Origin of the sequence: Afipia broomeae ATCC 49717 (genome assembly GCF_000314675.2) — a bacterium.
In the GTDB taxonomy this organism is placed as follows: Bacteria; Pseudomonadota; Alphaproteobacteria; order Rhizobiales; family Xanthobacteraceae; genus Afipia; species Afipia broomeae.
This window is the reverse complement of sequence record NZ_KB375283.1, coordinates 1,051,330-1,164,281: the sequence shown is the minus strand read 5'-3', so window position 1 is coordinate 1,164,281 and position 112,952 is coordinate 1,051,330. Positions and strand designations below refer to the sequence as shown.

The window sequence follows — 112,952 nt, the reverse complement described above, 5'->3', positions numbered from 1 at the left end:
CACCTCGATTGCGGAGACGTCGCTGACCATCGAGGGCGTGCGCATCGTGGTCGATTCCGGGATGGCGCGGGTGCCGCGTTATGAACCCGACATCGGACTGACGCGGCTTGAAACCATTCGCGCATCGCGGGCCGCCGTCGATCAGCGCAGGGGCCGCGCTGGCCGCACCGAGCCCGGCGTCTGTTACCGGCTGTGGGACGAGCCGCAGACCGCGTCGCTGGAGGCCTATACACGGCCCGAGATTTTGTCCGCCGATCTGTCGTCATTGGTGCTCGACCTCGCGCACTGGGGCGCGGCCGATCCTTCGGCTCTCGCCTTCCTCGATCCGCCGCCGCTGCCGGCGCTGACCGAAGCACGGGCGCTGCTGCGTGAACTGAATGCGCTCGATGAGGCAGGGCGGATCACACCCGAGGGCAACGGCCTGCGTGCGCTGGCGCTGCCGCCGCGCCTTGCGCGCATGATCGTGGATTCGCATCGGCTTGGTTCGGGTGATGAGGCGGCACTGATCGCGGCCATTCTCACCGAGCGCGGGCTGGGCGGCGACAGTGCCGATCTCGATGCACGGCTGGATAACTTTCGCCGCGACCGCTCGCAGCGGGCGCAAAGCGCACGGCAACTGGCGGAGCGCTGGGCCAAACAGGTGGCGGCGAGCGAAGATGCAGCGAACGACGTTCCGGCTCGCGTTCGCGGCTCTTCTTCTCCCTCCCCCCTTGCGGGGGAGGGTCGGGGAGGGGGGTCTGTATCTTCGATTACGCGAAACAATACCCCCACCCCCAACCCCTCCCCGACATCAGGGCGTTCACGCCCGTCTTCGACGGGCTATGGGGGAGGGGAGTTAAGCACCGGTCTCATGCTCGCACTCGCATTCCCGGATCGTGTCGCACGCAATCGCGGCAACGGCTCGTTCGTGCTCGCCAACGGGCGCGGCGCGAGCATCGAGCAGACTTCCGCGCTGGCGAAATCGCCTTACATCGCGGTGGCGGAACTGACCGGCACGGCGGCGAACGGGCGCATCCTGCTGGCGGCGCCGATCACGCAGGCCGAGATCGAGGCGCAGTTCGCCGATCATATCCAGACCGACGATGAGATCACGTTTGATCGCGCCGCGATGGCGCTGCGCGCACGGCGCAGGAAGAAACTTCACGCCATCACGCTCTCAGAACAAACCCTTCCAGTCTCTCCCTCGGCAGAGACAGCGCGCGTGCTGGCGGACGGTTTTGTCACTGCGGGACTGGAGCGCTTGCCATGGTCGAAGCCGCTGAAACAATGGCGCGACCGCGTGATGTTTTTGCGCGCGGCCTCGCCTGAGGAATGGCCCGATCTTTCAGACAATGCGCTGGCGGAGACACGAGGCGACTGGCTCGTGCCGGCATTGTTCGACAAGACCTCGCTGGCAAATTTTTCCGCGGGCGATCTGTCCGATGCGCTGATGAATCTGTTGCCGTGGGAGATGCGCGCGCGACTCGATCGCGAAGCGCCGACGCATTTCGAGGCGCCGACCGGAACGTCCCTGCCGATCGACTATGAGGCCGAGCAGGGGCCGACCATTGCGGTCCGGTTGCAGGAACTGTTCGGGCTCAATGTCCATCCGTCGATCGCGAAGGGCAAAATCCCGCTGGTGCTGGAACTGCTGTCGCCGGCGCATCGTCCGGTACAGGTGACGCGCGACCTGCCGGGCTTCTGGCGCGGGTCTTATGCGGCGGTTCGCTCCGATCTGCGCGGGCGCTATCCGCGCCATCCCTGGCCGGAAGATCCCGCGTCCGCGCCGCCGACCCGCCGGGTCAAGCCCCGCGGAACGTGAGAATTAACGCTTCCCTCACCCTTATTTCGGAAAAAGCCTCCTTTGAAGGTGCCGGGCGGTCAACTTTCGGCCTGCTGTGACGTGCTTCCGATAAGGTCCACATGGGACCGGGCGATAACAGGCGTATGTGTGATGCGTAACATCATGATTCTCGCGGCCCTGCTGGTTGTGTTCGGCACGTCCATGGCGAAAGTCGCGGACCAGATGACGTCGCAAAAGGCGCAGGCCCAGTCCGTCGACAAGTCCAGGGCGATGAATGCCTTCGCGTCGGTGCAGCCGAAAACCACAGGTAATGCCGGCCTTCGGAGTGTCACCATTTCGCGTGACAGCCGGGGGCACTTCCAGACCGACGCTCGCGTCGATGGCCGCCGTATCGGCTTCATGGTCGATACCGGCGCTTCGGTGATCGCACTCAACGAAAGCTCGGCGGCGCTGATCGGCATTCGTCCGCGGCCCAGCGAGTACACCGCGAATGTTTCAACCGCCAACGGCTCGATCAGGGCCGCGCGCACGCGCCTTGCGATGGTCGATATCGGCGGCCTCATCGTACGCGATGTCGATGCGCTGGTGCTGCCCGACGACGCGCTGTCGGAAAATCTGCTCGGCATGTCTTATCTGTCGAAGCTTCGCCGTTTTGAAATGGCCGGCGGCAAGCTGGTGATGGAGCAGTAAGCGATAGCGGCTGCCTCGTCATTGCGATGATTACTTGCGACAACGCAATCCGGCTTCGTGCCTTGTGACTGTGGATTGCTTCGCTTCGCTCGCAATGACGATTACATCCGCCGAAACACCACGCTGAGATTGTTCGCCGGCATTTCAGTGATCGCCGGTTCCGAAAATCCCTCAGCCCGCGCCAGCTCCGCGACAGCTTCCAGATCGCGCAATCCCCATTCCGGATTCCGGGACTTCAAACTCGCGTCGAACGCTTCGTTGCTTGGCGCAGTGACCACATCCGCGCGGCGATAGGGGCCATACAGATAGAGCGGCGCGCCGATGCGTAGCAGTTTCGCAGCGCCGCGTATCAGGCCTGTCGTCGCCTGCCAGGGAGAAATATGGATCATGTTGATGCAGAGGATGGCGTCGGCGGCGGTTACCGGCCAGTGGTCTGATGAGGCATCCAGCACCACAGGTGGGCGGATGTTGGGAAGACCGCTGTCCCGCGTCCACGCCGCGATGCTTTGCAAGGCGGCGTCCTCGGGGTCCGAGGGTTGAAACGTCAGGCCCGGAAAAGCCCGCGCGAAATGCACGACGTGTTCGCCGGAGCCGCTGGCGATCTCCAGTACAAGTCCGGACGCGGGCAGCACACCGCGCAGGACGTCGAGGATGACGTCGCGGTTACGCAAGGTGGCGGGATACTCAAGGCGGCGGTCGGTCATGCGGGTCCGATCTGAATGAAGGCTGTACAAGCTCGCTGCCAATATGCCGCATTTTGCTCCTAAACACCCGGCTCCCGCCTTTCCACGGTTCCAAGCATTCGCTAAAGCTGCTGGATATTGCCCGCCCTGCCATGAGGCCCCTGAATGTTTCCGAAGCCAAAGCCCGAACTGATTCCGAATACCTATGCCTATGAATCCGAGCCGATGGTGAAGGCGACGGGCTTTCGCGAATACGACGCGCGCTGGCTGTTCGGCAAGGAAATCAACCTGATGGGCATTCAGGCCCTCGGCATGGGCCTCGGCACCCTGATCGGCGAGATGGGCCAGAAGCAGGAGATCGTCACTGCGCACGATTTCCGCAGCTACTCCGCCTCGATCAAATACGCGCTGATCTCCGGCCTTCTGGCCTCCGGCTGCAAGGTTCATGACATCGGCCTCGCGGTGACGCCGATGGCGTATTTCGCGCAGTTCGATCTCGATGTGCCGTGCGTCGCGATGGTCACCGCCTCGCATAACGACAACGGCTGGACCGGCGTGAAGATGGGTGCGAACCGTCCGCTGACCTTCGGGCCGGACGAAATGAATCGCCTGAAAGAGATCGTGCTCAACGCCGATTTCAAGCTGAAGCCCGCGGGCGGGTATCAGTTTCACGAGAATTTCCCGGCGCGCTACATCGCCGATCTCACCAAACGTCCGAAGCTGAAGCGCAAGCTGAAGGTGGTTGTCGCGTGCGGCAACGGCACCGCGGGTGCATTCGCACCGCAGGTGATGGAAGCGATCGGCTGCGAGGTCATCCGCCTCGACACGGAACTGGATCACACCTTCCCGAAGTACAATCCGAATCCCGAAGACATGGAAATGCTGCACGCGATCCGCGATGCAGTGCTCGAGCACAAGGCCGACGTCGGCCTCGGGTTCGATGGCGACGGCGATCGCTGCGGCGTGGTGGACAATACCGGCGAGGAAATCTTCGCCGACAAGGTCGGGGTGATGCTGGCGCGCGACATGTCCGCGATTCACAAGAACGCGCAGTTCGTGGTCGACGTGAAATCGACCGGCCTGTTCGTGACCGATCCCGTGCTGCAAAAGCAGGGCGCCCACACGACCTACTGGAAGACCGGCCATTCCTATATGAAGCGCCGCACCCATGAGCTGAAGGCTTTGGCGGGCTTTGAGAAGTCCGGCCACTTCTTCTTCAACGCGCCGATCGGCCGCGGCTACGACGATGGCCTCGTCTCGGCAATTGCGGTCTGCGAGATGCTGGACCATGCGCCGGGCAAAACCATGGCCGACCTGAAGGATGCGCTGCCAAAGACCTGGTCGTCGCCGACCATGTCGCCGCATTGCTCCGACGAGACCAAGTATGGAATCGTCGCGCAGGTCGTGAAGCACTTCGAGGATCTGAAGGCGAAGGGCGCCAAGGTCGCCGGTCAGCCGATCCGCGATCTGGTCACCGTGAACGGCGTGCGCGTCACCTGTGAGGACGGAAGCTGGGGCCTGGTGCGGGCCTCATCCAACAAGCCGGAGCTTGTGGTGGTGGTCGAGAGCCCGGTCTCCGAGCAGCGCATGCGCGACATGTTCGAGGCGATGGATTCGGTGCTGCGCACCCATCCCGAAGTCGGCGAGTACAATCAGAAGATTTGAGGTTTCTTAACCTCGCCCCGCTTGCGGGGAGAGGTCGGATTGCCATAAGCGCGTTTACGCGCGTCTGCGACGCGCTATGGCAATCCGGGTGAGGGGCATTTTAATGTTGCCGGTGGGACCCTTGCCCCTCATCCCGACCTTCTCCCCGTAAACGGGAGAAGGAGAAATTAAGCTGCAGTCAGAGCCGGCACCGGCAGCGCGGTCACCGATTTGATCTTTTCCATCGCGAAGCGTGACGTGACGTTCTTCAACGCCACGGCGCTGATGAGCTTCTTGTAGAAAATATCGTAGCTCTGCATGTCGGCGACGACCACGCGCAGCATGTAGTCGACATCGCCCGCCATCCGGTAGAACTCCATTACCTCGGGCATGGCGCTGACGGCGTCGGCGAATTTCTTCAGCCAGGCGTCGGAGTGATCGCCGCTTTCCACCGAAACGAACACCGAAATCCCGAGGCCGATCTTGTTCTGATCGACCAGCGCGACGCGGCGCAGGATGATGCCTTCGGCCTCCATGCGCTGAATGCGCTTCCAGCACGGGGTCGACGACAGGCCGACCCGATCGCCGATTTCGGCGACCGAAAGCGAAGCGTCGTCCTGTAAAACGGTCAGAATCTTGCGATCGATCGCGTCCAGGCGGCGCGGAGCGTCAAGAATTGCTACAGCAGCGTCAGACATTAGAAGAACTTTCTTCCATAATTGAGGGCTGTACACCTCATATATAGAAAATCATTCTCTGACAAGCCTGGATTTGCGGCTTTAGAGGCTCTCTATGCTGGGAGGGTGACCGGGCTGGAGGCCAAAAGGGCATCAACTTCAGCGCGTTGGGGTGATCCGAAGGCGCCGCCGAAGCGGGTGCATTTGAGGGCGGCGGTCGCGGAGGCGAATCGCATCGCCTGCTCCAGCGGCTGTCCCTCCGCCACGGCCAGCGTGAAGGCGCCGTGGAAGGCGTCGCCCGCGCCCAGCGTATCGACGGTATGGACCGGGAAAGCCGGCATGTGTTTCGGTTGGCCCTGCGGGTCGAGCCAGATCACGCCCCTGGCGCCCGATGTGACGCCGAGCAATGCGGGGGTCACCTGCGCGAGCTTGCGCAGCCCGGTCACGTCATCGCTTTCGCCTGCGGTGGCGTGCAGCGCCTCCGCCGAAAAGACGATGTGCGAGGCGACCTGCAACAGCCCTTCGCGCATCGACATCATCCGGTCGCCGTCGATGACGACGGGAATGCCTCGGCGGTGCGCCTCTGCGCACACATCGGTGCCGAATTCCGCGCAGCGGCTTTCGATCAGAATGGCATCGCAGTCGGCGAGCAGCGTGTCCGATGGCGGCAGCGCCACGGTCCACAGTTTGGGATCGCGGAAGGTGGCGATGGTGCGCTCACCGCTCGGATCGATCAGCACGCTGGAGATCGGTGTGACTACGTCATCGACGACCACGAGGCCGCTGGTGTCGATCCCCTCACTTCTGAATTGATCATCGATGATGGCATTGCTCGCCGCCAGCAAACCGCCGATCGGGCCTGTCAGCAGGACACGCCCGCCGAGCCGTGAAATCGAAATGGCGGCGTTGGGCGAATTGCCGCCGGCCACCTCGACGAACTCGCTGGCATATTCCTTCTGGCCGCGCGCGGGCACTTCCGGCACGCGGAAAATAAGATCGCGCACCGGCATCCCGATGCAGACAATGCGTGGAGATGCCCTGCGTGGTTGATTCTGGATATTCACTGACACTGCGCCTCGCCGGAAATGCTCGTGATTGAGACAATCGATGACACGCCACGCGGTTCCCGTTCAAGGGAACCGTAAAAATCGGTCAGGCTGTTTCCTTGATCCAGTTCGCCAGAAGATGATGCGCGATGGCGACCGGATGCGGCCCTGTCAAGCCTTCGGGGTGCGTCTTCGCCAGCATCGCCACGGCTTCATCACGGCTGAACCAGCGGGCGTCCTCAAGCTCGGTCTTGTCGACGACGATGTCGGTGGTGGTGGCGCGCGCGGTGCAGCCGATCATCAAGGATGACGGATAGGGCCACGGCTGCGTCATGTAGTAGCGCACGTCGGTGCAGTGGATGCCGGCCTCTTCGAGAATCTCGCGCTGCACGGCGTTCTCGATGGTCTCGGCGGCTTCGACGAATCCGGCGAGGCATGACCACATGGTCGGCGGAAACTGCGACTGACGGCCCATCAGGCATTTGTCGCCCGCGGTCACCAGCATGATGACGACCGGATCGGTGCGCGGAAAGTGTTCGGTCTTGCAGCTTGGGCAAATGCGCTTCCATCCGCCATCCGCCATTGATGAGCGCGAACCGCAGTTGGCGCAGAAGCCGTGGCGCTGATGCCAGCTCACCAGCGACTTCGCCATCGCGATGGTGGAGAGTTCGCGCGCCGGTATCGCGCCGCTTGCGGCAACCGCCCGGAGATTTTCCACGCCGACGTCCTGCCGGCCCATCAGGTCTTCGGCGGCGGTGGCGCTGATGCCCATGCCGAAAATCGCCGCGCCTTCGTGCAGTCCGAGAAAGATGGTGCCGGGATTCGCGCCGAACTTGTGCGCTTCGTCCAGTGTCAGGAGTGCGCGGGGACCATCGGCGCCCAGGGTGACCACCAGCGAATCGCGATGGACTACATAGGCCCGCGCGTTGCGATGGTTTTCCAGCGCGAACAGTTTTTCGGCGTCGGTGCGGATATGCGCCGCGCGGTCGATCGGATGCGACACGAAGCCGGGCTGTCCGAGCGGAAAGGGATCATTTTTTGTTGTCATTGATCAGTCCGGATTTTCAGCTCAGCCAGATCTTGCGGCGGAGCGCGGCGATGAAGGCTTCGACTTCCTGCGGATCGTGCGCCAGCGGCGGCACTGCGCCCCAGACCGGTCGCGGCCATGCGGCGTCCGTGGTCCGGCGTGCAATGATATGAACATGCAACTGGGGAACGACATTGCCCAGCGCCGCGATGTTCAGCTTGTCGGGTTTGGTGATCTCTTTCAGAGCCCGCGCGACGCGGTTGATTTCGGTGGTCAGTTGCGCCTGTTCGATCTCGTTGAGGTCGATGATCTCGACGGCGTCCGGCCGGCGCGGCACGAGCAGCAGCCACGGATAATTCGCATCCTTGATCACGAGCACGCGCGACAGCGGCAGATCGCCGATGCTGATGGTGTCTTTCTCGAGGGTTGGATGGAGCGACCAGGCGGAAGGGGACATTTGGTTTCTGAACGTCGGATACGGAACAGGAGCGGTTCCGGCAATTTTGCAGAGTGCAGTGCTGCAAACAACACCTGTCATGCCCGGCTTTGCGCGGGGCTTCCATGCCTTTGTCCGGGCAGGGCTGGACCCGCAGCGGCCGGACCACGAGGCAGGCCATTTTGCAAGCTGAAACAACGTGGTGCGAAGGTCCGCCGCGCGCTTGCTTTCCGGCGCTTTTGGCCCCAAATAGGGACCGGGAGATTGGCGGTGGACGAGCCACTCGCCAACCGGGTCAGGTCCGGAAGGAAGCAGCCCTAACGAGGTCCGGATCGGGTCGCTCGTCAGTCTCCTACTTCTCTTTTTTCGTGCGTCCGCAGCGGCGCAACGCGCGCCTGGTGCCTAGCGTGCTCAATCGCGGATCGATTGATGACCGATGCTGACATTGCCGGCGCGACTGCGGACGATCAGCCGGGTTTCGAACTCGGCGGAACGCCAGCCCCGTCGGGAGGCTCAAGTTCCGGCTACCGTGTGCTCGCACGCAAGTACCGTCCCGGCACATTCGAGGATCTGATCGGCCAAGAAGCGATGGTGCGGACCATCTCGAATTCGTTCGAGGCGGGGCGCGTTCCGCAGGCCTGGATTCTCACCGGGGTGCGCGGCGTCGGCAAGACCACGACCGCGCGCATTCTCGCCCGCGCGCTGAATTACGAACTGCCGGATGGCTCGGTCAAAGGGCCGACCATCCACATGCCGAAGATGGGCGTGCATTGCCAGGCCATCATGGAAAGCCGGCACATCGATATTCTCGAAATGGACGCAGCGTCGCATACCGGTATCGACGACGTGCGGCAGATTACCGACGGCGTGCGCTATGCGCCTTCGAGCGCAAGATACAAAGTCTACATCATCGACGAAGTCCACATGCTCTCGGAGAAGGCGTTCAACGCCTTCCTGAAGACTCTGGAAGAGCCCCCCGAGCACGCCAAGTTCGTGTTCGCCACCACTGAAATCCGCAAAGTCCCGGTGACCGTGCTGTCGCGCTGCCAGCGCTTCGATCTGCGGCGCGTCGATTCTGATGTGCTGATGGCGCATCTGGCGAACATCGCGGCCAAGGAAGGCGTTGGGGCCGAGCCCGAAGCACTGGGATTGATCGCCCGCGCGGCAGAAGGCTCGGTGCGCGATTCGCTGTCGTTGTTCGATCAGGCGATTGCGCATGCGGCGGGCATGGTGCGCGCCGAAGACGTGCGGCAGATGCTTGGTCTGGCCGACCGCACCCGCGTCATCGATCTGTTCCAGTCGCTGGCGAGCGGCGACATCGCCGCCGCCTTCAAGGAATTCCGCGACCAGTATGACACCGGCGCCGATCCGGTGGTGGTGCTCAGCGACCTTGCGGAGTTCGTGAACTTCGTGACGAGGGTGAAGGTCGTTCCCGCCACGGCGGACAATCTGGCGCTCGGCGAAACCGAGCGCACGCGGGGGCGCGATTTCGCCGCCAAGCTCTCGATGCGCGTGCTGTCACGAATGTGGCAGATGCTGCTCAAGGGCATCGCGGAAGTGCAATCCGCGACGCGTCCTCAAGCTGCCGCCGAAATGGTGCTGGTGCGCATCGCCTATGTGTCGGATCTGCCGACGCCGGACGAGGCGATCAGGATGATCGACGCCAATGGCGGCTCGTCGCCTGCGATGAGCGGCAATGGGGCTGGCAACGCCGCGCCGCGTGCGCCGTCCGCCATGCTGTCTTCAGGCGGCGATGACGGGTCGCAGTTGCGGGCGGTGGCATCGAGCACACGGCCGGCGCTCGATACATCACCGCGTCCGCAGATGATTGCGCCTACGCCCGCTCCGGCTGAAGCCGCGCCCGCGCGACGGCTGAACACATTTGCGGAGCTCGTGGCGCTCGCGAGCGAAAAACGCGATGTCCAAATCAAGTCCGCGCTGGAAGCCGATGTGCGGCTGGTGCGGATGGAAGACGGGCGGCTTGAGGTCGCACTGGAACGCAGCGCCGCGCGTTCGATGATCAACGATCTGTCCCGCAAGCTCGAATTCTGGACCGGGCGGCGCTGGACCGTGATCGTCTCCAACGAGGCGGGCGAGCCGACGCTGCGCGCGCAGGCACAGGCCGCGAAGGAAAAACTCACCGACGGCGTACAGGCCGATCCGCGCGTGCAGGCCGTGATGTCACGCTTTCCTGGTACGCAACTGGTGGAGGTGCGGCGGATCGTGCCGGATACCGGCTCCGGTGTGGATGAATCCGGGCCTGTTGCTGCGGCTGAAGAAGACGACGATCTCTAACCCAATTCGATAAAGGGACCCGTTCATGGCTGACTTTCTCGGCATGATGAAACAGGCGGCGCAGCTTCAGTCCAAGATGAAGGCGCTGCAGGATGAACTCGACACCATCGAGGTTGAAGGCCTGTCCGGTGGCGGTCTCGTCAATGTGCGCATGACCGCCAAGGGCGAAGTGAAGGCCGTGAAGATCGATCCGTCGCTGATGAAAGCCGACGAGCGCGAGATTCTCGAAGACCTGCTGGTGACGGCGCAGAACGATGCGCGCCGCAAGGCCGAAGCCGCCATGCAGGAAAAGATGCAGGCGCTGACCGGCGGCCTCGGCCTGCCTCCGGGGCTGGGTCTCGGCTAGAGCCGCGATGCGCCTTCTCAACGTGAAAATGCTCTGATGGTCTCCTCGGTCGCAGGTCCGGAAATCGAACGGCTGATCCAGTTGCTGGCGCGGCTGCCAGGGCTTGGCCCGCGCTCGGCGCGGCGTGCCGCGCTGCATCTGATCAAGAAGCGCGAAGCCCTGATGACGCCGCTGTCGGCGGCATTGCAAGTGGCGATTGAGAAGATCCAGGTGTGCAACACCTGCGGCAATATCGATACGCAGAATCCCTGCACGGTCTGCACCGATGCACGGCGCGATCCCTCGATCATCGTGGTGGTGGCGGATGTCGCGGATTTGTGGGCGCTTGAACGCGCTCATGCCACAAATGGATTTTACCACGTGCTCGGGGCCACGCTGTCGCCACTCGACGGCGTCGGCCCGCAGGATCTGACCATCGATGCACTGGTGCAGCGCGCGCTCGATCCGCGCGTGACGGAAATTATCCTTGCGCTGAATGCAACCGTCGATGGCCAGACCACCGCGCACTACATCACCGACCTGTTGCAGGATGCCAACGTCAAGGTCACGCGGCTGGCGCACGGTGTGCCGGTCGGCGGGGAACTTGATTATCTCGACGAAGGAACGCTGTCGGCCGCCATGCGGCAGCGGACACTGTTCTGAAACTCAAATGGAAACCGCATGATCTCCCGACTGTTCGTGAATGCCCCGCCAAAACTGGCCGCTGGATGCCTGGCCGTATGCCTTGCAATGCTCACATCATCCGGCGCGATGGCGCAGCAGAAGGCGAAGCCGATCAACACTGGCGAAGTCTTGTCCGGCGAACTGACCGCGATGCGTTCTGGACCGAAGAAGAAGCGCGTCATTACGTATCAGCTCACCAGCGAACCGCGCCGTTTGCCGCCACCGTCGGGTATGTGCAATCTGGAAACCGGTCCCGAAACATTTCAGATCGTGACCAACAGCGACGCAGAAGCCGCGGCGCTGAAGCCCTTTATCGGGAAAAGCATTGCGCTGAAGGCCAATGAGATGGCCTGCGCGCAGGCCGCCGGGCAGTTGAGCGACGCCGTCGTCACCAAGTGGAGCGTCGTGACCAAGCACTGACGTGCTTGACGGTGTTCGGACGCCCGCCCTAGTCTGCTGATTTTGGAAATCAATTTCGGGGGCGGATTATGTCATTGCGGCTCAATCTGTTCGTTTCCTTTATCGTTGCGGCTTTTTTCCTCGCATCTCCGGTGGCCGTGCATTCCGCACGCGCGCAGGTGCAGGTCGCGGTGATCGGCGACAGCAACGTTTACGGCAAGGGCATCTCTCCCTCCGAGAACTATCCGAGTCAGCTTCAAGCCGCGCTAAACGCGCGAGGTCTGAACGTGACTGTCAGCAATGGCGGCATCAACGGCGATACAAGCTCCGGCCTCGCTGGACGTCTGGATTCGGCTGTTCCTTCCGGCACGCGGGTGGCGGTGATCTGGATCGGGATCAACGATATTCGCCGCGGAGTAAGCATGGCGGAAGTTCAGGCGAATGTCGCCGGCATCGTCAGCCGCCTGCGGGCGAAGGGGATCGACACGTATGTGATCCGCCCGCCGGTCTACGATGTCGCGGATCATCAGAATCCAGCGCTCACCGTGGGCGGCGGCGATAAGCATTTCAATGCGGCGGGCTACAGAAAGATGGTCGGCAAAACCATCGGGCCGGTTGCGGCGCTGGTCTCAAAGGCTGCGAAGAAGAAAGCGGCCTGATTGGGCTGGCCGTTGCGGCTATGCCGCTATGTTCTCGCGTTGACGCAGGGTCTCGAAATGTCCGCGCCGTTGCAGCCACGCCAGCAGGATCAGGCTCGGCACCGCGACCAGCACGCTGAGCACGAAGAATGCCGGCCAGCCGGTGGCCTGCGCGACATAACCCGCGCCTGCGGAGAGATAGGTTCTGCCGATGGCTGCGAACGCGGTGAGCAGCGCATACTGGGTCGCGGTGTGCAGCGGGCTCTGGCACAGCGACGATAGGTAAGCGACGAAGATCACGGTCCCGATCGCGCCGGTGAAATTCTCCACCGTGATCGCCAGCGCCAGCGCCCATTGATTGTGTCCGACAAAGGCCAGCCAGGCGAAGGCGAGATTCGAGATCGCCTGCAACACACCGCCGATCCACAGGCACGCTTCCAGCGACCATGCGCGGGCGAGAAAGCCTCCGGCGAATCCGCCGATCAGTGTTGCGGCAAGTCCGACGCCCTTCACGATGGCGGCATAGTCGTTGCGGGTGAAGCCGAGATCGATCACGAACGGCGCAGTCATCGTGCCGGAAAATGAATCCGTAAACTTGTAGAGAATGACAAACGCCAGGACCGCCCAGACGTCCCTGCGGGTCAGGAATTCGGTGAAGGCGCCCACTGCGGCGGTGATGACGCGGGTGATGGCGCTCTCGCCGGAGGTCGCTTCCTCTGCGCGGCGCGACTGTTCAGGCTCGGTGGCGACCAGCGCGGCAATCATCCCGATCAGCACCATCGCCGCCATCGCGATGTAGCCCCACATCCATGCGATCGGCTTGGTCAGGCCGGTGGCTTCGAAGCCGCTGACCAGAAACAGCGCACCGGCGGTGGAGATCAGCATGCCGACGCGATAGGCAGCGACATACGAGGCCATGCCGGCGGCCTGCTCGCTCTCAGGCAGGCTTTCGACGCGAAAGGCATCGACCACGATATCCTGCGTTGCCGACGCGGCCGCGACCAGCAGCGCACCGAGCGCGACATAAAACGGCGAGCGTGCCGGATCGGTCAGCGCCAGCAGCAGGATCGCGGCGATCAGCAGCAATTGCGCGAACACCAGCCAGCCGCGGCGCCGTCCGAGCAGGCGTGTCAGCAGCGGCACATGCAGCGCGTCAACCAGCGGTGCCCAGAGGAATTTCAGGGTGTAGGGCGTGCCGACCAGTGCAAAGAGTCCGATGGTGCCGAGATCGACACCGGACTCCCGCATCCACACCAGAAGCGTCGAGCCGGACAGTGCCAGCGGCAGCCCCGACGAGAAGCCGAGGAACAGCACGATCAGCACGCGCTTCTGCAGATAGACTGCAAATGCCTCGCGCCACGAGGCGCGGGGAGGGCTTTCGGCTTCTGCCTTCGCTGTGTCAGGAACTGTCATGCAGCGGTGTTAGCAGATTCTTGGCCGGTCACCCCACCCGGCTGACCTCCGGTCAGCCACCCTCCCCATTCAGGGGAGGGATAAGAGGCGCGGCGAGCAAAGTCTCTCTTCTCCCTCCTCCTTGTGGGGAGGGTCGGCGCGGAGCGCCGGGGTGGGGGTAAATCCCGATTGCGACGATTACTCCCCCGCCTGCAGCTTGCGCAGAGGATGTGGCGGAAACAGGTCGCTGGAGGACACCACGCGCGTCGCGTCTGCAGGCTCGCTGCTCTTGCTGAAATCCAGTTCCTCGATACGCCCGGCGCGCTTTTCGATCTTCTCCGCCGAAATCAGGATCTGGCGCACGTCCTCATTCACATTGCCGAAATCTTTCTGCAGCTTGAGCACGCGGTCGCGCAGCCGGCCGAGATCGTCCGACATATGCATGACCTCGGTGCGGATCTGGTCGGCGGCATCGCGCATCCGCGCGTCTTTCAGGATCTGCTGCATCACCTGGATCGCCAGCATCAAAAGCGAGGGCGACACCAGCACGATCCGCGCCCGGTAGGCCTTCTGGATCACATCGTCGAAGCCATCGTGGATTTCGGCGTAGACCGATTCCGACGGCACGAACATCAGCGCCGTATCCTGTGTCTCGCCGGGAATGAGATACTTCTCGGCGATGTCGTTGACGTGCTTCATCACGTCCTGCCGCAGCCGCTGGGTGGCGACTTTCTTTTCCTCGTCGCTGCGCGCATCGCGGAGCGCGGTGAAGGCTTCCAGCGGAAATTTTGCATCGACGCACAGGGGCCGCTGATCGGGCAGGAAAATCACGCAGTCGGGGCGAGTCCGGTTTGATAGCGTGTGCTGAAAGGCATAGGAGTCTTTCGGCATGCCGTCCTGAACGATGGCTTCCATCCGCGCCTGGCCGAATGCACCGCGCGACTGCTTGTTGGCGAGCACGTCGCGCAGGGTCGTCACCTGCGATGTGAGGTCGGTGAGATTCTTGTGCGCGTTGTCGATGATGCCGAGGCGCTCGTGCAGCACGCGCAGAGAGTCCATCGTGTTGCGCGTGGTCTGCTCCATGGACTGGCCGACGCGGTGCGTCACCGAATCCAGCCGTTCGTTGACGGCGCGGGCCATTTCCGCCTGACGCCCCACCAGCGCCTGTCCCATTTCATGGACCCGGCCGGTGGATTCGTTCTGCATGCGCAGCACTTCGGCGAGCCGCTCTTCCAACTCGTCCGCGCGCACCGCCTGCGCCATGGCAGCCTCCGCGCCCTTTCGGCCTGAGCGCGCGATCACGATGGCGATGGTCAGCAACAACAGCAGCGCGAGCACGCCGAATGCAATCAGGGCGGCGCCAACGTGAACCGGCACATCGCCGGCCATGAAAAGGATCTCGTTCATGCCCCCTTTGTAACCCGATTCGGCACGCGACGCGAACGAATAGGGAACATTTTATGGTTAATAACTCCCTGATTTTTATGGTTAATCGCCGGTTAACAGCATTCGTCCCCGGCCAAGCGCCTGACCTCACAACGGGTTTGACCGCGGCGGGCGCTCCCATTACATCGCGCCCATGGCCAATCGCGACATCATCATTCTTCCCGACAAGCAACTCCGGCTGATCTCGAAGCCCGTCGAAAAGATCACGCCCGAAATCCGGGCGCTTGCCGACGACATGTTCCAGACCATGTATGACGCGCCAGGCATCGGCCTTGCCGCGATCCAGGTCGCCGTGCCGCTGCGGCTGATCACCATGGACCTCTCCAAGAAGGAAGGGGAGAAGGAGCCGCGCGTCTTTATCAATCCGGAGATACTGGCCTCGTCCGATGAAATGTCGGTTTACGAAGAGGGCTGTCTGTCGATCCCGGAATACTATGAAGAGGTCGAGCGGCCCGCGCGGGTGCGCGTGCGCTTCATGGACCTCGAAGGTGTGACGCGCGAGGAAGATGCGGAGGGACTTTACGCCACCTGCATCCAGCATGAGATCGACCATCTCAACGGCGTGCTGTTCGTGGATTATCTCTCCAAGCTCAAGCGCGACCGCGTGATGAAGAAGTTCACCAAGGCCGCCAAGCTCGCGGCGAAATAAGCCGGAGCTTGTCATGCCGCTTCGTCTGATCTTCATGGGCACGCCGGATTTTGCGGTGCCGACGCTGCTGGCGCTGGCGGATCACGGCCATGAGATCGCCGCCGTTTACACGCGTGAACCGAAACCCGCCGGACGCGGCATGAAGCTGCAGGCGACGCCGGTTGAGCAGGCGGCGCGGCAACTCGGCATTCCGGTGCTGACGCCGAAGACGCTGCGGACGCCGGAAGCGGCGGCGGAATTCCGTTCGCACAATGCCGATGCCGCCGTTGTCGTGGCTTACGGCATGATCCTGCCGCAGAATATTCTGGATGCGGTGCCGCTCGGCTGTTTCAATCTGCACGGGTCGTTGCTGCCGCGCTGGCGCGGCGCCGCGCCGATCCAGCGCGCGATCATGACCGGCGATGCCGAGTCCGGCGTGATGGTCATGAAGATGGACGCCGGGCTCGACACCGGCGATGTCGCGATGGCCGAACGGCTGCCGATCACTGACGCCATGACCGCGCAGGATCTGCACGATGCGCTGGCGCCGCTGGGCGCGGATCTGATGGTGCGTGCGATGGGCGCTCTGTCGCGCGGCGGGCTGCAACTCACAAAGCAAAGCGAGCAGGGCGTCACCTACGCCGCCAAGATCGACAAGGCCGAGGCGCGCATCGACTGGACCAAATCCGCGCATGAGGTTTTGCGGCATATCCACGGCCTGTCGTCGTTTCCCGGCGCATGGTTCGAAATCGCCGTCGATGGCGAGCCGGTGCGCATCAAGGTGCTGCGCTGTGAACTGGCGAAGGGCTCCGGTGCGCCGGGCGACGTGCTCGACGATCGACTGACCATTGCCTGCGGCGACGGCGCGATCCGCATTCTGGACTTGCAGCGCGCCGGCAAGCCACCGATGAAGGCCGAGGCGTTTCTCAACGGCACGCCCCTCAAGCCTCCGGCGCGCGTGAGCTGATGCCCCGCTACAAGCTCCTCATCGAATATGACGGCGCTCCCTTTTGGGGGTGGCAGTATCAGGACAAGGGCCCGTCCGTGCAGGGCGCGCTGGAAGATGCCGTAAAGGCGATGACCGGTCAGGATGTGCGGGTCAACGGCGCAGGCCGCACCGATGCCGGTGTCCATGCCCTCGGGCAGGTGGCGCATATCGATCTGGCAAAGGACTACAGGGCCGATCGCGTGCGCGATGCGCTGAACGCCCATCTGCGCCCGCATCCCATCGGCGTGCTGTCGGCGGAGATCGTGCCGGAAACTTTCGATGCGCGGTTTTCGGCGACCAAGCGCCACTACATCTACCGCATCGTCAATCACCGGGCGAACCTCGCGCTGAAAGCGGGGCACGCGTGGCGCGTGCCGCGGCCGCTCGATGTCGCGGCGATGCAGGAAGCCGCGCAGGTGCTGATCGGAAAACACGATTTCACAACTTTCCGCGACACCGAATGCCAGGCGAAGTCGCCGGAGAAGACGCTGGACGCACTCGATGTGACGCGTGACGGCGATGACGTGAATATCACGACCTCGGCGCGCTCATTCCTGCACAGCCAGGTGCGTTCGATGGTCGGCTCACTGGTCTGGGTCGGCCATGGACGCTGGACGTCCGGCGACCTGCGCCGTGCGCTCGAAGCACGCGACCGTACCGCCTGCGGCCCCGTCGCGCCGCCGGACGGCCTCTATCTGGTGCGGGTGGAGTATTGATGTTTCTTACCTCTCCCCGTTTACGGGGAGAGGTCGGCGCGTAGCGCCGGGTGAGGGGCATAGGCAGCCAAAAGAAAGCAAGTGCCCCTCACCCCAACCCTCTCCCCGCAAGGGCGGGGCGAGGGAGTGTCATCGCGCTATATCTTTCATCACTTCCCAGAACAGATCCTCGCCACCCGCGACATTCTCGTTCCAGTGATCCGCGGCGTTCTCATCGGCGGCGTCGGTGATGAACTTGAACGCGCGCCACGGCACGTTGTGGCGCTGGCAGACATGGGCAATTGCGAACAGTTCCATGTCGACGATGTCGATGTTGTTCTCGACCAGCCACGGATCGACGGAGGTCACGAAGCTGTCGCCGGTGCCGCAGACAACGGTCCCGTGACCGGACGACAGCCGGTCCATCTCCGGCGAGAACGGCGTGCGGCCGCGCGGCGCCAGCGGCATCGCTTCCATGTCGCGCTGAACCGTGTGCGCGACCTCCACGAGACCGTTGTGGATGTGCGCGATCTTGCCAGCGGTGCCGTAATTGATGATCAGCTTCGGTTGCAGCGCTAGCACGGTCAGGGCTGCAACATGCGCCGCATTGACCTTGCCGACGCCGGTGTAAATCACCTCGACACCTTCCGGCGCGCGCACCTTGTTCAGTTCGGTATCGATGGCGGTAAGAACAACGATATGTCCGCTCATGTCCGGGTCATTCATGCGAAATATCGATCCAGCACGCCGCGATAGATCTTCGTGAGTTTCTCGAGATCGGACACCGGCGTGCGTTCGTCGATCTGGTGCATGGTCTGGCCGACAAGGCCGAATTCCAGCACCGGGCAATAATGCGTGATGAAGCGTGCATCCGAGGTGCCGCCGCCCGTGTTCAGCTCGGGCTTGCGGCCGGTGACATCTTCGATGGCAGCGACGACAAGATCGGTGAACGGTCCCGGCCTGGTCCGGAACACGTCGGCGTTCGACGGCTCCCAGACCACATGCGCCTTGATGCGGTTGCCGCTCGCTTTGGTCACGCGCTCCTCGATCAGCGCGCGGAGGGATTCGCGGGTGTGGCAGTCGTTGTAGCGGATGTTGAAGCGCGCGCGCGCCTGCGACGGAATCACGTTCCAGGCCGGATTGCCGACATCGACCGAGGTGAATTCGAGATTCGAGGGCTGGAAGTGCGCAGTGCCCTTGTCGAGCGGATCGCCGCTCAATGCGGCGATCAGCGCCGCGATGTCCGGCACCGGATTGGAGGCGCGGTGCGGATAGGCGACATGACCCTGCACGCCCTCGACAATGATGGTGCCGGATTGCGAGCCGCGCCGTCCGATCTTGATGGTGTCGCCCATTTCGTTGACGTTGCTCGGCTCGCCGAGGACGCAGTGATCGAACTTTTCGCCGCGATCCGCCGCCCACTGCAAAAGCTTGACGGTGCCGTTGACGGCGATGTCTTCCTCGTCGCCGGTGATCAGGAACGAGATCGAGCCCCCACCAGTCTTTTGCGGCTTGCCGCCATTGGCCGCGAGATAATCCAGCACGGCGGCAACCGAGCAGGCGATGCCGCCCTTCATGTCCACCGCGCCGCGGCCATAGAGCATGCCGTCCTTGACGTCACCGGCGAACGCACCGTGGCTCCACGCCGCTTCGTCACCGGCGGGCACCACGTCGGTGTGGCCCGCGAAGGTGATGTGCGGTGCCTCCGTGCCGATGCGTGCATAGAGATTGTCGATGTCGGCCGCGCCAGGTTCGGAGAAGGTGACGCGATGCACCTCGAACCCGGCATCGCCGAGCAGCTTCTCCAGCACACCGAGCGCGCCCGCGTCCGCCGGCGTCACCGAGGGACAGCGCAGCAGATCACGGGCGATGGAGAGGGCGTCGATCGACATTGGTTTCCCAAACTTGTCATCACCGGGTCCCGGTGATCTCGATTAAGAGGGCACCGCACCTTCGTTGTCGGGATTGCCGGAAGAAGTCTGGCAATGATATTGAAGGCGTGGTGCGCTCTTTGCTACCTTTTAGTCCCGCAGCAGTTCGTTGATGCTGGTCTTGGAGCGGGTGCGCTCGTCGACGCGCTTGACGATCACGGCACAGGCGGTGTTCGGGCCGGGCTGACCGTTCTTCAGCGGCTTGCCGGGCAGAGTGCCGGGAACGAGCACGGCATATTCCGGCACCTCGCCGATGAAGGTCTCGCCGGTCTCGCGATCAACGATCTTGGTCGACGCGCCGAGGAATACGCCCATCGCCAGCACCGCGCCCTTGCGCACGATAACGCCTTCGGCGACTTCCGAACGTGCGCCGATGAAACAGTCGTCCTCGATGATCACAGGACCGGCCTGCAACGGCTCGAGCACGCCGCCGATGCCGACGCCGCCCGAAATGTGCACGCGCTTGCCGATCTGGGCGCAGGAGCCAACCGTGGACCAGGTGTCTATCATGGTCGCTTCATCGACATAGGCGCCGAGATTGACGAACGACGGCATCAGCACAACGTTCTTGGCGATATAGGCCGAGCGGCGGACGATCGCGCCCGGCACAGCGCGGAAGCCGGCATCGCGGAAACGGTTCTCGCCCCAGTCCTCGAACTTCGACGGCACCTTGTCCCACCACTGCGCGCCGCCGGGCCCACCGGTGATCGGCGCCATGTCGTTGAGACGGAAGGACAGCAGCACCGCCTTCTTCAGCCACTGGTTGACATGCCATTTGCCGTCGGCCTGACGTTCGGCCACGCGCGCCTCGCCCTTGTCGAGCAGGTTGAGCGCCAGCTCCACGGCGTCGCGCACCTCGCCCCTGGTATTGGCGTTGACGGTATCGCGGGCCTCGAAGGCGGCATTCAGCGTGTTTTCAAGCGCGGAGAGAGACATCGGTGTTCCTTGGGGGAAAAGCAGTTTTGGATGCCGCTTTTGTCGGGATTTGGCGGCGGCAAGTCAAGTTGAACGGATCAGTTTGAGGCTCTTATCGCCGCCAAAAACCCGGTCAGATCGTCGGTAATGTGATCGACATAGGCGGCGTCGCGGCCTTCCAGCTCCCAGTCCTCGCGGACCACGTTCTTGGTGCCGTCCGGGACTACGAGGACGGTGGTCATGCCAAGATCGTGCGGCGTCACCAGATTGCGGGCGAGGTCCTCGAACATCGCGGCTTTCGAGGGATCGACGCCGTGCAGCTTGAGAAATTTAAGGTAGGTCTGCCGCGCGGGCTTCGGCTCCAGTTCGGCAGCGACGATGTCGAACACGTCCTCGAAGTGACTGCCGATGCCGAGCCGTTCCAGCACCTTGCCGGCATGGGCGCGCGAGCCGTTGGTGAGGATCAGCTTGCGGCCGGGGAGCTTTTCGATCGCCGCGCCCATCGCCGGATTGGGTTCGAGCGGCGAGTGATCGATCTCATGGACATAGGCGAGGAAATCGTCGGCGCGCAGGCCGTGCTCGGTCATCATGCCGCGCATGGTGGTGCCGTAGCGGCGATAGTAGTCCTTCTGAATCTTGAATGCCTCGTCCTTCGGCACATTCAGATACTGCGCCACGAAATCGCGGATACGGACATCGACCTGCTGCCACAGATTGACGTGATGCGGGTAGAGCGTGTTGTCGAGATCGAACACCCATGTCTCGATATGGGTGAAGCTGCGCTTGTCTTTCTGAATCATGGCGTTCCGAATCTGAGAGTCTTGCCGGCGCCCGCGCCGATCTCGACGCGCTCATAGCCGCTGGCATTCAGTCCGCGCCCGCCGCAGTCGCCCTGTTCGGTGAATTCGAACTGCGTCTCGCGGGTGCAGAGCATCGTGGTGCCGCCCCAGTTCACCGGGCGGCTGTTGATCTTGATGGTGCGGCCATCGGCGTCGACCGCTTCGGCGAAACTGTAGATCCTGCGGGGCTGTCCCGTCACGTCGGGATGCAGGCACTTGCCAGGTTCGATGCGATACCAGCCGCGGCTGGTGACGGTTTTTCCGTCATCGGTGGCGATGGATGCCATCACCCGATACTGCGTGTCGTTGCACCAGGTGAGGCCGGTGGCGGAGGGCTTTTCGACCGCTGCAATCATCGTCTCGAAGAAATTGGGCGCCTGGACTGCATCGGTATTGAGGCCGCGCGCTTTCAGGAATGCGGCGAGGGCGTTCTGGGTTTTCGGGCCGTCGACGCCGTCGATGGGGGCCGCGTCATAACCTGCGATCACCAGCAGCCGCTGGATCGCGGCGAGGCGCGCCTGCTCGTCATCGTACTCGGCCCCTTCGGCGAGATACGCGATCTGATGTCCGTCTTCGCCGGTGCTGGGTTTGATTTCGGTGAACGCCGCTGCGGTCTGGCCGCCGCGGCACTGGCGTCCGGCAATGACGAAGTCCTTCGGCGCAACGCAGAGATTGTCGGTGCCGTTCTGCGGCGCGGGCGAGGCGCCATAGACCGGCAGAGACCGCGCATGCAGCAGGATACGGTCGGCGGTGATGTTGCCTTGCGCAACCACGCGGCACGTCGCCGGATCGATGCGGAACCAGCCGCGCGTCGCGGTCGCAGTCTTGTCCTCGATGCCGATGGCGGCCTCGACGACATAACTCATGCGATTGCAGATTTTAAGATCGGCGCGGGCGGGGGAGGAAACAAGCAAGGCTGTCATTGCGAGGAGCGCAGCGACGAAGCAATCCATTTTGATCTGTGTGGATTGCTTCGCTGCGCTCGCAATGACGATTTGAGCTGGCATCACTTGTGGATCAGCGTTCCCGTGCCCTGATTGGTGAACAGTTCGAGCAGCACCGCGTGCGGCGTCTTGCCGTCGATGATGACCACGCCCTCGACGCCGGCTTCCAGCGAATAGATGCAGGTCTCGACCTTGGGAATCATGCCGCCGGAAATCGTGCCGTCGGCGATCAGCTTGCGCGCATCCTTGATCGACAGTTCCGGAATCAGCTTCTTCGACTTGTCGAGCACGCCGGGCACGTCGGTCAGCAGCAACAGGCGCTTGGCCTTCAGCGCACCGGCCACGGCACCCGCGAAGGTATCGGCGTTGACGTTGTAGGTCTTGCCGTCGCCTGACGAAGCCAGCGGCGCCAGCACCGGGATCAGTTCGTAGCCGATGAGCTGGTTGAGCAGTGTGAGGTCAACCTTGTCGGGCTCGCCGACGAAACCGAGATCGACCACCTTCTCGATGTTGGAGCCGGGATCGACCATGGTTCGTGTCGCCTTGACGGCGGTGACCATGTTGCCGTCCTTGCCGCACAGGCCGACGGCCTTGCCGCCGGCTTCATTGATGTGGCTGACGATCGATTTGTTGATCGAACCGGCCAGCACCATTTCGACGATTTCCATCGTGGGCGCGTCGGTCACGCGCAGCCCGGCCGCGAATTCCGATTTGATGCCGAGCCGCGCCAGCATGCTCGCGATCTGCGGGCCGCCGCCGTGAACCACAACCGGGTTGATCGCGGTCTGCTCAAGCAGGACGATGTCGCGGGCGAATTGCCGGGCAAGGTTTTCCTCGCCCATGGCATGGCCGCCGTACTTAATGACGATGGTTTCCTCGTCGTACTGCTGCATATGCGGCAGCGCTTCCGACAGGATGCGGGCCTGATCCTGTGCGCTGATGTTTGTCGGCAGATCGATCATGGGAAATCTCGTTCGGCAAGGATTTGCACGAGGGTTTAGCCGATTGGCGCAAGGCGTGCAAAGTGCCGCCCGCGCAAGTCAGGCCCCGCGACGCGGCCAGGCTGCGGCGATCGCCAGCACCAGCCAGCTCAGAATAAGGAGTGTGCCGCCGGTCGGTGCGGCCATTGTGAACAATCCATGACCGGCATACTGGCGCATTGTCAGATCCCCGGCGAACAGGGCTGAGCCCACGATGAAACCAAAGGTCGCGGTCAGCCCAAGACCACGCCGGGCGATGCCGTGCCCGGTCAGGAGTGCGGCGCCGATCACGGCAGTGGCGTGGAACAGCAGCATCGACGAGGCGGAAGCCAGCCGCGAGGCGTCGGCCTGGTGCGCGGACGCGGCTGCCAGCGCGACACCGGCGGCCCCCATCAGCCCCGCGAGCACAACTGCGAGGCGCAACACACCGGTCTGGGTCATCAGATTCGCTCTCTCAAAAGACGGATCATGGCGGCACGCAGTTCGGGCATGCCGTCGCCGGTGCGCGACGATGTCACCAGAACTTCCGGAAACGCCGCGGGATGTTTCAACAGCGCCGCCTTGGTCGCGGCGATGGTTTCCTCAAGCGCGGCCTTCTTCACCTGGTCGGCCTTGGTCAGCACCACCTGATAGCTGACGGCGGATTTGTCGAGTGTCTTGAGCACGTCGTTGTCGACATCCTTGAAGCCATGGCGGGAGTCGATCAGCACATAGACGCGGGCGAGATTGGCGCGGCCTTGCAGGAATTTGTGGATCAGCGAGGTCCACGATGCGATCTGGGCCTTTGGCGCGGAAGCATAACCGTAGCCCGGCATGTCCACCAGCCGCAGGCCGGCGTCCTTGCCGTCCGCAGGTGTCGGACCTTCGAAGAAGATCAGTTCCTGGGTACGGCCGGGGGTGTGCGAAGTGCGCGCCAGCCCGTTGCGGCCGGTCAGTGCATTGATGAGGCTGGATTTGCCGACATTGGAGCGGCCGGCGAACGCGACTTCGACGCCTTTCATGGGCGGGAGCGCTTCGATCGACGGCGAGGCCCAGAAAAATTGCCAGTTGCCGGCGAAGATCTTGCGTCCGGCTTCAATCAGCTCCGCATCGGTTTGATCGGTCATGCGAAGGTTCTCGAATGTGAAAACGCCCGGCGAATGCGCCGGGCGTTTTGCGTTTCAGACGGTCTTAAGTCGTTTTCTTGCTGCCCGCGAAGGTAGACTTCACGTTGTCGAACAATTCGATCTTCGCGCCGTTCTTCTTCATGATGTAGCTCTGCTGCAGCACCGACAGCAGGTTGTTCCAGGCCCAGTAGATCACGAGACCGGCCGGGAAGCCCGCAAGCATGAAGGTGAAGATCAGCGGCATCCAGTCGAAGATCATCTTCTGCGTCGGATCGGGCGGCGTCGGGTTCAGCTTCATCTGGAACCACATCGTGATGCCCATGATGATCGGCCAGATGCCGAGATGCAGGTAATAGCCGAGAACCGGAAGCTGGGTCGGATCGAACGCGAACAGACCGAACAGGTTGAACAGGTTGGTCGGATCGGGCGCGGAAAGGTCCTTGATCCATCCGAAGAACGGCGCGTGCCGCATTTCGATGGTGACGAACAGAACCTTGTAGAGCGAGAAGAACACCGGGATCTGGATCAGAATCGGAAGACAGCCCGCGATCGGGTTGATCTTCTCCTTCTTGTAGATCTCCATCATCTCCTGCTGCTGCTTCATCTTGTCGTCGGGATACTTGTCCTTCAGCGCGGCAAGCTGCGGCTGCACGGCCTTCATCTTCGCCATCGACGCATAGGACTTGTTGGCGAGCGGGAAGAAGATCAGCTTGACCAGCACCGTCACCGCGAGGATGGCGACACCGAAGTTGCCGAAAATGTGGAAGAACCAGTCGATGGCCCAGAACATCGGCTTGGTGATGAAGTAGAACCAGCCCCAGTCGATCAGGCGGTCGAACTTGTTGAGGCCGAGCTGTTTGTCGTAGGCGTCGACGGTGGCGCTTTCCTTGGCACCGGCGAACAGGCTGGTCGCCGTGCTGGCGGTGCCGCCGATCGCAATCGTCATCGGATCGAGCAGGTAGTCGGTCTGGTAGGTGCGCAGCGTGCCGACGAGGTTGGACGAGAAGCGCGCCTGCACGTTGGCCTTCGGGCTCGGCAGCAGCGTCGCAGCCCAGTACTTGTCGGTGATGCCCATCCAGGCGTTGGTCACCTTGAACTCCACCGCTTTGGTGTCGTCCATTTTCTTGTAGCCATACTCCTGCAGGCCCTGATCGCCGAGAACGCCGATCAGGCCTTCGTGCAGGATGTAGTAGCCGGAGACGTGCGGCGTGCCGTGACGCGAGATCAGGCCGAACGGATACAGTGTGACCGGCGCGTCGCCGACGTTGGAGACGTCGTCCTTGATCGTGAACAGATACTTGTCGTCGATCGAGATGGTGCGCTTGAAGGTCAGGCCCTGGCCGTTGTTCCAGGTCAGCGTGACCGGAGTGGTCGGCGTCAGCGAACCTGCGCCTTCCTGTTTCCAGACGGTGTCCTTGTCCGGCATCTTCGTTGTCGCGCCTGCGGCCGGCACGAAACCGAACTCGGCGTAGAAGGGCTCCTTGGTGCCCGACGGCGAGAACAGTTCAATGGCTGGCGATTTCGGATCGACGGTCTCGCGATATTTCACCAGAGCGACGTCGTCGATGCGCCCGCCGGTCAGCGCGATGCTGCCGCTGATGCTGGGCGTATCGATCTTCACGCGAGGTCCGGCGGCGATCGCAGTGGTGCGGCTCTGGACTGGCGCGGCTGTCGCCGGCGCGCCGGCCTGCTGGCCGGGAGCGGCGGGCGTGGGCTGGTTCGCACCCGGTGTGGTCGTTGCGGGCGTCGCCGGATTGGCGGCCTGCTTCTGCGCGAGCTCGGCCTGCTGCGCGGCGCGCTGCTTTTCCATGGTCGGAATGTTGTAGAAATATTGCCATGCGATCAGCACAAGGCCCGACAGGATCACGGCGAGGATGGTATTGCGATTTTCGATCATCGTTCAGGTCTCGTCATGCGCTCGGGCGTGTTCGGGAAAGGACTGTGTGTGGCTTCAGGTCGCTGGCGGCTTGGGCGTCTGGCGCTCGAGGCGGCTGAGCGCCGAGCGCAGATCGTTGAACATGGTTTCAAAGCCGCGGTCCAGCGCGGCTCGACGGCCCACTATCACATAATCATGGTGGGGTCGCATGGATATGACATCCAGCCGCTTCACCAGTTCGCGAAGTCTGCGGCGGACGCGGTTGCGTTCCGTGGCGGTGCCGACTTTTTTGGTAACGGTAAATCCGACACGGACCGGGCCGTTGTCGTCGCGGCGGCGCGTTTGCACCACAAAGGCCGGGCTGGCCATGCGCGGTCCGCTGGCCGCGGCGATGAAATCCGCGCGCTGCTTCAACCGGTCCATGATTTCAACCGGCGCATGGGAAAGGTCCCGGGGTAAGGTCGGTCAGGCGCTCAGACGCTTGCGGCCGCGGGCACGACGGGCGGCGAGAACCTTGCGGCCGCCGGCGGTCGCGAGACGGGCACGGAAGCCGTGACGGCGCTTGCGCACCAGTTTGCTGGGTTGATAAGTCCGCTTCACGGTCGTTCTCCGCTACCGAAATGCTCGTCCGACCGCTTGTCGGAGGCAATTCGCCGATAATGAGATGAAATCCTGCGATGCCGGCCCTGAAGTGGACCAATTTCGGTCCAAAATGAACCGGCCCGGTCAAGCCGGGCCATCGAGGACAGTTGGCGCGGCTTATACGGGAGCGGTCTGTTTTCGTCAATCTTGGGGTTTTATACCGCGCTCAGGTTGTGGAGCGCGGCCAGAGGCTTAAACCATAACAGTTCCGGGGGTTTGACCCGGGCCGTCGGCAGGCGCATCCTGTGGCGGCAAATCATGAAAAATGGGCAGGCGATCACTCAATGGCGGTATCCGGCCAGGAACCTGATCGGACGTTGACAAAGCTCCGGCCCGGACTGCGGTTCGGGCTGTCGGGAAAGCTGTTGCTGCTGACGATTCCGCTGATCCTGATCGTTGAAATCCTGATCTACGTGCCGTCCATCGCCAATTTCCGGGTGAACCGCCTGAACGACCGGCTGGCTGCGGCAAGCACCGCCGCGCTGGTGCTGGACGCCGCCCCGAGCGGCATGGTTCCCGATGCGCTGGCGCGGCAGATTCTCGCCAGCATCGGGGCGCGCGCAGTAGCCATCAAAAGCGGATCGCAGCGGCGGCTCCTGGCGGCGGCCGATATGCCGGCCAAGATCGACCACGACATCGACATGCGCGACACGAGTGCATGGTCGGCGATCGTCGATGCATTTCAGGTCATGCTCGACAGCGGCGACGAGGTGATGCGCGTCATCGGTCCCGCGCCCGGCAGCGGACAGTTCATCGAAGTTGTCGTGGACGAGAAGCCGCTGCGGGATGCGATGTTCCGCTTTTCACGCAACGTGCTGCTGCTGTCGCTGGTGATGACCAGCATCACCGCGGGCCTGATCTACTACGCCCTGCATCATCTGTTCGTGCGGCCGATGCGGCGGGTTACCGCAAATCTCGTGGCGTTTCACGAAAATCCGGAAAGCACCGCGCGCATTATCGAACCGTCGAAACGCACCGACGAGATCGGCCTCGCGGAGCGCGAACTGTCGGACATGCAGCGCGACCTTGTGTCGATGCTGCACCAGAAGAGCCATCTCGCGGCGCTCGGCCTTGCGGTATCGAAGATCAACCACGACCTGCGCAACCTGCTGGCGTCGTCGCAATTGCTGTCGGACCAGCTCGCCAGCGTGCCGGATCCGCGCGTGCAGCGGTTCGCTCCGAAGCTGATGCGCTCGCTGGAACGCGCCATCGCGTTCTGTCAGTCCACATTGTCCTACGGCAAGGCGCAGGAAGCGCCGCCGGATCGCCGCATGGTGCAGGTCGAGCCGGTGGTGAGGGAGGTCCGCGAATCAGCGGGGGTCGGCTCCGACACGTCGATCGAATGGATCAACGCCATCGAACGTGGCCTGACCGTCGATGCCGATCCGGACCAGTTGTTCCGGGTGCTGCTCAATCTGGTCCGCAACGCCGCGCAGGCGCTGGAAAGCGAGAAATCCGATCTTGGAATTGCGCGGCAAATCCGCTTCACCGGGCGGCGCGAGGGCGCGGTGACGATCCTTGAAATCTCGGACACCGGCCCCGGCATTCCGGAGAAGGCCAAGGCGCATCTGTTCGAGGCGTTTCAGGGCTCGTCGCGGGACGGCGGCACCGGGCTCGGGCTGGCGATCGCGGCCGAATTGATCCGGGCGCATGGCGGCGAACTCAATCTGGTGGACGGCACCATCGGCGCCACGTTCCGAATCACGATTCCGGATCGGGCCGTGGAGTTGCGCAGTCTGCGAGATGCACGGGCCCGGGCCTGAAAAACTGCCGTTTTGGCTCGAAATCCATGCCTTATCGATCTTGCAAAGCTTTCCCGGAGCCGGTAGCTATGGCGCTCTTTCGCGGCCCGGCCTCCGGCCTCTCTCAAGTCCGCGAAATGCGCGCCCGTAGCTCAGCTGGATAGAGCACCAGACTACGAATCTGGGGGTCAGGAGTTCGAATCTCTTCGGGCGCGCCATTTATCAATCAAACCAAATAGATGCAGCATACCGAACCCTTCCAGTATGACTCGGGGGATTTTGGGCGCGCCGCGTATGGGCTGGGGTGCGGTAAAATCGGCGGTTGTGCTTTCGCCCTTCGCCATTGATGGGCAATCTCAACAGACAGGCTTCAACGCTGACCTCGAGCCGGTTGGTTGGTTATACCGCTTGTCTGCGAATGTTCACCTGGCTGAAAGAAGCGCCATATCATGTCCGGTTGAGAACAAGCGAAGCAACCTCCCGATCTTGCAGTTTGCGGAGAGGCCCGCTGCAACACCGGCGCGATCAGCCTCTGAGCGATTCTCGCTTATCTTGCGCTTGCCTTCAAACCGCGTAATCGGAATCCGCACCCCAACAGATGCCGCGCTATTGCGCAGCAATGTAGTCAGCGGGCGCGTCTGCGCTTGGATCGTTCAGTGCTGCGAATGCATCGCGTGGTGTTTGGCTGTTCTGAATGGATAGCCATGTTGATGTCGCGTGTTGCTTGCGACGAGTCTCGGCAACTGGCAGCGGTTGATGTTCTGCGACGACAAGAATGACCTTGTCTGGCCATTTGTGACTGGAGTGAATTTGGAGATTGAAGATCTCATTGAGGGGAACTTCAGCGCGCAACTGCGCGGATGACGCCGAAAGGCCGATGTTGGCAGCAAGCAGCGCGGCGAGAAGAATGCCTCCCACACCACAGAAGTATTGACGTAGCGGCATCACAACCAGACCTGACAATGCGGAATGACTCTGATTTGGGTCATAGACCGCGGGAACGTCGTTGGCTTTGCCGGCGTTGCCGAGCCGTTGTCGGTTGTTGCGTAGGGATGCTGCGATGTTTGCAGCCGGCATCCTGCGAGCAGGTTGCCGCCATGCCCTGCAACAGTTCTGGCAATCGAAGGTGAAGGCCTGCGTGTGAGATGGCCTGACAAGCGTGCGACGTACACCTGCTGCTCAAGGGTCATTGGATTGCTTGAAATCCGCCCGGAATGAGCAGTGTTTTCTGCCAGCCGCACTGCTGACGATACTTGCCAGGAGCCATCCCTGTCGCGCGCTTGAAGGCGCGTATAAAATTGGCCTGACTGGAGAAACCCAAGGTCAGTGCAATATCAACCAGAGAACGCTCACCCTGGCTCAACCAGGCCTTGGCCCGCTCGAAGCGCCGCATGCCGAGATAGCGAACCGGCGAGCAGCCAAGGGCCTGCTTGAATCTCCGGGAGAAGTGAAACCGGCTGAGACAGGCGACCGAAGCCAGGTCGTCGAGGTCGATGTCGTTTTCAAGGTTCGTCTCGATGTGGTCAAGCACCCGGATCAACCTGCGGCGATCGAGCCCTTCGCTTGAGAAGGAAACGGCCGGCTGGCGAGCTGCCTTATCGAAACCGGATTGTGACAATCTTGCCGCGATGCGCTCGGTCAGGAGCTCGATTGAGAGATTGCCGGTTTGGCGTGTGACCGGCGATCCGTGGCCGCCGACACCGGCATATACTTTGGTATCGGCTTGCGTCTCGTGCCATTGGGATTCGTTCTCGTCGTGGTGGCCAACAGCCGTTGAATGCGTCTGCTTTGCTTCCAAAGTAGCCTCCTGCCGGTGCTAGCGAATTTGCCTTTGCATGCAGAAGGTAGAGGGCCGGGCGATTGCGCGGCATCCGTCAAATGACCAGTCCGGTGACCGGCAGGTCAGGATACCGCGTTACCGGCTGTCGAGAGGATGGATGCCAGGCCCGATCTGGAAGAGATTCCGGTCTTCGAGAAGACCCGCAGCAGATGATAACCAATGGTCCGGTGAGACAGATAAAGTCTGGCCCCGATCATCTTGTTCGAAAGCCCCTGAGCGGCGAGCTGGGCGATATGCAGCTCTTGCGGCGTGAGGTTTTCCCAAATCTGCTCTGACCGGCGCAGGCTTGCTTCGCCGGATGCTCTCAGTTCTTCTCGCGCGCGTGCTCCCCAGGGCAAGGCGCCGAGCGCGTCGAAGATATCGCGTGCCTCGCGAAGCGGAGCACGGGCACCGACGGACCTGCGCTGTCGGCGCAGCCAGGCGCCGTAACCGAGCAGAATGCGGGCCCGCAAGAATGGCCAGTTCTTTGCCGCCGGTCCGAGGCCCTTCAGGAACGATTGCTCCGCGTCCTCGTTCGCCGCGAGCAGCGCTTTGGCGTAACACAGCATCGTTTCGAGCCATGGCACGGGTCCCGGGGCAGAGACGCGTTCGATCTCGCTGATAACGTCACGGGCAATCTGCGATTGATTGGAGTTGACAGCCGCTTCCACGAAATCAGCCAGCGCAAAAAACTGCAGGCCGGTGCTAAAGGCCGGATCGGCCGGCGTGAACATCCGCCGCAGATGCTCGAACGCCTCCGCATGCCGGCCGGCGCCGATGGCAGCGACGCCTCGCGCCAGTTGCAGCATCGCCAGGAGAAAGCTGGCGCCGATCGACAAGGCCAGGCGCTCCGCGTCAGTCGCATAGGCTTCGGATTGCTCCAGATTGCCCTGCATACCCGCGACCTTCGCCTTTACGACTATCGCCGCCGCCGCCCACAACGGACTGCCGGTCTCTTCTGCAAAGCGAACCGATTCCTCAGCCTCTCTCATTGCGCCGACCCAGTCGCCGGTTTCCATTTCGGCCCATGCCTGGGCGAACAGGACGCGCGCGAGGTCGCTGATCCGCCCTTGTTTGCGAAGCTCCTCACTGGCCGCCGCCAGCAGGCTCCCGCCAAGATCGAACGCGCCGATTACATTGGCCGTGCTTCCCAGAATGCGGGCGACATAGGGATCGCCCGCCCCCTTGTGCGAAACCGATGCCAGTTTTGCGTAGACATTGCTTCCCTGCCGCAGCGGCTCGGCGTAGGCGGCGATTGCGATGTAGCGCGGATCGAGGTCCGGCAATCCCAACCTGTCCGCAGCAGCAAGGATTCTTGCGCAGACATCGGCATCTGCGTTGCTCCACCAACAGCGTTGCGCAGCACGCCACAGAAGATTGATTGCCAGATCCTTTGCGCCCAAAACATGTGCCTGATCGGCGATATCCACCAGAAGCAGGATTTTTCCCAAGTCGCAGGCCAACGACGTCTGGCTCAATTCGCGGCACCAGGCAACGCGCACGGCGCCGAGTTTATCCGACTCGTCAACCTCGGCCCCGCGCAGAAGCTGCTCAAGCAAATCAGGCTGGCCGATATCGGCTGCCAGCTCGGCAGCCTGCAGAAGACGCTCCCTTCGCGCCCCGGCCGTGCTGCTCAACTTCGCCGCGATTTGCAGCGTCTGGATCGCGGTAGAAACGGCTCGGCGCCGCTGGGCGCGCTCCGCCATCTGATCATATTCAGCGGCGAGTTCGTCGTCCGGGCCGATCGTCGCGGCAGCACGATGCCAAAGCTGCCGGTCCTGATCCTCGATGACAGCCGCGAGTGCCGCGTGAACACGCTGGCGGGTTGCATGGTCGGTGACCTGGTGGATAGCGGACCTGACAAGAGGGTGCTGGAACCGCACCTCGACGCCATCGAAGTCGATCAGTTTGGCGGAGACTGCGGGAGAGAGATCAGCAATATCGACGTCGCGCGCGAGCAGGACTCCACAGGCGTGCATGATTTCATGCAGCGAGATTCCGTCGTTCTCGGCGGCAATCTGCAGGAGCGTCCGGGTCACGTCAGGAAGCTCGGACAGTCGGCTCGAGAAGCTGCGCTCGAGCCTCTCGGTCAGCGGAAGCCAGGGGATATCGTGATCATTGTCGGCTCGAAACCCGCGCGGCAATTCCACCAGGGCCAACGGATTGCCCGCCGCTTCCCTCAAGAACCGGCTGCGCAGATCGTCGGAGAGGCCGGGTGCCTTGGCTTCCAGCAAGTCGGCGGCATCGGCGTGGTCAAGCGCAGAAATCACATGGTGTAACGCGCCGATGTCCCCGAATGAAACATCGCAGCCCTCGCGCGCGGCCAGCAACAGGACTATGGAATCCGAACTCAATCTCCTCGACACGAAGGACAGCACCTCGCGCGTCGCCTGATCCAGCCATTGAGCGTCGTCAGCGACGAGCAGGAATCTCTCTTTGGTCGCGCCGCCGGTCAGGAGCGTGAGGGTCGCAAGCGCCACCAACCAGATGTCGGGCGAGGTGGCATCGTCTCTCATTCCAAACGCATTGAGCAACGCGGATCGTTGATGAGGGGCCAGAGATTTCGTTTGCTTCATTAGCGGGCGCAGGGCCTGCTCGAGACCGGCGAACGGCAGATGAACTTCCGCGAGCACGCCCGTCATCGTCAGAACGGTAATGTCTCGCTGCCGGGCCCGGCTTTTGGCTTCTTCAAGCAGTGCGGATTTTCCGATCCCCGGTGCTCCGCTGAACACCAGGGTCGATCCGCCGTCGTCGATCCTATCGAGCAACTGATCAATCAATGCGACTTCAGCAGCCCGTCCGCGCAAAGACAAAGGCTTCGATCCTGCAGCGTTGGTGAGCTGTTTTCTCTGTGAGAACGCCTTGTTTTTGGCCCGTTTCGCCATACCAATTCCTAGATCGTCCACCGGGTTGGAAGGGAGCGTCGCATGAGCAGCAATGAATGAAAAGACTTTGGCAACCGCAGCAAAGCTGCCGCTGACAATCGTTCATACATCTGAGACGATCCTTGCCGGATCGGGTAAAGTGCCGGACCGCGAAACCGGGGGAAATGAGCATGTCACAACAGATCAACGGCACTCGCCGCAAACTCCTTGGCGCCGCGTGACCGGTTTCGCGGCGCAGGCGCACATGAGACGCGAGCAGGACACGAGAGCATCACACGAGATAACCCGACACGCCGTCCCACAGCAGCTTCATCGCCGTCACTGTCAGTAATCCATAGCAGGCCCGGTAAATCTGCCGCTGATCCAGCGCACCATGTAGCCGCCATCCGACCCAGATGCCTGGTGGAATCGCAAACAGGCAGATTCCCATCAGGATCCAGACGTTCTCCGTCGGCTTCACGATCAGCAGCCACGGCACCGCCTTGATCGCGTTGCCGACAGTGAAGAACATGCTTGTAGTGCCTGCGTAGATGGCCTTGCTGAGGCCGAGCGGGAGCAGATACATCGCAAGCGGCGGTCCGCCCGAATGGGCCACCATGGTTGTGATTCCGGATGTAAAGCCGGCCGCGATCGCCTTTGGTGTCGACCGCGGCTGCGTTGTCACGTCCGCGCCCCGCAGTAGCCAGAGAGCGACGAAGGCCAGCGTAATGATGGCCATCATGATTGCGATGGCACGATGGTCGAGCACGCGAAACAGCAGATAGCCACATCCGATCCCGATCACGAGCGCCGGCACGAGGACCACCAGATCCGGCTTCGACCAGGTCGAAGGCTTCCAGTAGCGCAGTGCATAGAGATCCATCGCGATAAAGAGCGGCGCGAGCAGGCCGCCGGCGGTGACCGGGTCCATGACCAGCGACAGCAGCGGGATGCCGATGATGGCGAAGCCGCCGCCGAATGCGCCGCGCATGAAGGCGATCAGGAACACGCCGGCGAAGGCGACCAAGATCGTGACAACTGTCAGTTCCATGGCATTGCTCCGTGGTAGCGATCGGACGGTGCCTCGGCTCTCTTGCTTGCGAGGCAAAGCAAATCCCTCGGCGAAACGCTCAGGAAGCGTGCCGCTGCGGCCTTTGCGGATCAGGACAATCGAATTGATGGAGATACAATGTTCTGATATATGTATCGGTGCAATATTAAAATTGATCTCGGTGCAATAATGTCGAAGTCGGAATATCTGAAGCTGGCTGATGCGATCGCAGCCGAAATTGCCGAGGGCGTCCTCAAGCCGGGCGACCGTCTCCCCCCCCAGCGCAACTTTGCCTATGAGCGCAAGATCGCCGTATCGACCGCGAGCCGCGTTTACACCGAACTGTTGCGCCGTGGTCTTGTGGTGGGCGAGGTGGGCAGGGGCACCTTCATCTCGGCCAGGCGCGGCGCATCCACCCAGAACGAGCCGCGCGGCATCCGGATCGATCTCGAGTTCAATTATCCGCTGCTTCCCGGCCAGACGGCGATGATCGCGAAAAGCCTGGACGGGCTGGAAAAGCCCGTGGCGCTCGACGCGGCTTTGGGACAAGGCACCAGCAGCGGATCACCGGCGATCCGGCGCATCGCCGCTGCCCATCTGGCGCAAGGCGGATGGTCGCCCTCGCCCGATCAACTCGTCTTCACCGGCAACGGGCGGCAAAGCATTGCCGCTGCACTTGCCGCGATTGTGCCCACCGGCAGCCGCTGCGGCGTCGAGGCGCTGACCTATCCCTTCATCAAGGGCATTGCCGCACGGCTCGGCATTTCTCTGGTGCCGCTGGCGATGGATGAAAGCGGTGTGCGTCCGGACGCGGTGCAGAAGGCGCACCGCGAAAACAATCTCTCCGCCATTTACGTTCAGCCGGCGGTTCAGAATCCGCTAGGCATCACAATGCCGCAAGCCCGCCGCGCGGAGCTTTTGCGCGTTGTGCAGAAGCTCAATCTTCCGGTGATCGAGGACAATGTATATGGCTTTCTCGACAGACAGCCGCCGCTCGCGGTGCTGGCGCCTGAAACCTGCATTGTCATCGACAGTCTGTCCAAGAAAGTCGCGCCGGGCCTGACCCTGGGCTTCATCGTTTCGCCGCCACGGCTGCGCGAAAGCATCATGGCTTCGGTGCGTTCAGGCGGGTGGATCGCCTCGGGTTTTGCGTTTGCCGCCGCGCAGCGGCTGATGGGCGATGGCACCGTCGCCGAACTGATAAGGCTGAAACGTCTCGATGCGCGCGCACGCCAGAAGCTGGCGGCCGATCGTCTTTCAGATTTTGAAATCCAGACGAATGAGAATTGCTATCACCTCTGGCTGACGCTGCCTTCGCACTGGCGCTCGCAAACACTGGTCACCGCCGCAGCAAGGCGCGACATCGCGCTGACGCCATCGACGACTTTCGCAGCGACGCCTGGCCATGCGCCCAACGCGGTCAGGCTCGCGCTGGCGTCTCCGACAATGGATCAACTCGATGCAGGGCTTGGCACATTGGCGTCGATGCTGAACGCCGGCGAGAGCGATTTCGACTCGACCGAATGATCGTTGTCTCACGCAATACTTGCGCGCCGAGTTGTTTGGAAATTGAGATGCCGATAACGGTCATTGTCATTGCTTGCTCAGGTGCCGGGTTCGTTTGCACAAATTGCTCACTACGTCGCCCCGCACTTGGCAGAAGCAACAGACCGGATATTTTAGCTCTCGCCAGTCCCCAACTGGCGTCCCTCCCTAGACTTGGCCCGCTCAGCTCCCAGCTGGGCGGGTTCTTTATTTGAAGCGAGCTATTGAAATCGCCGGCAGGAGAGCAACTGCCGGCGTCCATCACGTCACTGTAGCTGGCGGCGACTTAAATTCGCCGCGCTTCGCTTCGCGGCCTCGCGACCCATAGATCAAATTCTCAGCGCCACAGATTTGTCTTGGCGAGGTCGATGACTTCGTCGGCGCGCCCGCTGATGATCGCCTTGGCCATGTATAGCGAGAACCCTTTTGCCATTTCGATCGTAATGGAGGGCGGCATGGCGAGTTCAGTCCGGCTGACCACGGCATCGATCAGAACAGGCCCATCATATGCGAGCGCTTCGGCGATACCCTGTTCGACCTCCGATGGATCTTCGAGGCGAATGCCGCGTATGCCGACCGCTTCAGCCATGACGGCGAAATTCGGATTCTTGAAATCGGTTCCGAAATTCAGGAAACCGGTCGACTTTTGCTCCAGTTCAATGAAGCCGAGCGCGCTGTTGTTGAAGACCACAACCTTCACCGGCAATCCGAGCTGCGCGAGGGTCAGGAAATCACCCATCAGCATGGAGAAGCCGCCGTCGCCGGACAGCGAGATCACCTGTCGGCCGGAAAATGCAGCTTGCGCGCCGATGGCCTGCGCCATGGCGTTGGCCATCGAGCCATGCCAGAACGAGCCGAGCAGCCGTCGCTTGCCATTCATTGTCAGATAGCGAGCCGCCCATACGGTCGGCAGGCCGACATCGCAAGTGAAAATTGCATCTTCCGTTGCATGGTCGCTGATGGCCTTTGCAATCTGCTGCGGATGGATCGGTCGTCTTCCCGATTTCACCTCGGCCAGTTCATCAAGCTGCCGACGCGACTTGGCGTAGTGCTTTTGAGCCTGTTTGAGATGGTGTTGGTCCGATTTCTGCTCGAGACGCGGCAGCAAGGCTTGCAGGGTCGTGCGGATGTCGCCCGCCACAGGAAGGTCGACCGCCGCGCGGCGGCCGAGATTCTCGGGGCGAATGTCAACCTGCGCGATCTGAACGTTGTTTCCTTCCGGATAGAACTGCCGGTATGGAAAGTCCGTGCCGAGCATGAGAAGGACGTCGCAGTCGCGGATGGCATAGTAGCCCGACGAAAAGCCGATCAGGCCGGTCATGCCGACATCGTATGGATTATCCCATTCGATATGCTCCTTTCCGCGCAGGGCGTGGACGACAGGCGCCTGCAGCCTTTCGGCAACCGCCAGCAATTCTTCATGTGCCCCGGCGCAACCGGAGCCGCCGAGAATTGTCACCCGCGCGCCGTCATTCAGCATGGTCGCCAGACGATCGAGATCGGCGGCCGGCGGCACCGTCAACGGCTGCGGCGGGCGAAGTGCTGCGGCCTTGGACAGCGGCACGTCGGTGGCGGGCTGCAGCGCGACGTCGCCCGGAATCACTACAACCGAAACGCCGCGCTTGCCGACCGCCTCGCGGATCGCGACTTCGAGCGTGCGCGGCATCTGATTGGCGCCGGAGACCAGCTCGCAATAATGGCTGCATTCCTTGAACAGGGACTCGGGATGGGTCTCCTGAAAATAGGATGCACCGATCTCCGCGGACGGAATGTGCGCGGCGATCGCCAGCACCGGCACGCGAGAGCGATGGCAATCGAACAGGCCGTTGATGAGATGGAGGTTGCCCGGTCCGCAGCTTCCGGCGCAGACAGCGATTTCTCCGGTCAGATGGGCCTCCGCGCCGGCGGCGAAGGCCGCAACCTCTTCATGCCGGACGTGAATCCACTCGATCTTTCCCTGGCGGCGAATCGAATCGGTGAGGCCGTTCAGACTGTCGCCGACAATGCCGTAGATGCGCTTGACCCCTGCTGCGGCAAGCGTTTCGGCGAACTGATCTGCAACTGTGCGTGTCATGGCTGATTTCCTTTACGTCTCTGATGCGATGCGGCTGTACACATGTCCTGTGTGCAGGACGAAATGAACTGTTTGACGTTCCGTTGGGTTAGCGCTCCTGGTAGGTGCTCATGACCTGATCCAGCCGCACGGGGACGATCCGGCTGTGACCCGAATGAGGTTCGCATCGTTCGTCGCGAACCTTGACGGGCTTCAAGCCGCCGGTGTTCGATCCGAGTACTTCCACTGTCGCTGTCGCTCCGGAAACAAGTTCGCTGCGCGCGGCGTCGTCGAGCGCGATCCGAACCGGAACTCGTTGCGCCAGCCGCACCCAGTTGAATGTCGGATTGACATTGGCAAGGAGGCTGCTTCCCGCACTCCGATCCCGATCCTCGATACCCGCCGCTACGCTTTCCACGCTTCCGCGCAGCGTATGGTCACTGCCCATCAGCCGCACATTGGCAGCGTCGCCTGCACGGATACGCGCCAGCTTGGTTTCCTCAAAATAGCCTTCGACGCGAAGCGTGTCCGAATCGAGCAGCGCCATCACGCCTTTTCCGGAAGCGAGATAGGTCCCCGGTCTCAGCTCCATGTTGGTGACGACGCCATTGACGGAGGCCCGCACCTCGCTGCGCTCAAGGTTCAGCTTGGCAAGGCTGAGGTCCGCGACGGCCTGGTCGTAGGCTGCCTTCGCAAAACCCTGGGTGGCAACGACCTGATCCAGCTTCTGCTTGGTGACGGCGACGTCGGGAGTGAGGGCGCTGTAGCGCTTCAGGTCGGCATTGGCCTGTTCGAGCATTGCGCGCCTGCCTTCCAGCACGGCTACCGCCTGGGCCTGCGCAATGGCATAGCGCGCCCGATCTATCCGGAAGAGCACATCGCCCCGCCGGACCTTTTGATTGTCCTTGACGAGGACATCAGTGACGAAGCCGGAGACATCGGGAGCAATGGGCACGACATCGGCGCGAACGTGACCGTCGCGGGTCCAGGGCGCGTCGAAATAGTAGTCCCACAGTTTGTAGCCGGACCAGAGCGCGAGAGCCATCATCGCCCCGGTCAGAGTGAAGCGGCGCAGCAGATGCATAAAGATGCTCATGACAGAAACTCCTTGGAAACGAACACAAGGCCGGTGACCATGCAGACATAGAGTGCGAAATCGAACAGCGCCGGATGCCAGACCGCTCTGTAGACTCCGGCGCGCATCAGCAACTTGCTGGCGATGCGTGTGAGCGCGCCTGCAACCACACCCCAGAACAGCAGGCTGGGAATGACGACGCCGAAGAGATCAAGTTCGTATTTCATGCGATCAATCTCATCTCTTGAGGTTCATGCGGCTCATACTCCGGCGTTTCGTGAAATAGTCCGAAACGCATGCCTGTGAGAGCGATGAGCGCTTCATTGCGCGCCGGACTCGCGACTTCCTGCAACGTGATCGCAATCGCGTCATCGAGCGGACCAACCAGTTCACTCGAAAGCCGCCCGGCTGTTTGAGTTCGGAAAACCGATCCGAGGCGATCGAGGAGGGCATCGATCATTCGCCTTGCGTGGTATGACAGTTCGGGATTCGCTCGCCGCAGATCAATGATGTTCAAGGCGGTGCGAAGCTGACGAAGATGGGCGGCGTTGCTCCTTGCCTCGGCAGGAACCACTGTGATCCGCGCGGCCAGCAGGGTCAGGCGGTGCTGCATAAGGCTGGCGATGGCCACGCTTTGCTGCCACGTCCAGCCCTGGGTGACCGTGGCCAGCGTCTTCCAGTTGCTGGAGAGCAGGCGTTCCGCCACCCACTCCGAAACGGACAGACGGACAATTCCGCTGACAATGGCGGTGAGCACGACGCCAAAAAAGAGCGATACGCTGCCGTTGGCAAAGGACGCGAAATCGCCGGTGTAAGATGAATTCAGCGCCAGTTGTACCGAGGTGAAGATGGCAAGAAAGGTGCCGGCGCGTGCAGTGGCCGGGCGTGCCGACATCCAGCCGAACAGCACGAATGCCGGCATCAGCGCGGCGATCAGCATCTCGAGAGTTGTGATCCGCGGCAATATGCCGAACATGTAGATTCCGTTGACTGCAATGACCAGCAGGATGATCTTGTAGAAGTTGCGGTATGTCGGAAGCGGATCGTCCACGCCGGCAAACAGGCTGCCGACGACGGCCGCGAATATCGCGGCTGATTCTCCGTCGACCCAGCCCGTGGCGATCCAGAACGTGCAACAGGCAAGGATCGAAAACGCGGCCGTGGCCGCGCTCCACAGCGCAAGCCGGTAGTCGCGGTGCTGGATGGAAGCGGTCCATGTGTCGGGAATGAAGGCGAGCGGCAGGAGGTCCGGATCGCTGCCGTCGGCAATCGCGTTGCGCAGGAGCTGGCAATCCAGCGTGATTTCAATGAGATTACGCAGCCGTAGAGCATATGCGGCTGTCATGGCGTTGACCCATGTGGCGTCCGCATCGAGTTGCGAAAGCTCCTCGCCAAGCGAGCTGCGCAATTGCGTTGCTTCCTGTCCTGCCTGACCGCTGTGGGCGAGCCAGTTCGCGACTCTCGCGCTGAGCGCAGCCATGCGCGCGGAGGCTTCCGCATGTGAGGCGATTCCTGTCTGACGATCCTCGATGGCCGCCAGCAGAGGAAGAAGCCACAGCATATGTTGCTGAAGCCGTTGCAAGCCCCGCGCGATGTTTGCGGATGTGGAAACCTCGTAGCCGAGGTGCCGGCTGAGCTGGTCGATTTCCGAGGCGGCTGCCGCGAGCTGCATCCGCTGGCTGTCGCGCTCCTGATTGTTGTCGCGGCGAGTCAGCGTATCGATGGCGAGCCGGCGTGCGCCGTCGAGCCATGCGTCCGCCTTCGCTGCAATCGTGGCGGCGACGGTCCGGGGCAGCACAAGGATCGAGAAAACGCTGGCGCAGGCGATGCCAAGCAGGATTTCCTGCACGCGGGCGGACACGATATCGAATGTCAGTTGCGGTGTGGAAAGGATCGGAAATCCAAGGAGCGCGACCGTGTAGCCCGCCAGCATGAAGACGTAGCTGCGCGGCGTTCCGTCGATCAGCGACAGGTAGAGGAAGACGCCGACCCAGAGCGCGATAGCTATGCTGAGCAGTTCGGGGGCATTCACGAGGTTCGGAATCAGCAAGATCGTCCCCGCAGCTCCTATCAGTGTTCCAAGCATGCGATAGACGGCCTTGGACCACGTCGCTCCGATGAGCTGGCTTGATGTGATGTAGACGGAAGCCATCGCCCAGTAGGGACGCGGCATTTCCAGCAGAAGCGCGAGGGAGAATGCCAGCATTGCTGCCGCAAATGTCCTCAGCGCGAAAGCGAGCGCTGCATGTCGGGCGCAGAATGCCGAAATCCGGTTCATGATGGAACATGTGTGAAATGGCGGCGCGGCATTCGCTCGCGCCGCCGGTTGAACTACGAAGCGTTTCGGAGCGAACGGAACGACGTACGCATTTCGTCGACAAAGAGTTCGGGTTGCTCCCACGCGGCGAAGTGGCCGCCCTTGCTCATCCTGTTGTAGTGAATGAGCCTGGAATAGGCGTCCTTGGCCCAGCTATGGGGCGCGGTGTAGATCTCGTCCGGGAATGCGCTGACTGCGACGGGAATCTTGACGCCTCTGATATCGAAGAAGCCGGCGGTCGAGACCTGATGCGTGTCCCAGTAGAGGCGGGCTGATGAGACAGCGGTGTTGGTGAGCCAGTAGAGGGTGATGTTGTCGAGAACATCGTCGCGCGAGAGTCCTTCCTTCTGTCCGTTGAAGACGCGGGTAATCATCTCCTCGCTGCGGGCGTCATGATCGAGCATCCAGGCTGCGAGCCCGACAGGCGAATCGGCCAGCCCGTAGAGGGTCTGCGGACGATTCGACATCTCGATGGCGTAACCCAACCCCTTCTTGTAGAAGACGTCGAGTTGATCCCATGCCTGTTTCTCCTCGCCGGTAAGACCGGCAGGCGGCGCCTGGTTGAACGACAGGGCTCTCGAAACCTCGGGCGGAACTGTCGCCGGCATGTTGGTGTGAATGCCGATCAGCCCTACCGGCTCCTGCAATGCCATCGTTTCCGAGACGGCATTACCCCAATCCCCACCCTGCGCCACGAACTGCTTGTAGCCGAGCCGCCGCATCAGGGTCGTCCATGCACGCGCAATGCGAACGGGAGTCCATCCGGGCTCCGTCGGCTTGCCGGAAAATCCGTGTCCGGGAAGCGAGGGGATGACGAGGTCGAACGCATCCGCCGCGGTCCCGTCATGGGCCGTCGGGTTGGTCAGCGGTTCGATAATCTTCATCTGTTCGATGATCGAGCCCGGCCAGCCATGGGTGACGATCATCGGCAGCGCATTCGAATGCTTCGAGCGAACGTGGATGAAGTGAATATCGAGTCCGTCGATCTCAGTGATGAACTGCGGCAGGCTGTTGAGCCGCGCCTCGACCTTCCTCCAGTCATGGTGGGCGTACCAGTACTGTGCGAGCTGTTGAACAGTCTTGAGCTGCACGCCCTGGGAATCGTCAGCGACCGTCTCCCTGTCGGGCCAGCGTGTCGCTGCGATGCGCCGCCGGAGATCGGCAATCTGCTCTTCGGGAATGTCAATGCGGAACGGGCGAACGGCTTCATTGATTTCAGCCGCGACGGCAGATGCTCCGGATGAAAGCAGACTTGATGCGCTGAGGGATGCGATGCCGATTGCAGCGGTCCCTAAAAGCCGGCGGCGATCGTGGTTGATGACTTCATTGTTCGAGTTCGTAGTCATGGATATCTCCTGGTCCAGAACTGGCTGTGAGCAAAACTGGCGAATGAGCGAGAGGAGGCTGCATGTACGCAGATCGATCCCGCCCTGTGGCGTTCCGGCGCGGCATCGCCAGGGACGCCGCAAGGTTCGTCATGCGTGCTGCGAAGGCGAGCAAGCTGGCGACATCCCTCATTTGGATGGCGACCAAGACTGCGTTGATCGAACAGATCAGGTCGCTATGCATGCAGCGCGTGAAGATGCGAATTCGGTCAGCGTACTCGTGTTGGGATCGGAAGAACGACACGACTATCTCCTGGCGTGATTGGCCGGCGATCGAATGGTTCGGTCGTTCGTATATGTGAGGTCTTTTCTGCCGCGGCTTTGCACGAATTGCCGGGCTGTTGTCACCAATTGCTGTCGAAGATCGTCGTGAAGTCCGGCGGGAAATCGTGATGCGCTCTCGAACCTGGCTTTTGCGTCTGCTCCATCCGCGGATTCATGAGGCAAGGAATGACAAAGCGACAGCATGCCTTGCAAAGGCGTTGATCGCTCACCCGCCTATCATCTCCTGACGGAATAGCTGCCGCAGTTGCGGCCCCACGATTGAACACAGGAGAATGTCATGAACCCTATGTCACGCCGCCATGTCCTTGCTGCCAGCGCCGGAGGTCTTTTGACGGCGTCTGCACTTACGAACGCACAAGCCGCGTCATCCCAGTTCAAGGCGGGTGACGGGGGCATCGCACGGCAAGCGGTCGAGCTGCCGCCGGGCGAAAAAGTCACCTATCACGATCCGAAGGATGTGGCCGCGCTTCCCGATTTCCGCTTCTCGCTCGACGGCAACATTCCGAAAGTGACCTCCGGCGGCTGGGCGAAAGAAGCCACCGTCCACCAGTTCCCTATCAGCAAGGGGATCGCGTGCGTCCACATGTTCCTCGATCCCGGTGCGTCTCGCGAACTGCACTGGCATGCGATCGCAGCAGAATGGGCCTTCGTGATCGACGGCCGCTGCCAGACGGAGGTTCTCGACCCGTCGGGAGCAGGCGAGATCAACAACTATGGACCGGGTGACCTCTGGTACTTCCCGAAGGGACATGGTCATTCGATCCAGACGATTGGCGACAAGCCCTGGCCCAAGGAGTCGACGCACAAATGGATCGATCTTTCCCTTGTGGGACAGAGGCCACGGCCAAAGTACGTCTCAACTGCTACGCGGCCTTCTCTACCTCTATGGTTACGTGCGACAGTTCGTGAATATGAACCAGCTTATCGCGATAGGCGGACGGCTCCTTCGGAACTGCCGAGCGAATCGACACGATGGCTGCATGATGGCCCGGGCCAAGCTGCCAGACATGTAGGTCGGCAATCTGGTCGCCATTGACCTCAATTGCCTCACGGATTTCTACCGGCAATTCCTCGTCGGCGGGCAGATAGTCGAGTAAAACTCCGCCCGCGTCGCGAATGAGGCCCCATGACCACCGCGCTATGACAAGCCCGCCGACAATTCCCATCGCCGGGTCCATCCAGTTCCAGCCATAGAGAGCGCCGAGCACAAGCGCGGCAATCGCCAGAACCGAAGTCAGGGCATCCGCCAGAACATGCAGATACGCCGCGCGCAAATTGTTGTCGCTCGCTGGTGCATGGGCGTGATGGTCATGATCGTGATCATGGCCGTGCCCATGATGATGGTGCGCGTGGTCGTCGCGCAGTAACCACGCGCAAAGCAGATTTACACCGAGACCGATTACAGCAACCGTGATCGCTTGAGGAAAGTCAATCGCGACGGGGCTGTAAAGGCGCAACAGACTTTCCCAGCCGATTAGCAAAGCAATAAGTGCCAGCACGACGGCACTTGCAAAGCCGGCGAGGTCGCCAAGCTTTCCGGTGCCGAACGTAAAGCGCGGGTTTCGCGCGTTCTTGCGGGCGTAGAAATAAGCAAGTGCGGCGATCAGCATAGCGGCCGCGTGGGTGGACATGTGCCAGCCATCCGCGACAAGGGCCATGGAACCGTAAATCGAGCCTGCCGTAATCTCGACCACCATCATCGTTGCCGTGATGGCAATTATCAGCCAAGTGCGACGCTCGTTTCGCTCGTGGTTATCGCCAAGGAAAACGTGGTCGTGGGGGCTGGAAAGTCTGGCCTGCAGATCAGTCATCTTAAATACGTCCTCACGACTTCAATCAGTTCGGCCGCGCCTTGGGCGCGAGCAGCGTTGCCGTCCTTGTCAGGGTTGGAAACATGCTCTCGGATATGGTCCTCGATCAGTTCGGCTGTGAGACCGGTCACCGCGCCGCGCACCGAGGCTACGAGGTTCAGCACCTCGCCGCAGGGAGCTTCAGCCTCCAGGGAGCGCTCAATGGCTTCGATCTGGCCCTTTAAGCGCCGAACGCGCGCCAGCAGCTTGGCCTGATTTTTTGAGGTATGAGCCATAGTATAGGGGGATACCCTATTTTGCGGATTTGTGCAACGATCGGATGTCCAAGGAGATTGCATGCAATCTGAACCCACGACCGCACCCCTCCGCCGCGTTGTCCTGATTGTCGCCCTGCTCAACCTTGCCTATTTCGGCGTGGAGTTTGCGGTCGCGCTGTCGATCGGCTCGGTTTCGCTTTTTGCTGACAGCGTCGATTTTCTTGAAGATACTTCGGTTAATCTGCTGATCTTTTTTGCCCTTTCCTGGACGGCTGTGACCCGCGCCCGTGTCGGCATGGCTATGGCCGGAATCCTTCTGGTCCCGGTCCTCGCGCTGCTCTGGGCGCTTTTGCGTAAATTTGCATATCCGGTCCCGCCCGAACCGTTCGCGCTTTCGCTCACCGGCGTTGGCGCATTGTCCGTCAATCTGTTCTGCGCCTTCCTGCTGGCGCGGTTCCGCTCTCACAGCGGAAGCTTGACGCGGGCGGCCTTCCTCTCCGCTCGTAATGACGCGGTTGCCAATGTTGCCATCATCGGGGCGGGCTTGGTCACAGCCTATCTTTGGCAAACGGTCTGGCCTGACGTGATCGTCGGCGTTGCGATTGCGGCCATGAACATTGATGCGGCCCGCGAGGTATGGGAAGCGGCGCGCGAAGAGCACAAAGCTGTTGCTTGAGCCCGAGGTTGGCCGAACATCGAGAGTATGTAGCTGAAGCAGCGACACGTGGGTCTGCTGCGAAGCACCTCTGCAAGTATCCATCCTGCCTCGACAAGTTTTTCGGCGGCTTGACGTATCAGCCGCCTAGCGATGCGTGCTGGATCGCCAGCAGCACGACAATGATGACCGCCAGTATCGCCGACAGGTCAGCATACCCATCTCGTGGGCATGGCTGTTACTGCTTCGCTGCAGTTCTCAGCCAGTCCCGAAACAGGTTGAGTTTCGGAGTCGCCGGCCTGTCTTGCGGCGTCACGAAGTAGTAGCCCGCCGACGGCATGGAGACATTGAAGGGCACCACCAGGCGTCCATTCGCAACGTCGTCCGCGACATAGGCGGTGTGACCCATGGCAACGCCGAGACCGTCGATGGCGGCCTGAATGGTCATGAAGGCCAGATCGAATGTCAGCCCGCGGTTTTGCGACAGGTGCGCGGGCAGGCCAGCTGCGGTGAGCCAAAGGCGCCAGTCGTCGATGGTGCTGGACGTATGCAGCAGGGTGGCATGCTCCAGGTCTTCCGGCCGCCGCAGCGCGCGTTCGCCAGTCAGGAGTTTCGGGCTGCAAACCGGAAACAGATGTTCGGCCATCAGCCACTCGGCGTCCAGCCCCGGCCATCGTCCCTGTCCGTACCGGATCGCCGCGTCGACATTGCTGGTGCGGAAATCCACCAGTTCGGTCGAGGTGGTGATGCGAACGTCGATCTCCGGATGCTGTTCCTGAAAGGACGACAATCTGGGCAGCAGCCATTTCACCGCGAGCGATGTCAGGGTGCTGATCGTCAGCACGCGATCGTCGCCCTTACGCAGCAGGCGGTCGGTGGCGGTGCGCAAATCCTGAAACGCGGCACGGATGCCCGGCAGATACTCGGCGGCCTGCGGCGTCAGCGCCAGCGCGCGGCTTTGCCGGATGAACAGCCGGATGCCGAGTTCTTCCTCCAGCCGCCGGATCTGGTGGCTGATGGCGGTCTGGGTGACGTTCAGCTCCTGCGCGGCCTGGGTAAAGCTGAGGTGCCGTGCGGCGGCCTCGAAAGCGCGCAAACCGTTCAGGGAAGGAAGTCTGGCGGTCATCGGCGCCTCTAACGCATGAGATTATCTCATATTACAGGGGACAAGCTATCGTTTGTCAATGGGGGGTCGCGCGCCGATATTCGCACCATCAGATTTATTTCAGGAGGCTACGATGTCTGCTTACACCACCAATTTGATGACAAATCATCATCACTCAACGATGCACCCGGTCGCCGCTGCGATCTCCGACCTGTTCCACACCTGGGCCGAGCGCTCCAAGCGCCGGGCAGAACTGGCCCGCCTCAGCGACAGGGACTTTCACGACGTCGGCGCGAGCTGGAGCGACTTCGCCTACGAAGCCGGCAAGCCCTTCTGGCGCGAGTAAGCGCCTGACGCGAGTCTGATCCGCCCTTGTCCTCCTCCCCGGATCAGACTCGCTTTTTCCTCTCATATGAAGCCGATGGAGCGCGTCATGCAGGCCGAACCTGATCATCGCTTTGTCCTGAGCAACCTCGGCCGTTACACCGATGTTGTCCGGCTGAAAGACGGCAAGCCGCTGACGGTTCGCTTTATCGAGCCAAAAGATGCTGACGGGCTGCTGTTCTACTTCCGCTCGCTGTCGCGCCAGTCACGTTACAATCGGCTGATGGGCGCCGCGAGCGAGTTGCCGCCGTCGGAACTCGACAAGGCGCTTCATATTGGCGAGGCCAGCCGTTTTGCGGTCATCGCCGAAATGAAGGTCGACGGTGTCGAGACCATTGTCGGCGAGTCCCGCTACAGCTACGACCCGGAAACGCAGAAAACTGAATTCGGACTGTCGATTGGTGACCCCTGGCAGGGCCAGGGCATCGGCTCCGCCATCCTGTCGAATCTCGAATGCCGCGCGGCGGCGCTCGGTGCATCGCGTCTGTTCGGCGAAACCTTCCGCAACAACGAGCAGATGATCGGGCTCGCGCGCAAGGCCGGTTACTCTTTCATGGCAGCCCCCAGCGACTGGCGGCAGGTGCGGTTCGAGAAGCCGTTGCATCGCGCCGCCGAGATACCTTGTGCGAGCTGGAAGCAGGCCGCGATGGCGGGCTGGCTACCGAACGAAGCGCTGCTGGCTGTGCACTGATGTCCTGATGTTATGGCCCCGGCGCGCCTCGCGCGCCGTCGGCTTGTATGCCCTCCTCCGGATCGAATAGTGTTCAAAAGGCGCCGGTTCCGGCGTTCGATCCGGGAGTATCTGATGGCGCAATCCGTAAAAACCGATGTCTGGCTGGCCGCGGGCCTGCGTACGCCGTTCGCGAAAGTCGACGGCCCGCTGAGCGGCGTGGACGCCATCGCGCTGTCGGTCCAGGTGGTCAAGCACATGGTCGAGCGGCTGGGCGGCGGCAAGCCGGATTTCGCGGTGTGGGGCAACGTGGTGCCCAACCTGACCTGGAGCAACATCGCGCGCGAGATCCTGATGGATGCCGGGGTCGATCCGACGGTGCCGGCCTATTCCACCGTGATGGCATGCTCGACCAGCATGATGGGCGTCTTCGAAGCCGCCGGCATGATCGACGGCGAGGTGCGCAATCTTGCACTGGTCGGCGGCGTCGACAGCCTCAGCCAGGTTCAGCTCGGTCTCGGCATGTCGCTGTCGAACTGGGTGCGCCAGTTCCAGACCGCGCGATCGCTGGGACAAAAACTCACCCACGCCATCGATCTCAAGCTCAGCGACGTGCGTCTTTACATTCCGGCGGTCAGCAATCGCACCACCGGCATGAGCATGGGCGAGCACACGGAGATCACCGCCAAGGTCTGGAACATCTCGCGCGAGGCGCAGGACCAGATCGCGCTGGAGAGCCATCAGCGCGCAGTCGCCGCATGGGATCGCGGGTTCTTCGATGGCCTCGTCATTCCGTTCGACGGTGTGAAGCGCGACACCATTCCGCGCAAGGACACTTCTCTCGAGAAGCTGGCGCGGCTGTCGCCCTCATTCGATCGCACCAGCGGCAAGGGCACGCTGACTGCGGGCAACTCGTCGCCGCTCACCGACGGCGCATCGAGCATCTGGGTGGCTTCGCAAAAGGGCTTGGAGAAGCTTCCTTCCAACACGCCGCGCGTGAAACTGATCGACTGGGAAATCGCGTCGGTGGATTTCCGCACCGAAGGCCTCTTGATGGCGCCGCCCTATGCCATCCCGCGGCTGCTGGCACGGCATTCGCTGACCTATGCCGACATTCAGCTCTGGGAAATCCATGAAGCGTTCGCGGCGCAGGTGCTTGCGCATATCAAGGCGCTGGAGAGCCCGGAGTTCATTCGCGACAAGGCCGGCGTCAAAGCCGAGTTCGGCAAATTTCCGCGCGAGCGTATGAATCCGAACGGTGGTTCGACCGCACTCGGCCATCCGTTTGGTGCGACCGGCGCGCGCATCCTCAGTCAGGCCGTCAAAGAGCTGGCGGCGATGCCGAAGGGCAGCCGCGCCATCGTCAGCATTTGCGCCGACGGCGGGCAGGGCACCGTGGCGCTGCTGGAGGCGGCCTGACGTTCAGGGCTTCCAAGCCATGCCGTAGACTTTGCGTCCCGACACCGGATTGACGTCGTCATGGGTGTGGACAAAGCCGTTACGCTCGTAAAAGCGGATGGCGCGGGTGTTGTCGGTATTGACCAGCAGCGTGATGCCACCCGGCGACATCGCCTTGGCCTTGTCCATCAGCACGTTGCCGAGATCCGATCCCCATGCTTCGGGCGCGACCACGAGCTGGTCGAGATAACCGGATGCATCGATGGTAACGAAGCCGGTCATCGCGCCGTTCTGTTCGGCGACGACGATTTGCGCGACCGGCACCAGTTCATCGCGCCAGCGCGCGCGCCAGCCTTCCAGCCTCTGCGCGAAATCGATCGATGGATAGGCCAGGCTCCAGGTGCGAAGCCACAGGCCGATCGCCGCGTCCTCGTCCTCGGCGACGTATGGCCGCAGCGTGAACGATGCACTCATGATCGCAGCAAGCGGATCATCGCTCGGTCAGCTTCAGTTCGATACGACGGTTGCGCTTGTAGGCTTCCTCGGTCTTCTCCGGATCGAGCGGCTGGAATTCCGCAAAGCCTGCCGCGACCAGACGCTGGGCCGGCACGCCGAGTGAAACCAGATACTGCACCACCGAGATGGCGCGCGCCGATGACAACTCCCAGTTCGATTTGAACTGCGGGCTGTTGATCGGCCGAACATCGGTATGACCATCGACGCGCAGCACCCAGGCGATTTCCGCCGGAATCTGCTTGTCGAGATCGATCAGCGCGGTGGCGAGCTTTTCGAGTTCAGCGCGGCCTTCCGGCAGCAGCAGCGCCTGTCCGGTGTCGAAGAACACTTCGGACTGGAACACGAAACGGTCGCCGACAATGCGGACATCCGGGCGATTGCCGAGAATGGCGCGCAGCCGCCCGAAGAATTCGGAGCGATAGCGCGACAGTTCCTGCACGCGCTGGGCCAGCGCCACGTTCAGCCGCTGGCCGAGATCGGCGATCTTGGTCTGGGATTCCTTGTCGCGTTTTTCCGATGCGTCGAGCGCTTCCTCGAGCGCCGCCAACTGGCGGCGGAGCGCACTGATTTGCTGGTTCAGCACCTCGATCTGCGCCAGTGCCCGCGCGGAGACCTGCTTCTCGGAGTCGAGCGCCTTGCCGAGTTCGTTGGCGCGGCCCTGCGCGCTCGCGCCCGCCCCGGCGAGACCGTCATACAGCCCTTTGACCCGGTCGCGCTCGGCCTCGGCGGATGCAAGCCCCGCGCGCATCTGCGAAAGCTGATCGTCGAGGTTCAGCTTGCCGAGCTTTTCCAGCGAGAGGAGCTCGTTGAGCTGGGCGATCTGGGCGTTCAGCCGCTCCAGCGCCTTGTCCTTGCCGGTGACCTCCTGCGACAGAAAGAACTGCACCACAAGGAACACCGACAGCAAAAACACGATGGCCAGAACCAGCGTCGACAGCGCGTCGACGAAGCCCGGCCAGTAATTGAAACCGCTGTCGCTGCGGCGTGAACGCGAAAGCGCCATGGGCTGTCTCCGTTCAGTTGGTCTCGGGCTGCCGCGCGAGACGTTCCAGCAGCGCCTTGATTTCCTTGTTCTGCTCGCCCTGGCCGTCGGCCCATTCGCGGATCAGTTGCTGCTCGGTGCGCATATGATGCACGAGGCCCTGGATTGCTTCGGCGAGATTGGCCATCGCGGTGGTGGCGGTGCGGTTCGATCCCATTTCCTCGACCGCTTGCCGCAGCCGGTCCAGCGCGGGATTGAGATCGCCGTTTCCAGCGTGACCCTCGGCGGAATATTCCTGCACGGTTTCCGCCATCCAGTCTTCGAGGTCGGTGTAGAAGCGGTTCTGGGCCTGGCTCGATTGCAGATCAAGAAAGCCGAGGATCAGCGAGCCTGCGAGGCCGAACAGCGACGACGAGAACGAGATGCCCATGCCGCCGAGCGGGGCGGCGAGGCCTTCCTTCAGCGTGTCGAACACCGAGCCGGCGTCGCCGCCGACCTTGAGGCCCTCGATCACCTTGCCGACCGACCCGACGGTCTCGATCAGGCCCCAGAATGTGCCGAGCAGGCCGAGAAACACCAGAAGTCCCGTCATGTAGCGCGACAGGTCGCGCGCTTCATCGAGACGGGTCGCAATCGAATCCAGCATATGGCGCATGGTCTGCTGTGAGATGCTCATGCGTCCGCCGGTGCGGTGGCTGAGCATTGCCGCCATCGGCGCCAGCAGTCTGGGCCGCCGGTCGACCGCGAGGCCGGGATCGGAAATGCGGAAACTGTTGACCCACGAGATTTCAGGATAAAGCCGGATCACCTGCCGGAAGGCGAGGATGATACCGATGGCCAGCACGCCGGCGATCAGCGCGTTGAGTCCGGGATTGGCGAGAAACGCCACCCAGATCTGCTTGTAGAGCACGACAACAAGAAGGCCGCACAGAACGAGGAACACCAGCATCCGGACCAGAAAGATGCGCGGTGTCGACAGTTTTGTGACAACGATATCGGCTGCAGTGCTGGAGGCGGGAGTCTTTGCCATGGCGGATATTCAATCCTTGTCCGTGGAACGTGTCGGGCATCAATATGGCACAGCGGGGGCGGGAAAAAAGACACCATCGCCGATTTGACCCCAACTGCGGAACCGCGCCCGAACTGGCGCGGGTAACAATCGCGGTCTCGGTCAATTGCTGAGGCGAGGATATGATCCGGTTTTTCCGGGAAGGATTCGTCTCACCGGTAATTCAGGGTGGATCGAACGCTCTCTCTCCTCAATCCGAGGAGAGAAGATAAACCCAGCACGGTGTTCATGTGATCGGGATGGCCGGGACAAAAGGGCGTTCACGCCTGTCTTCGGCAGGCTATGACAACCGCTATCCGAGCGGCTTGAGAATTTTCACCAGTTCACGCTGGATTGTCTCGTTGCCGCAGACGACATGACCGGTGGCCATTGCGGTGTCGCCGCCCTCGATGCCGCTGACGACGCCGCCGGCTTCACGCACCATGATCAAACCGGCTGCGATGTCCCACGGCTGGAGATTGCGCTCCCAGTACCCATCGAGGCGTCCGGCGGCGACGAAGGCAAGATCGAGCGAGGCCGCGCCAAAGCGGCGCAGGCCCGCGACGCGATTTTGCATCTCGGCCATTTCGCGGCGGGAGAGTTCGTGATCGCCACGCCCGATATGCGGCAGGCCGCAGGCGACCACGCACTCGCTGAGCTGCTTGCGACCGGCGACGCGCAGGCGCTGGTCGTTCAGGAACGCGCCCTTGCCGCGCTCGGCGATGTAGAGTTCGTCATTGGCGGGATTGTAGATCACGCCCGCGATGATGGTGCCCTCGCGCTGCAATCCGATCGAGATCGCGAACTGCGGAATGCCGTGCAGGAAATTCGTCGTGCCGTCGAGCGGATCGACGATCCAGGTGTTCGCCTTGTCGGTGCCTTCGCGCGTGCCGCCTTCCTCGCCAAGAAAGCCGTAACCCGGACGGGCCTTGGTCAGATCGTCGTAGAGCATCTGCTCCGCACGCCTGTCGGCGAGCGATACGAAGTTGGCCGGACCCTTCAGGGACACCTGAAGGTTTTCGATCTCGCCGAGATCGCGCTTGAGGCTGCGGCCGGCGCGGCGCGCGGCCTTGACCATGACGTTGATGAGCGCTGAATGAAGCATTGTCTCGGCTTGCTGGATGAAGTGTGGGGCTGGTGTTGCGGATAAGCGCTGGCGCGTCAAGAGTAATGGCGGTGGTTATTGCTCATTTCGTGCCGAACCATTTCCTGGCGAGGTCTTCGGATTTCGCTTTTTCTATCGGAGATAACTGCGCAAATTTGGCGTCGAGGTCTGGATCACCGTTCCCGGCGGTCTTCGCGATCAGATGCCACTTGAAGCCCTGCACCTTGTCGACCGGAACACCGAGTCCGTCGACGAGAATGCGCGCCAGGCGATTCTGCGCGATCGGACTGTTCTGCCGGGCTGCCCGGTTCAGCAGCGCGATGGCGGTAGGCACATCCTTGGGCGTGCCGGTGCCGTTGTAGAGCGCAATGGCGTACTCGACCTCGGCATCCAGATTGTCGACCATCGCTGCGGCCCGCATCAGCTTCGCGGCTTCGGCGAGATCTTTCTCCACGCCGCGCCCTTCCTTGTAGAAAGTCGCGAGTGCGTATTGCGCTTCCGGGTTTCCGGCATTGGCCGCTTGACGGAACAGTTCGGCGGCGCGCTTGATGTCCTGCGGGAAGACCTGTCCTTCAAGGTAGAGCAGTCCGAGATTGTAGGCGGCCGCGGCCTTGCCGAGCTTGGCGGACGATGCCAGCAGCCGCGCGCCTTCGTCGCGATTGGCGGGACCGCCGCGTCCGGCGATCTTCATCATGCCGAGTGCGAACATTGCTTCGCGGTCGCCGCGGTCGGCGGCCTGCTTGTACCATTCCGCTGCCTTGGCATCGTCGCGCTTGATGCCGAGCGCGTTGGAATAGAGTTCGCCAAGCAGCGTCATCGATTTCGGATCGCCGGTTTCCTGGGCGCGCTTCAATGCGATGTTGAAGGCCGTGCGATAAAGGCCCATCTGGTAGGCGCCGTAAGCGAGATCGGCATTCGGATCGTCCGGAGCAGCAGGCGCAGCAGTCTTTTCGGGCGCACCTTTCTTCTGCTGTTTCGGTGCATCGGGTTTCGGCGCAGCCGCCTTCGGCGGCGCTGCCTTGGGTGCTGCGGCCTTAGGCGCTGCGGACTTCGGAGCGGGCGCTTCCGGCTTGATCGGCTCCGGGAAAGGATTGGGAGCGCCTTGCGCGAGGGCATTCGCCGAGAACGCCACAACACCGGCAACGGCCGATGCAAGAAGTCTTGCACGAGCGGCTGCGAGGGACGTGGCACGGCGAAGCGCGGTCATCGCGGCTTATCCTCCCGTGACCGTGGCGTGCGCGAGAGACGCCTCGAAGCCGCGCGCCACTGCCTGGCCGGCCTCGATCAGGACCGCCTGCGCGCCGCGCGAATCCTGCCAGATGAAATCGCCCACCAGAACAAAATCCGCGCCCGCCGCCGCGAACATCTGCGCCTCATCCAGCGTTGTGGCAAAGCCCACGCATGGAGGTTCGAACAGTTCGGCCCACCAGTCCAGCCGTTCGCAGATCGCGTCCGCAGAAGGGCGCTCGCCATTGGCATCCGGTTCGCCGAACAGCACGTAATCCGCGCCCGCTTCACCGGCCACCATCGCATCGTGCCGCGTGACAAGGCCTCCGACACCGAGAATGCGATCCGGCTTCAGCGAGGGCATCGCCTCCTGCATCGCCTCGATGCCGCTGACGTTCGCGCCATCCGCGCCGGAGCGCGCGACCTGTCCGAAATGTTGATCGATCAGCAGTGCCGCACCGGCCGTCTGAACCGGTTTTGCAAGCGCCTTGGCGCGCTGGATGATGCTGCGCTCATCGCCAGGCGCAAGGCGCAGCAGAACGGCGGCGACATCCGCCGCAGCCAGCAGCGCCGGTAGTTCGGACACAAGCTGCGCGGGATCGGCAACGACGGGTGTTGCGAGATAGAGAAGAGGCGCGGGGCGCGGCGGGGGAGGTTTGGTGGCCATGATGGCGGTGTGATGCTCGTGTGAGGTCGGAACAGATCACCGGACTGCGGCCAAAAAAGGGGCGGGATCGTGTCCCGCCCTCATGCTGAACGTCAGGCGATCTTCGGGTCGAGTTCGCCCTTGGCGTAACGCTGCGCCATCTGGGCGGTGGTCAGAACCTTTTTGATCTTGCTGGCCTGGCCTGCGGTGTTGAACTCCTGCAAGCGCTGCTTGCAGAGCCTGGTCATCGCTTCCATCGCAGGCTTCAGATACTTGCGTGGATCGAACTCGCTCGGATTCTCCTGCAGAACCTTGCGGATCTGGCCGGTCATCGCCATGCGGTTATCGGTGTCGATGTTGATCTTGCGCACGCCGTTCTTGATGCCGCGCTGGATTTCGGCGACCGGCACACCCCAGGTCGGCTTCATCTGGCCGCCGAACTTGTTGATGATGTCCTGCAGATCCTGCGGCACCGACGACGAGCCGTGCATCACCAGATGCGTGTTCGGCAGCTTGCGGTGAATTTCCTCGATCACGTTCATCGCAAGGATGTCGCCGTCCGGCTTGCGGGTGAACTTGTAGGCGCCGTGCGAGGTGCCCATCGCAATCGCCAGCGCGTCGACCTGGGTTTCCTTGACGAACTTCACGGCTTCATCCGGATTGGTCAGAAGCTGGTCGTGGGAGAGCTTGCCCTCGAAGCCGTGACCATCTTCCTTCTCGCCTTCGCCGCTTTCGAGCGAGCCGAGCACGCCGAGTTCGCCTTCCACCGAAATGCCGCCGAGATGCGCCATGTCGGTGACGGTCTTGGTCACGCCGACATTGTAGTCCCAGTCGCCCGGCGTCTTGCCGTCGGCCTTGAGCGAGCCGTCCATCATCACCGAGGTGAACCCGGCCTGGATCGCGGTCATGCAGGTGGCGGGCTCGTTGCCGTGATCCAGATGCACGCAGACCGGAATGTGCGGATAGATTTCCGTCACCGCGTCCATCATGTGCTTGAGCATCACGTCGTTGGCGTAGGAACGCGCGCCGCGCGAGGCCTGGATGATCACCGGCGCATCCACGGCATTGGCGGCTTCCATGATGGCCAGCGCCTGTTCCATGTTGTTGATGTTGAATGCCGGCACGCCGTAGTCGTTCTCGGCGGCATGATCCAGCAATTGACGCAACGTGATGCGGGCCATGGGTGCGTGTTCTCCGTCGTCTTGAAGGCAGCGCCAAGGGCGCCAGATCCGTTGAAAATTTAGCGTACTCTCAAAACTTCGACGCCGGGCAAAGGTTTCCCTTCCATCCACTCCAGAAAGGCGCCGCCTGCGGTCGAAACGTAGGTGAAATCGCGGCCCACGCCAGCGTGGTTCAGTGCCGCAACGGTGTCGCCGCCGCCGGCGACGGACACCAGCTTGCCGGCTTTGGTACGTGCTGCCGCATACTTGGCGGCCTGGACCGTACCGCGGTCAAACGGCGACATTTCAAACGCGCCGAGCGGCCCGTTCCACACCAGCGTCGCGGCGTCGTCGATGGCGGCATCGATGCGCTTGATCGACTGCGGCCCGACGTCGAGGATCATGCCGTTGGCCGGAATCGCGTCGAGGCCATAGGCATGGGATGGCGCGTTGGCCTCGAATTTCTCGGCAACCACGGCATCGACCGGCAGGATGATCGCGCAGTTGGTGGAATTGGCCTTGACGAGAATGCGCAGCGCCGTCGTGGCGAGATCCTTTTCGCAAAGCGAATTGCCGACATCGACGCCCTGAGCATGCAGGAAGGTATTGGCCATGCCGCCGCCGATCACCAGCGCATCGACCTTGCCGACGAGGTTTTCCAGAAGATCGATCTTGGTCGAGACCTTCGACCCGCCAACAATGGCGATCACCGGATGGACCGGCTCTTCCAGCGCCTTGCCGAGCGCGTCGAGCTCGGCTTCCATGGTGCGGCCGGCATAGCCCGGCAGCACGCGGCCGAGACCTTCGGTCGAGGCGTGGGCGCGATGGGCGCAGGAGAACGCGTCGTTGACCCAGATGTCGCCGAGCTTCGCAAGCTGCGCGACGAAGGCCGGATCGTTCTTCTCTTCGCCGGGATGAAAGCGGGTATTCTCGAGACAGAGGATCTCACCATTCTTCAGGCCGGCGACGGCCTGTTCGGCGATCGGGCCGACGCAGTCGGGCGCGAACTCGACATGGTGCTTCACAACGTAACCCAGTGCGGTGGCGACCGGCTTCAGCGAGTCCTTCGGGTCCGGTCCCTTCGGCCGGCCGAAATGCGCAAGGATAATGACTTTGCCGCCGGCTTCCGACAGTTCGATGATGGTCTTGGCGATGCGTTGCAGACGCGTGGTGTCAGACACGCGTCCATTGTCCATCGGCACGTTGAGGTCGACGCGCAGCAGCACGCGCTTTCCCTTCACGTCGACATCATCGAGGGTGCGAAATCCGGACATCAGGACTCGTTGCGACTAACGGTTGCGGCGAGGGCCGGTGAGATCAGATCAGCTTGCTCATCGCAGCGGCGGTGTCCGCCATGCGGTTCGAGAAGCCCCACTCGTTGTCGTACCACGACAGCACGCGCACCAGCGTTCCGCCCTGCACCTTGGTCTGGTCGAAGGCGAAGGTGGAGGAGTGGGCGTCGTGATTGAAGTCGATCGAGACGTTCGGATCGCTGGTGGTGCCGAGGATGCCTTTCAGCTCCTGCTGGGCCGCGCGCTTGACCGCGTCGTTGATCTCTTCCTTGGTGGTCGCCTTCTTGGCGACGATCTTGAGATCGATCACCGAGACATTCGGCGTCGGCACGCGGATCGCGACGCCGTCGAGCTTGCCCTGCAATTCCGGCAGCACGAGACCGATGGCCTTCGCAGCGCCGGTCGAGGTCGGGATCATCGACAGCGCAGCCGCACGGCCGCGATAGAGATCGCTGTGCATGGTGTCGAGGGTCGGCTGGTCGCCGGTATAGGCATGGATCGTGGTCATGAAACCGGTCTCGATGCCGACGGTGTCGTTCAGCACCTTGGCGACCGGCGCAAGACAGTTCGTGGTGCACGAGCCGTTGGAGACGACGAGATGATCCTTGGAGAGCTTGTCGTGGTTGACGCCGTAGACGATGGTGGCGTCCGCGCCGTCCGACGGCGCGGAGACCAGCACGCGCTTGGCGCCTGCGGTCAGATGCGCCGAAGCCTTGGCCTTGGCGCTGAAGATGCCGGTGCATTCCATGGCGATGTCGATGCCAAGGTCCTTCCAGGGCAGGGCCGACGGATCGCGCACCGCAGTCACCTTGATCTTGCCGTTGCCGAGGCTGATCGAGTCGCCCTCAACGGTCACGGTGCCCGGGAACCGGCCGTGCACCGAGTCATAGCGCAGCAGATGGGCGTTGGTTTCGACCGGCCCGAGATCGTTGATGGCGACCACCTCGATGTCCGTGCGCTTGGATTCATAAATGGCCCGCAGGATGTTGCGGCCGATACGGCCAAATCCATTGATCGCGACACGGACTGCCATTCTCAAGTTCTCCTCAACGGTTCGGAAATGACGATTTTCGAGGCGGTTTTTGCCCCGAATGACGTTTTGATGCAATCACTTGAATCCCCAAACTTGGGCCAAGGTTATCGCGCCGGGAGCCATCCGGCCCCAAGCCCTCATTTCGCGCATTCTTGCCATGCGAACCGGTCCCGGCTCGCACGGAAATGCGGTTAAAGACGGGCCTGCGCGGCCTCCGCCACGGCTTCCGCGGTGATCCCGAAATGCCGGTACAGGTCCTTGTAGGGGGCGCTGGCGCCGAAGCCGTCCATGCCGACGAAAATGCCGTCCGAACCGATGATCGCATCCCAGCCCTGACGGATAGCGGCCTCGACGGCGACCTTCACCGGCGCCTTGCCGATGATGGCGGCGCGCTTGTCGGCGGGAAGCTCCAGCAGCAGGTCCATGCAGGGCACCGAGACCACCCGCGTCGGAATGCCGCGTGCGGCGAGCAGCTTCTGTGCCTCGACGGCCAGCGAGACCTCGGAGCCGGAGGCGAAGATCGCGACTTTCGCCTCGCCGTCGGCCTTGGAGATTTCATAGGCCCCATTGGCGCACTTGTTCTCAGTGTCGTTCGCCAGACGCAATTGCGGCAAATTCTGGCGGGTCAGCGCCAGCACGCTGGGGCGCTCCTTCGCTTCGAGGGCGAGCTGCCAGCATTCCAGCGTCTCGACGGTATCGCAGGGCCGGAACACGTTGCAGTTCGGGATCGCGCGCAGCGCCGCCAGATGCTCGACCGGCTGATGCGTCGGACCGTCTTCGCCGAGGCCGATCGAATCGTGGGTGAGAACGTGGATCACACGCTCGCCCATCAATGCGGCGAGGCGGAGCGCCGGGCGCAGGTAGTCCGAGAACACCAGGAACGTGCCCGAATACGGGATCAAGCCGCCGTGCAGAGCCATGCCGTTCATGGCAGCGGCCATGCCGTGCTCGCGGATGCCGTAGTTGACGTAGCGGCCGCCGTAATTGTTGGCGGAGATCGCGACCATGCCCTTCACGCGGGTATTGTTGGACCCGGTGAGGTCGGCGGAACCGCCGATCATCTCCGGCACGGCGGCGCAGAGCACTTCCAGCGCATGCTCGGAGGCGGTGCGGGTGGCGATGTCCTTCGGGCTCGCGGCGAGCGAGGCTTTCATCGCCGCCACCGCATCGGAAAGGGCCTTGGCAGGAAGATCGCCCTTCATGCGGCGCTCGAACTCGGAGCGAACGCCAGCGTCCTTGGCGCCGATCGTCTTGGTCCATGCCGTGCGCGCGTCCTTGCCGCGCGATCCGGCTGCGCGCCAGGCGTCGAGAATATCCTCCGGAATCTCGAACGGAGCCGAATCCCACTTCAGGTTCTTGCGTGCACCGGCAATTTCCTCGGCGCCGAGCGGCGAGCCGTGGGACTTTTCCGAGCCAGCCTTGTTCGGCGCGCCGAAGCCGATGGTCGTCTTGCAGGCAATCAGGGTGGGCCGCTCGGACTTTTGCGCGCGGGTCAGCGCATCGGCAATCGCCTTCTGATCGTGGCCGTCGACGCGTTCTGCAGCCCAGCCGGCCGACTCGAAACGCTTCACCTGATCGACCGAATCAGACAGCGAGATCGCGCCGTCGATGGAAATGCCGTTGTCGTCGAACAGCACGATCAGCTTGTTGAGCTTGAGATGTCCGGCGAAGGCGATGGCTTCCTGGCTGATGCCTTCCATCAGGTCGCCGTCGGAGGCGAGCACGTAGGTGTGGTGATCGACGATGTCGCCGCCGAATTCAGCCGCCATGCGGCGCTCCGCCAGCGCCATGCCGACCGCGGTGGCGATGCCCTGACCGAGCGGGCCGGTGGTGGTCTCAATGCCCGGCGTGACGAAATTTTCAGGGTGCCCCGGCGTGATCGATCCGAGCTGACGGAAATTCTTGATCTGCTCGATGGTCATCGACGAATTGCCGGTCAGATACAGCAGCGCGTACAGCAGCATCGAGCCGTGACCGGCGGAGAGCACGAATCGGTCGCGATCCGGCCAGGCCGGGTCGCTGGCGTCGAATTTCAGGAACTGCGTGAACAGCACGGTGGCCACGTCCGCAGCGCCCATGGGCAGGCCCGGATGGCCCGATTTCGCCTTTTCGACGGCGTCCATGGCGAGCGCGCGAATCGCATTGGCCATACGGGAAGGGTCGACACGCACAGTCATGAGATGTCCGCCTGAAATTCGGTGTGGGAAGTGGCCGCATGTCTCAAAAATGCCACGGCCGGGGAAGCGTTCTAGGGGGTGGATAGCATCGCGAAACCCTTGAGTCCAAGGGCATTGCAGCCTTTCTGCCCTGAGTTTTCGCTTTGTGTGCATAGCTTGCGGCCAGCGTTGCGCGCGGCTCTTCCGGGTCGTAAATTTATCCGCCTAAATGCTTGCCGGTCCGCCGCTTTTCATGCCGGGCCAGAGTTTGAAGGGCGTCCGTTCCGTGATGACTGATCGCAGTACCAACGGTCTTGCCAATCCTGAGCCTGCCCCATCCGGGGTGAGTGACATCGAACTTGCGACCCGCAGGCTGGCGGCGGCGCTCGATGCGCTCGAAAGCGCCGTGGAGCGGCGGCGGGAGTTCGACCGCGCGGACGATGAACTGGGCGCGCGGATTCAGGCGCTGGGGGCCGATCGCTCGCGGCTTGCCAACGAACTGGACGGAACGCTGGTGCGCTCGCGCGCGCTGGAGCGAACCAACCGCGAGATCGCCGAACGGCTCGATGTCGCCATCGACACCATCCGCTCGGTGATCGATTCCGGAGAAGCTCCATGAGCCACATCAACGTCACCATCAACGGGCGGCAGTATCGCATGGCCTGCGAAGCCGGGCAGGAAAGCCGGCTGCTGCGGCTCGCGGAAAGCCTGGAGGCCCGCATCGCCAGCCTTCGCGGCAAGTTCGGCGAGATCGGCGACGGCCGCCTGACCGTGATGGCGGCGCTCACCGTCGCCGACGAACTCGTGGATGCCGGGCAGCGAATCCGCGCGCTCGAAGAAGAACTCAACGCATTGCGCGACGTCCGCGTCGTGGCCGCGGACCGTGCCCGGGCGACGCAATCGGCGGTCGCCAATGCGCTGAATTCGGCGTCCGACCGGATCGAAAAGATGACGCAGGCGCTGAATCGCCCGGTCCGCAACGGAATCGCAATCGGTTAATCCTCACGTTTAATCGTCCGCGTGCCGCTGGCGGTGAGCCTTGATCGTGGTTACATTGTCCGTGCGAGGCTGCGTCGCGCGTCAGAAGCCATAATATCCCCGGGGCCTTATCGATCCTTCAGGGAACTGTCCCTGACCGGATCCGTGGATCCGGTCACATGGTGCCCACCTACTTTCGTAGGTGCTCCGGGATCGAGTGCTTCAACGGCCATCGTGGCTTCGCACTTTCTTTTCGCCTCCGCGCTCTTCCCCGCAGGAGAGGTGACAAGGACTCTCCGCGGTGGATGGAAACCGGTTTCTCGACAATCTGAAAGATGATTTCAGGCGCGGAGCGCTGGCGCAGCGCGACGCACTGAGCGTGGAAGCGCGTGCCGATGCCGCGAAGGTTATCGCGGCGGCGCCCCTGCCGGTTGAATTGCCGCCCGGTACGATTGTCGCGGGCTATTCGCCGATCAACAGCGAGCTCGATCCGTTTCCATTGATGCGCGCGCTTGCGGACAAGGGCGCTACGCTGGCGCTGCCGGTGATCATCGCTCGCAATCACGCGCTGATCTTTCGTGAATGGCAGCCTGATGAAGGGCTGGTGCGCGGACCTTACGGCATTTTTCAGCCGTCGTCGGATGCGGACGAAGTCGACCCCGATATCGTGCTGGTGCCGTTGGCAGCATTTGATCGTGCCGGTCACCGCATCGGCTACGGCCGCGGTTACTATGATCGCACGCTGGAAAATCTTCGCAGGATCAAGAAAGTTACCGTCATCGGTGTCGCTTTTGCAGTGCAGGAAATCGAGACCGTGCCGCGACTTCCGCACGACGAGCAGCTCGATTGTGTGCTAACGGAACGCGAGCTGATCGATCTGCGGAGATTATAATTTTGCGAATTCTGTTTGTTGGCGATGTGGTGGGGCGCAGCGGCCGCGTGGCCCTCAACGAAACTCTTCCGGGATTGATCCGCGACTGGAAACTCGATCTCGTTGTGGTGAACGGCGAGAACGCTGCGGGCGGCTTCGGCATCACCGAGGCGATCTATCACGAATTTCTGGAAGCCGGCGCGGATGCGATCACGCTCGGCAATCATTCGTGGGATCAGCGTGAGGCGCTGGTGTTCATCGATCGCGCGCCGCGTCTGATCCGTCCGGCGAATTTTCCGCCGGGCACGCCGGGCCGTGGCGCTGCACTGATCGATACAAGGAGCGGCAAGCGCGCGCTGGTGATCAATGCCATCGGCCGCGTCTTCATGCAGCCGTTCGACGATCCGTTCGCCATCCTTGATCGCGAACTGAGCGCCTGCCCGCTGCGCGAAGCCGCCGATGCGGTGCTGGTTGATTTTCATGGCGAGGCGACCAGCGAGAAGCAGTCAATCGGCTATTTCTGCGATGGCCGCGCCAGCATCGTGGTCGGCACGCATACCCATGTGCCGACATCCGATCATCGTATTTTGCCCGGCGGGACCGCCTACATGACCGATGCCGGCATGACCGGCGATTATGAGTCGGTGATCGGCATGCAGAAGGAAGAGCCGCTGGGACGTTTTCTGCGCGGTTATCCGGCTGGACGTTTCGAGGCGGCGGATGGTGTCGGGACACTGAGCGGCCTTGCAGTGGAGACCGACGATGTGACGGGTCTTGCCACGCGCGTCGCCGCAGTGCGGATCGGCCCTCTGCTGGAACGCGCGGTGCCGGACTTCTGGTAGCTCGTCATTGCGAGCGAAGCGAAGCAATCCAGAGGGCCAGGAAGAAAGCTGGATTGCTTCGTCGCTGCGCTCCTCGCAATGACGTTGCGCGATTTTCGCGCCACCTGGAGTTTAGATCTTGTACGCCGTCCGGAAACCGCCCCAGTGACGGCCGCGGACGCGGATCGGCACGTCGACCTCGCGCATCATGATGGTTTTGCCGTTGCCCATGTCGCGGGCGTAGCTCTGGATCAGATAGGAGCGGGTGTTGCGGCCTGCGGCCAAACCTGCCGGATCGTTGAAGATGCGGCGGTTGCGTGAGTTCGCAGTGTTCCACGCGACATCACCCCTGCGCTGCGGATGCGAGTACATCTTGTTGTGGACCGGCAGATAGCCGTTGCGGTCGATCGCGGCGCAAAAGGCGGCCCGGGCGTCGCGCGCAAGCATTGCTTCCTGGATTTCGGGCAGGGCGCGGTCGGCCCAGTCGAGGAAGCGGGTGCGGTACTGCACCGGGTCGGAGCCTTCGATCTTCACATAATCCTCGTCGAACAGATCATGGAGGCTGATGTCGCCTTTGGCGACAGCGTTCTCGAAAATCTTGGTAACGGCATCGCCGGCTTCCATCGCCCGCGTCACGAACTCGGTGTACTCGTCGTGGATGCTCCAGACCTTGTCCTCGATCCGGTCCTTGAGCACGGCGTCGGGTGATACGAATTCAGCGAGAGCGCCGGCAGCAGTATGCCCGCTGATACGAATGCTGCATGCGCCGATTTCTTCCAGCGTCGCTTTCAGGATCTCTTGGGTGGGGATCGCGGCTGCACCCGCACCGCTGATCAGGACGCCGTCCACTGACAACTCGAACACCTCGGCCTTGATCGGGGTGGGCCGGGTCGCGATCTCGATCTGAAGCCGGCACGGCATGCGCTCGGCCTTGCGCTCTTCGTTTTCGTTCTGGCGCAGCAGGACCGCGCAGCGGGTTTTCAGCTTTTCGGCGAACATCGTCACGGCCTTGCCGGCCTGCGCAACGCTTTCGCCGTGGGTTTCGGCTTCCTTGGCTGCGTTGTCGATTTCCGCGCTGCTGCTGCTCACGGAGGCGATGAACTGCGATGCCGATGCGGCGTTCTGCGTGATTTCGCCGGTGGTTTCGTTCTGCTCGGCAACTGCGCCGTTGACATGCGCGAACACCGGCTTGATCGCATCGATGGCTGCGGTGATGCGATGGACCGCGTCGAATGATGTCGCTGCGTCCTGCTGCAGGGCGTCGATCTTCTGCTTGATCTCTTCGGTGGCGCTCTGGGTCTGGACAGCCAACGCCTTTACTTCGGATGCCACGACCGCGAATCCACGGCCGGCGGACCCGGCGCGTGCGGCTTCGATGGTGGAGTTCAGCGCGAGCAAAGTGGTCTGCTTGGCGATGGTCGCGATCAGGTTGACCACATTGCCGATGGCGGCGGAGGACTCGCGCAGCCGCTCGACATTGAGGCTGGCTTCGCGCGCGGCTTCGCTGGCTTCATCCGCAAGCTTGCTGGCGTCACGCACCTGCGCGCCGATGCCTTGAGCCGACTGGGTGAACTTTTCGGCAGCCTGCGAGAAGGTCTCGGCGGTGGCCTGCGCATCGCTGGTACGGTCGGTCAGGGCGTCGGCGCGATGGCGGATGGCGGACAGGGTGGTGGCAGTGGATTGCGCGCCGCTGGCGACGGAATTGGCGGCCCGCTCGAGCTGGCGAATCATCGCGACCAGTTCAAGCTCAAGCAGCTCAAGGATTTCGCGGGCTGAATCGTGATCGGAGGCGGCAGCGGGTTCCGGTGCCGCTACCGGCGCGTCAGAGGTAATGTCCGGCTGCGCCTGTTCTGGCAGCCGCTTCCGAAAAAGTCCGAACGCCATAAGGGAATCTCTGAAATATGATCAGTACCTAGGCAGTATCGCACTCCGGCATGAACTCATGGTTAACTCTTGCCTGCCAAGCGGGCTGGCATCCCACACCGCCGTACCAAAATCGGCCGATCTGCCTTTAAATTTCGCCGTTCCGGGCCTATAACGCCGCGCCGCCGGGCACTTACGTTAAGGATGCCTGCGTTCCCTGATTCTCGAGAGACCCCTATGGCCGGACATTCCCAATTTAAGAACATCATGCACCGCAAGGGCAAACAGGACGCCATGCGGTCCAAGATGTTCGGCAAGCTCGCGCGCGAAATCACTGTGGCGGCCAAGCTGGGAACCCCGGACCCGGCGATGAACCCGCGTCTGCGGCTTGCGATCACGGCAGCGCGCGCGGAAAACGTGCCGAAGGACAACATCGAGCGCGCGATCAAGAAGGCCATCGGCAATGATGGCGAGAACTACGATGAAATGCGTTACGAGGGCTACGGCCCCGGCGGCGTCGCAGTCATCGTCGAGGCGCTCACCGACAACCGCAACCGCGCCGCCTCCGACATCCGCTCCTACTTCACCAAGTCCGGCGGCAATCTCGGCGAAACCGGCTCGGTGTCCTTCATGTTCGACCGCGTCGGCGTGATCGAATACGACGCCAAGGTCGCCTCCGACGACGCCATGCTTGAAGCGGCGATCGAAGCCGGCGCCGATGACGTCGCATCCAGCGAGGACGGCCATGAGGTCTATGCCTCACCCGAAACGTTCCGCGAAGTGGCCAAGGGCCTCGAGGCCAAGTTCGGCGAAGCGCGCAAGGCAGCGCTGATCTGGAAGCCGCAGAACACCATCGCGGTCGATGACGAGACCGGCGAAAAGCTGTTCAAGCTGCTCGACCTTCTGAACGAGCATGATGACGTCCAGAACGTCTATGCGAATTTCGAGGTCTCGGACGCGCTCGCCGCCAAGATGAGCGCTTAAGGGCCGCATGCTCCCTGACGATTTTTTCTTGACGCAGCCCTGCTGAGGGATCATGTCAGCCGCGAGGGTGCGTTCGTTCGCGTTCGGCGCCCATCACTGGAAACCAATCAACTATGCCAAGCGACAGTCCACGTATTTCGCCGACAACGGTCCCAGTGGTCTAGAGCGCCCAGCTCACCGATCGCTGCCGTTGCCGGCAGAACCTGAAGGTGAGCTATGACTGATACCCACGCAGCGCGGGAAGGCGCTTTCAATGCGGCTGTTCTGGCCGCGACCCTGATCGGCGAGCACGCCGCCGACACCGTCGAAATTCTCAACAAGCTCCCGCCGTCCGATGCCGCCGATGTCGTGCGGCTGCTGCCGCGGGACTTCGCGATCGAAATTCTCGACAAGCCTGAACTGGATTTCGGCGCCGAGATTATCGAGGCCTTGCCTCGTCATGTCGCCGCGCCCCTGCTTGCTGGCATGTCTGCTGACATGGCGGCGGACATCGTGCAGCAGCTGGAAGAGCCGGCGAAGACGGAATTGCTGGCCGGGCTGGATGATGTGTCCCGCGGTGCGATCGTCGGGCTGCTTGCCTATCCGGAGAACACCGCCGGCGCGATGATGACCACGGAGTTCGTGAGCGTTCCCGGCAACTGGACCGTCGAGCAGACGCTTCAGCATATCCGCCAGGTCGAGCGCTCGCGCGAAACCGTTTATGCGATCTATGTGCTTGACCCCGTCACGCGGCGTCTTGTCGGCGCGGTGACGTTGCGCCGGCTGATCTCGGGCGAGCCGTCGGCGAACATCCTGACTCTCGTCCCGACCCACGATCCTATCACCACATTCCCGCTGATCGATCGCGAGGAGGTGGCGCGCGTGATTACACGGCACGATCTGCTCGCGGTGCCGGTCATCGACAAGGCCGGGCATCTGCTCGGCATTGTGACCGTGGACGATATCATCGACGCGATCATCGAGGAGAGCACCGAGGACGTGCAGAAGTTCGGCGGCATGTCGGCGACCGAAGAGCCCTATATGCAGATCGGGCTTCTCGACATGATCCGCAAACGTGGCGGCTGGCTGGCGGTGCTGTTTGTCAGCGAGATGCTGACCGCCAGCGTCATGCAGCATTTCGAGGGCGAGCTTGAGAAGGCGCTGGTCCTGACGCTGTTCATTCCGCTGATCATGAGTTCGGGCGGCAATTCGGGGTCACAGGCGACGTCGCTGCTGATCCGCTCGCTGGCGCTGCATGATGTGAAACTGGCGGACTGGTGGCGTGTGATGCTGCGTGAACTGCCGACGGGGCTCATTCTCGGCGGGCTGCTCGGGGCGATAGGCTTTGCGCGGGTCGTAGCGTGGCAGAAGCTCGGCATCTACGACTATGGTGAGCACTGGGTGCTGGTGGGACTAACGGTGGCCACCGCGCTGGTCGGCGTGGTGACCTTCGGCTCGGTGTCAGGCTCGATGCTCCCCTTTGCATTAAAACGGGTTGGATTCGATCCCGCCAGCGCGTCCGCTCCCTTCGTCGCGACCCTCGTCGATGTCACCGGCCTGATGATTTATTTCAGCGCAGCGCTGCTGATCCTGCGCGGGACCCTGTTGTGACCCCCGGACGCCGGGGGCGGATTCGCGTATGATCGGCGCATGGCAACGAGCGCGATTCGCATTCTTGGAATTGACCCCGGCCTCCGCCGCACGGGCTGGGGCGTGATCGACATCGACGGCAACCGGCTGATCTATGTCGGTTGCGGCTCGGTGGAATCCCGCGAGACGTTGCCGCTGGCAGAGCGCCTGCTGGCGATTCATGAAGGCCTTGCCCGTGTGCTCGGCGATTTCAGGCCGCTGGAGGCCGCAGTGGAACAGACCTTTGTCAACAAGGATGGCGCCTCGACCCTGAAACTCGGCCAGGCGCGCGGCGTCGCCATGCTGGCGCCGGCGATGTTCGGGATTGCGGTCGCGGAATATGCACCCAACCAGGTGAAGAAGACCGTGGTCGGGGCAGGGCACGCCGACAAGAACCAGATCCGCGTCATGCTCGGCGTATTGCTGCCGAAAGCGAATCCGGAAACACCGGACGCCGCCGACGCGCTGGCGATTGCCATCACGCACGCCCATCACCGCCAGAGCGTGATGCTGAAGCTGAGAGTCGCCGGCGCATGATCGGAAAACTTAAAGGTCTGATCGATTCCTATGGCGAGGATTATGTAATCCTCGACGTGCAGGGCGTCGGCTATCAGGTGCATTGCTCGGCGCGCACCTTGCAGGCGCTTCCGCCTCCGGGCGAAGCCACGGTGCTCTCTATCGAAACCTATGTTCGCGAAGACCAGATCAAGCTGTTCGGTTTCCGCAGCGATGTGGAGCGCGAATGGTTCCGGCTGCTGCAAACCGTGCAGGGTGTCGGCGCCAAGGTTGCACTTGCGGTGCTCTCGACCTTGCCGCCCTCGGACCTCGCGAACGCGATCGCGCTACGCGACAAGGCCGCGGTGGCGCGCACGCCGGGCGTCGGCCCGAAAGTGGCCGAGCGCATCGTGACCGAACTCAAGGACAAGACTCCCGCCTTCGGCACGGTCGATCCGGCGGTGGTGCATCTGTCGGGCGCCCTCGACGAGAATCGCGCCCCGCGTCCTGTGACCGATGCGATTTCCGCGCTGGTCAATCTTGGTTACGGTCAGCCGCAGGCGGCCGCCGCCATAGCCGCGGCCTCGCGCAACGCCGGCGACAAGGCCGAGACGGCGCAACTCATCAGGCTGGGTCTGAAGGAATTGTCAAAGTGAGAGACGCATGACTTCGCCCCGCATCGTTACTCCCGAGCGCCGCGCCGACGACATCGGCGACACCTCGCTGCGTCCGCAGAACCTGTCCGAGTTCGTCGGACAGCAGCAGGCGCGCGCCAACCTTCAGGTCTTCATCGATGCGGCGCGTAAGCGCAACGAGGCCCTCGACCACGTGCTGTTTGTCGGCCCGCCGGGTCTCGGCAAGACCACGCTGGCGCAAATTGTGGCGCGCGAACTCGGCGTCGGTTTCCGCGCGACGTCAGGTCCGGTGATTGCCAAGGCCGGCGATCTCGCCGCGCTGCTGACCAATCTCGAAGAACGCGACGTCCTGTTCATCGACGAGATCCACCGGCTCAGTCCGCAGGTGGAGGAAGTGCTCTATCCGGCGATGGAGGATTTCCAGCTCGACCTCATCATCGGCGAAGGACCCGCGGCGCGCTCGGTGAAAATTGACCTGGCCAAATTCACGCTGGTCGGCGCGACCACGCGGGCGGGGCTGCTCACCAATCCGCTGCGCGATCGTTTCGGCATTCCGATCCGGCTGAATTTCTATACCGAGGAAGAACTGGAGAAGATCGTCGTCCGTGGTGCGCGCGTGCTGGGCATCGGCATGACGGCGGACGGCGCCAACGAGATCGCGCGGCGCGCCCGCGGCACACCGCGCATTGCGGGACGGTTGCTGCGCCGGGTGCGCGACTTCGCCTCGGCTGCGGATGCGAGCGCGATCGACCGCAAGATTGCGGACAATGCGCTCGGCGCGCTTGAAGTCGACAAGGCCGGGCTCGATGCGATGGATCGCCGTTACCTCACAACCATCGCGATGCATTACGGCGGCGGGCCGGTGGGCGTCGAGACGTTGGCGGCTGCGCTGTCGGAGCCGCGCGACGCCATCGAGGACATCATCGAGCCGTTCCTGATTCAGTGCGGCTATCTGCAACGCACGCCGCGCGGCCGGCTGCTGACATCGCACGCCTTCCGGCATCTCGGCCTCGCCGAGCCGTCGCGCGATCCATCGCAGTTCGGACTATTCAATGGAGATGAGAACGACGGGGAACCGTAATTCCGCTCCAATTCATGAACATGGACGGGGTGCATCACGATGAACCGTTCATGATCTCACGCCGACATTTTCTCCGTTTCATCGCCGGTCTCGGCGCTTCGACCACAGCCTATGGGTTCGGGTTGAGCCGGCCCGGCTGAAGGTCACGCGCTACAGCGTCGCGACGCTGGGCGCGCCTGCGGCCATCTCATAGCGCCGCGCGCCGCTTGCGCCGGCGGGCATTTTGCGCAAAAGCTGCAACATGACCATTCATCTCGACGGATCGATCCGCGACGGCAAGCACGTGATGCAGGTGCGTGTCTATTACGAAGACACCGATTTCACCGGCATCGTCTATCATGCCAACTACCTGCGCTTCATGGAGCGCGGCCGCACCAATTATCTGCGGCTGCTCGGCGCCGATCAGCATGCGCTGTTCGCGGAAGCACAGAACGAAGCGCCGGGTTTCGCCTTCGTGGTCCGCTCGATGCAGATCGAATATCTCAAGCCGGCGCGGATGGACGACGTGCTCGATGTCGTGACCGTGCCCGCCGACATCCGGGGCGCGTCGATCACGCTGGCGCAGGAAGTCCGGCGCGGCGACGATGTGCTGGTCGAGGCGCGGGTCAAGGTCGCGTTCGTGTCCGGCGGCCGCGCCCGGCCGATTCCGAAGGCGCTGCGCATCGCCATGAAAGCCGACCAGGACGCGGCCTGAGTTTCCCTCACTTCATTGCGATCTTTTGGCTTGGCGCTTGACGGATTGTACTAATTGGTACAAGTTGTACCTATCGGTACAAACAGGAGTCCTCCCATGTCGCGTCCGCCCCTGCCGCCGTTTACAAGAGAAACCGCCGCGCAGAAGGCGCGCATGGCGGAAGACGCCTGGAATTCGCGCGACCCAGTCAAGGTCTCGCTCGCCTACACCGAAGACAGCATCTGGCGTAACCGTTCGGAGTTTTTTCAGGGCCGCGCCGCGATCGTCGAATTCCTCACGCGCAAGTGGGCGAAGGAACACGAGTACCGCCTGATCAAGGATCTGTGGGCGTTCGATCGAAATTTTATCTCTGTGCGTTTCCAGTACGAGTGGCATGACGATACCGGGCACTGGTTTCGGTCCTATGGCAACGAAAACTGGGAATTCGATGAACACGGCTTGATGAAGCGCCGTGAAGCCAGCATCAACGATGTGTCTATCAAGGACAGCGAGCGCCGCTTTCACTGGCCCGCGCCGGGGCCGCGGCCTGCGGACGTTCCCGGCCTTGCGCCGGTGCCGAAGTGAGCTAGCCGGCGAGGGCTGCGATGGCAAAGACCGAAGCTGCACGCGGAGACATCTTGGCTTCGCTGGCCGAAGTATTCCGCGCGCACGGCTATGAGGGTGCGACGCTCGCGCTGATCTCGGATGCGACCGGGCTCGGCAAGGGCAGTCTCTATAATTTCTTTCCCGGCGGAAAAGAGCAGATGGCGAATGAAGTGCTCGCCTCGATCGATCGCTGGTTTGCCGACAATATCTATGCGCCGCTGCGCACCGCGTCCGATCCGGTGAAGGGCATCGCGGACATGTATGCCGCGGCGGATGACTATTTCCGTTCGGGACAGCGGGTCTGTCTCGTCGGCGTGGTCGCGCTCGGGGCGTCCCGCGATCTGTTCGGCGAGAAGGTGAAGGTCTATTTTGCCGGGTGGGTCGATGCACTGGCCGCCGCACTGCGCCGTCACGGCGATGACAAGAGCGCCGCCCGCCGCAAGGCAGAGCATGCGGTGCTGGAAATCCAGGGGGCGCTGGTGCTGGCGCGCGCCTTCAATGATGCGAAAGTGTTTTCGCGTGCGCTTAAGGAATCTGAGCGGCGGTTGCTGGATTGATTGTCCCTCATTGCGAGCGACGCGAAGCAATCCACTCTTGCAAAAGTGGATTGCTTCGTCGCAAGTGCTCCTCGCAATGACGTTTTCCGTTACGCCGCAGCCTTGTGACGCGCGATCTCCGCCTTGTAGAGTTCGAACTCCTCGGCAAGAGCCTTCATCACGCTCGGGCGCGTCTTGAACCGGGCGAGGTAATCGTTGATCGCGGGCCACTTCGTCAGATCGATCTGCGGCGTCGCCATGGTCCAGTTCAGGATAGTGCCAAGATAGGCATCGGCGACGCTGAAATGATCGAGCAGGAATTCACGGCCTTCGAGGTATTTGTTGAGATAGTCGAGTCGCGAAAGTCCCTTCTTGAGCGTGTAAGCGTGAACGTCAGCGGGCGCTTTCCTGTCGAGCAGGGTCACGAACAGCCCCTTGTGCAGTTCGGTGCCGATGAAGCACAGCCATTGATGCAGCCGGCTCCGCTCGATACCCGCGCCTGATCCGATGCCTGCATCGGGAAAGCGATCGGCGACATACTGAAGAATCGCCGCGTTCTCGGTGAGAACGAGACCGTCGTCGGTGCTGATGGTCGGCACCAGGCCGAGCGGGTTCACCGAGAAGAAATCGGATTCGTCCTGAAGCACCTTCTTGGATTTCGGATCGACTTCGAGATAGCGCGCCTCGGCGCCGGCTTCATATAGGGCGATGCGGGTTGCCATCGAACAGGCGAGGGGAGAGAAATAGAGTTTCATGGGGCGTCTCCTTGGGTGAAACGGGGGCGTTCTTGTTTTTTATACCGTTCCGCATAAATTAAATGCGGTCAAGAGAATTATTTGCGATATGGTACAAAAAAAGCCTCAGCCGGCGAAAGCCGCCTCCAGCGCACCGAAAAAGCGCGGCCGTCCGCGCGCCTTCGAGCCGGATGTGGCGCTCGGCAAAGCCATGGACACCTTCAGGGATGGCGGTTTCGCTGCGACCTCGCTGGACGATCTCAGTGAAGCGATGGGGATCAATCGGCCGAGCCTGTACGGGACGTTTGGCGACAAGCGCGAGCTGTTTCTCAAAGCGTATGAACGGTATCGCGCCGAGATGGCGGCAAAGTTCGCCCCTGCTTTCGCGCCCGGGCTGACGCTGCGGCAGATGCTGGAAAGGATCTACGCGACGGCGCTCGACGTTTATCTCGCCGGCGAAAACGGTCCGCGCGGCTGCTTCACCGTGATGACGGCGACGTCTGAGGCGATGGCCGACCCGGAGATTCGCCCCCTTGTGCAGCGGGCCCTCGGCTCCACGCAGCGGACGCTCGCGAAACGTTTTCAGGCTGCGATCGAAAACGGCGAACTGCCGCCGACGGCGAATGTGCAGATCCTGTCCCAGATTGCCGCATCGACCGTCGAGGCGCTGGCGATCCGGTCCCGTGCTCGCGTGCCGCGCACAGAGCTGGAAGCCATCGCCAAAGGAACCGTCGATTTGATCTGCGGGCCTTCGCCAGCGGCGGCAAAGGTTTAGTGACGCCGGGGCCCTACTCATGTAAAAGGAGTTTACATGAGTAGATACGCAAGATGAGCTGGAAGAACCGCGGCCGCCGCGAAGGCGGCTACCATCACGGCAATCTGAAAGAGGCGCTGGTGCAGGCCGCGCTTGATCTGATTGCGAACAAGGGCCCGGCGGGGTTCACCTTCGCCGAGGCCGCGCGCTCGGCCGGTGTGAGCCCGGCGGCGCCGTATCGCCATTTCCGTGATCGCGACGAGTTGCTGGCCAGTGTCGCGCAGCAGGGCTTCGAACAATTCGAATCGCAACTCACTGCGGCCTGGGACGATGGCCGCCCCGATACGCCGACCGCGTTCCAGCGCGTCGGCAAGGCCTATCTCGCGTTCGCGCGCGAAAACCCCGCATATTACTCGGCAATGTTCGAATCCGGCGTGCCGCTCGAGGCCAATCCCGCGCTGCTGGTGGCGTCCGAACGCGCGTTCGCCATCATCCGTGCAGCGTCCGAACGACTGGTGGCGATGGCGCCTCCGGGCGTGCCGCGCCCGCCGGCGATGATGATGGCGCTCCACATCTGGTCGATGTCGCACGGCATCGCGTCGCTGTTCGGACGCGGCGATGCGGCGCGCCGCAAGCTGCCGATGTCGGCGGAGGACCTGCTGGAAGCGGGCGTGCTGATTTATCTCAAGGGCCTCGGGTTCCCGACCGACCAGCATCACCGGCCATCCAAATAATTTGCGCGACCCCTGAGGGGGCCCGCTTGACAAAATCCCGGGATGTTTTATCTATGTAAATGTTATTTACATTCACGGGAACGTGAAAACTGGGAGGACGCCTATGGCGAACACCGCAAACGCCAACACTGCACGTCTCGACCGATGGGGGCGCCCCGACTGGGCCGGACCGCATCACGACAACTACGACTCGCGGCACGACTGGCAGCCGCGGTTTCACCCCGGGCGGATCATCCTGATCGTTGCCGGTTTCATCATCTGGTGGCCGCTGGGTCTGGCCGCCCTCGCTTACTCACTCTGGAGCAGAAACATGGGTTGCTGGTCTCACGATCGTCACGGCCGCTGGGCCGACAAGATGGAGCGCATGCAGTACAAGATGGAGCGGATGCGCAGCCGGATGGAAGGCCGCGGTTACTACGCGCCTTCGAGCGGCAACCGTGCCTTCGACGACTACCGCATGGAGACGCTGCGCCGTCTCGAGGAAGAGCAGACCGAGTTCAAGGACTTCCTCGATCGCCTGCGTCACGCCAAGGACAAGGAAGAATTCGACGCCTTCATGGCGCAGCACAAGCAGCGACCGACGCCGCCGAACGATCAGCCGCAGGGATAAGACAAGCCCCCGTCTCCCTGACTGGCTCACGAAGCCGCCCACCTGTCGATCAGGTGGGCGGTTTTGTTTTGCGTGTCTACTTACGAAGCACTGGTTGAAGACTCGGATGTTGTCTCGTCGTTAGATCAACAATCCAAGCGATCATGATGCCAACAAAGTAAGACATGATGTCCCACCACGAGAAATACTTCCCGATCAATAATACGCCGAGTGTGGTGTCGCGAATTCTATCGAGTGACGGGGTGTGCCAGAGCTGGCTGAATTCGATAGTTGCAGAGAAAATGGCGCTTCCAATTGCCAATTTCCAAGAACCTGCCTTTGGCCACAGGATAACGGCTGCGCAATAGATCAGGCTCCCCCACAGTGCAGAGCCGAGAAATTTCAGAAGAATATGATGTCCGAGCGCTGGCCAGCGCGTCACCAAGCCAAGCCCAATAATCAAAAGCGAGATTATTAAGAACCGGTTGCGTCGGCTGCCAAGCATCCTAGTGAACCTCCTTCTCTGAATCTGACTGTTGCTCGAGCTCGGGCTGCATGGGCTGAGGTTTGGTGATGAGCGAGACGAGCGTGTAGCTGATAATCAGAAGAAGATACCACGACCCTAGCTTGCTGATCGAAACCATCGACCATCCATGCAACTGGGCCGGGTAGAGCCACGTCTTGGTGTAGGTGCCGATATTTTCTGATAGCCAGATGAAGAGTGAGACCAGAATCAATCCAAGCAGTAATGGCATTGATCGATAGGTTATCCAGACCCGAAAATAGATTTTTGTCCGCGCAAGTAATGCAATGCTGACGGCAAAGAGGGCGATCCGAAAATCGAGAATGTAGTGATGAGCGAAGAAGTTTATGTAAATTGCAATGCTCAGTATGCTCATCGCCCATAGTGGCGGATGATGATCGAAGCGAAAATCAAACAGTCGCCAGACCCGGCAAAGATAACTGCCGATACAAGAGTACATGAAGCCGGTGAACAGAGGGACGCCGCCGATACGGAAAATATTGGGCTCGGGATAAATCCATGAACCGACCGATGTTTTGAATATCTCCATCGTCGTTCCGACGACGTGATAAACCAGAATGACCTTGGCTTCTTCGAGGGTCTCCATGCGCGTTGCGAGAAGCGCAATCTGAAGACCAACGGCTGCAACGAACAGGAAATCATAGCGGGCTAACGGCATCCACGATGGATACCAAAAATGAGTCGCTAAAAGCAGACCGACCATCGCTCCGCCAAATAGGCATGCCCAGGCTTGCTTGATTCCAAACCGCAGGAATTCATAGAGCCAGATTGTCATTTGTGAGCTTGCAAGCATCGCTGCCAGCCAGCGATCGGCGTGGAGCAGTCGCACACGAAATGAGATACGTTTTTTCGTCTGCTGAAGAACACTCATGATGCCACTTTCACCGACTGAGGCCCTTGTCGGGTTGCCCTCATCTGAAACCTGATTTCAATCGCGATCTTGAGCAGTACCAGAATGATCAGCGGTGCGGCCGTTCCGATCGCCTGCGCGATGAACGCGCCGCCCATGATTGCGACGTGCATGATTACGATGCGCTTGTAGAACTCGCCCATGATCTCGCCGGTGTCGGCGTTGGTCAGTGGCACCTTCCCAAACACGAAGCGATTGACCGCGTCGTTGATGAAGATCGCGCCTTGTCCCACGAACAGCGCGACCAGCGGAATCCAGAGGTCCTTGCCGATCACGATCAGGCGGATGAAGTCCCGCGCGTCGTGAATGCGCCCCATCCACGGCCCTGCGAACAGTGCGTAGATGAACAGCATGTGCACCGACATGAACAATCCGGCATGCACGGTGAAGAATCCCGCCATCGCCAGCGCACCGGCGATGCTGCGGCCTGTCGCCGATCCCGGATCGCGGGCCATCGTTGCAGCCCGCGCGATGGTCCAGAAGCCGATCACCGCCGTTTCCAGGCAGTAGAGGCACAAAAGGACGAAGGTGTCCCAACCCCAGAACAGGATGCCCGCCAGCGGTCCGAGATTCGAAAGAATCAGAATGGACGAGGTGAGCGTGCCGCGCCGGGACGCGCCTGATGTTGTTGTGGTGGGGACGGTGGATGTCATCCGCCGATTAAATCTGATCCTGCGCCACAAACAAAGCAGCCACGCGTGGCCGGGCCAATTGCCATCGCAGCCCGGATGGGTTTGAATACAGCATGATCAGGAACGTGATCTCATCGCGCCGCCGCTGGTGGCGAGCCGTCTCGTGCAGCGGCATTTGGTAGGCTGATCCCCGCGGTCGCGTGCGAGCGCCGGTTTGCGCTCACGGCATGCTCGACCGCTTCCTCCAAATCACTTCAATCATCTGTCTTATCGATCTGTCTCATCGATTCATGGCTTCGATTTACGGGGCCTCCGGGAGTCATCATGTCTGCGATCCTGCGGCATTCAGTTGCCGTTCCCGTGGCGGCGTTCGCCGGGCTTGGCCGTCAGGGCGCGCGGGCCATCGCGGCGCTGGTTTTCATCGGCATCGCCGTTCCGTCGCTCGGCGTTTTGCTGAAGCCTTATGTCACCGAGGCGATATTCGTTCTGCTCTGTATGTCGTTCATGCGGGTGGATGTCGCGGCGATGCGCGGCTATCTCGCGCGGCCGGCGCTGGTGATCGCTGCGACGCTGTGGAGCAGTTTCGCGGTGCCGCTGCTGTTCGGCCTCGCCGGCACGATCGGCGGCCTGGACAAGTCCGCGCCGGATCTGTTTCTCGGCCTGATGCTTCAGGCGGTGGCCTCGCCGATGATGGCGTCGCCTGCGCTGGTTGCGCTGATGGGCCTCGATTCGACGCTGGTCCTGATTACGCTCGTCACCGGGACCGCGCTGGTGCCGCTCAGCGCGCCGCTGTTCGCCTGGCTGTTTTTCGGAGGCGGGCTCACGCTCTCGCCGTTGGCTCTCGGGCTGAAACTGTTCGCGATCCTCTTTGGCTCGGTTCTTGTCGCCGCGGTGATCCGCCGTTTTGCCGGCGTAGAGGCCATCGCCCGCCACAAGCTGCCGCTCGATGGTTTCAACATTCTGGTGCTGCTGGTGTTTGTCAGCGCGGTGATGGAGCCGGTCGCCGCGAGCGTGCGGGCGGCGCCGCTTCTCGTCGTCGGTCTCCTCGTGCTGGCCTTCGCCCTGTTTGCGGCGCTGCTGGCTGTGACCACGCTGGTGTTCCGCAGGGCCGGCCTCGCGCGTGCGCTTGCGCTGGGGCTGATGGCCTCCCAGCGCAACATGGGCCTGATGCTGGCCGCTGTGGACGGGGCGTTGCCGGGGTTGACCTGGCTCTATTTCGCGCTGGCCCAGTTCCCGATTTACCTGTCACCGCAGTTACTCACGCCGCTGGTACGACGGCTGCGGGGCGCTGCCGCGCCTCCGCTGTGATCGGGGCTGGAACCGGCGGTCCCGCTGTGCCACAGGGTTGGTTTCGAGGGCATTTTCGGGCCCTGAATGCCCTGCGGTAACCCCGCCTTAACCCTGATTAGCGTTTGGTTAGATGGGCTGACAGCCCTCGTTTTGACACGTTAGCAGGGGATTCAGAGCCCGGCCTCGGGACAGGCCATCCCACGCGACACGAGACCGGAACGGGGCGATCGGCAGCGTTGGCGCTTTCGCTGCGGCGGTCATTGCCTTGCGGCGACCGCGACCAGCGCGTTAGCGCGTGAATTTAAGTGACAATCGCCTTGAGAGGATACCGATCATGAATCCAGCAGACGTAGCGCAGTCGGCCCTTCCGCTGGCCTCCGCTGACGTGTCGCTGATCTCGCTGTTCTGGCATGCGCACTTTGTCGTGAAAACGATCATGCTCGGTTTGCTGGCGTGCTCGGTGTGGGTCTGGGCCATCGCCATCGATAAAATGCTGCTTTATGCGCGCACCAAGAAGGCCATGGACCGTTTCGAGCAGGCGTTCTGGTCGGGTCAATCCATCGACGAATTGTACCGCGCGCTGGCCGCCAAGCCGACGCAATCGATGGCGGCCTTGTTCGTGGCCGCGATGCGCGAGTGGAAGCGCTCATTCGAGAGCAATTCGCGCTCCTTTGCCGGTCTCCAGATGCGGATCGACAAGGTGATGAGCGTGTCGATCGCCCGCGAGGTCGAGCGGCTGGACCGCAGGTTGCTGGTGCTGGCGACCGTCGGCTCGGCGAGCCCCTTCGTCGGACTGTTCGGCACGGTCTGGGGCATCATGTCCAGCTTCCAGTCCATCGCGGCGTCGAAAAACACCTCCCTGGCGGTGGTCGCCCCGGGCATTGCCGAGGCGCTATTTGCCACCGCCATCGGCCTTATCGCCGCAATTCCGGCGACAATTTTCTACAATAAGTTCACCTCGGAGGTGAACCGGCAGGCCCAGCGGCTTGAAGGGTTCGCCGACGAGTTCTCGGCGATCCTGTCGCGCCAGATCGACGAGCGCGCGTGAAGGAGAACGGGTTGAACCACGGCTTGGGATATTCGTCATGGGCATGAGCCTCGGGGGCGGATCGGGCGGCGGCGGACGCCGCGGCTATCGCCGCGCCAACGTCATGGCCGAGATCAACGTCACGCCCATGGTGGACGTGATGCTGGTGCTGCTCATCATCTTCATGGTGTCCGCGCCATTGCTGACGGTCGGGGTGCCGCTCGATCTGCCGCAGACCGCGGCCAAGAGCCTCGATCAGGACAAGGAGCCGCTGACGGTTTCGGTCCAGCTCACCGGCAAGGTGTTTCTCAACAACACCGAGATCCCGATGAACGAACTGGTGCCGAAATTGACGGCAATTACCCAGGCGCGCGGCGGCATGGATGAGCGCATCTTTGTTCGCGGCGACACAAAGGTGGATTACGGTACGGTGATGCGCGTGATGGGACGCCTGTCCGCCGCAGGGTTCAAGCGCGTGGCTCTGGTGACCGAGGTCGAGCAGGGAAACTGACGTGAAGATCGACAAGACCGTCGCAGCGTCTGTCGCATTGCATGCCCTGGTGATTGGCTGGGGCATGGTCTCGTTCTCGACCAAAGCCTTCGAGTCGATGCCGGAGGATTCCGTTCCGGTCGATATCATTTCCGCCGATCAGTTCGCCAAGGCGATGCAGGGGATGAAAACCGGCAAGAAGGAAAATCCGAAGCCGATGGTCGAGAAGGTCGCCGAGCCCAAGCCCCCGGTGGACGATGCCGTCGGCAAGATCGACGACAAAAAGCCCCCGGTCGTGACCGAGGCCGCTCCGCCGCCGACACCGAAGCCCGAGGAAAAGCCGGTCGAGAAAAAGCCCGATCCGCCGAAGCCGGTCGAGAGCAAGCCGAAGGAAGAGCAGAAGCAGGCGGAGAAGAAGCCGGATCAGGCGAAAGTCGATCCGATCGCCGAAGCGCTGAAGAAGGAAGAGGCCAAGAAGCCTCCGAAGCCGCAGCAGGTCAAGGCTGCGCCGCCCCAGCCGCAAAAGCAGCCGACCGAACGCACGTTCGACCAGTCGAAGATCGCAGCCCTGCTCGACAAGCGCGATCCCTCGCGTGAGTCCATCACGGGCGCCGCGCTGAACTCGCAGGCCGCGCTTGGCACGGCGAAGGGCAGGGCTGCCGACAACTCCGCGACGTGGGGCGCCATGTTCCGCCAGCAGGTGGAGCGGTGCTGGAAGAAGCCTTATGGCGGCGTCGAAGCGCAGAAGGTGGAAGCGGTCTTCACCATCAAGCTGAAGCGCGACGGCACTCTGGAGACTATGCCGGTGCCGCTGCCGGGCGGATCGAGCCCGTATTTCCGCGTCTATCAGGAGAGCGCCCAGCGCGCGATCATCGAGTGCCAGCCGTACAATCTGCCTGCGGCCTATTTCGACGAATGGAAATTCTTCGAGCCGGCATTTACCGAGAAATTTTCCTGACACGAAAATTGGATGGCGTGAACGGCAACGGTGCCGGAATGAAATTGGATAGGATGCGAGATTTGAACAACGAAGGTCCGGACGAGTTGCAGGTCAAGACTTTGCAGGCGAAATCAAAGACGCTGATCGCGACGCCCGAATTGAAGCTCACGCGGCGGCATATGATGACGGGAGCCGCGTCTGCAGGATTACTGCTCGCGACGCCGATGCGCCGTGCACTCGCGCAGGCGCGCGTCACCGTGACCGAAGGCAACTTTCAGCCGATCCCGATTGCGATTCCGAATTTCGTTCCCGGGACGCAAGGTGACAACGAGGTCGCAGCCGGCATCGCGCAGGTCATCACCAATAACCTGAAGCGCAGCGGATTGTTCGCGCCGATCGATCAGGCCGCCTTCATCGAGCGCATTTCCAATATCGATGTGCCGCCGCAGTTCGCGAACTGGCGTCAGATCAACGCCCAGGCGCTGGTGACGGGCCGCGCCACGCGGCAGGGCGATGGCCGCCTTAAGGCCGAATTCCGCTTGTGGGACGTGCCGCAGGCGCAGCAGCTCACCGGTCAGCAGTATTTCACATCACCGGAATCATGGCGGCGCATCGCGCACATCATTTCGGATCAGATCTATGAACGCCTCACCGGCGAAAAAGGCTATTTCGACAGCCGCGTGGTGTTCGTTGACGAGACCGGCCCGAAGGATCGCCGCGTCAAGCGCCTGGCGATGATGGATCAGGACGGCGCCAACGTGCGCTATCTGACGCGCGGCGCCGACCTCGTGCTGACGCCGCGTTTCTCGCCGTCCACGCAGGAAATCACCTACATGGAATTCGGCCAGGGCGATCCGCGCGTCTATCTCTTCAACGTTGAGACCGGCCAGCGCGAGATCGTGGGCAACTTCCCCGGCATGTCGTTCTCGCCGCGGTTCTCACCTGACGGCCAGCGTATCGTGATGAGCATGCAGCAGGGCGGCAACTCCAACCTGTTCGTGATGGATCTGCGCTCCAAGTCGATGACGCGATTGACCGACACGCCGGCGATCGACACGTCGCCGTCCTATGCGCCGGATGGCGGGCGGATCTGTTTCGAGTCCGATCGTGGCGGCAAGCCGCAGATCTATGTGATGGGTGCAAACGGCGGCGCGGCCCAGCGCATCTCGTTCGGCGAGGGAAGCTATTCGACGCCGGTCTGGTCGCCGCGCGGCGACTATATCGCCTTTACCAAGCAGGGCGGCGGCCAGTTCTCGATCGGCATCATGAAGCCGGACGGTTCGGGCGAACGCATCCTCACCTCCGGGTTTCACAACGAAGGACCGACTTTTGCGCCGAACGGCCGTGTCGTGATGTTCTTCCGCGAAGCGGGGGGCGGGCCGTCGCTTTACACAGTGGATATTTCCGGACGCAACGAGCAGAAGGTGCCGACACCGGGCTTTGCTTCCGACCCGGCGTGGTCGCCGCTGCTTTCGTAAACGAAGTCTTAAAATCCTGGCCGGGTTTTTTCAGCCCGGCCGCCAGGGTTTGTTATTCTGCTGAATTTATTGGCAGATTTTGTCCGTGGCTGATCGCGGCAAGACATAAGTAACGATGTTCCCTCAGAAAGACTTCATCTGCGGTGGGTAAAGCTTGAGCCGTTCAAAAGGACGTGCGCGCGCCCAAATGCAACTGCTTCATCAAAAGAAGAGCCCAGACGAAGAGACCCTGTCGCCGTCGATCTACGCGGCGCTGGTCGATTCCATGTGCCAGAATTCCTGGCCGATGCTGTTTGGGGCTATCTGTGCCGCCGCTGCGGCTTTGATGACGGCGCTTAAGACCGGCTATGCTCCGATCTGGCCGTGCGCGGTGCTGATCATCACCATCGGTATCGCGCGCGCGATCCAGATGCGAAAATACGAGAAGCGCACGACGGTTCTTTCCCCTGAACAGGCCGCCGATTTCGAGCCGCGCTACATGCTTGGCGCGATGCTCTACGCCGGAGTGCTCGGACTTTGGTGCGCGATCGTGCTTCTCGGCACCGACGATCCGATCGCCCATATGCTCTGTACGACGGTGACAATCGCCTATACCGGCGGCGGTGCTGCGCGCAACTACGGCCGCCCGCGTATCGTCCAGCTTCACATCCTGCTGTCCTGCGGGCCGATGTCCCTCGCGCTCGCGGTCCATGGCGATCTTTACCACATCGGGCTGGCGGGCCTGCTGGTGCTATTTTTCCTCGGGTTGAAGGACATCAACCTGAGCCTGCATTCGATTTTCGTGAAGGCGCTGCTTGCCAACGAGCGCGAGGCGTCGATCGCCGCGCAGTTCGACACCGCGCTGAACAACATGCCGCACGGTCTTTGCATGTTCGATGCAAACGGCTGCCTCGCGGTGATGAACTATCGATTCCATCACATGATGGGGCTGAAGACCGATCTGATCGGCTCTGGCGCGTCCGCGGCCGAAGTCGTTGCCGCCTGTCTCAAGGCCGGCACGCTGACGGGGGCCAACGCCGATACCATCATCGCCCAGACCGCGAGACAGCAGCAGGCCGAGATCGTCACACTCTATTCCACCGGTACCGAAGAGCGGGCGCTGGCATGGACCTTCGAGCCGATGGCGGATGGCGGCACGGTCGTCCTGGTCGAAGACATTACCGCGCGCCGGAATGCCGAGGCCAAGATCGGCCATATGGCGCGGTTCGACGAATTGACGGGGCTGCCAAACCGCGTGCACTTCCGCGACGAGATTGGCCAGATGCTGAACTCGAGCCGTGCGCCTCTCTCCGCCCTGCTGTTCATCGATCTCGATCAGTTCAAGCAGGTCAACGATACTCTCGGCCATCCGAGCGGCGACAAGCTGCTTTGCGCGGTGACGGCGCGGCTGCGCCGCTTGCTGCGGCCGGAGGATTTCGTCGCGCGTTTCGGCGGCGACGAATTCGTGGTGTTCCAGCGTGGAATCCAGTCCACCGAGGACGCGGCGTCGCTTGCGCGCAGAATCGTCGATCGCCTCAGCGAGCGTTACGAGATCGACCATCATCTGGTCGAGATCGGCGCGAGCATCGGCATCGCGATGACGTCGGCCGAGACCAGCGTCGATATCCTGCTCAAGAACGCCGACATGGCGCTCTATCGCGCCAAGGCCGACGGCCGCGGCACCTTCTGCTTCTTCCGCGAGGAAATGGCGCACACGGTCGAAACGCGGCGCGTGCTCGAGCTGGATCTGCGTCACGCGCTCGCGCATGAAGAGTTCGAGCTTTATTATCAGCCGCTGGTCAATCTCAAGTCGGGCCGCATCTCGACCTGCGAAGCGCTGCTGCGCTGGAATCATCCGACGCGCGGCGCCGTTTCTCCGGCCGAGATCATTCCGGTCGTGGAGGACATGGGTCTCGTCGTCGATCTGGGCCGCTGGATTCTGCGCAAGGCGTGCATGGAGTGCATGAAGTGGCCGGATCCGGTCAGCGTTGCGGTCAATTTCTCGCCGCAGCAATTCCATCAGCGCGATGTGATGACCGAAGTCCGTTATGCGCTCGAGGTCTCCGGGCTGCCGGCGCACCGGCTTGAAATTGAAATCACCGAGTCGTCGCTGCTGCGCAACACGCAATGGACTCTCGACGTGCTGACGCAGTTGCGCGAGGCCGGCGTTCGCATCTCGCTCGACGATTTCGGCACCGGCTATTCAAGCCTGAGCTATCTGCACAATTTCCCGCTTCAGAAGGTGAAGATCGATCGCTCGTTCCTTGAGGATATCGGCAGCCAGCGGCCGCTGACGCTGTTGCGCGGCGTCGCACGCCTCAGCGCCGATCTCGGCATGTCGGTTGTGGTCGAGGGCATCGAGACCAACGAGCAGCTCGAGCTCATCAGCGCTGAGGGCACTGTCACCGAAGCGCAAGGCTTCCTGTTCAGTCGTCCAGTCCCGGCGGCGCGGGTGCGCGAACTGCTGAAGGCCTCGCATGGCACTGTCAGCAAGGACGTTATCCCGATCCGGCAGACTCTGCGCTGACAGCGCACAGCACTCGAACGTCATCTCCGCAACCGACATGACTGCAATGCCAATTCATCGCGCGCACAGTTGAACGGGTTAAGGTTAACTCATGCAACGCTTTGCGATTTCGTTAAGAAGGTATTAACCTCTTTTCATGTGGCGCGGTACCGTCGTATCGCTCATCGGAGCATCGAAAATGGTCTCTGCTGTCCGAACGACCGGCCGTCCGTCGGAACGGATCAGCTATCCGCTGGAAGCTGTGGACTACAGGCTTGCGGAAACGCAGGCCGAAAAAGAACAGATCTATCGTTTGCGCTATCGCGCCTATCTGCGCGAAGGGGCCATCGTACCCAATGCGCGGCAGATGGTTCAGGACCAGTACGACGATCTTCCGAACTCCTGGAATTTTGGCGTGTATCGTGATGGCGTACTGATGAGTTCGCTGCGCATCACGGTCTCGTCACCGGAGACGCCGGCCTGTCCGTCGCTGGGGGTTTTCCCCGATCTGCTCGAACCCGAAATCGCCAAGGGCCGGGTGCTGATCGATCCGACACGGTTTGTTGCGGATCCCGATCGCGAAGCCCGCTCCCCCGAACTGCCGTATGTAACGCTGCGCCTTGCCTACATGGCCTGCGAGTACTTCGATGCGGACATCGGGCTGGCCAGCGTGCGGGCAGAACATCAGGCCTTCTACCGCCGGGTGTTCCTGCACAAGTCGATCAGCGAGCCGCGGGATTATCCGAGCCTCACCAAGCCGATCTGCCTGATGGCGGTCGACTATGCGGCCATGCGCGAGCGGGTCTTTGCCCGTTACCCTTATTTCCGTTCAAGCTTCTTTGAACGCCGCAAGCTGTTCGAACGCAGCCAGCCGCTTGTGGAGTCGGCGCCGGTTCTGACCCTGCCGCAGTTTCCGTTTGCCAAGGCGACCATCGCTCCGCGGTCCTGAGCCGCCGTCATCGCGTAACAACAAAAATTCCCATGAATAAGGGGCCCCAGCCGCTGGCGGGGGCCCTTTTTGCTTGGCGCATTCACCGTCGCGCCATATTCATACCGCATTAACCATCGGGACCGGTTTTGCCGGATGTGAGGCATTTGAGTGTCTCCGGCAACGCCTCATCAAGGTTGACGGAACGTTCGCTTAACCAAGCCGCTGTAGACCGGACCCCTAGTCATCAGAACCAGAGCGTGGAGGCTCCGGAATGAAACATCAGATGCGTATCCTCCAGGGATTGAAGCTTGCCGCCGTTTTGGCCGTGGCGCTGTCGATGGGCGCCTGCGCCAACAAGACCGGAGTCGGCGGCGATGCCATGGCGAGCGCGGCAGTGCCGGGCAGCCAGCAGGATTTCGTGGTCAACGTCGGCGACCGCGTGTTCTTCGAAAGCGACCAGACCGAATTGTCGCCGCAGGCGATCGCGACCCTGGACAAGCAGGCGCAGTGGCTCCAGCAGTACAACCGCTATTCCTTCACGATCGAAGGTCATGCGGACGAGCGCGGCACCCGCGAGTACAACATCGCGCTCGGCGCGAAACGTGCACAGTCGGTTCGCAGCTTCCTCGCCTCGCGCGGCATCGATCCCGGCCGCATGCGGACGATCTCCTACGGCAAAGAGCGCCCGGTGGCGGTCTGTAACGACATCTCGTGCTGGTCGCAGAACCGCCGCGCTGTGACCGTGCTCAACGCCAGCTCGTAAGAGCGTTGGTCGATAGCTTCTAAAAGCGGCGCCTGCGGGCGCCGTTTTGTTTTGGAGCGGGTGCAGGTATGACCTCGAAAGCGATCGTGCTGAGGCAACGCGCCGCTGTCGGAAGCCATATTTTTGGCGTACTGAACCGCTCAATCTTGGTCGCTTTGAAAGGCGATGCCCTTACTGTTTTTCGGGTCAAAATGTCATCCAGATTTCAAATCTTCGTCTGTGCGGTGCTCGCATTCGCGCCCGCGTGGCTGCCTGTCGGCGCGGTCGCGCAGCAGGATCTCGATCCCGAAATGCGCATCGAGCGGCTGGAAAATCAGCTTCGCACGCTGACCGGCCAGAATGAGGAATTGCAGTATCGCAACCGCCAGCTCGAAGAGCAGTTGCGGGCGTTGCAGGGCGCCCAGCCGGCGCAGCCCGGTCAGGCCGCAGCGCCTCGCCCCGTCGCACCGAACGTCGTTGCCGCGCCGCAGCCTCAGCCCAATCCCGGCTACCAGCCCAATCCTGGTTATCAGCAGCCGCCCGCCGGTCCGGGCCCGGCGGTGATCGCAGCACCTGTCGCCAGCAGCGGCCGCCGCGGCGATGCCTTCGACCCAAGCCAGAATCCGAATGCGCCGGGTGTGCCCCGTGCGCTGGGCGGCGGGCAGGCGCCGCTGTCCGGCGGTCAGGTCGGTGCGCCGGGCGGACGAGATGCAGGCGAGCCGCTCGATCTGTCGAATGTCGGCGGTCCGCGCGATCCTTATGGCGCGCCGGCGCAGCGTCCCGTGCCGCAGCAGGCTCCGAACACCACCGCATCGCTGACCACCTTGCCGCCGTCGGCGACACCGCGTGACGAGTTCGATCTCGGCATCGGCTACATCCAGCGCAAGGACTACGCGCTTGCCGAAGAGACGATGCGCAACTTCGCCCAGAAGTATCCGACCGACGCGCTGCTGCCGGATTCGCAGTATTGGCTCGGCGAGAGCCTGTACCAGCGGCAAAAGTACCGCGACGCTGCCGAAGCGTTTCTTGGTGTGACGACGAAGTTCGACACCTCGGCGAAAGCGCCGGACTCGCTGCTGCGTCTCGGTCAGTCGCTCGCGGCGCTGAAGGAAAAGGAAGCCGCCTGCGCCGCGTTCGGCGAAGTCACCCGCAAGTATCCCCGTGCCTCGAACGGAGTGAAGCAGGGTGTGGCCCGCGAGCAGAAGCGGGTCGGCTGCTAGTATCAATCTGTCATTGCGACGAGCGCTTGCGACGAAGCAATTCATTCTCCTTAAAGGTGGATCGCTTCGCTCGCAATGACGGGGTGGAACGTCTAATCTGATGCCTGCAGTTCTTCCCCGTCGGGATAAAACCGGGCTTCTACCCACTATGCCCTCCGCCGAAACGTCGCCTGTTTCAGTTCTGGACGCGAAACGCCTGTTCGCCGACTGGAAGGCCGCGCCGGCGGTGGTGCTTGCCGTCTCCGGCGGCCCGGACTCCATGGCCCTGATGTGGCTGGCCGCGCGCTGGCGGCGCGCGCTGAAAAAGGGCCCGCGTCTTCTCGCGATCACCGTCGATCACGGCCTGCGCAAGGAGGCCGCGCGCGAGGCGCGCGACGTCAAGCAGCTTGCGAGGGCGCTCGGCATTGAACATCGCACCCTTCGCTGGCGCGGCGAGAAGCCCAAAACCGGATTGCCCTCGGCCGCGCGCGATGCTCGTTATCGATTGCTGCTGCGCGCTGCGTCGAGCCATGGCGCATCCCACGTTTTCACCGCGCACACCCGGGACGATCAGGCCGAGACCGTGATCATGCGGCTGTCGCGGGGCAGCGGTATCGCGGGGCTGGCGGCGATGGCGCGGCAGTCGGACCGCGGCGGCGTGGTTCTGGCGCGGCCGTTTCTGGATGTGCCGAAATCCCGGCTGATCGCGACGCTTGCGAAAGCCGGAATCGCATTCGCCGACGACCCGACCAATCACGATCCGCGCTTTACCCGCCCGCGGCTGCGCGCATTGATGCCGGTGCTGGCGGCGGAGGGTGCCGATGCGCGGGGGCTGGCGCGGCTTGCGTCACGTCTCGCCCGCGCCAACACCGCGCTCGAAGTCATGACCGATGGCGCCGAGCGTTATCTGGCCAGCATCAACGGCGCGGCCTCCGGCAGTTTCGACCTCGCGGCCTTCGCGGCCCTGTCCGATGAAATCCGTGTGAGGCTGCTGATGCGCGCGATTGACCGCGCCGGTCATGAGGGGCCGGCGGAACTCGGCAAGGTCGAGGCGTTGTTACAGGCGATGGACAGGGCCACGGCTGGTAAGAAGCCGGGTCGGGGTGTTCAACTGAAGCAGACGCTGGCCGGAGCCCTCATCAGCATCCAGAACCAGCGTATCCACATCGGCCCGGCGCCGCGGCGCGGCCGGCGGATGGCTGGTTTGCCTTAACCACTGTTGAAACAGCCCCGCCAAACCGCCCTTATTTCACCCGGAATGGCGTTAAGATGCGTTAAATAGTCCCGAGAGGTTCCCTTGGCATCCGGGGGCACCACACCTAGATTGTAATGCAATCCGCACCGAAAACGTGTTGAAGACCCAAGGACATCAGGCCGCGATCCATGCGGTCACGAAGGAAGCCCAATGAACGCCAATCTGCGCAATTTCGCCCTCTGGGTCATTATCGTCTTGCTGCTGTTGGCATTATTCACGTTGTTCCAGAATCCGGGGCAGCGGGCCGCCTCGCAGGACATTTCGTTCTCCCAGCTTCTGACCGAGGTTGACCAGAGCCGCGTGCGCGACGTGGTCATCCAGGGGCCGGACATCAACGGCACCTTCACCAACGGGTCGACCTTCCATACCTACGCGCCGAACGACCCGACGCTGATCAAGCGCCTCTACGACGGCAAGGTGTCGATCACCGCCAAGCCGCCGGGCGACAACGTGCCGTGGTTCGTGTCGCTGCTGGTGTCATGGCTGCCGTTCATCGCGCTGATCGGCGTGTGGATCTTCCTGTCGCGTCAGATGCAGGGCGGCGCCGGCAAGGCGATGGGCTTTGGCAAGTCGCGCGCGAAGATGCTGACCGAGGCCCATGGCCGCGTGACGTTTGAGGACGTCGCGGGTGTCGATGAAGCCAAGCAGGATCTGCAGGAGATCGTCGAGTTTCTGCGCGATCCGGGCAAGTTCCAGCGCCTCGGCGGACGTATTCCACGCGGCGTGCTGCTGGTCGGCCCTCCGGGTACCGGCAAGACGCTGATCGCGCGTGCGGTCGCCGGCGAAGCCAATGTGCCTTTCTTCACGATCTCGGGTTCTGACTTCGTCGAAATGTTCGTCGGCGTCGGCGCAAGCCGCGTGCGCGACATGTTCGAGCAGGCCAAGAAGAACGCGCCGTGCATCATCTTCATCGACGAAATCGACGCGGTCGGCCGTCATCGCGGCGCCGGCCTTGGCGGCGGCAATGACGAACGCGAGCAGACCCTCAACCAGTTGCTGGTCGAGATGGACGGCTTCGAGGCGAATGAGGGCGTGATCCTCATTGCCGCGACCAACCGTCCGGACGTGCTCGATCCCGCGCTGCTGCGTCCCGGCCGTTTCGACCGTCAGGTCGTGGTGCCGAATCCGGACGTTGTCGGTCGCGAGCAGATCCTCAAGGTCCATGTCCGCAAGGTGCCGCTGGCGCCGGACATCAACCTCAAGACCATCGCACGCGGCACACCGGGTTTCTCCGGCGCCGACCTGATGAACCTCGTCAACGAGGCCGCACTGACCGCCGCACGCCGTAACAAGCGCATGGTGACCCAGGCCGAGTTCGAAGAGGCCAAGGACAAGGTGATGATGGGCGCGGAGCGCAAGTCGCTGGTCATGACCGAGGAAGAGAAGCTGCTGACGGCCTATCACGAGGGCGGTCACGCCATCGTCGGCCTCAACGTCGTCGCGACCGATCCGATCCACAAGGCGACCATCATTCCGCGCGGCCGTGCGCTGGGCATGGTCATGCAACTGCCTGAGCGCGACAAGCTGTCGATGTCGCTCGAGCAGATGACCTCGCGTCTTGCCATCATGATGGGTGGACGCGTGGCGGAAGAACTGATCTTCGGCAAGGAGAAGGTCACCTCCGGTGCATCGTCCGACATCGAGCAGGCCACGCGGCTTGCCCGCATGATGGTCACGCGCTGGGGTCTGTCGGAAGAACTCGGCACGGTGTCCTACGGCGAGAACCAGGACGAGGTATTCCTCGGCATGTCGGTGTCACGCACGCAGAACGCCTCCGAGGCAACCGTGCAGAAGATCGACAAGGAAATCCGCCGCTTCGTCGAAGAGGGCTACAAGGAAGCGACGCGCATTCTCACCGAGAAGCGCGCCGACCTCGAAACCCTGGCGAAGGGCCTGCTCGAGTTCGAGACTCTGTCGGGCGACGAAATCACCGATCTGTTGGCCGGCAAGAAGCCGAACCGCGAATCGGTGCTGGAGCCGACCGGCCCGCGCACCTCGGCGGTGCCGCCCGCCGGCAAGCCGCGTCCGCGTCCGGATGCCGGTCTCGAGCCGCAGCCGCAGGCGTAGGCGCCCGCCATATCGAATTGAAAAGGCCGGTCTTTGGACCGGCCTTTTTGTTTGCACGTAGATGATCTGTTGGAAACGAGGGGCAGGCCCGCACGCGCATGGCTTGACCCGTATTCACATCCGCCGCACGCAAGAGCGCGTTCACGCAGATGCAAAGATGACTACGCCTGCTACATCCCACCCGGATCATTTCCACGCGCCGGCCTACTGGTCGCGCAAAGGCATCGCGCCGGGAATCTATGCCATTTCGCCGATGCTGCCCGGCACGCTGGCCTTCGGCATGGCGTTCGGCGCGCTCTGTGCGCAGAAGAATTTCACCCTCACCGAAGTGCAGGTGATGATGGCTTTCGTTTACGGCGGGCTGTCGCAGTTCGTCGCGGTCTCATCCTGGCCCGAGACGCTGACGGTGTCTTCGATCGCGACGCTGGCGCTGCTGACGGCGACCGTGAACATCCGTTTCTCGCTGATGAGCGCCAGCCTGCGCCCATGGTTCGGCACACTGCCGTGGTGGCAGTCGTATCCGTCGATGCTGCTGGTGACCGACGGCGGCTGGCTCGCCGCCACGCGCTACCGCAATCATGGCGGCGCCGATGCATCGTTCTTCGTCGGCGGGGGCATCGTGCTTTACGTCCTCTGGTTCGTCTCATCGTTGCCGGGATATCTGCTGGCCGGGCAACTAAGCGATCCGAAGAAGTACGGCGTCGATCTGGTGGTGCCGGCGTTCTATGCGGCGATGCTGGTGCCGGCCTGGAAAGGCCCGCGACGGGCGATCCCGTGGGCCGTGGCGGGTGCTGTGGCGCTCACCGTTCACTGGCTGGTGCAGGGCTGGTGGTTCATCATTGCCGGCGCGCTGTCCGGTGCGATCAGCGCCGGGTTGATGGACGATCCGCCAGTTGAGGCCGCAGGGCCCACAGGTGCGGCATGAGCGAGTTCATGCGCTCCGATGTGATGATCGCCTTCGCGGTGATGACGGCGGTGACGGTCGCTTCGCGTCTCGGTGGCTACTGGCTGATGGGCTACGTTACCATCACCCCGCGCGTGCGGCGGATGCTGGATGCGCTGCCGGGTTCGATCATCGTTGCCGCGTCCCTTCCGGTTGCCGTCAATGGCGGCGCCGTCGTGCTGTTCGCCATCGGTGCGGCGATCGCGATCACCATTATCCGGCGCAATGAGTTCGTCGCCGTCATCACCGGCATGGCCGTGGCGGCACTGGCGCGCGCGCTCGGATTCAGCGGCTGATTTCGGAAAAAGCCGGGCCGGATTTCGCAGGCAATCGCACCGAAACCGAAGTATCTTTTTGCTGCACTGCGAATTTGAATCGCGACTCATCGAAATGCTTGTCTCCGCTTTTGAACTGGTGTTCACTTCTTTTTGGGAGACGAACGCCATCAATGGTTTACAGGCGAACTCATCAGGTCGTTAAACGCCTTGCGGCACGCCGCAACGCCATCCTTGCGGCAGCCCGCGATGCGGCTGCTGAAGGCGGAATGGCTGCGGTTCAGATCGCGCCGGTCGCTACCCGGGCCAATGTCGCCGCGGGCACGGTCTATCGCTACTTTCCCTCGAAAGCCGACCTGATCTCCGAACTGATCGCGGATGTTTCGCGGGCGGAGCTCACCGCGATTCGGCGCGCCGCCGATGCCGCACCCGGACCGTCGTCGGCGCTTGCTGCTGCTGTCACCACCATCGCCGTGCATGTCGTGTCGAATCGCAAGCTCGCCTGGGGCATTCTCGCCGAGCCGGTCGATGTCGATGTCACCGAATCCCGCATCGCCAGCCGCCGCGAGATCGCCGCCGAATTGGAAACGCGCATCGAGGCTGCGGTGCGGGCAGGACATCTTCCGGCACAGGATATTTCGCTGGCCGCGACGGCCCTGATCGGGGCGCTCCACGAATCGCTGGTGGGCCCGCTGGCGCCTGACGATATCGACGATCCGGTGAAGCTGCGCGACTCGGTGCAGGCGATCACGCTGTTCGCGCTGCGGGCTGTCGGTGTGCTCGATGCCCGCGCCCGCGGCCTCGTGGTGCAGGCGGTGATGCCGGTGATGCCTGTGCGGCGGGAGCTGGGCGCTCTGGTCGGATAGACGCCGCCCGGTCCATCCTCACGTTCTTTCGAACCCGAATGTCTCCAGGCATGTGAAATGCGGCGAACTCAGATTCGCTATTCCGGTTTGGAACTGTTCAAATAGTGCAAGACATGCTGATATATCAGAACAGCAAGGCGTGATACGACGCGCCGTTTTTTGGAGTGCGCGTATGTCCATTATGATGCCTGAAGCCGATCAGGCAGTGCTCGCCCGCCGTGACGAGATCGTCGCAGCCCTGCAAAAAATCGTGCCGGGTGAAGGCGTGATTTCGAGCGCACGGGAAATGCAGCCTTATGAGTCCGATGCGCTGACGGCCTATCGCCAGCCGCCGATGGTCGTGGTGTTGCCCGATACCACCGAGCAGGTCTCGCAGGTCCTGAAATACTGCCATGACAACGGCATCAAGGTCGTGCCGCGCGGTTCGGGGACGTCGCTGTCCGGCGGCTCGCTGCCGCTGGCGGACGGCGTGCTGCTCGGGCTCGGCAAGTTCAAGCGGGTGCGCGAGATCGATTTCGAGAACCGCGTGGCGGTGGTCGAGCCGGGCGTGACCAATCTCGCCATCAGCCAGGCCGTCGCGCACGAGGGATTTTACTATGCGCCCGACCCGTCGTCGCAGATCGCCTGCTCGATCGGCGGCAACATCGCGGAAAACTCCGGCGGCGTTCACAGCCTGAAATACGGCATGACCACCAACAACGTGCTCGGCTGCGAATTCGTGCTGATCACCGGCGAAATCCTGCGGATCGGCGGCAAGGCGCCGGAAACCGACGGCTACGACGTGATGGGAGTTATCACGGGCTCTGAAGGCCTGCTCGGCGTCGTCACCGAAGTCACGGTGCGCATCCTGCAAAAGCCGGAGACCGCGCGGGCGTTGATGGTCGGCTTCGCGGAGATCGAGGCCGCCGGGCAATGTGTCGCCAACATCATCGGCGCGGGAATCATACCGGGCGGCATGGAAATGATGGACAAGAACGCCATCGTCGCCGCTGAAGCCTTCGTGCACGCGGGCTATCCGCTCGATGTCGAGGCGCTGCTGATCATCGAACTCGACGGGCCGAAAGCTGAGGTGGATGAACTGATCGAGCGTGTGGAAAAGATCGCGCGCGGATGCGGGTCGACCACCTTGCAGATATCGAATTCCGAGCAGGAACGGCTGCTGTTCTGGTCCGGGCGCAAGGCGGCGTTTCCGGCGGTCGGGCGGTTGTCGCCGGATTATCTGTGCATGGACGGCACAATCCCGCGCGGCAAGCTGCCGGAAGCGCTGGCCGGCATTCGCGACCTGTCCGAAAAATACGGACTGCGCGTTGCCAACGTGTTCCATGCCGGCGACGGCAACCTGCATCCGCTCATTCTCTACGATGCCAATATCGCCGAGGAGATGGACAAGGCGGAAGCCTTTGGCGCCGACATCCTGCGGCTTTGCGTCAAGCTCGGCGGCGTGCTGACTGGCGAACACGGTGTCGGTGTCGAGAAGCGCGACCTGATGCCCGAGATGTTCAGCGATATCGATCTGGCGCAGCAGCAGCGGCTCAAATGTGCGTTCGATACCCAGGGGCTGCTCAACCCCGGCAAGGTGTTTCCGACCCTGCATCGCTGCGCCGAACTCGGGCGTGTTCACGTCCATGGCGGCAAGCTCGCCTTCCCCGATATTCCGCGATTTTAAACCGATGACCCAGGATCGAGAGAACCGCTCGCCGGGTCAGCTTCGCATGCAAACGAGACAGGACAGGGCGTGGATACGTTGAAGGTACGCGATGCCGGTGATGTGGAGGAGGCCGTGCGCAGCGCGCTCGCCGCCGAACAGCCGCTTGAGATCGTCGGGCACGGCAGCAAGCGTGCCATTGGACTGCCGATGGCCACCAATGCGGTGCTCGATCTGTCCGCACTGAATGCGGTGACGTCATACGAGCCGAATGAGCTGATCGTCACCGTGCAGGCCGGGGCACCGATGGCCGATCTGCTGTCGCTGATCGATTCCAAGAACCAGCAATTCGCATTCGACCCGATGGATACCTCGGTGCTGCTGGGTACGCCGCGCGGGGCAGGGACGGTCGGCGGCATGATCGCGGCCGGACTTGCGGGCCCCCGCCGCATCAAGGCCGGCGGCGTGCGCGACCATCTGCTCGGCGCAAACGCGGTCTCGGGCTTCGGGGATTCGTTCAAGACCGGCGGCAAGGTGGTGAAGAACGTCACCGGCTATGATCTCTGCAAGCTGCTCGCGGGATCGTGGGGCACCCTCTCGGTGATGACCGAGGTGACGCTCAAGGTGATGCCGAAAGCAGAAACCGAGCGGACGCTGGTGCTGCGCGGCCTCGACGACGCCGTAGCGAACCGGGCCATGACCGCAGCGCTCGGATCGCCCTATGACGTGTCCGGTGTGGCGCACCTTCCGTTGTCTGTCTTCCGGGATACGGGAGGCGGGCTCGCCGGTCTTGGATCATCACAGCAGGCGGTGACGCTGATCCGTCTCGAAGGCATCGGGGCGTCAGTGCCTCATCGCGCGGGCTCGGTGAGCAAGGCGCTCGCGTCGTTCGGGACCGCCGAGATGATCGAGGACGACGCTTCCGCGGCGGTCTGGGCATCGCTCCGCGACGTCGCGCCTTTCGCGGCATCGGGATCGCTGGGCGCGTGGCCGGTCTGGCGCATCGTCTGTCCGCCGGCTTCCGGCGGCGCATTCGGTCAGGCGCTGGCGCGCGAGACCGGCGGCGACGTGATCTACGACTGGGGCGGAGGGCTGATCTGGGCGGCGCTGCCGCCTGTGGCCGATGCCCATGCGGCGCTGCTTCGGCAGCGGCTGAAGCCGGTCGGCGGCCACGCCACGCTCATTCGCGCCACCGACGAGGTCCGCAATACGGTCGATGTCTTTCATCCGCAGGACGCCGGCGTCGCTGCGCTCGGCCGCCGCGTCAAGACGAGCTTCGATCCGAAAAACATTCTCAATCGCGGCCGGATGGTGCGCACATGATCCGGAACGGCAACCCATGAAGACCGAATTTTCCCTCGCCCAACTCGCCGATCCCGACATCCGGGAAGCAGACAAGATCCTGCGTGCCTGCGTCCATTGCGGATTCTGCACCGCGACCTGTCCGACCTACGTCCTGCTGGGCGACGAACTCGATAGTCCGCGCGGCCGGATCTATCTGATCAAGGACATGCTGGAGAACGACCGCAAGCCGACGCAGGAGGTGGTCAAGCACATCGATCGCTGCCTGTCGTGCCTCGCCTGCATGACCACCTGCCCCTCGGGGGTGAACTACATGCACCTCGTCGATCAGGCGCGGGTCAAGGTCGAGGAAGAGTATGCGCGGCCGCTGCCGGAGCGGTTTCTGCGCGGCGTCCTCGCTTATGTTCTTCCTCGCCCCGGCCTGTTCCGGGTCAGCATGATTGCGGCGCGCATCGCACGGCCGTTCGCAGCCTTGCTGCCGGCCTCGCCCGCAGGCCGGACAACGCCGACGTTCTTCGGCCGTCTTCGCGCCATGCTCGCGCTTGCACCGGCACGCCTGCCTGCGGCCGGGCCATCAGGTGGCACGGTCTTCCCCGCCGAGGGTCAAAGGCGCGGCCGCGTTGCGCTGCTGCAGGGCTGTGCCCAGCAGGTTCTGTCTCCCGGCATCAACCAGGCGGCGATCCGGATGCTGACCCGCCAGGGCATCGAGGTGGTGCTGGTGGCCGATGAGCAGTGCTGCGGCTCTCTCACTCATCACATGGGCCACGATGGCGATGCGCTGAAACGCGCACGCGCGAACATCGAGGTGTGGACAAATGAGATCGACAGGAACGGTCTCGACGCCATCCTCGTGACCACGTCGGGATGCGGCACGACCATCAAGGACTATGGCTACATGCTGCGAGAAGACCGCGTGTTTGCAGCAAAAGCCGCACGTATTTCAGCCCTTGCGAAGGACATCACCGAGTACCTTGCAGGTCTCGACATCGCGTGGCCGCAAGGCAAAAACGATCTCGTCGTCGCGTATCACTCCGCATGTTCGTTGCAGCACGGACAGAAAATCACGCAGCTTCCGAAAGAATTGCTTTCCAAGAGCGGATTCGTGGTGAAAGATGTGCCGGAGAGTCATCTGTGTTGCGGTTCGGCGGGAACGTACAACATCCTCCAGCCCGACATTGCGAAGCGACTGCGCGAACGAAAGATCGCCAACATCGCATCGACGAAGCCGGACGTTGTCTCTGCCGGCAACATCGGCTGCATGGTGCAGATCGGCTCTGTGGAAAGTACCGATGGAACGTCAGTCCCTGTGGTGCATACGATTGAGCTGCTCGACTGGGCGACAGGCGGTCCTCGACCGGATTTATTGACGAGATCAATGAAGGGCCCCCGCGTTGGGAGTGCCTGAACGCCGGCTGAGATGCGGCCGGCGGAAACAGGAGGACCACAATGGCTAAAGGTAAGAAGAAGAAATCCAAGGGTAAGAAAGCTAAAAAGCTGATGGCGGCCAAGAAGACCGCCAAGAAGGCTGCAAAGAAATCGGCAAAGAAGGCCGCGAAGAAATCCGCCAGGAAGTCGGCGAAGAAAGCCGTGAAGAAGTCCGCCAAGAAGGCGGCCAAAAAATCCGCAAAGAAATCCGCCAATAAGTCGGCGAAAAAATCCTCCGCCAAAAAGGCCGCTGCGCCGAAGAAGGCCGCTCCTAAGAAGGCTGCGAAGAAGCGCGCTCCGAAGCCCGCTGCTGCTCCGGCCGCCGAGCCGGCTCCGGCGTCCGAATCGAGCTGGTCCAGCCCGGCTCCGGCTTCGACCCCCAGCTGGTCATCGGGCTTCGGCTCCGGCAGCGACGACAGCAACAACTGAGATCAGGGCCCGCTTCGGCGGGTTTGCTGGTGCCTTTCGGAAAAGCCGCAGCGGTTTCGCTGCGGCTTTTTTCGTGCGCTCAGGGGCGCGAATCGGAGCCGGGTCCAGAAGGGCCCTGTGGGGATATCGAGGGAGAACCGGGCGGAAATGCCGGGAACTCTCGGCTGGATGGGCGAATTCGGGCTGAAATTTGTTGTCGGAATGCAACACTGCGGCAGAACATCATCCTGAAGCCCTGAAACGCCTAAAAAGGCGGCAGTTGCTTGGGTTTTTTGCTTCACGCAAATGGCATTGCCCATCACATTGATGCCACGAAACGAATTCGCGCAGTCGATTAACGCTTGTCTCTCGGACCTTCGGCAATCAGACTGAATTGTAAACGATGATGGGGATCGTCATGAAGAAAGTAAGTTTGTCGATCGCAGCAGTTACGGTCGCTGCGATGGGTCTGGGTTCGGCGTCGGCTGCCGATCTGGGCAAGGTCTACAAGAAGGCGCCGCCGGTTGAGGTCGTGTCGCCCTGGGACGTCGCCTTCGGCGCAGCGGTCATGAGCAACTACGTGTTCCGCGGTATCACCCAGTCGAACAAGAACGGTTCGGTCGCCGCCTACTTCGAGCCGCGCTACAACATCAACCCGAACCTGCAGCTTTACGCCGGTGTCGCCGGTGAGAGCATTTCCTTCACCAACCGCGCCGCCGCTGAAATCGATGTGTACGGCGGTATCCGCCCGACCTTCGGCGCGTTTGCCTTCGACTTCGGTGTGTGGGGCTACCTGTATCCAGGCGGGCGCTGCTTCGACAACGGCGGTGCTCCCGGCACCACGGTTTGCCCGGACGCAAACGTCAACCTCGCGGGTCCGGCTTTCAACGTCATGAAGAAGGACGTCAGCTTCTACGAAGTCTACGGCAAGGTGAACTACACCTTTAACGACTACTTCGCGATGGGCGGCAACGTTTTCTACTCGCCGAACTTCCTGAACACCGGCGCTGACGGAACCTACGCCTCGATCACCGCCAAGCTCACCGCGCCGAGCACCCTGTTCGGCACCACGGGCATCGGCGCCTATGTGTCGGGTGAATTCGGCCGCCAGTGGCTCGGAACGTCTGACGCCTTCTACGGAACCACCTTCGCGGCCCCCGGCTTTGCGGGTCCGTTCCCGAACGGCATCAAGTACGACGACTACAACACCTGGAACGTCGGCATCGGCTTCACTTACAAGGTGTTCACCCTCGACCTCCGCTACTCGGGCACCGACCTGTCGAAGGCTGGCTGTAACGCTTTCACCAGCGACTACACCGCCCAGCAGACCGGTTCGTTCAGCGCGATCAACCCGGGTGGTTTCGGCTCCAAGTGGTGCGGCGATCAGTTCATCGCCAAGCTCTCGGCTGACGTGACCCTTGGCGCCCTGAAGTAATTGGCGCTCTGAAGTAATCTCCTTCATCTGAAGGACCTAAGGGCGGCAGAGAAATCTGCCGCCCTTTTCTTTTTGTTCGGTGATGAGCAGGTGGGTCGTGAGCAGGAGTTGGCGAGACAGATCGTCCGGATTTCTCGATGAAGCGGGACAGCGCAGACTGAGGGCTGGAGTTATCGCGGGCCTCGGCTCCGCGCTGGCGATCGGCGTCATGGAATTCCTGTCGGCCAGGCTGAGTTATCCGCTGGCCGTCATTCCGTTCGCGACGTCGATCGTGCTTGTGATCGGTTCACCGGATGCTGTGCCGGCGCAGCCCCGCGCATTGATCGGAGGTCATCTGGTGGCGACCCTGGTCGGGCTGATGGTGGTGCATGCGATGGGGCCCCAGCCATGGGCGGCAGCCCTTGCGGTCGGTCTCGCTGTCCTGGCGATGTTCCTCACCGGCACGTTTCATCCGCCGGCCGGGATCAATCCGCTGCTTGTGGTGTCGCTCAATTTGCCGTGGACATTCATCGTTGCCCCGGTTCTCGCCGGAGCATTGCTGCTCGCGGCGTTCGCCTGCGTCTGGCATCGCTGGGTCCGGCGCCAGCAGTGGCCGGAGCGTTGGTTCTAAACAGTCGCGACCCGCTCGCCTTCGCCGAGCGTGAACTGCTCCCCGGAACGGACCAGTGACACCTCGCGCTGGTGGAAAGCCTCGAGGGTCTTGCGATGCCCGATCGATATGATCGTGGTTTGCGGCAGCTTTTCCACGATCAGCCGATAGAGCTGCTCTTCGGACGGCTCATCCAGCGACGCCGTGGCCTCATCGAGGAACAGATATTGCGGCATGTGCAGAAGTGCGCGTGCGATGCCGAGCCGCTGCTGTTCGCCGAGCGACAGCGTCCTGTTCCAGTGTCCTTCCTCGTCAAGCCGCGTGGCGAGATCAGGAAGCCCGACGAGTTTCAGAACATCGGCCAGTTGTGCCGTGCTGTAGGTATTGTCCGGGGAGGGATAGGTGATCGCCGACGCCAGCGAGCCGACCGGGAAATAAGGCCGCTGCGGCAGCACCATCAGTGACGCGCCCTTCGGGATCGAGATCGCGCCCTTGCCGAACGGCCAGATCCCCGCGATGGCGCGGAACAGCGTCGATTTTCCCGAGCCGGAGGGGCCGGTGACCAGCGTGCGCTCACCGCTTTTCAGCCTGAAGCCGGAGGCCTGCACCAGCGGCTTGCCGTTCGGCAAAGTGAGCAGCAGGTGGTCGAGGGCAATGACGTCTGCGCCTTGTGCTGCGACAGGCTGAATCGAGTTGGGGCTCACCGCGAGCGCCCTTGCTGCGTCGATCCCGGCCTCGAAGCCATTGAGACGGGCAACCACGGCCTGCCACTCAGCCAGCGAACGATAGGTCGAAATGAAGAACGACAACGCGCCCTGCACACTGCCGAAGGCGGATGCGGTCTGCATCATGCCGCCGAGCTGCATCTTGCCCGCGAAGTATGCCGGCGCAACCAGAATGTAAGGAAAGATCACCGAGGCCTGAGAATAGCTCGCGGTGAATGCCGTCACCTTCTTGGTGCGGCTCATGATCCCGAGCCAGTTCTCGACCACCGCACCGAACCGCGTCAGCAGGCGCTGGCGTTCGGCGGCATCGCCATCGAGCAGGGCGATCTGTTCGGAATTCTCGCGGACGCGCACGAGGTTGAAGCGGAAATCCGCCTCGTATTTCTGCTGCCTGAAATCCAGTCCGACCAGCGGCCAGCCGATCAGGTGGGTCAGCCACGTGCCGAGGGCAGCGTAGATCAGTGCGCCCCAGACCATGTAGCCCGGAATGTCGATGTCCCTGCCGAACAGGTGCAGCGGCGCTGCGCTCGACAAGGTCCATAGGATGACCACGAACGACGCCAGCGTGACGACCGAGTTCAACAGGCCGATGCCGATGTTCAAAGTGCGGTCGACGAACAGCTTGACGTCATCGGTAAGGCGCTGGTCGGGGTTGTCGGCGGCGTCGCCCTGAAGCTGCATCCGGTAATGGTTGGCGTCGCTGAGCCATTCGCCCAGGTAGCGTTCGGTCATCCATTTGCGCCAGCGGATCTGCAGCCACTGATTGAGGTAGAGCTGGTACACCGCGATGATGATGAAGATCGTGACGATCACCGTGAAGTAGATGATCTCGGAGACGAAGCTGTCCCAGTTGCGCTCCTGGAGCGCGTTGTAGAAACGGTTGTTCCACGAGTTCAGCAGGACGTTGATGCCGACGGTCGCGAGTTCGATCACGATCACCGCGGTCAGCAGGCCGATGCCCGCCCATTTGTCGTCGGAGCGGAAGTAGGGTGCTGCAATCCGCCACACCGTCTTGAGGGTCGAGCCGATCCCATTCACAGATTTTTTCTCCTGAGGTGGGCGGCAAGGCCCTGAAAGGTATTGGGAATTTTCAAATACTAGACGAAAGTCGCAAAATCCCCTTCCTGCGACATCTTGTCCATTGTGCGGCAATCACTCTAGCATGCCGCGGACGGCGAAAGGGCTGGGGAGCCCGTTTCATTTGGCATTGTGAGCGTTTTGGGGCCTCGGCCCGCGCTCACGGTTTTCATCACATGGTTGTGCTCTCCGGCATGCAGACGCGTTGACCAACCACGCTCTGGTCAGGCGTCGCCAACAATAACGTGGGGGAGGAAACTGCAATGTGGAATCAAATCTATAATCCGCTGGGGAATGCCGCGCTGTCGACGATCGCGGCCGCCATCCCCGTTGTCACGCTTCTGGTGCTGATCGCCAGCGGCAAGGTCAAGGCGCATATCGCTGCGATCATCGCGCTGATCGTCGCCAACATCATCACGATTGTCATTTTCACCATGCCGGCCGGGATGTCGATCCGTGCGTCATTGCTCGGCGTCGTCGTCGGATTCTTTCCGATCGGCTGGATCGTACTCAACGTCATCTTTCTCTACCGGATCACGGTCGAGACCGGTCGTTTCGAACTGTTGCAGCGGGCAATTGGCGGCGTCACCACCGACCGGCGCATTCAGTTGCTGCTGATCGCTTTCTCGTTCGGCGCCTTCTTTGAAGGCGCATCCGGCTTCGGCACACCGGTGGCGATCACCGGCGCGGTCCTGATCGGTCTCGGCTTCTCGCCGCTGGCCGCTTCGGGTCTGTCCCTGATCGCCAACACCGCGCCGGTCGCTTACGGCGCGCTCGGCACACCGATCCAGGGCCTCGCGTCGGTGACTGGCTTCGATCCCTATGTCCTCGGTGCGATGGTCGGACGGCAGTTGCCGTTCTTCTCGCTGCTGGTGCCGTTCTGGGTGATCTGGGCCTTCGCCGGATGGCGCGGCATGATGCAGGTGTGGCCGGCCATTCTGGTCACCGCGGTCTCGTTCGCGATCCCGCAGTTCGTGATCTCGAACTACATCAATCCATGGATCGTCGATATCGGCGCGTCGCTGATCTCGATGGGCGCGCTGATCCTGTTCCTGAAGGTCTGGCAGCCCAAGGTGCTGTGGACGTCGCCGGCACTTCGCGGGAACGACGATTCGGCCGCGACCATGGCGCCGACCAAGCCGCTGGATACCACGCCGCTGACGCAGTCCCAGCTCTGGAGTGCGATGCTGCCGTGGATCATCGTCTGCATCGTGATGCTGATCTGGGGCAACGGGGCGTTCAAAACCTGGGCGAACTCGATCTTCACCTGGAACTATCCCGTTCCCGATCTGCACAACATGATCAACAAGGTGCCGCCGGTGGCTGCGAAGCCGACGCCGGAAGGTGCCGTGTTCTCGTTCACCTATCTGTCGTTCACCGGAACGGGCATGCTGATTGCGGCGATCATCTCCGGCATCCTGATGGGCTTCTCGCCCGCCAAGCTGATCGGCGAATATGGCCGCACCATCAAGGTCTGCGCGATCTCGCTGATCACTATCTCGGCGATGCTGGCGATCGGCACGCTGACGCGCCTGTCTGGCGTTGATGCGACGCTCGGTCTGGCGTTCGCTGCGACCGGCGTGCTGTATCCGTTCTTCGGTACATTGCTGGGCTGGTTGGGTGTGGCGCTGACCGGTTCCGACACCGCCTCGAACGTGCTGTTCGGCAACCTGCAGAAGATCACATCGGAACAGCTCGGCCTGTCGCCGATCCTGATGGCTGCGGCGAACTCGTCCGGCGGCGTGATGGGCAAGATGATCGACGCCCAGTCCATCGTGGTGGCTTCCACCGCGACCAACTGGTACGGCCACGAAGGATCGATCCTGCGTTACGTGTTCTGGCACTCGATCGTGCTGGCGTGTCTCGTTGGTGTCCTTGTGACCTTGCAGGCCTACGTCTATCCGTTCACGGCGATGGTATTGAAGTAAACCATCGCTGCCGTAACGCGCGAAAGCATCCCCGCGGCGCAAGCCGCGGGGATTTTCTTTGGCTTTTCCGCCCGCGTTCTGCGCGTCAATTTGAGCCGCGCGCACACTGGAAAAAGCAGTCCTGAACGTCTAGAACCGCGCGCGGTTTGAAACTCGTGAGGTCATCCATGACGGTTCTGCGACACGCTCTCGCCGGTCTTGCTTTTGCCATCGGCGTCATCGGTCAGGCTCATGCGGCGAGCGAGTTTCCGTTCGGAGCAGAAATGACTCTCGAGGCGCGTCCGCAGCCGGGATCGAAGAAAATTCCGACGCTTGAGATTGGCGACAACGGCGAGGCGCAGCTCGATCTGTGGTGCAAGTCCGGCAAGGGGCAGTTCTCGGTGGCGAACGACACCGTTATCTTCGTGCCGGGAACGATGGAAGACCGCGGCTGCACGCCGGAGCGTGCGCAGCTTGATGACGCGTTACTGAATGCGCTGGGTGCCGCCGCCACGTGGAAACGGCAGGGCGATTTCGTCTCGTTCATCGGAGCCGCGACACTGCGATTCCGCATCAGCACGAACTGAGCGCGCTCTAGCGGTCGCGCAGGATCATGTCGGCGCAGGCGCCGGCCGACTGGATCACGCCGGTATAACCGCCAAATCCTGCATAGGCCGAGGCCAGATACAGTCCCGGCACTGGCGTGGCGGGTGTTTGCCGCAAGGCGCTGGACAGCGAGCGCGGCGTCAGCGGTGCGAATCCATAGACGGCGCCCTGCGGCGCGCCGAGATACTGCTGCACCGACAGTGCAGTGTTGAACGTCGACGCAATGGTCGCTTGCGTCAGTCCGGGATAATGCTCCTCGAGATAGGCCACGATCGCATCCTGCCAGCGCGCGCGCTTGGCGCGGTAGCTGTCCTGATCGCCGCCGGTCCAGTTCGACAGCCGGTCGGGGCCGACGATGGACAGAACGTAGGGCGGCGCTGGCACGCCTGACTCGATCGCGGCGTAGTCGGCGATGGCGAGCGGCGGCATCCGCTCAAGAGGCTCGTCGGCCATCAGCGCGGTCGCCTGCGCATAATCGTTCAGGCTGGTCATCCAGCCGGGCAGCAGCTGGGTCGAATAGCTGCTGACACCGACCTCGCGCGGCGGCTTTGACAGGCCGAGCGTGAGCATGAACAGCGAGATCGACCGCTGGCGATGGCCATAGGCTGCGGTGAGCTTCGCGCCGCTGGCTTCGGGCAGCAATTCGGCCAGCGTTTCGGGCGCAGCGTTGCCGACGACACGTGTGGTCTCCACGGTCTGCGGATCGCTGCCGTCCCTGGCGGTGTGGGTGACGCTCACGATACGGCCATGGGCATCGGCACCGATGCCGCTGGCGGTCCGCCGCAGGATCGCATCACTCCCCGCCGCCTTGATGGCGCGCGCCAGCGCGCTGGAGAGGCGCTGCGATCCACCCTGCACATAGCGTCCGCCGCTGAGCAGGTAGCTGCCCTGTGCGGCGGCGAAGAACAACCACCAGGTCGTGGCCGGATCGTCGTGGTAGTAGGACAGGTTGGCGGCGACCGCCGCCTTGACCGCTTCGTTGGCTCCGAAGACGCGGTCAAGTTTCTGCGACAGTGACAGATTCCAGTCCCGGATCGAGGGCAGCAGGTTTCGCAATGCGCCGAATGTCTGCGATGGCGATTTGAATGCGCCGGCACCGCGCGACAGCATGCTCGCTGCGGATACGATCTGCTCCATTTCGCCGAGCAAGCGGTCGATGCCGCCCTGGGCCTCGGGAAACCGTTCGACCAATGCACGCCGGGCGGCATCGAAATTGTCGGGCAGGGTCAGCGGCGCACCGACCGGTCCGCCGCGCGCCTCATAGAACGTACCTGATGGAATCCATGTCACTGCGTCGAGCACGCCTGCGCGCGTCAATGGATCGTGCTTGGGGTCGCGCGGATCGTGCGGATCGCTGGTCTCGTGCAATGAGCCTTCGACAAACAGGTCGCCGACCTTGTAGCTGGAGGCAGCGCCGCCGACGGAATTGCTGCGCTCGATCACGAGCACCTTGCGGCCCGCGCGCGCAAGGATCGCGCCGGTGGTCAGGCCGCCGAGGCCCGCGCCAATGATGACGGCGTCGTAGCGCGCCATGCGCTATCGAATCCTGTGACCGGCGGGACTGCGGGCTATTTCCATGATGCCTTATCGGTGTCCCAGCGCTGGCCCTTCAGTTCGGCCGCGATGGCTTTGATCATTCCATCGTCGTCGTTGAATGTGCTTTCTTCCTCGCCGCCGGAATCCTCGGAGAACTGCAACTGAGGCGCGGCCGTCTCGTCGGTTGTTTTGCTGGAGGGAACGCCGAGCCAGACGATCAGACGATCCGAGCCGCCCGGCTTGTCCGGGCTGACCAGCGCGGTGATTTCCAGCGTCTCGGTCAGTTCCAGCGCCGGCGCGAGCTGGCTCGGACGCTTGAGCGTGAAGGTGAGTTCGCCGGTGGCCTCGTTCCATGTCGACGTCGCAGGTTTTGCGGACATGACTTTCGCGGCCAGGGCGGTGAGAGCCGCCGTGAATTTGTCGCGGTTCAGTTTGCCGCCCTCGCTCCAGTCGCCGGCGGGGAAACGGACCGCGCGCTCCATATCGTAAGTACCGGAAGTCCAGCCCGCAGCGACCACGCCGGGAGCTGCCTTCAGGTTCGCGATCAGAGCCGGCGCACGGGCGGGATCGACAAACAGGCGCAACACCTGATGGCCCGAGCGCAGCGCGTTGCAGTCGGTGGCGATGCTGTCGAGCGCGATCTGGACGTTCTGACCCTTGAGGCTTTTGACGAGCGGCGCGAAATTTTCACGCTTCACCCGGACGGCCACCGATTGCGGCGAGACCTGCGTGAAGTCCTTCGGCGTCTCGCTGAGATCGTCGTCGACCACCTGCGACTGCTGGAATTCCTTTTCATCGACATCGGCGTTGTCCGGCGACGATACCGAGGTGAGATGGCTGCCCACCGTGATCTTGCCGTCGAACGAAACGGATTTGCTGCCCTTGCGGGTCAGGCTGACGGTGACCGGGGTTTTGCTTTCGATGCTCTGTCCGCTGCCGGAGAGCTTCTCGCCTTCCACCTTCAGGTCGATGACAAAGCGGTCCTTCCGGTCCGAGGCCGTGGAGACGGAGTAGCAAACGTCGAGTGTCGATGCGACGAGCTTGCCGCCCTGACGCGTCTCCTTGATGAACGCATCGACCGGCAGGTCGCCAAGCAGATCACCGAGTGCATTGAAATAGCGGACCTCGCTCGCGGCCGGCGCGGCTTTCGCGTCCTTGGCGGTCTGAGCCTGGGCTGCCAGCCATGGTCCTGCTCCCACCAGGGCGAGGGTGCAGCCAATCATCAATGCGCGCATGAGTTTCGATCCTGAATCGGGATGGCGAGTGTGGAGACGGCGGACAATCTCAAAACCCGGACGGATTGTCGCGGTGATTCTTGAATATGAGCCAATAAAAAAGGCCGCCCGCGGGCGGCCTTTGATGATGTCGTCGAGGCGTACGGCCCGGCTTAGAAGCCCATGCCGCCCATTCCGCCCATGCCACCCATTCCGCCGCCGCCCGGCATTGCCGGTGCTGCTTCCTTCGGCACGTCGGCGACCATCGCTTCGGTGGTGACGAGGAGACCGGCGACCGAGGCCGCGTCCTGCAGGGCGGTGCGAACCACCTTGGCTGGATCGATGATGCCCTTGGCGACCATGTCGACATACTCTTCGTTCTGCGCGTCGAAGCCGAAGGTCTCGGTCTTGTTGTCGAGGATCTTGCCGACAACGATGGAACCTTCGACCCCTGCGTTCTCGGCGATCTGGCGGATCGGAGCTTCCAGCGCCTTCAGCACGATGTTGATGCCGGCCTGCACGTCGGAGTTGTCATTGTTGATCCGGCCGACGGCCTTCTTGGCGCGCAGCAGCGCGGTGCCGCCGCCCGGAACGATACCTTCCTGAACGGCCGCGCGGGTTGCGTTGAGCGCGTCCTCGACGCGGTCCTTCTTTTCCTTCACTTCGATCTCGGTTGCGCCGCCGACGCGAATGATCGCGACGCCGCCGGCGAGCTTGGCCAGACGCTCCTGAAGCTTCTCGCGGTCGTAGTCCGAGGTGGTTTCCTCGACCTGCGCCTTGATCTGGTTCACGCGCGCCTCGATGTCGGCCTTCTTGCCGGCGCCGTTGACGATGGTGGTGTTTTCCTTGTCGATCACGACCTTCTTGGCGCGGCCGAGCATCTTCAGGGTCACGCTTTCGAGCTTCATGCCGAGATCGTCGGAGATCAGCTGGCCGCCGGTCAGGATCGCGATGTCTTCCAGCATCGCCTTGCGGCGATCGCCGAAGCCCGGCGCCTTGACGGCTGCAACCTTGAGGCCGCCGCGCAGACGGTTGACCACCAGTGTTGCGAGAGCTTCGCCTTCGATGTCTTCGGCGACGATCAGCAGCGGCTTGCCGGTCTGCACCACGGCTTCGAGCACGGGCAGCATGGCCTGGAGGCCGGAGAGCTTCTTCTCGTGCAGCAGCACGTAAGCGTCTTCCAGCTCGGCGGTCATCTTCTCGGGGTTGGTCACGAAGTACGGCGAGAGATAGCCGCGGTCGAACTGCATGCCCTCGACGATGTCGACTTCGGTGTCGAGCGACTTGGCTTCTTCAACAGTGATGACGCCCTCGTTGCCGACCTTCTGCATCGCCTTGGCGATCATCGAGCCGATGGTGGAGTCGCCGTTGGCCGAAATGGTGCCGACCTGAGCGATTTCTGCGGAGGAAGCGACCGGCTTGGCGCGCTTCTCGATGTCCTTCACGACTGCAGTCACGGCGATGTCGATGCCGCGCTTCAGATCCATCGGGTTCATGCCGGCGGCAACCGACTTGGCGCCTTCACGGACGATCGCCTGGGCGAGCACGGTGGCGGTGGTGGTGCCGTCGCCCGCGGTGTCGTTGGTCTTGGAGGCGACTTCGCGCAGCATCTGCGCGCCCATGTTCTCGAACTTGTCCTCAAGCTCGATTTCCTTGGCGACGGTGACGCCGTCCTTGGTGATGCGCGGTGCGCCGAAGCTCTTGTCGATCACGACGTTGCGGCCCTTCGGGCCCAGCGTCACCTTGACGGCGTTGGCGAGGGTATCGACGCCGCGCAGCATGCGGTCGCGCGCGTCTCCGGAAAATCTTACGTCCTTGGCAGCCATGTGGATTCCTCCAAATTGAGATGTCGAATGATGTCATCACCGGGCTTGTCCGGGTGATCCCGGTCAATCAGGCGCGGTGCTCATCTTGTCGGGATGGCCGGGACATAGGCGTTTTCCAGAACGCCGTTCTTCGAGCGGCTACGCCCGGCCATGACAGCGTGCAAACGTGCGTTACTTCAGCACGCCCATGATGTCGGACTCTTTCATGATGAGGAGTTCCTCACCGTCGAGCTTCACTTCGGTGCCGGACCACTTGCCGAACAGCACCGTATCGCCGGCCTTCAGATCGATCGGGATCAGCTTGCCGGCTTCGTCGCGGCCACCGGGGCCGACGGCGACGACCTGACCCTGCGAAGGCTTTTCCTTGGCGCTGTCAGGAATGATGATGCCGCCTTTGGTCTTTTCTTCGGCGTCGATACGCTTGACGACGACACGATCATGCAGCGGGCGAAAAGTTGTCTTGGCCATCGGATGTCCTTTGGGCGTTGGTTAGGTAAGATTTGACGTGCGGCGGGGCGCGGGCCGTGGATAATGGGCTCAGCTAACCCCTTGAGGGGACGAAGCCTTGCCCTTAGCAATCGCGCTCCAAGAGTGCTAATGACGGGGTCGGGAATATGGGTTGGTATCGATCCTGTCAAGCAAGGCTCTTAAGGCCTTGGTGAGGCCAATATAGGATGATCTGGAAACCATAAAGGGGAACGCTGCGTATTGACGGGGGTCAGCTCACGCAGTGTGACGGCGGGTCTGTCGGTCTGGCAGCCAGCCAAGTGTTCTTGCCGGGAGACACCATGACCACAGTGAGTGAGCGTACCAAAGGCTCCAGAATCGTTACGTTGACAGCCATTTCGTTATTGTCGGGCTTTCTCGGTGCCTGTGGTGGCGGTGGTTTCGGTGGGTTCAGCGGCTTCGGCGGCGGATCGCAGCCCACGGTGCAGGAGCCGGGCGTCGCACCCGACGTGCCGGCCACCATCCGGGCCGATGAAATTGTCGGCCGCTGGGGTCTCGCCTCGTTCCACAAGCCGGAAGATCGCGCCCGAACCGAAGCGGCGGCGCGCGGCCAGTGCAAGAACCCCTACGTGATCGGTCAAGGCGCCACCGGCGGTGTCATCATGCATCTGCCGGACGAAGCTACCCCGCAGGAATTGCGCCTGAAGGGCAGCCAGAGCGGCAAGAACTATATCGGTCCGGCCGGTCCGGTCGGCGGCGAGAAGGATCGCGAGATCGTCTCGTTCGACGGACGGGTGCTGATGACGCGGTTCATCGACAAGGATGCCGCCAGCCGTTATGGCACGATGGTGTATGTCCGCTGCGCACCGCGCGCATAGCGCATTGGTTTATTGTTCCCGATAACAGATGATTCTCGACGTCGGGGACGTGAACGCGCAATGGCCGGGCTGCAAGTCCTCCGCTCCGGGCCCAGCCGCGCCGTCATCGTTCTTTGCATCACACAAGTCCTGGGCTGGGGCGCGCTGTTCTACCCGCCCGGGCTGACTATGCCCCACATCGCGGCGGCCCATGGCTGGTCGCTGGCGCAGGCGCTTCTTGGATTTTCAATCGGGCTTGGCGTCTCGGGGCTGACCTCGCCTTTCAGTTGCCACCTGGTGGAGCGGCACGGCGGTCACTACGTGATGGCGGGTGGCGCGCTGATCGGCGCGCTCGGCCTCCTGATCCTGCCGCTCGCCGATCAATATTGGCTCTATCTCGCAGGCTGGGTGCTGCTTGGCATCGCGATGGCCTGCAACCTTTACGATCCTGCGTTCACCGCCCTGACGCGTATTTTCGGCGCGTCGTCGCGGCGAGCGATCACGCTGGTGACATTCGTCGGCGGTCTTGCCTCGACGTTTTCATGGCCGACAACCCAGATGCTGATCGCCCATGGCGGCTGGCGCAGTGTTTATTTCGTGTTCGCCGGCGTGATGGCCTTCATTGTCGCGCCGCTCTATGCGTTCGCGCTGCCGCGCAATGCCGTCTATGCGCCGCCGCCGGCGGCGGAGGGCGCGGCCCCCGTCAAAACCGCCGCCATCATCCCATCGGTCGGCATGCCGTTCCTTCTGGTCGCTGCGGGGTTCGCGGCCCATGCCATCATGCAATCGGGAACGCTTGCGCATTTGCTGACGATCCTGCAGCGGGGCGGTATCGATGCAGGCACCGCGGTGATGATCGGGGCGCTGTTCGGGCCTGCGCAAGTCCTGACGCGCATCGCGGACTTCATGTCGGGCGGCAGGCTGCATCCACTCTGGCTGGTGCGGATCGCGATGGCGCTGATGGCGTGTGCGTTCATTCTGCTTGTCGCGGCCGGGATCTCGCCCGGCGTTGCAACGGTGTTTGCGCTGATGTTCGGCGCCGCCAACGGCGTCGTGACCATCGCGCGCGGTGCGTTGCCGCTGACATTGTTCGGAGCCGTCGGTTATGGGCGCGTGGTGGGCCGGATCGCGCGCCCGGCGCAAATCTGTCAGGCGCTGTCGCCGTTCGCGCTGGCCTATGTGATCGATCGCTGGTCGGGGCAGGTGGCGCTGGAACTGCTGATCGGCGTGGCGTTGCTCGCACTGGCGTGTTTCGTGCTGCTTCGGCGGCCATCCTGAACGAAAAAACCCGGAGGCAGGCCTCCGGGTTTTGAATCCGAGATATCGACCGCGTTAGTTGAACAGCGCGTCGATGTCGTCCTGCGAGACGTGGCCTTCTTCATCCGCGCTCTTCGGGCCGTTCAGCAGACGGGCATCGCCGACGCGGGTGTCGATGATGGCGGGCGCGTGCTGCTTGATGGCGTCGACGCCGCCCCAGATCTCCATCATGACGTTGATGTGATGCTCGATGAATTTCATCGTGTTCATCACCTTGCTGATGCGCTGGCCGGTGAGGTCCTGGAAGTTGCACGCCTCGAAAATGCCGACGACGCGATCCTGGATTTCCTCGCTGAGCTGGATCTGCTGATCCGGCGACATTGTCTTGCCAAGCGCGCTTGCGGCCTGATCGATCGCCTCGGCAGCTTCAAGGATCTGCTGGGTGGCTTCCTCGGTGCCGCCGACGACGGCGCCCAGTTCGCCGGTGACTTTCGCCATTTCGTCGCCGCTGAAGCTCTTGCCGTGAAGCACGGCGATTTCCTGCTTGGTGCGGTTGATGGCATCGTGAATGAGATCGAGTTCGACCTTCAGCTTCTCGCACTGTTCGATCTGCGCGCGGTAGCTTCCGAGCAGTTGCTGGGCTTCGGTCAGTTCGTGAGTTGAGGGATTTTCATCCTGCTCCGCGACCGGGCCGCGGTGATGCGATGCCATTTGCGCGCGAATGGCGCGCAGCTCGCTCATGATCTGATGATGATGCGGAATAATCTCGCTCTCATCGTGATCGATTATCGGCATGCTGCCGGACTGAATCGTTTCAATACGGAATCGTTTACGCTGAACGGCCATTGGTTTCCCCATCCCTGATGAGGCGTTTGTAACCCGGCGTAATTTAACGCGAGGTTTCGCGTGGAACTGTTGCTTCAACGAAGTATCCGATGGCGCATACCAACGGTTAACCATGCGGGGTGCGCGTTTATCGAAAATAAACGCTGTCGCGAAGAACACGCTGCCGGTGCGGATGTGGTGAATCCGAAAGCCGGTTTTGTTTACCAAACCGACGCGCTTTTAACCTTAAATGTTCGTGTTCAGGCGCGCTGTCCGCGCGTCAACGACGAAACAGTGCAGAGTACGTCGATGTTCAGAAAAACTTCCCTCGCGCTTGTCGCCGGCGCGGTGTGTTTCGGCGCCAGTCCAATGCAGGCTTTCGCATACGATGACGATATGCCTGTCCCCGAGCCGCGCGTGATTTACGCGCAGCCGACCTCAACGCCTCCGATGCCGATCCGCGTCGCCTATAACGAACGATCCAGTTCCAACATGGGCGGCGGATTGATCGAGTTTCTTTTCAGCGGCGGACAGTCGGGCGATCCGAACTATCAGGCGCCGCGCTACGAACAACGCTATGAGCAGATGCCCTCGCGCGGCGGCTTGCCGCCGATGGACCCGCAATATCGTTATGAGATGCGGCAGGGCGACGTCGGCATCGAACCGGGCCGTCCAGGCATGGACCCGAAGTTCGAAAAGCAGGTCGTCGAGTACGATGGCCGGCATGCGCCGGGAACGCTGGTGATCGATACGCCGAACAAGTTTCTGTATCTGGTGCAGGGCGGCGGCAAGGCGCTGCGCTATGGCATCGGTGTCGGCAAGCCCGGCTTCGAGTGGTCGGGTGTGAAGACGATCTCGGCAAAGAAGGAGTGGCCGGCATGGACGCCGCCGCCGGAAATGCTCAAGCGCCGTCCTGATCTGCCGCGCCACATGGAAGGCGGTCCGGAAAATCCGCTCGGCGCCCGCGCAATGTATCTCGGCTCGACGCTGTACCGCATTCACGGCTCGAATGAACCATGGACCATCGGCACCGCGGTGTCGTCGGGCTGCATCCGGATGCGCAATGAAGATGTCATCGACCTTTACGGCCGGGTGAATGTCGGCACCAAAGTCATCGTGATCTGAGCAGAACCGGACTCGTAAAAAAAACGGCCGCTGTTTCAGCGGCCGTTTTCGTTTGTTATCGATCAGGCCGATCAGGCGTAATCGCTGTCGCCGTCATCGAAGTTGTCGTAATCCTCGTCGTCGTCCTGGTCCTGATCCTGGTCCTGATCGGCGTCCGCCTGCGCCTGATCGTAGGAACTCTGGCGCTGGCTGTCGTTGCCGCTCTTGCCGACGTCGTTGAGTCCGGCGTCGCGTGCGAGGCTGCCCGAGGACTGATCGTTGCTCCATGGCATCTTGCTGCCGCCGGAGTCAGCGCTGCTGCCGAAGCTCTGCTGGCTGCCGCCGCCCATCATGCCGCGAATGCTGTTCATCAGCATCGATCCGCCGATCACGCCGGCCGCGGTTGCCGCCGCCGTTCCGAGAAACGAGCCGCCGCCACCG

Annotated in this window: 108 protein-coding genes, 1 tRNA gene, 2 other RNA genes and 2 pseudogenes (2 of these 113 only partly in view); 61 read left to right on the top strand and 52 right to left on the bottom strand. The window is 62.4% G+C overall.

What is annotated here, in order from left to right:
- Together hrpB and HMPREF9695_RS18095 are read left to right on the top strand one after the other, a co-directional pair.
- Positions 1–1,801, top strand: the 3' portion of a protein-coding gene (gene hrpB / locus HMPREF9695_RS18100; RefSeq protein WP_006022343.1) for an ATP-dependent helicase HrpB. It extends 830 nt beyond the left edge of the window; 1,801 of the gene's 2,631 nt are visible here — the last part of the coding sequence; its start codon lies beyond the left edge, outside the window; it ends in the stop codon at positions 1,799–1,801.
- A gap of 132 nt (positions 1,802–1,933) precedes the next feature.
- A complete protein-coding gene (locus HMPREF9695_RS18095; protein ID WP_006022342.1) occupies positions 1,934–2,473 on the top strand; it encodes a TIGR02281 family clan AA aspartic protease in 540 nt (179 codons plus the stop codon).
- 101 nt (positions 2,474–2,574) lie between these two features.
- On the opposite strand, the gene HMPREF9695_RS18090 is transcribed toward HMPREF9695_RS18095, so the two are convergent.
- Complete coding sequence (locus HMPREF9695_RS18090; RefSeq protein ID WP_006022341.1) at positions 2,575–3,177, bottom strand: DUF938 domain-containing protein; 603 nt, start codon at positions 3,175–3,177, stop codon at positions 2,575–2,577.
- A gap of 144 nt (positions 3,178–3,321) precedes the next feature.
- Between HMPREF9695_RS18090 and HMPREF9695_RS18085 the strand changes: the two genes are divergently transcribed.
- The gene (locus tag HMPREF9695_RS18085) at positions 3,322–4,821 is read left to right on the top strand and encodes a phosphomannomutase/phosphoglucomutase (protein WP_006022340.1); all 1,500 of its coding nucleotides are present in this window, start codon (positions 3,322–3,324) and stop codon (positions 4,819–4,821) included.
- 167 nt (positions 4,822–4,988) lie between these two features.
- Here HMPREF9695_RS18085 and HMPREF9695_RS18080 read toward each other — a convergent pair whose 3' ends face one another.
- From HMPREF9695_RS18080 to HMPREF9695_RS18065, 4 genes are all read right to left on the bottom strand, one after another.
- A complete protein-coding gene (locus HMPREF9695_RS18080) occupies positions 4,989–5,498 on the bottom strand; it encodes an Lrp/AsnC family transcriptional regulator (protein ID WP_006022339.1) in 510 nt (169 codons plus the stop codon).
- Between the two features lie 92 nt (positions 5,499–5,590).
- Positions 5,591–6,541 carry a sugar kinase gene (locus HMPREF9695_RS18075; RefSeq protein WP_006022338.1) on the bottom strand — a complete coding sequence of 317 codons (951 nt, stop codon included), beginning with the start codon at positions 6,539–6,541 and terminating at the stop codon, positions 5,591–5,593.
- A gap of 88 nt (positions 6,542–6,629) precedes the next feature.
- A complete protein-coding gene (gene nudC / locus HMPREF9695_RS18070; RefSeq protein WP_006022337.1) occupies positions 6,630–7,571 on the bottom strand; it encodes an NAD(+) diphosphatase in 942 nt (313 codons plus the stop codon).
- Positions 7,572–7,587: 16 nt separating this feature from the next.
- Entirely contained in the window at positions 7,588–8,007 is a 420-nt protein-coding gene (locus tag HMPREF9695_RS18065) for an HIT family protein (protein ID WP_006022336.1), read from the bottom strand.
- Positions 8,008–8,245: 238 nt separating this feature from the next.
- On the opposite strand from HMPREF9695_RS18065, the gene ffs reads away from it, so the two are divergent.
- The 6 genes from ffs to HMPREF9695_RS18040 all read left to right on the top strand — a co-directional run bounded on the left by ffs (position 8,246) and on the right by HMPREF9695_RS18040 (position 12,348).
- An RNA gene (gene ffs, locus HMPREF9695_RS25895) (signal recognition particle sRNA small type) lies at positions 8,246–8,342 on the top strand.
- Positions 8,343–8,415: 73 nt separating this feature from the next.
- Complete coding sequence (locus HMPREF9695_RS18060; RefSeq protein ID WP_006022335.1) at positions 8,416–10,281, top strand: DNA polymerase III subunit gamma/tau; 1,866 nt, start codon at positions 8,416–8,418, stop codon at positions 10,279–10,281.
- Positions 10,282–10,306: 25 nt separating this feature from the next.
- The gene (locus HMPREF9695_RS18055) at positions 10,307–10,627 is read left to right on the top strand and encodes a YbaB/EbfC family nucleoid-associated protein (protein WP_006022334.1); all 321 of its coding nucleotides are present in this window, start codon (positions 10,307–10,309) and stop codon (positions 10,625–10,627) included.
- A gap of 36 nt (positions 10,628–10,663) precedes the next feature.
- Positions 10,664–11,269 carry a recombination mediator RecR gene (recR, locus tag HMPREF9695_RS18050; RefSeq protein ID WP_006022333.1) on the top strand — a complete coding sequence of 202 codons (606 nt, stop codon included), beginning with the start codon at positions 10,664–10,666 and terminating at the stop codon, positions 11,267–11,269.
- Between the two features lie 18 nt (positions 11,270–11,287).
- Positions 11,288–11,710: a hypothetical protein gene (locus HMPREF9695_RS18045; RefSeq protein WP_006022332.1), complete on the top strand. Its 423-nt coding sequence runs from the start codon at positions 11,288–11,290 to the stop codon at positions 11,708–11,710.
- Positions 11,711–11,778: 68 nt separating this feature from the next.
- A complete protein-coding gene (locus HMPREF9695_RS18040) occupies positions 11,779–12,348 on the top strand; it encodes a GDSL-type esterase/lipase family protein (RefSeq protein ID WP_006022331.1) in 570 nt (189 codons plus the stop codon).
- 18 nt (positions 12,349–12,366) lie between these two features.
- On the opposite strand, the gene HMPREF9695_RS18035 is transcribed toward HMPREF9695_RS18040, so the two are convergent.
- Positions 12,367–13,740 (bottom strand): AmpG family muropeptide MFS transporter, encoded by a 1,374-nt coding sequence (locus tag HMPREF9695_RS18035; protein WP_006022330.1) that lies wholly within the window; start codon positions 13,738–13,740, stop codon positions 12,367–12,369.
- A 177-nt stretch (positions 13,741–13,917) separates the two neighbouring features.
- A complete protein-coding gene (locus tag HMPREF9695_RS18030; protein ID WP_024920493.1) occupies positions 13,918–15,126 on the bottom strand; it encodes a DNA recombination protein RmuC in 1,209 nt (402 codons plus the stop codon).
- Positions 15,127–15,298: 172 nt separating this feature from the next.
- Here HMPREF9695_RS18030 and def point away from each other — a divergent pair, with 172 nt between their 5' ends.
- Genes def through truA form a run of 3 tightly spaced genes read left to right on the top strand, consistent with a single transcriptional unit; the run spans position 15,299 to position 17,497 of the window.
- Positions 15,299–15,814, top strand: coding sequence for a peptide deformylase (gene def / locus HMPREF9695_RS18025; protein ID WP_006022328.1), 516 nt, complete (start codon positions 15,299–15,301; stop codon positions 15,812–15,814).
- Between the two features lie 13 nt (positions 15,815–15,827).
- Positions 15,828–16,760 carry a methionyl-tRNA formyltransferase gene (gene fmt / locus HMPREF9695_RS18020; RefSeq protein ID WP_006022327.1) on the top strand — a complete coding sequence of 311 codons (933 nt, stop codon included), beginning with the start codon at positions 15,828–15,830 and terminating at the stop codon, positions 16,758–16,760.
- Entirely contained in the window at positions 16,760–17,497 is a 738-nt protein-coding gene (gene truA / locus HMPREF9695_RS18015; RefSeq protein WP_006022326.1) for a tRNA pseudouridine(38-40) synthase TruA, read from the top strand. The genes fmt and truA overlap by 1 nt, the downstream gene beginning before the upstream one ends.
- Before the next feature lie 129 nt (positions 17,498–17,626).
- Here the strand turns inward: truA and HMPREF9695_RS18010 are convergent, their stop codons facing one another.
- From HMPREF9695_RS18010 to rpmH, 11 genes are all read right to left on the bottom strand, one after another.
- Positions 17,627–18,202, bottom strand: coding sequence for a phosphorylase family protein (locus tag HMPREF9695_RS18010; RefSeq protein WP_006022325.1), 576 nt, complete (start codon positions 18,200–18,202; stop codon positions 17,627–17,629).
- On the bottom strand, positions 18,199–19,368 hold the full coding sequence (gene dapE, locus HMPREF9695_RS18005) for a succinyl-diaminopimelate desuccinylase (RefSeq protein WP_006022324.1): 1,170 nt from the start codon (positions 19,366–19,368) through the stop codon (positions 18,199–18,201). The genes HMPREF9695_RS18010 and dapE overlap by 4 nt, the downstream gene beginning before the upstream one ends.
- Before the next feature lie 129 nt (positions 19,369–19,497).
- Positions 19,498–20,343 carry a 2,3,4,5-tetrahydropyridine-2,6-dicarboxylate N-succinyltransferase gene (dapD, locus tag HMPREF9695_RS18000; protein ID WP_006022323.1) on the bottom strand — a complete coding sequence of 282 codons (846 nt, stop codon included), beginning with the start codon at positions 20,341–20,343 and terminating at the stop codon, positions 19,498–19,500.
- Positions 20,344–20,420: 77 nt separating this feature from the next.
- Complete coding sequence (locus HMPREF9695_RS17995; RefSeq protein WP_006022322.1) at positions 20,421–21,122, bottom strand: pyrimidine 5'-nucleotidase; 702 nt, start codon at positions 21,120–21,122, stop codon at positions 20,421–20,423.
- Positions 21,119–22,114, bottom strand: a complete 996-nt coding sequence (locus HMPREF9695_RS17990; protein WP_041712878.1) for a DUF1036 domain-containing protein — start codon at positions 22,112–22,114, stop codon at positions 21,119–21,121. The genes HMPREF9695_RS17995 and HMPREF9695_RS17990 overlap by 4 nt, the downstream gene beginning before the upstream one ends.
- Positions 22,115–22,167: 53 nt before the next feature.
- Positions 22,168–23,067, bottom strand: a complete 900-nt coding sequence (gene argB, locus HMPREF9695_RS17985; RefSeq protein WP_006022320.1) for an acetylglutamate kinase — start codon at positions 23,065–23,067, stop codon at positions 22,168–22,170.
- A 78-nt stretch (positions 23,068–23,145) separates the two neighbouring features.
- Entirely contained in the window at positions 23,146–23,526 is a 381-nt protein-coding gene (locus HMPREF9695_RS17980; protein ID WP_006022319.1) for a DUF423 domain-containing protein, read from the bottom strand.
- A complete protein-coding gene (yihA, locus tag HMPREF9695_RS17975; RefSeq protein WP_006022318.1) occupies positions 23,526–24,191 on the bottom strand; it encodes a ribosome biogenesis GTP-binding protein YihA/YsxC in 666 nt (221 codons plus the stop codon). The genes HMPREF9695_RS17980 and yihA overlap by 1 nt, the downstream gene beginning before the upstream one ends.
- A gap of 64 nt (positions 24,192–24,255) precedes the next feature.
- Positions 24,256–26,088, bottom strand: coding sequence for a membrane protein insertase YidC (yidC, locus tag HMPREF9695_RS17970; protein WP_006022317.1), 1,833 nt, complete (start codon positions 26,086–26,088; stop codon positions 24,256–24,258).
- A gap of 54 nt (positions 26,089–26,142) precedes the next feature.
- Positions 26,143–26,490, bottom strand: a complete 348-nt coding sequence (gene rnpA / locus HMPREF9695_RS17965; protein WP_006022316.1) for a ribonuclease P protein component — start codon at positions 26,488–26,490, stop codon at positions 26,143–26,145.
- Between the two features lie 42 nt (positions 26,491–26,532).
- The gene (gene rpmH, locus HMPREF9695_RS17960; RefSeq protein WP_008542748.1) at positions 26,533–26,667 is read right to left on the bottom strand and encodes a 50S ribosomal protein L34; all 135 of its coding nucleotides are present in this window, start codon (positions 26,665–26,667) and stop codon (positions 26,533–26,535) included.
- A gap of 326 nt (positions 26,668–26,993) precedes the next feature.
- On the opposite strand from rpmH, the gene HMPREF9695_RS17955 reads away from it, so the two are divergent.
- Positions 26,994–28,472, top strand: coding sequence for an ATP-binding protein (locus HMPREF9695_RS17955; RefSeq protein ID WP_006022315.1), 1,479 nt, complete (start codon positions 26,994–26,996; stop codon positions 28,470–28,472).
- 120 nt (positions 28,473–28,592) lie between these two features.
- Positions 28,593–28,669, top strand: a tRNA-Arg gene (locus HMPREF9695_RS17950).
- 204 nt (positions 28,670–28,873) lie between these two features.
- Here HMPREF9695_RS17950 and HMPREF9695_RS25890 read toward each other — a convergent pair.
- From HMPREF9695_RS25890 to HMPREF9695_RS17930, 4 genes and pseudogenes are all read right to left on the bottom strand, one after another.
- Positions 28,874–29,090, bottom strand: a pseudogene (locus HMPREF9695_RS25890) (hypothetical protein); the annotation flags it as partial.
- 547 nt (positions 29,091–29,637) lie between these two features.
- Entirely contained in the window at positions 29,638–30,249 is a 612-nt protein-coding gene (locus HMPREF9695_RS25305) for a helix-turn-helix domain-containing protein (protein ID WP_006022314.1), read from the bottom strand.
- A gap of 104 nt (positions 30,250–30,353) precedes the next feature.
- The gene (locus HMPREF9695_RS17935) at positions 30,354–33,155 is read right to left on the bottom strand and encodes a helix-turn-helix transcriptional regulator (RefSeq protein WP_006022313.1); all 2,802 of its coding nucleotides are present in this window, start codon (positions 33,153–33,155) and stop codon (positions 30,354–30,356) included.
- Between the two features lie 271 nt (positions 33,156–33,426).
- Positions 33,427–34,185 carry a sulfite exporter TauE/SafE family protein gene (locus HMPREF9695_RS17930; RefSeq protein WP_006022312.1) on the bottom strand — a complete coding sequence of 253 codons (759 nt, stop codon included), beginning with the start codon at positions 34,183–34,185 and terminating at the stop codon, positions 33,427–33,429.
- Between the two features lie 189 nt (positions 34,186–34,374).
- Here HMPREF9695_RS17930 and HMPREF9695_RS17925 point away from each other — a divergent pair, with 189 nt between their 5' ends.
- A complete protein-coding gene (locus HMPREF9695_RS17925) occupies positions 34,375–35,712 on the top strand; it encodes an aminotransferase-like domain-containing protein (RefSeq protein WP_006022311.1) in 1,338 nt (445 codons plus the stop codon).
- Positions 35,713–36,067: 355 nt separating this feature from the next.
- Here HMPREF9695_RS17925 and poxB read toward each other — a convergent pair whose 3' ends face one another.
- The 5 genes from poxB to HMPREF9695_RS17900 form a co-directional block, all read right to left on the bottom strand.
- Complete coding sequence (gene poxB / locus HMPREF9695_RS17920; protein ID WP_006022310.1) at positions 36,068–37,804, bottom strand: ubiquinone-dependent pyruvate dehydrogenase; 1,737 nt, start codon at positions 37,802–37,804, stop codon at positions 36,068–36,070.
- Positions 37,805–37,892: 88 nt separating this feature from the next.
- Positions 37,893–38,879 carry an efflux RND transporter periplasmic adaptor subunit gene (locus HMPREF9695_RS17915; RefSeq protein WP_006022309.1) on the bottom strand — a complete coding sequence of 329 codons (987 nt, stop codon included), beginning with the start codon at positions 38,877–38,879 and terminating at the stop codon, positions 37,893–37,895.
- Positions 38,876–39,085 carry a DUF1656 domain-containing protein gene (locus HMPREF9695_RS17910; RefSeq protein ID WP_006022308.1) on the bottom strand — a complete coding sequence of 70 codons (210 nt, stop codon included), beginning with the start codon at positions 39,083–39,085 and terminating at the stop codon, positions 38,876–38,878. Before HMPREF9695_RS17910 ends, HMPREF9695_RS17915 begins: the two co-directional genes overlap by 4 nt.
- A complete protein-coding gene (locus HMPREF9695_RS17905) occupies positions 39,082–41,136 on the bottom strand; it encodes an FUSC family protein (RefSeq protein ID WP_041712643.1) in 2,055 nt (684 codons plus the stop codon). Before HMPREF9695_RS17905 ends, HMPREF9695_RS17910 begins: the two co-directional genes overlap by 4 nt.
- A 53-nt stretch (positions 41,137–41,189) precedes the next feature.
- A complete protein-coding gene (locus HMPREF9695_RS17900) occupies positions 41,190–42,521 on the bottom strand; it encodes an epoxide hydrolase family protein (RefSeq protein WP_006022306.1) in 1,332 nt (443 codons plus the stop codon).
- A 601-nt stretch (positions 42,522–43,122) separates the two neighbouring features.
- Between HMPREF9695_RS17900 and HMPREF9695_RS25885 the strand changes: the two are divergent.
- Positions 43,123–43,617: pseudogene (locus HMPREF9695_RS25885) on the top strand (cupin domain-containing protein); the annotation flags it as partial.
- A 91-nt stretch (positions 43,618–43,708) separates the two neighbouring features.
- Here HMPREF9695_RS25885 and dmeF read toward each other — a convergent pair.
- Both dmeF and HMPREF9695_RS17880 read right to left on the bottom strand, forming a co-directional pair.
- Positions 43,709–44,656, bottom strand: a complete 948-nt coding sequence (gene dmeF, locus HMPREF9695_RS17885) for a CDF family Co(II)/Ni(II) efflux transporter DmeF (protein WP_006022303.1) — start codon at positions 44,654–44,656, stop codon at positions 43,709–43,711.
- Positions 44,653–44,931, bottom strand: coding sequence for a metal/formaldehyde-sensitive transcriptional repressor (locus tag HMPREF9695_RS17880; RefSeq protein WP_006022302.1), 279 nt, complete (start codon positions 44,929–44,931; stop codon positions 44,653–44,655). The genes dmeF and HMPREF9695_RS17880 overlap by 4 nt, the downstream gene beginning before the upstream one ends.
- 61 nt (positions 44,932–44,992) lie before the next feature.
- Here HMPREF9695_RS17880 and HMPREF9695_RS17875 point away from each other — a divergent pair, with 61 nt between their 5' ends.
- Positions 44,993–45,589: a cation efflux transmembrane domain-containing protein gene (locus HMPREF9695_RS17875; RefSeq protein WP_006022301.1), complete on the top strand. Its 597-nt coding sequence runs from the start codon at positions 44,993–44,995 to the stop codon at positions 45,587–45,589.
- A 217-nt stretch (positions 45,590–45,806) separates the two neighbouring features.
- On the opposite strand, the gene HMPREF9695_RS17870 is transcribed toward HMPREF9695_RS17875, so the two are convergent.
- A complete protein-coding gene (locus tag HMPREF9695_RS17870; protein WP_006022300.1) occupies positions 45,807–46,694 on the bottom strand; it encodes a transcriptional regulator GcvA in 888 nt (295 codons plus the stop codon).
- A gap of 112 nt (positions 46,695–46,806) precedes the next feature.
- Between HMPREF9695_RS17870 and HMPREF9695_RS17865 the strand changes: the two genes are divergently transcribed.
- The 3 genes from HMPREF9695_RS17865 to HMPREF9695_RS17855 all read left to right on the top strand — a co-directional run bounded on the left by HMPREF9695_RS17865 (position 46,807) and on the right by HMPREF9695_RS17855 (position 49,146).
- Complete coding sequence (locus tag HMPREF9695_RS17865) at positions 46,807–47,019, top strand: DUF1127 domain-containing protein (protein WP_006022299.1); 213 nt, start codon at positions 46,807–46,809, stop codon at positions 47,017–47,019.
- Positions 47,020–47,106: 87 nt separating this feature from the next.
- On the top strand, positions 47,107–47,748 hold the full coding sequence (locus HMPREF9695_RS17860; protein WP_006022298.1) for a GNAT family N-acetyltransferase: 642 nt from the start codon (positions 47,107–47,109) through the stop codon (positions 47,746–47,748).
- A gap of 114 nt (positions 47,749–47,862) precedes the next feature.
- A complete protein-coding gene (locus HMPREF9695_RS17855; RefSeq protein ID WP_006022297.1) occupies positions 47,863–49,146 on the top strand; it encodes an acetyl-CoA C-acyltransferase in 1,284 nt (427 codons plus the stop codon).
- Positions 49,147–49,149: 3 nt separating this feature from the next.
- On the opposite strand, the gene HMPREF9695_RS17850 is transcribed toward HMPREF9695_RS17855, so the two are convergent.
- The 10 genes from HMPREF9695_RS17850 to tkt form a co-directional block, all read right to left on the bottom strand.
- Positions 49,150–49,599, bottom strand: a complete 450-nt coding sequence (locus HMPREF9695_RS17850) for a GNAT family N-acetyltransferase (RefSeq protein ID WP_006022296.1) — start codon at positions 49,597–49,599, stop codon at positions 49,150–49,152.
- A gap of 16 nt (positions 49,600–49,615) precedes the next feature.
- Positions 49,616–50,644: a peptidoglycan -binding protein gene (locus tag HMPREF9695_RS17845; RefSeq protein ID WP_006022295.1), complete on the bottom strand. Its 1,029-nt coding sequence runs from the start codon at positions 50,642–50,644 to the stop codon at positions 49,616–49,618.
- A gap of 13 nt (positions 50,645–50,657) precedes the next feature.
- On the bottom strand, positions 50,658–51,653 hold the full coding sequence (locus HMPREF9695_RS17840) for a hypothetical protein (RefSeq protein WP_006022294.1): 996 nt from the start codon (positions 51,651–51,653) through the stop codon (positions 50,658–50,660).
- Positions 51,654–51,984: 331 nt separating this feature from the next.
- Positions 51,985–52,776: an inositol monophosphatase family protein gene (locus HMPREF9695_RS17835; protein ID WP_006022293.1), complete on the bottom strand. Its 792-nt coding sequence runs from the start codon at positions 52,774–52,776 to the stop codon at positions 51,985–51,987.
- Between the two features lie 82 nt (positions 52,777–52,858).
- Positions 52,859–53,983 (bottom strand): tetratricopeptide repeat protein, encoded by a 1,125-nt coding sequence (locus HMPREF9695_RS17830; RefSeq protein ID WP_006022292.1) that lies wholly within the window; start codon positions 53,981–53,983, stop codon positions 52,859–52,861.
- Between the two features lie 6 nt (positions 53,984–53,989).
- Positions 53,990–54,670: a thiamine phosphate synthase gene (locus HMPREF9695_RS17825; RefSeq protein WP_006022291.1), complete on the bottom strand. Its 681-nt coding sequence runs from the start codon at positions 54,668–54,670 to the stop codon at positions 53,990–53,992.
- Between the two features lie 92 nt (positions 54,671–54,762).
- The gene (gene fba, locus HMPREF9695_RS17820) at positions 54,763–55,830 is read right to left on the bottom strand and encodes a class II fructose-bisphosphate aldolase (protein ID WP_006022290.1); all 1,068 of its coding nucleotides are present in this window, start codon (positions 55,828–55,830) and stop codon (positions 54,763–54,765) included.
- Positions 55,831–55,889: 59 nt separating this feature from the next.
- A complete protein-coding gene (locus HMPREF9695_RS17815; protein WP_024920458.1) occupies positions 55,890–57,086 on the bottom strand; it encodes a phosphoglycerate kinase in 1,197 nt (398 codons plus the stop codon).
- 40 nt (positions 57,087–57,126) lie between these two features.
- On the bottom strand, positions 57,127–58,134 hold the full coding sequence (gene gap, locus HMPREF9695_RS17810; protein ID WP_006022288.1) for a type I glyceraldehyde-3-phosphate dehydrogenase: 1,008 nt from the start codon (positions 58,132–58,134) through the stop codon (positions 57,127–57,129).
- 191 nt (positions 58,135–58,325) lie between these two features.
- Positions 58,326–60,311: a transketolase gene (tkt, locus tag HMPREF9695_RS17805; RefSeq protein ID WP_006022287.1), complete on the bottom strand. Its 1,986-nt coding sequence runs from the start codon at positions 60,309–60,311 to the stop codon at positions 58,326–58,328.
- Positions 60,312–60,579: 268 nt separating this feature from the next.
- Here tkt and HMPREF9695_RS17800 point away from each other — a divergent pair, with 268 nt between their 5' ends.
- The 5 genes from HMPREF9695_RS17800 to HMPREF9695_RS17785 all read left to right on the top strand — a co-directional run bounded on the left by HMPREF9695_RS17800 (position 60,580) and on the right by HMPREF9695_RS17785 (position 62,981).
- Positions 60,580–60,909 (top strand): DUF4164 domain-containing protein, encoded by a 330-nt coding sequence (locus tag HMPREF9695_RS17800; RefSeq protein WP_024920455.1) that lies wholly within the window; start codon positions 60,580–60,582, stop codon positions 60,907–60,909.
- On the top strand, positions 60,906–61,289 hold the full coding sequence (locus HMPREF9695_RS17795; protein ID WP_006022285.1) for a cell division protein ZapA: 384 nt from the start codon (positions 60,906–60,908) through the stop codon (positions 61,287–61,289). Before HMPREF9695_RS17800 ends, HMPREF9695_RS17795 begins: the two co-directional genes overlap by 4 nt.
- 63 nt (positions 61,290–61,352) lie before the next feature.
- Positions 61,353–61,513: non-coding RNA, 6S RNA (gene ssrS, locus HMPREF9695_RS25880), on the top strand.
- A gap of 56 nt (positions 61,514–61,569) precedes the next feature.
- On the top strand, positions 61,570–62,160 hold the full coding sequence (locus tag HMPREF9695_RS17790; protein WP_006022284.1) for a 5-formyltetrahydrofolate cyclo-ligase: 591 nt from the start codon (positions 61,570–61,572) through the stop codon (positions 62,158–62,160).
- A 2-nt stretch (positions 62,161–62,162) separates the two neighbouring features.
- On the top strand, positions 62,163–62,981 hold the full coding sequence (locus tag HMPREF9695_RS17785) for a TIGR00282 family metallophosphoesterase (protein ID WP_006022283.1): 819 nt from the start codon (positions 62,163–62,165) through the stop codon (positions 62,979–62,981).
- Between the two features lie 111 nt (positions 62,982–63,092).
- Here HMPREF9695_RS17785 and HMPREF9695_RS17780 read toward each other — a convergent pair whose 3' ends face one another.
- Entirely contained in the window at positions 63,093–64,844 is a 1,752-nt protein-coding gene (locus HMPREF9695_RS17780; RefSeq protein WP_006022282.1) for a methyl-accepting chemotaxis protein, read from the bottom strand.
- Between the two features lie 216 nt (positions 64,845–65,060).
- On the opposite strand from HMPREF9695_RS17780, the gene HMPREF9695_RS17775 reads away from it, so the two are divergent.
- From HMPREF9695_RS17775 to HMPREF9695_RS17740, 8 genes are all read left to right on the top strand, one after another.
- On the top strand, positions 65,061–65,807 hold the full coding sequence (locus HMPREF9695_RS17775; RefSeq protein WP_006022281.1) for a YebC/PmpR family DNA-binding transcriptional regulator: 747 nt from the start codon (positions 65,061–65,063) through the stop codon (positions 65,805–65,807).
- A gap of 216 nt (positions 65,808–66,023) precedes the next feature.
- Entirely contained in the window at positions 66,024–67,397 is a 1,374-nt protein-coding gene (gene mgtE, locus HMPREF9695_RS17770; RefSeq protein ID WP_006022280.1) for a magnesium transporter, read from the top strand.
- 39 nt (positions 67,398–67,436) lie between these two features.
- On the top strand, positions 67,437–67,952 hold the full coding sequence (gene ruvC / locus HMPREF9695_RS17765; RefSeq protein WP_006022279.1) for a crossover junction endodeoxyribonuclease RuvC: 516 nt from the start codon (positions 67,437–67,439) through the stop codon (positions 67,950–67,952).
- Positions 67,949–68,566, top strand: a complete 618-nt coding sequence (ruvA, locus tag HMPREF9695_RS17760) for a Holliday junction branch migration protein RuvA (protein ID WP_006022278.1) — start codon at positions 67,949–67,951, stop codon at positions 68,564–68,566. Before ruvC ends, ruvA begins: the two co-directional genes overlap by 4 nt.
- A 7-nt stretch (positions 68,567–68,573) precedes the next feature.
- Positions 68,574–69,626 carry a Holliday junction branch migration DNA helicase RuvB gene (ruvB, locus tag HMPREF9695_RS17755; protein ID WP_006022277.1) on the top strand — a complete coding sequence of 351 codons (1,053 nt, stop codon included), beginning with the start codon at positions 68,574–68,576 and terminating at the stop codon, positions 69,624–69,626.
- A gap of 241 nt (positions 69,627–69,867) precedes the next feature.
- Positions 69,868–70,320, top strand: coding sequence for a tol-pal system-associated acyl-CoA thioesterase (ybgC, locus tag HMPREF9695_RS17750; RefSeq protein WP_006022276.1), 453 nt, complete (start codon positions 69,868–69,870; stop codon positions 70,318–70,320).
- Positions 70,321–70,416: 96 nt separating this feature from the next.
- Positions 70,417–70,884: a nuclear transport factor 2 family protein gene (locus HMPREF9695_RS17745; protein ID WP_006022275.1), complete on the top strand. Its 468-nt coding sequence runs from the start codon at positions 70,417–70,419 to the stop codon at positions 70,882–70,884.
- A 20-nt stretch (positions 70,885–70,904) separates the two neighbouring features.
- On the top strand, positions 70,905–71,462 hold the full coding sequence (locus HMPREF9695_RS17740) for a TetR/AcrR family transcriptional regulator (protein ID WP_006022274.1): 558 nt from the start codon (positions 70,905–70,907) through the stop codon (positions 71,460–71,462).
- A gap of 89 nt (positions 71,463–71,551) precedes the next feature.
- Here HMPREF9695_RS17740 and HMPREF9695_RS17735 read toward each other — a convergent pair whose 3' ends face one another.
- Positions 71,552–72,196, bottom strand: coding sequence for a glutathione S-transferase N-terminal domain-containing protein (locus HMPREF9695_RS17735; protein ID WP_006022273.1), 645 nt, complete (start codon positions 72,194–72,196; stop codon positions 71,552–71,554).
- 88 nt (positions 72,197–72,284) lie between these two features.
- On the opposite strand from HMPREF9695_RS17735, the gene HMPREF9695_RS17730 reads away from it, so the two are divergent.
- The 3 genes from HMPREF9695_RS17730 to HMPREF9695_RS17720 all read left to right on the top strand — a co-directional run bounded on the left by HMPREF9695_RS17730 (position 72,285) and on the right by HMPREF9695_RS17720 (position 74,273).
- Positions 72,285–72,950 (top strand): TetR/AcrR family transcriptional regulator, encoded by a 666-nt coding sequence (locus tag HMPREF9695_RS17730; protein WP_006022272.1) that lies wholly within the window; start codon positions 72,285–72,287, stop codon positions 72,948–72,950.
- A gap of 53 nt (positions 72,951–73,003) precedes the next feature.
- Positions 73,004–73,663, top strand: a complete 660-nt coding sequence (locus tag HMPREF9695_RS17725) for a TetR/AcrR family transcriptional regulator (protein ID WP_006022271.1) — start codon at positions 73,004–73,006, stop codon at positions 73,661–73,663.
- Between the two features lie 103 nt (positions 73,664–73,766).
- The gene (locus HMPREF9695_RS17720) at positions 73,767–74,273 is read left to right on the top strand and encodes a DUF2852 domain-containing protein (protein ID WP_006022270.1); all 507 of its coding nucleotides are present in this window, start codon (positions 73,767–73,769) and stop codon (positions 74,271–74,273) included.
- A 76-nt stretch (positions 74,274–74,349) separates the two neighbouring features.
- On the opposite strand, the gene HMPREF9695_RS17715 is transcribed toward HMPREF9695_RS17720, so the two are convergent.
- From HMPREF9695_RS17715 to HMPREF9695_RS17705, 3 genes are read right to left on the bottom strand one after another with little or no spacing between them, the layout of a single operon-like run.
- Complete coding sequence (locus HMPREF9695_RS17715; RefSeq protein ID WP_006022269.1) at positions 74,350–74,757, bottom strand: ribosomal maturation YjgA family protein; 408 nt, start codon at positions 74,755–74,757, stop codon at positions 74,350–74,352.
- A 1-nt stretch (position 74,758) separates the two neighbouring features.
- Positions 74,759–75,667, bottom strand: coding sequence for a DUF817 domain-containing protein (locus HMPREF9695_RS17710; protein WP_006022268.1), 909 nt, complete (start codon positions 75,665–75,667; stop codon positions 74,759–74,761).
- On the bottom strand, positions 75,664–76,359 hold the full coding sequence (locus tag HMPREF9695_RS17705; RefSeq protein ID WP_006022267.1) for a DUF6498-containing protein: 696 nt from the start codon (positions 76,357–76,359) through the stop codon (positions 75,664–75,666). Before HMPREF9695_RS17705 ends, HMPREF9695_RS17710 begins: the two co-directional genes overlap by 4 nt.
- Positions 76,360–76,662: 303 nt before the next feature.
- On the opposite strand from HMPREF9695_RS17705, the gene HMPREF9695_RS17700 reads away from it, so the two are divergent.
- From HMPREF9695_RS17700 to HMPREF9695_RS17605, 20 genes are all read left to right on the top strand, one after another.
- Complete coding sequence (locus HMPREF9695_RS17700; RefSeq protein WP_006022266.1) at positions 76,663–77,646, top strand: hypothetical protein; 984 nt, start codon at positions 76,663–76,665, stop codon at positions 77,644–77,646.
- Positions 77,647–77,962: 316 nt separating this feature from the next.
- The gene (gene tolQ, locus HMPREF9695_RS17695; protein WP_006022265.1) at positions 77,963–78,676 is read left to right on the top strand and encodes a protein TolQ; all 714 of its coding nucleotides are present in this window, start codon (positions 77,963–77,965) and stop codon (positions 78,674–78,676) included.
- Between the two features lie 37 nt (positions 78,677–78,713).
- Positions 78,714–79,166, top strand: a complete 453-nt coding sequence (gene tolR, locus HMPREF9695_RS17690) for a protein TolR (RefSeq protein WP_006022264.1) — start codon at positions 78,714–78,716, stop codon at positions 79,164–79,166.
- Between the two features lies 1 nt (position 79,167).
- On the top strand, positions 79,168–80,103 hold the full coding sequence (locus HMPREF9695_RS17685; protein WP_006022263.1) for a cell envelope integrity TolA family protein: 936 nt from the start codon (positions 79,168–79,170) through the stop codon (positions 80,101–80,103).
- A gap of 161 nt (positions 80,104–80,264) precedes the next feature.
- Positions 80,265–81,563 (top strand): Tol-Pal system beta propeller repeat protein TolB, encoded by a 1,299-nt coding sequence (gene tolB / locus HMPREF9695_RS17680; RefSeq protein ID WP_051055025.1) that lies wholly within the window; start codon positions 80,265–80,267, stop codon positions 81,561–81,563.
- A gap of 187 nt (positions 81,564–81,750) precedes the next feature.
- Positions 81,751–84,069, top strand: coding sequence for a putative bifunctional diguanylate cyclase/phosphodiesterase (locus HMPREF9695_RS17675; protein ID WP_006022261.1), 2,319 nt, complete (start codon positions 81,751–81,753; stop codon positions 84,067–84,069).
- 178 nt (positions 84,070–84,247) lie between these two features.
- Positions 84,248–84,997: an N-acyl amino acid synthase FeeM domain-containing protein gene (locus HMPREF9695_RS17670; protein ID WP_006022260.1), complete on the top strand. Its 750-nt coding sequence runs from the start codon at positions 84,248–84,250 to the stop codon at positions 84,995–84,997.
- Between the two features lie 253 nt (positions 84,998–85,250).
- The gene (pal, locus tag HMPREF9695_RS17665) at positions 85,251–85,742 is read left to right on the top strand and encodes a peptidoglycan-associated lipoprotein Pal (RefSeq protein ID WP_006022258.1); all 492 of its coding nucleotides are present in this window, start codon (positions 85,251–85,253) and stop codon (positions 85,740–85,742) included.
- Positions 85,743–85,933: 191 nt separating this feature from the next.
- The gene (gene ybgF, locus HMPREF9695_RS17660; RefSeq protein WP_041712866.1) at positions 85,934–86,941 is read left to right on the top strand and encodes a tol-pal system protein YbgF; all 1,008 of its coding nucleotides are present in this window, start codon (positions 85,934–85,936) and stop codon (positions 86,939–86,941) included.
- Between the two features lie 148 nt (positions 86,942–87,089).
- Positions 87,090–88,133 carry a tRNA lysidine(34) synthetase TilS gene (tilS, locus tag HMPREF9695_RS17655; protein ID WP_006022256.1) on the top strand — a complete coding sequence of 348 codons (1,044 nt, stop codon included), beginning with the start codon at positions 87,090–87,092 and terminating at the stop codon, positions 88,131–88,133.
- A gap of 192 nt (positions 88,134–88,325) precedes the next feature.
- A complete protein-coding gene (ftsH, locus tag HMPREF9695_RS17650) occupies positions 88,326–90,242 on the top strand; it encodes an ATP-dependent zinc metalloprotease FtsH (RefSeq protein WP_006022255.1) in 1,917 nt (638 codons plus the stop codon).
- A gap of 157 nt (positions 90,243–90,399) precedes the next feature.
- Entirely contained in the window at positions 90,400–91,167 is a 768-nt protein-coding gene (locus HMPREF9695_RS17645) for an AzlC family ABC transporter permease (RefSeq protein ID WP_041712632.1), read from the top strand.
- Complete coding sequence (locus tag HMPREF9695_RS17640; protein ID WP_006022253.1) at positions 91,164–91,481, top strand: AzlD family protein; 318 nt, start codon at positions 91,164–91,166, stop codon at positions 91,479–91,481. Before HMPREF9695_RS17645 ends, HMPREF9695_RS17640 begins: the two co-directional genes overlap by 4 nt.
- A 152-nt stretch (positions 91,482–91,633) precedes the next feature.
- Complete coding sequence (locus HMPREF9695_RS17635) at positions 91,634–92,326, top strand: TetR/AcrR family transcriptional regulator (RefSeq protein ID WP_006022252.1); 693 nt, start codon at positions 91,634–91,636, stop codon at positions 92,324–92,326.
- Positions 92,327–92,498: 172 nt separating this feature from the next.
- On the top strand, positions 92,499–93,992 hold the full coding sequence (locus HMPREF9695_RS17630) for an FAD-linked oxidase C-terminal domain-containing protein (protein ID WP_006022251.1): 1,494 nt from the start codon (positions 92,499–92,501) through the stop codon (positions 93,990–93,992).
- Between the two features lie 69 nt (positions 93,993–94,061).
- Positions 94,062–95,294 (top strand): FAD-binding protein, encoded by a 1,233-nt coding sequence (locus HMPREF9695_RS17625; RefSeq protein WP_006022250.1) that lies wholly within the window; start codon positions 94,062–94,064, stop codon positions 95,292–95,294.
- Positions 95,295–95,310: 16 nt separating this feature from the next.
- Positions 95,311–96,678, top strand: a complete 1,368-nt coding sequence (glcF, locus tag HMPREF9695_RS17620) for a glycolate oxidase subunit GlcF (protein ID WP_006022249.1) — start codon at positions 95,311–95,313, stop codon at positions 96,676–96,678.
- 41 nt (positions 96,679–96,719) lie between these two features.
- The gene (locus HMPREF9695_RS17615) at positions 96,720–97,127 is read left to right on the top strand and encodes a hypothetical protein (RefSeq protein WP_006022248.1); all 408 of its coding nucleotides are present in this window, start codon (positions 96,720–96,722) and stop codon (positions 97,125–97,127) included.
- 397 nt (positions 97,128–97,524) lie between these two features.
- Entirely contained in the window at positions 97,525–98,541 is a 1,017-nt protein-coding gene (locus HMPREF9695_RS17610) for a TorF family putative porin (RefSeq protein WP_006022247.1), read from the top strand.
- Positions 98,542–98,638: 97 nt separating this feature from the next.
- Positions 98,639–99,151, top strand: a complete 513-nt coding sequence (locus tag HMPREF9695_RS17605) for an HPP family protein (protein ID WP_006022246.1) — start codon at positions 98,639–98,641, stop codon at positions 99,149–99,151.
- Here the strand turns inward: HMPREF9695_RS17605 and HMPREF9695_RS17600 are convergent.
- Positions 99,148–100,893 (bottom strand): ABC transporter ATP-binding protein/permease, encoded by a 1,746-nt coding sequence (locus HMPREF9695_RS17600; protein ID WP_006022244.1) that lies wholly within the window; start codon positions 100,891–100,893, stop codon positions 99,148–99,150. The genes HMPREF9695_RS17605 and HMPREF9695_RS17600 overlap by 4 nt on opposite strands.
- A gap of 302 nt (positions 100,894–101,195) precedes the next feature.
- On the opposite strand from HMPREF9695_RS17600, the gene HMPREF9695_RS17595 reads away from it, so the two are divergent.
- Both HMPREF9695_RS17595 and HMPREF9695_RS17590 read left to right on the top strand, forming a co-directional pair.
- On the top strand, positions 101,196–102,860 hold the full coding sequence (locus HMPREF9695_RS17595; protein ID WP_006022242.1) for an L-lactate permease: 1,665 nt from the start codon (positions 101,196–101,198) through the stop codon (positions 102,858–102,860).
- A gap of 167 nt (positions 102,861–103,027) precedes the next feature.
- Positions 103,028–103,426 carry an META domain-containing protein gene (locus HMPREF9695_RS17590; RefSeq protein WP_006022241.1) on the top strand — a complete coding sequence of 133 codons (399 nt, stop codon included), beginning with the start codon at positions 103,028–103,030 and terminating at the stop codon, positions 103,424–103,426.
- Between the two features lie 7 nt (positions 103,427–103,433).
- Here the strand turns inward: HMPREF9695_RS17590 and HMPREF9695_RS17585 are convergent, their stop codons facing one another.
- The 4 genes from HMPREF9695_RS17585 to groES all read right to left on the bottom strand — a co-directional run bounded on the left by HMPREF9695_RS17585 (position 103,434) and on the right by groES (position 108,489).
- Complete coding sequence (locus tag HMPREF9695_RS17585) at positions 103,434–104,978, bottom strand: phytoene desaturase family protein (protein ID WP_006022240.1); 1,545 nt, start codon at positions 104,976–104,978, stop codon at positions 103,434–103,436.
- Between the two features lie 35 nt (positions 104,979–105,013).
- On the bottom strand, positions 105,014–106,216 hold the full coding sequence (locus HMPREF9695_RS17580) for a hypothetical protein (protein WP_006022239.1): 1,203 nt from the start codon (positions 106,214–106,216) through the stop codon (positions 105,014–105,016).
- Positions 106,217–106,368: 152 nt separating this feature from the next.
- Complete coding sequence (groL, locus tag HMPREF9695_RS17575; RefSeq protein WP_006022238.1) at positions 106,369–108,021, bottom strand: chaperonin GroEL; 1,653 nt, start codon at positions 108,019–108,021, stop codon at positions 106,369–106,371.
- A 171-nt stretch (positions 108,022–108,192) separates the two neighbouring features.
- Positions 108,193–108,489: a co-chaperone GroES gene (groES, locus tag HMPREF9695_RS17570; protein WP_006022237.1), complete on the bottom strand. Its 297-nt coding sequence runs from the start codon at positions 108,487–108,489 to the stop codon at positions 108,193–108,195.
- 320 nt (positions 108,490–108,809) lie between these two features.
- Between groES and HMPREF9695_RS17565 the strand changes: the two genes are divergently transcribed.
- On the top strand, positions 108,810–109,346 hold the full coding sequence (locus HMPREF9695_RS17565) for a hypothetical protein (protein WP_006022236.1): 537 nt from the start codon (positions 108,810–108,812) through the stop codon (positions 109,344–109,346).
- A 60-nt stretch (positions 109,347–109,406) separates the two neighbouring features.
- Positions 109,407–110,603 carry an MFS transporter gene (locus HMPREF9695_RS17560; RefSeq protein WP_006022235.1) on the top strand — a complete coding sequence of 399 codons (1,197 nt, stop codon included), beginning with the start codon at positions 109,407–109,409 and terminating at the stop codon, positions 110,601–110,603.
- 54 nt (positions 110,604–110,657) lie between these two features.
- Here HMPREF9695_RS17560 and HMPREF9695_RS17555 read toward each other — a convergent pair whose 3' ends face one another.
- Positions 110,658–111,428 (bottom strand): protein phosphatase CheZ, encoded by a 771-nt coding sequence (locus HMPREF9695_RS17555; RefSeq protein WP_006022234.1) that lies wholly within the window; start codon positions 111,426–111,428, stop codon positions 110,658–110,660.
- 288 nt (positions 111,429–111,716) lie between these two features.
- Between HMPREF9695_RS17555 and HMPREF9695_RS17550 the strand changes: the two genes are divergently transcribed.
- Positions 111,717–112,532, top strand: a complete 816-nt coding sequence (locus HMPREF9695_RS17550) for a L,D-transpeptidase (protein ID WP_024919855.1) — start codon at positions 111,717–111,719, stop codon at positions 112,530–112,532.
- 71 nt (positions 112,533–112,603) lie between these two features.
- Here HMPREF9695_RS17550 and HMPREF9695_RS17545 read toward each other — a convergent pair whose 3' ends face one another.
- Positions 112,604–112,952, bottom strand: partial view of a DUF2076 domain-containing protein gene (locus HMPREF9695_RS17545; protein ID WP_006022232.1) — the final stretch only. It continues 452 nt past the right edge of the window; only the last 349 of its 801 coding nucleotides appear in the window; its start codon lies off the right edge, out of view — the gene reads right to left on this strand; its stop codon occupies positions 112,604–112,606.

Coding starts and splice junctions, on each gene's coding strand:
- HMPREF9695_RS17645 (WP_041712632.1), top strand. CDS start 90,400: ATGACTACGCCTGCTACATCCCACCCGGATCATTTCCACGCGCCGGCC.
- HMPREF9695_RS17935 (WP_006022313.1), bottom strand. CDS start 33,155: ATGGCGAAACGGGCCAAAAACAAGGCGTTCTCACAGAGAAAACAGCTC.
- groES (WP_006022237.1), bottom strand. CDS start 108,489: ATGGCCAAGACAACTTTTCGCCCGCTGCATGATCGTGTCGTCGTCAAG.
- mgtE (WP_006022280.1), top strand. CDS start 66,024: ATGACTGATACCCACGCAGCGCGGGAAGGCGCTTTCAATGCGGCTGTT.
- HMPREF9695_RS17640 (WP_006022253.1), top strand. CDS start 91,164: ATGAGCGAGTTCATGCGCTCCGATGTGATGATCGCCTTCGCGGTGATG.
- HMPREF9695_RS17980 (WP_006022319.1), bottom strand. CDS start 23,526: ATGACCCAGACCGGTGTGTTGCGCCTCGCAGTTGTGCTCGCGGGGCTG.
- ruvB (WP_006022277.1), top strand. CDS start 68,574: ATGACTTCGCCCCGCATCGTTACTCCCGAGCGCCGCGCCGACGACATC.
- groL (WP_006022238.1), bottom strand. CDS start 108,021: ATGGCTGCCAAGGACGTAAGATTTTCCGGAGACGCGCGCGACCGCATG.
- HMPREF9695_RS17740 (WP_006022274.1), top strand. CDS start 70,905: ATGGCAAAGACCGAAGCTGCACGCGGAGACATCTTGGCTTCGCTGGCC.
- HMPREF9695_RS17780 (WP_006022282.1), bottom strand. CDS start 64,844: ATGGCGTTCGGACTTTTTCGGAAGCGGCTGCCAGAACAGGCGCAGCCG.
- HMPREF9695_RS17635 (WP_006022252.1), top strand. CDS start 91,634: ATGGTTTACAGGCGAACTCATCAGGTCGTTAAACGCCTTGCGGCACGC.
- HMPREF9695_RS18060 (WP_006022335.1), top strand. CDS start 8,416: ATGACCGATGCTGACATTGCCGGCGCGACTGCGGACGATCAGCCGGGT.
- HMPREF9695_RS17990 (WP_041712878.1), bottom strand. CDS start 22,114: ATGGATTGCTTCGTCGCTGCGCTCCTCGCAATGACAGCCTTGCTTGTT.
- tilS (WP_006022256.1), top strand. CDS start 87,090: ATGCCCTCCGCCGAAACGTCGCCTGTTTCAGTTCTGGACGCGAAACGC.
- HMPREF9695_RS17580 (WP_006022239.1), bottom strand. CDS start 106,216: ATGCGCGCATTGATGATTGGCTGCACCCTCGCCCTGGTGGGAGCAGGA.
- HMPREF9695_RS18080 (WP_006022339.1), bottom strand. CDS start 5,498: ATGTCTGACGCTGCTGTAGCAATTCTTGACGCTCCGCGCCGCCTGGAC.
- HMPREF9695_RS17915 (WP_006022309.1), bottom strand. CDS start 38,879: ATGAGCATCTTTATGCATCTGCTGCGCCGCTTCACTCTGACCGGGGCG.
- HMPREF9695_RS17720 (WP_006022270.1), top strand. CDS start 73,767: ATGGCGAACACCGCAAACGCCAACACTGCACGTCTCGACCGATGGGGG.
- HMPREF9695_RS18065 (WP_006022336.1), bottom strand. CDS start 8,007: ATGTCCCCTTCCGCCTGGTCGCTCCATCCAACCCTCGAGAAAGACACC.
- yihA (WP_006022318.1), bottom strand. CDS start 24,191: ATGACCGATCAAACCGATGCGGAGCTGATTGAAGCCGGACGCAAGATC.
- nudC (WP_006022337.1), bottom strand. CDS start 7,571: ATGACAACAAAAAATGATCCCTTTCCGCTCGGACAGCCCGGCTTCGTG.
- tkt (WP_006022287.1), bottom strand. CDS start 60,311: ATGACTGTGCGTGTCGACCCTTCCCGTATGGCCAATGCGATTCGCGCG.
- HMPREF9695_RS17900 (WP_006022306.1), bottom strand. CDS start 42,521: ATGACTACGAACTCGAACAATGAAGTCATCAACCACGATCGCCGCCGG.
- HMPREF9695_RS17995 (WP_006022322.1), bottom strand. CDS start 21,122: ATGATTCAGAAAGACAAGCGCAGCTTCACCCATATCGAGACATGGGTG.
- HMPREF9695_RS17795 (WP_006022285.1), top strand. CDS start 60,906: ATGAGCCACATCAACGTCACCATCAACGGGCGGCAGTATCGCATGGCC.
- HMPREF9695_RS17670 (WP_006022260.1), top strand. CDS start 84,248: ATGGTCTCTGCTGTCCGAACGACCGGCCGTCCGTCGGAACGGATCAGC.
- HMPREF9695_RS17710 (WP_006022268.1), bottom strand. CDS start 75,667: ATGAGTGTTCTTCAGCAGACGAAAAAACGTATCTCATTTCGTGTGCGA.
- def (WP_006022328.1), top strand. CDS start 15,299: ATGGCCAATCGCGACATCATCATTCTTCCCGACAAGCAACTCCGGCTG.
- tolB (WP_051055025.1), top strand. CDS start 80,265: ATGATGACGGGAGCCGCGTCTGCAGGATTACTGCTCGCGACGCCGATG.
- argB (WP_006022320.1), bottom strand. CDS start 23,067: ATGATCGATCTGCCGACAAACATCAGCGCACAGGATCAGGCCCGCATC.
- HMPREF9695_RS17595 (WP_006022242.1), top strand. CDS start 101,196: ATGTGGAATCAAATCTATAATCCGCTGGGGAATGCCGCGCTGTCGACG.
- HMPREF9695_RS18085 (WP_006022340.1), top strand. CDS start 3,322: ATGTTTCCGAAGCCAAAGCCCGAACTGATTCCGAATACCTATGCCTAT.
- poxB (WP_006022310.1), bottom strand. CDS start 37,804: ATGACACGCACAGTTGCAGATCAGTTCGCCGAAACGCTTGCCGCAGCA.
- HMPREF9695_RS17850 (WP_006022296.1), bottom strand. CDS start 49,599: ATGAGTGCATCGTTCACGCTGCGGCCATACGTCGCCGAGGACGAGGAC.
- HMPREF9695_RS17855 (WP_006022297.1), top strand. CDS start 47,863: ATGGCGCAATCCGTAAAAACCGATGTCTGGCTGGCCGCGGGCCTGCGT.
- HMPREF9695_RS17745 (WP_006022275.1), top strand. CDS start 70,417: ATGTCGCGTCCGCCCCTGCCGCCGTTTACAAGAGAAACCGCCGCGCAG.
- HMPREF9695_RS17630 (WP_006022251.1), top strand. CDS start 92,499: ATGTCCATTATGATGCCTGAAGCCGATCAGGCAGTGCTCGCCCGCCGT.
- gap (WP_006022288.1), bottom strand. CDS start 58,134: ATGGCAGTCCGTGTCGCGATCAATGGATTTGGCCGTATCGGCCGCAAC.
- fmt (WP_006022327.1), top strand. CDS start 15,828: ATGCCGCTTCGTCTGATCTTCATGGGCACGCCGGATTTTGCGGTGCCG.
- HMPREF9695_RS17610 (WP_006022247.1), top strand. CDS start 97,525: ATGAAGAAAGTAAGTTTGTCGATCGCAGCAGTTACGGTCGCTGCGATG.
- ybgC (WP_006022276.1), top strand. CDS start 69,868: ATGACCATTCATCTCGACGGATCGATCCGCGACGGCAAGCACGTGATG.
- HMPREF9695_RS17550 (WP_024919855.1), top strand. CDS start 111,717: ATGTTCAGAAAAACTTCCCTCGCGCTTGTCGCCGGCGCGGTGTGTTTC.
- HMPREF9695_RS17705 (WP_006022267.1), bottom strand. CDS start 76,359: ATGACATCCACCGTCCCCACCACAACAACATCAGGCGCGTCCCGGCGC.
- HMPREF9695_RS18040 (WP_006022331.1), top strand. CDS start 11,779: ATGTCATTGCGGCTCAATCTGTTCGTTTCCTTTATCGTTGCGGCTTTT.
- tolR (WP_006022264.1), top strand. CDS start 78,714: ATGGGCATGAGCCTCGGGGGCGGATCGGGCGGCGGCGGACGCCGCGGC.
- HMPREF9695_RS17555 (WP_006022234.1), bottom strand. CDS start 111,428: ATGGCCGTTCAGCGTAAACGATTCCGTATTGAAACGATTCAGTCCGGC.
- HMPREF9695_RS17775 (WP_006022281.1), top strand. CDS start 65,061: ATGGCCGGACATTCCCAATTTAAGAACATCATGCACCGCAAGGGCAAA.
- HMPREF9695_RS17840 (WP_006022294.1), bottom strand. CDS start 51,653: ATGGCAAAGACTCCCGCCTCCAGCACTGCAGCCGATATCGTTGTCACA.
- HMPREF9695_RS17560 (WP_006022235.1), top strand. CDS start 109,407: ATGGCCGGGCTGCAAGTCCTCCGCTCCGGGCCCAGCCGCGCCGTCATC.
- dapD (WP_006022323.1), bottom strand. CDS start 20,343: ATGTCTCTCTCCGCGCTTGAAAACACGCTGAATGCCGCCTTCGAGGCC.
- pal (WP_006022258.1), top strand. CDS start 85,251: ATGAAACATCAGATGCGTATCCTCCAGGGATTGAAGCTTGCCGCCGTT.
- HMPREF9695_RS18035 (WP_006022330.1), bottom strand. CDS start 13,740: ATGACAGTTCCTGACACAGCGAAGGCAGAAGCCGAAAGCCCTCCCCGC.
- HMPREF9695_RS17835 (WP_006022293.1), bottom strand. CDS start 52,776: ATGCTTCATTCAGCGCTCATCAACGTCATGGTCAAGGCCGCGCGCCGC.
- HMPREF9695_RS18090 (WP_006022341.1), bottom strand. CDS start 3,177: ATGACCGACCGCCGCCTTGAGTATCCCGCCACCTTGCGTAACCGCGAC.
- HMPREF9695_RS17800 (WP_024920455.1), top strand. CDS start 60,580: ATGACTGATCGCAGTACCAACGGTCTTGCCAATCCTGAGCCTGCCCCA.
- HMPREF9695_RS17730 (WP_006022272.1), top strand. CDS start 72,285: ATGGTACAAAAAAAGCCTCAGCCGGCGAAAGCCGCCTCCAGCGCACCG.
- HMPREF9695_RS17870 (WP_006022300.1), bottom strand. CDS start 46,694: ATGACCGCCAGACTTCCTTCCCTGAACGGTTTGCGCGCTTTCGAGGCC.
- HMPREF9695_RS17585 (WP_006022240.1), bottom strand. CDS start 104,978: ATGGCGCGCTACGACGCCGTCATCATTGGCGCGGGCCTCGGCGGCCTG.
- HMPREF9695_RS17845 (WP_006022295.1), bottom strand. CDS start 50,644: ATGGCGCTTTCGCGTTCACGCCGCAGCGACAGCGGTTTCAATTACTGG.
- fba (WP_006022290.1), bottom strand. CDS start 55,830: ATGGCCCGCATCACGTTGCGTCAATTGCTGGATCATGCCGCCGAGAAC.
- HMPREF9695_RS17565 (WP_006022236.1), top strand. CDS start 108,810: ATGACCACAGTGAGTGAGCGTACCAAAGGCTCCAGAATCGTTACGTTG.
- ruvC (WP_006022279.1), top strand. CDS start 67,437: ATGGCAACGAGCGCGATTCGCATTCTTGGAATTGACCCCGGCCTCCGC.
- tolQ (WP_006022265.1), top strand. CDS start 77,963: ATGAATCCAGCAGACGTAGCGCAGTCGGCCCTTCCGCTGGCCTCCGCT.
- HMPREF9695_RS17590 (WP_006022241.1), top strand. CDS start 103,028: ATGACGGTTCTGCGACACGCTCTCGCCGGTCTTGCTTTTGCCATCGGC.
- HMPREF9695_RS17875 (WP_006022301.1), top strand. CDS start 44,993: ATGCAATCTGAACCCACGACCGCACCCCTCCGCCGCGTTGTCCTGATT.
- glcF (WP_006022249.1), top strand. CDS start 95,311: ATGAAGACCGAATTTTCCCTCGCCCAACTCGCCGATCCCGACATCCGG.
- HMPREF9695_RS17905 (WP_041712643.1), bottom strand. CDS start 41,136: ATGAACCGGATTTCGGCATTCTGCGCCCGACATGCAGCGCTCGCTTTC.
- rnpA (WP_006022316.1), bottom strand. CDS start 26,490: ATGGACCGGTTGAAGCAGCGCGCGGATTTCATCGCCGCGGCCAGCGGA.
- HMPREF9695_RS17830 (WP_006022292.1), bottom strand. CDS start 53,983: ATGACCGCGCTTCGCCGTGCCACGTCCCTCGCAGCCGCTCGTGCAAGA.
- HMPREF9695_RS17865 (WP_006022299.1), top strand. CDS start 46,807: ATGTCTGCTTACACCACCAATTTGATGACAAATCATCATCACTCAACG.
- ybgF (WP_041712866.1), top strand. CDS start 85,934: ATGTCATCCAGATTTCAAATCTTCGTCTGTGCGGTGCTCGCATTCGCG.
- HMPREF9695_RS18055 (WP_006022334.1), top strand. CDS start 10,307: ATGGCTGACTTTCTCGGCATGATGAAACAGGCGGCGCAGCTTCAGTCC.
- truA (WP_006022326.1), top strand. CDS start 16,760: ATGCCCCGCTACAAGCTCCTCATCGAATATGACGGCGCTCCCTTTTGG.
- HMPREF9695_RS17700 (WP_006022266.1), top strand. CDS start 76,663: ATGTCTGCGATCCTGCGGCATTCAGTTGCCGTTCCCGTGGCGGCGTTC.
- HMPREF9695_RS17735 (WP_006022273.1), bottom strand. CDS start 72,196: ATGAAACTCTATTTCTCTCCCCTCGCCTGTTCGATGGCAACCCGCATC.
- HMPREF9695_RS17860 (WP_006022298.1), top strand. CDS start 47,107: ATGCAGGCCGAACCTGATCATCGCTTTGTCCTGAGCAACCTCGGCCGT.
- HMPREF9695_RS17930 (WP_006022312.1), bottom strand. CDS start 34,185: ATGGAACTGACAGTTGTCACGATCTTGGTCGCCTTCGCCGGCGTGTTC.
- HMPREF9695_RS18030 (WP_024920493.1), bottom strand. CDS start 15,126: ATGAACGAGATCCTTTTCATGGCCGGCGATGTGCCGGTTCACGTTGGC.
- ftsH (WP_006022255.1), top strand. CDS start 88,326: ATGAACGCCAATCTGCGCAATTTCGCCCTCTGGGTCATTATCGTCTTG.
- recR (WP_006022333.1), top strand. CDS start 10,664: ATGGTCTCCTCGGTCGCAGGTCCGGAAATCGAACGGCTGATCCAGTTG.
- HMPREF9695_RS18045 (WP_006022332.1), top strand. CDS start 11,288: ATGATCTCCCGACTGTTCGTGAATGCCCCGCCAAAACTGGCCGCTGGA.
- HMPREF9695_RS17715 (WP_006022269.1), bottom strand. CDS start 74,757: ATGCTTGGCAGCCGACGCAACCGGTTCTTAATAATCTCGCTTTTGATT.
- HMPREF9695_RS17880 (WP_006022302.1), bottom strand. CDS start 44,931: ATGGCTCATACCTCAAAAAATCAGGCCAAGCTGCTGGCGCGCGTTCGG.
- HMPREF9695_RS18095 (WP_006022342.1), top strand. CDS start 1,934: ATGCGTAACATCATGATTCTCGCGGCCCTGCTGGTTGTGTTCGGCACG.
- dapE (WP_006022324.1), bottom strand. CDS start 19,368: ATGTCGATCGACGCCCTCTCCATCGCCCGTGATCTGCTGCGCTGTCCC.
- yidC (WP_006022317.1), bottom strand. CDS start 26,088: ATGATCGAAAATCGCAATACCATCCTCGCCGTGATCCTGTCGGGCCTT.
- HMPREF9695_RS17725 (WP_006022271.1), top strand. CDS start 73,004: ATGAGCTGGAAGAACCGCGGCCGCCGCGAAGGCGGCTACCATCACGGC.
- HMPREF9695_RS17825 (WP_006022291.1), bottom strand. CDS start 54,670: ATGGCCACCAAACCTCCCCCGCCGCGCCCCGCGCCTCTTCTCTATCTC.
- dmeF (WP_006022303.1), bottom strand. CDS start 44,656: ATGACTGATCTGCAGGCCAGACTTTCCAGCCCCCACGACCACGTTTTC.
- HMPREF9695_RS18010 (WP_006022325.1), bottom strand. CDS start 18,202: ATGAATGACCCGGACATGAGCGGACATATCGTTGTTCTTACCGCCATC.
- HMPREF9695_RS17615 (WP_006022248.1), top strand. CDS start 96,720: ATGGCTAAAGGTAAGAAGAAGAAATCCAAGGGTAAGAAAGCTAAAAAG.
- HMPREF9695_RS17910 (WP_006022308.1), bottom strand. CDS start 39,085: ATGAAATACGAACTTGATCTCTTCGGCGTCGTCATTCCCAGCCTGCTG.
- ruvA (WP_006022278.1), top strand. CDS start 67,949: ATGATCGGAAAACTTAAAGGTCTGATCGATTCCTATGGCGAGGATTAT.
- HMPREF9695_RS17675 (WP_006022261.1), top strand. CDS start 81,751: ATGCAACTGCTTCATCAAAAGAAGAGCCCAGACGAAGAGACCCTGTCG.
- HMPREF9695_RS17955 (WP_006022315.1), top strand. CDS start 26,994: ATGGCGGTATCCGGCCAGGAACCTGATCGGACGTTGACAAAGCTCCGG.
- HMPREF9695_RS17925 (WP_006022311.1), top strand. CDS start 34,375: ATGTCGAAGTCGGAATATCTGAAGCTGGCTGATGCGATCGCAGCCGAA.